The organism is Haloprofundus sp. MHR1, from assembly GCF_005155585.1.
Classification (GTDB): Archaea; Halobacteriota; Halobacteria; order Halobacteriales; family Haloferacaceae; genus Haloprofundus; species Haloprofundus halophilus.
The window spans coordinates 2,278,194-2,389,366 of sequence record NZ_CP039833.1 but is presented as its reverse complement, the minus strand read 5'-3'; the positions used below and the strand labels follow the sequence as shown (position 1 = coordinate 2,389,366).

Genomic DNA, 111,173 nt, shown 5'->3' with positions numbered 1-111,173 from the left:
CGAGCAGCAGCACCTCCGGTTCGGGCGCGAGCGAGCGCGCCAGCGCGACGCGCTGCTGCTGGCCGCCGGAGAGTTCGTCCGGGTAGGAGTCGCGCTGCGCCGAGAGGTCCACGAGGTCGAGCAGTTCGCTCACGCGCTTCTCGCGGTCGGCGTCGTCCCACTCCTTTAGCCCGAAGGCGACGTTCTCGCCCGCGGTGAGGTGCGGAAACAGCGCGAACTCCTGGAAGACGACGCCGACGCCGCGGCGCTCCGGCGAGCGGAACGAGCCGTTCCCGGAGACGACGTCGCCGTCGAGTCGAATCTCGCCCTCGTCGGGGCGTTCGAGTCCGGCGACGAGTCTGAGCGTCGTCGTCTTCCCGCAGCCCGAGGGGCCGAGCAGGGTGAGTATCTCCCCCTCCTCGACGGCGAGCGAGAGGTCCTCGATGACCGTCTCGTCGCCGAAGCGTTTGGAGACGCCGTCGAGTTCCAGCACCGATTCCGCCGAAGCGGTCGACTCCCGCGTCGACCGTACTGCCGTATCGTTGACCATCGTGTCGTTGACCATCGTGTCGTTACTCATCGTGAACCACCGCCGCCGGGTTGTCGTTCGTCGTTCGTGTCATCGATAATCGGGTCGTCGCTGTCGTGTTCGTCGCTGTCGTGTTCGTCGCTGTCGTGTTCGTCGGTTCGCCGTTTCCGTCGGTTCGCCGTTTCCGTCGGTTCGTCGGTTCGTCGGAGTATCATTTCACGTCGTACCCCTCCTGCGAGACGATGACGAGCATCGAGAGTCCCGAGACGGCCAGGAGGATGAGCGCCGGGACCGCCGCGCGGCCGAAGTAGCCCTGACTGTACGCCGACCAGACGCGCGTGACGAGCGTCTCGAACCCCGTCGGCGCGAGAAACAGCGTCGCCGGGAGCTCCTTCATCGTCGTGAGGAAGACGAGCGCCATCCCGCCGAACAGCCCCGGCGCGACGAGCGGCAGCGTGACGCTCCGGAACGCGCCGCCCGGGGTGCGCCCGAGCGTCCGCGCCGCCTCCGGCAGCTTGGGGTCGACCCGGAGGAACGACGCCCGCAGCGAGCCGACCGCCTGCGGGAGGAATCGGACGACGTAGGCGAACACGAGGAGGTAGAGCGTCTGGTAGATGGGCTGCGCGTAGGAGGTGCCCAGATAGACGAGCGCCAGTCCGATGACGACGCCGGGAACCGCGTAGCCGACGTACGTCGCGCGCTCGGCGAGCGTCGCGACCGTCCCGCGGTGGTGGGCGGCGACGTAGGCGACCGGGAACGCAAAAATCGCGGCGACGGCGGCGGTGGCGGCCGCGACGCCGACGGAGTTGAGCACGTACGAGATATCGAACGCCAGGGTCTCGCTGCCCACGTCGCTCGCGCCGCGGACGAACCACGTACCGAGAACCACCGACGGGACGGCGAGCGCCAGCGCGGAGACGCCGGTACAGAAGCCGAGCGCCGGACCTTTCCAGCGGCCGAGCCGGACCCGGTCGGTCGCTCGGCCGCCGCCGTACACCTGTTCGTCGCCGCGGATGCGCGACTCGGCGGCCAGAATCAGCAGCGTCACCGCGACCAACTGCAGCGACAGCAGGGCGGCCAAGTCGCGGCCGAAGGAGTTGAACTCGACGAAGATGACGCGGGTGAACGCGTCGAAGCGCATGATCGCCGGCGTCCCGAAGTCGGAGAGCGTGTACAGCGCCACGAGCAGCGACCCGGCCGCGACCGCGGGTCGAATCTGCGGCACCGTCACGCGGCGGAACGCCTCCCGGCGGGTGTGTCGGAGCGTCCGCGCCGCCTCGACGAGCGTCGTGTCCATCGACTTCAGCGCCGCCCGCGTCGTGATGTAGACGTAGGGGTAGGTGTACAGCGTGAGCACGAGCGTCGCCCCGGTGAAGCCGTAGAGCCGCGGCAGCGACTCGACGCCGAGGGGTTCGAGAAGCCGTTGGAGCGCCCCCTGCGGGCCGAACGCCGTCACGAACGCGAACGCGCCGATGTAGCTCGGGATGACGAGCGGCAGCGACACGGCGACGGTCCAGAAACGCCGAAACGGGAGGTCGGTCCGGACCGTCAGGTACGCCAGCGGGACGCCGACGAGAATCGAGGCCGCGGTGACCGCGACGACGAGGGCGGCGCTGTTGGCGAACACCTCCACGGTCTGGGGCCGAACCGAGAGCGCCACCGCCTCCTCGACGCCTACGTCGAAGGCCAGCCGGACGAGCCATATCAAGGGGAGGAGGACGACGACGGCCACCGTGGCAGAGGCGAGCGACAGACCGAGCGGCGGCGTCGATTCGCCGAGCGGCGTCGACGCCCCGTTCGACGCGCTGTGGTCTTCGGCGTCGCTGGCGGCGTCGTTCGCTCCGGTACTGTGTTCGGCGTCCATCTGTGTGTTCGGTGTGTAGGTGACGAGTCGGTGGAAACGTCCGCCTCAGAGGACACCGACGTCGCGCATCAGATCGACGGTGCCTTCGAGGTCCGACAGTTGCGTCAGGTCTACCCCCTGCGGCGGGTTCAACTCGTCGATACGCGGCAGGTCGCCCACGGGGTCGACGCCGGAGACGAGCGGGTACTCGAACGTCTCGCGGGCGAAGTAGTCCTGCGCCTCCGCCGACAGCAGGTGACGGATGAAGTTCGCCGCGAGTTCCTGGTTGTCGGATGTGTCGACCGTACACGCGCCGGCGACGTTGAAGATGCTCCCGGCGTCGCCGCTCGTGAACGCGGTGGCCAGCGGTGCGTCGTTACGGCCCGCGAGGATTCGCTGGATGTAGTAGTGGTTCGCGAAGCCGACCGAGATCTCGCCGTCGGCGATGGCCTGACAGACCAGGAACTCGTCGCTGTACTCCTGGACGCCGAGGTCCAGCATCCCCTGGAGCCACTCGCGGGTCGGCTCGTCGCCTTCGAGCACGCGCATCGCCGTGACGAACGCCTGAAACGAGCCGTACGTGGGTGCCCAGCCGACCTCGTCGGCGAACCGTTCGGCGTCGGGAAAGGCGGAGATGTCGTTCGGGACGTCCGAGGCCGACCACTGGTCGGTGTTGTACGGAACCGTCCGGGCGCGGCCGGAGGTGCCGGTCCACCGACCGTCGGGGTCGCGGAACTCCTCGCGGACGAGTTCGAGCACGTCGTCGGGGAGCGGGGTCGTCCGACCCTCCTCGGCGAGCGTACCGAGCGAACCGGCGTTGACCGAGTAGAACACGTCCGCGGGACTTCCGTCGCCTTCGGTGATGATCTGGTTGACGAGGTCCGAAGAGCCCGCGTACCGAACCTGGACGGAGAAGTCGTCGTAGAGGTCGTCGATGAACTCGACGAGTTCGCCGACGAGCGCCTCGCCGCGGCCGGAGTAGACGGTGAGTTCACCCGAGAGGGCGGGCATCTCCGACATCGAGGTGCCGCCGTCGATGGAACGGTCCCCGAACGGTGACCGACCCGAACCGATCTGTCCGATGCTCTGTGAGCCGTTCTGGCTGCCGTCGTCGCTCCCGCCGCCGAGAACACCGTTACAACCCGCGAGACCGGCGACGCCGGCCGTGAGCCCCGCGGCGACGAGGCGACGCCGACTGAGCCGTCCCGTGTCGTTTCGCTCCATATGGATTTTAGGTCTGCCTAAAATAATATAGAACTACCGGTTCGGGCGTCTCAGTCGTCGCTCGGAATCGGGCGTTCCGCGGCCGGCGTCGTCTCGGCCGCGTCGAGCGCCGACAGGCAGTCGAGCCACTCGCGCATCCGTTCGCCGACGAAGGTGAAGAACGCGCCGTTGTTGTACTCGCTCCAGTCGCCCTCGGCGAGTTCGTCGGCGATAGCTTCGAAGACGCCCGCGTACGTCTCGCGGCCGCCGCCGACGCCGTCGACGACCTCCCAGAGATGTTCGTTCAGTTCGAGTCCCGGCACCTCGTTGTTGAGGTCGTCGAACGTCGGTCGCGGGGCTTTGTTGTGCTCGCAGAGCGGCCGTCCGTTGACGACGTCCTTGTCGAGGACGTCGGCGGCGCGCTTGAGGAAGACGCCCGACCAGATGTCGTCGAAGCGCCCGACGTCCCACTCGTTGTCGTCCATCGGCAGTTGGTAGAACGCCGGGACGACCTCGCGCCGGAAGGCGAGGTTCATCGAGCAGACGGTCAGATACTGACCGCGGTCGGCGACGAAATCCCCGCCGAAATCGTCGGCCGAGGTTCGGGTCTGCGCCTGTCCCCGGAGGTCGCCGTCCATCAAGATGCGGACCGCGTCCAGGTCGGGAACGTTCGTCCACAGCCCCTGCGAGGCGACCACCTCGTCGACGTATCGGGTGTCGGTCTCGACCGACTCGTCCATCGCCGCGTAGGGGTAACCGCGGGGGTAGAGCCCGTGTTCGTCGAAGTTCTGGTAGAGGACGTTCACCCACCGCTCGTCGGAGCGGACGCACGTGATCTCTCCCTCGTAGTCGAGATTCTCGAAGTGGCGACCGAAGAAGTCCTCCTCGGGGTGCGGGAGCGTGTCGTCGTCGATGAAGAACCCGTACTCGAACTCGTTGGCCCACAGGTAGAGGAGGCCGAACGAGGTCTGGGCGTGGCTGGCGGCCGGAATCAGGTGAGCGTACTGCGAGAGGTCGTGCGCCTCGAACCACTCCCGGCGTCGACTCCCGTCGAACACCTCGCCGGAGACGCCCTCCTCGTCGAGCATCGCGCGCATCGCAGCCGTGTCGCAGAAGTCCTCGGTGACGAGGACGACGTGTAACCGGTCGAGGTCGAACCCGTGGTCTCGGGCGTTCTCGAAGTACGTCCGCATGCACTCGTACTCTCGTATCGTCGGGACGATGACGCAGGTGTCGGCACGCATAGTCGTCGTCCACACGTTTTTAGGACGGCCTAAAAAGCCTGCCGATTTTTAGGATTGCCTAAAACGGCGGCCGTGAGAAACGGGTGTCGTCGACGACCCCGTCAGTCCAGTTCGCGGGCGATAACGTCGCGGAGTTCTCGAATCTGGTCGGCCGAGTAGTCGAGCGTCTCCCCGCCGGCGGAGAGCGAAAGCGCCCCACTGTCGGTGGCTTCGCCGAGTTTCACGACGGGCGCGACTCCGTCGAACGCCTCGCGCACCGCCGCTTCGTCCGTCGTCTCGACGATGGCGCGGCCGGGCGTTTCGTCGAACAGCGAGAGCGCGTCGTCGACGGCGACGTCCGCGCCGGCCTCCGCGGTGACCATCTCCGCGAGCGAGACGGCGAGGCCGCCGTGGCTCACGTCGTGAACGGCGAGCGTCGCCCCGTCGTCGGCCACGACGGCGAGCGCCGAGACGACCTCCCCCGGGTTCTCGGGTAGTTCGGGGAACCGGTCGGCACCGCCAGCGTGCGCGAGGAACTCCGACCCGCCGAGCGCGTCGCCAGCCTCGCCGACGAGCAGCAGCGTCCCCTCGCCCGAAAACGCCGCGGGCGGGGCGTCGTACCCCGTTTTCGTCCCGACGACGGCGAGCGTCGGCGTGGGCGGAATCGGTCCCGTCACCGAGTCGTTGTACAGCGAAACGTTGCCGCCGACGACGGGCGTCGAGAGGTCGCGACACATGTCGGCGAGACCGTCGACGATTCCCTTGAACCCGCCGTACACCTCGGGTTTCTCTGGGTTGCCGCCGTTGAGACAGTCGACGGCCGCCAGCGGCGTCGCGCCCTTCGCGGCGAGGTTGGTGACGTTTTCGAGCGCGACGGCCCGCGCGCCGTCGTAGGGAGCGGCGCTCGTCCACTTCGGGTTCGCGCCCGAGGAGAACGCGAGTCCCGTCTCTGCTTCCCTGATGGCCATCACCGCGGCGTCGTCGCCGGGTTTCACCGCCGTTCGGAGCCCGACTTCGTGGTCGTACTGGCGGTACACCCAGCGCTTGCTCGCGGTCGTCGGACTGCCGACGACGGCCTCGAAGGCGTCAGCGAGGTCCGCGTCCGGCAGGTCGCGTTCCGGCTGTCGGGGTTCGACCGAGTCGAGGTCGTTCATCGGCGCGCCGTCGGCGAGATACTCGGCGGGTACGTCGACGGCGACTTCTCCGTCGAACGTACAGACGTAGTTGCCCTCCGCCACCTCGCCGATGACCGAACAGCCGATGTCGTACTGCTCGGTGATTTTCTGGACCGCCTCGACGTCCTCGGGACGCACCTCGTAGCACATCCGCTCCTGAGACTCGGCGAGGAGAATCTCCATCGCGTTCATGTTCGGTTCGCGCTGGTGGACCGCGTCGAGGTCGATGCGAGCGCCGAAGCCGCCTTTGGCGACGAGTTCGGAGGACGCGCCTCCGAGACCGGCCGCGCCGAGGTCGCGCGCCGACCGCACGAGTCCGGCGTCGACGAGGGCCTCGTTGGCTTCGATGAGCAGTTTCTCCGTGTAGGGGTCGCCGACCTGCACGGCGGGTCGGTCCTCGGTCTCGGCGTCCTCGGCGAGGTCCTCGCTGGCGAACGACGCGCCGCCGAGGCCGTCGCGGCCGGTGCCGTTGCCGACGAGTACGAGTTTGTTGCCGGCCTCCTGGGCTTCGGCGGTGACGAGGCGGTCGGTGGGGAGGAGGCCGACGCAGGCGACGTTCACGAGCGGGTTCCCCTCGTAGTCGGGGTGGAAGTCGACGCTGCCCGTCACTGTCGGGACGCCGATGGCGTTGCCGTAGTCGGCGATGCCCTCGACGACGCCCTCGAACAGGTAGCGCGAGTGTTCGTCCTCGAACTCGCCGAAGTAGAGCGAGTCGGCGAGCGCGATGGGGTACGCGCCCATCGAGAGCGTGTCGCGGACGATGCCGCCGACGCCCGTCGCCGCGCCGTCGTAGGGGTCGACGTACGAGGGGTGGTTGTGGCTCTCGATGCCGAGCGTGACGTACGTGTCGTCGTCGACGGCGACGACGGCGGCGTCGTCACCGGGACCGATAACGACGCGCTCCCACGGGTCGCTACGCTTCCCGTGTTCGTCCGAGGCGCTTCGCGCCTCGCGCTCGCTGTCGAACGCCGACAGCAACGGCCGAGACGAACGGTACGCGCAGTGCTCGCTCCAGAGGTTCTCGAACAGCGCCGCCTCGGCCGCCGTGGGTTCGCGGCCGAGTTCGGCGACGACGAGTTCGCGGTCGGCGTCGGAGAGACTCATTCACCTCCCTGTTCAGAAAGCGTCGATAAATCCCTTTTCATATGCACGCACGTGTGTATCGTCGCCGGCGAACGGAGCCTTCGGGACCGTGCTCTCCGGGTAGATTTCACAGTCCGGGCGTGAGATTCCGGTAGTTCTATGATTGCACGTGGTCACATCGGCCACTAATGGACGAATCACGCCTCTGGGGAGGAATCGGCATCCTCATCGGGCTCGCAGGTATCGCCATCATACTGTTCTACCCGGATTCGGAGTTCCTCAGTATGCTCGCCGCGGGGCAGGTCACCGAGTTCACGTTCCTCTACGGCGTGGGCGTCATCCTCGCCGTCCTGTTCACCACGGTCATCATCGCTCCGAGCATGCTTCGAAGCAGGTAGGGCGGTCGGGACCGGCGAGTTTTTTTAGACACCCTCCCAAAGGCTGTTCGTGTTATCGGTCGAACTGCACGCGCACTCCGCGCTGTCGTACGACGGCCGCGACCCCGTAGAGTTGCTGCTCGAACAAGCCGCGGCCGTCGGACTCGACGGGCTGGCAGTCACCGACCACGACGAGATAGACGCGAGCATCGAGGCGGCCGAACGCGCCGCCGACTACGGCCTCGTCGGCATCGTCGGCATGGAGGTGACGAGTTCGGCGGGTCACGTGCTCGCGTTCGACATCGACGAGCAGATTCCCGCGGGCCTCTCCTACGACGAGACGCTCGACCGAATCCGAGACCAGGACGGTCTCGCCGTCGTCCCCCACCCGTTCCAGAAGTCCCGCCACGGCGTCGCCCCGCACATCTCGCGGGAACAACTGGCGAGCGCCGACGCCGTCGAGGTGTACAACTCGCGGCTCCTGACCGGTCTCGCCAACCGGAAAGCAGAGAAGTTCGCGCTCGCCAACGACCTCCCGATGACCGCCGGCAGCGACGCCCACATCAGCGAGATGGTCGGACAGGCGGTGACCGAAGTCGGAACGAACGAACGCCGCGCCGACGCCATCCTCGACGCGATCGCCGAGGGCCGGACGGGCGTCGTCGGTACCCGCACGCCGTGGCACATCAGTCTCCGACAGGCCGCCGGCGGGGCGAAGCGGCGCATGAAACACGCGGTCACCGACTTCCTGTGATTCGCGGTGCGACTCCCGAACGCGTCGAGGACGCGTTCGAACGCGGCGACCCGCTTCCCGGGACCGCCGGATTCGCGGGCCGTCTCGACGCCGGGTCGGTCGCCTGCGACGGGCCGCTTCTCGTCCGCGACGTACTCGGCCGACAACCGGTGTTCTTCTCGGAGCGCGACCCGACGACGTGGAGTTTCGACCCGACCGACCTCGACGACCCGAAACCGCTCCCGGCGGGTCACGTCCGGCAGCTTCCGAGTCGGGGAGAAGCGGAGACAGAGAGTGTGCGCGCGTGGACGCTTCCCGACCCGCCCACGTTCGACGACGACGAGACGGCGCTCGACGCGGTTGACGACGCCGTGCTGCGGAGCGTCCGCGCCGTCGACGCCGCCGACACCGCCGTCGCGTTCTCCGGGGGCGTCGACTCCGCGCTCGTCGCCGCCGGGATACCCGACGCGCCCTGCTACGTCGCCGGGTTCGAGGGGTCGCACGACATCGAGGCCGCCCGCGACGCCGCCGAAGCGATGGACCGGGACCGCGACCTGCGGGTGGTCGAGTTCACTCACGACGACCTCGTCCGCGCGGTCCCCGAGATCGTCGCTGCGACGGGGCGGACGAACGCGATGGACGTCCAGATCGCGTTGCCGCTGTATCTCGTCGCGGAGCGCGTCGCCGCCGACGGCTACGACAGATTGGCCGTCGGACAGGGCGCGGACGAACTGTTCGGCGGCTACGCGAAGGTGGCGAACGCCCCCGACGACCACCGCGTCGACGCCGAGACGGTCCAGGGTGCGACGCGCGAGGTGATAGCGACGCTGCCCGACCAGTTGGAGCGCGACGTATTGGCGCTGCGCGCGGCGGGCGTCGAACCGGTCGCGCCGCTGCTGCACGATGACGTGGTCGCGGCCGCGCTCCGACTGCCGGATCGCCTCCTGACCGACGGCGAGGAGCGCAAGATTGCGCTTCGACGTACCGCCGACAGAGTGCTTCCCGCTGCCGTCGCCGCCGCGGACAAGAAAGCCGTCCAGTACGGGAGTTTAGCGGCGCGCGAACTCGACCGACTGGCCCGCCGCGCGGGGTTCAAACGACGGATGGACGACCACGTCGGGCAGTACGTCCGCTCGCTGACCAACCGGTAATCGAACAGAGCGCGCTCGGCGAGGAGTCGGCGACCGCTCTGTCTCCGTTTCTCAGGGGTGCGCCGGCGAGGACGAACCGCCGAGTGGCGGCGAGCGGTACCGGAGCGACACCGTCCCTCGGTCGGCGTCGTAGTCGACGACGCCTGCTTCGGCGAGTTTCGGGAGGAGAGAGTGGACGAGATGCGCCGCGTGCGTCTGCGGAGAACCGCCGACGCGAGCGGAGAGCGCGGCCGCGACGTCCGAAACGTCGAGTTCCTCGTCGTCGGTGTCGAGAGCGGCCAACGTCGCCCGCATCGTGGTTGTCGAAAACAGGCGGACCCCGGAGCCGGTCCGTTCGTCGTCGAAGTGGGCCGCCAGTGACGGGACCTGGTCGGTGTCCCGTCCGACGAGCCGGCGACCGGGTGTGAGCGTTCGACTGGCCGTGTCGTACTCGACGAATCCGGCGTCGGTGAGCTTCGGAAGGTGGACGTGGTGAAGCGAGAGATGGAGCGAGGCTTCGCGGTCGGCAGCCGTCGGCGTCGGCGAGTCGAGCGTCCGAATCGCTGCGACCAGTTCGGTGAGCGTCGAGGGGTGAGAGTCGTCCGATAGCAGCGTTACGACCTGCCGGCGACGCGGATGCGAGAGAACCGCCAGTAACTGCGACAGCTCATCCACGTCGTCCGCGGTAGCAGAGGATTGCTCGTCGGTCATCGCGTACCTGCTGTTGCGAGCACGCTCGCATCAGTGCGAGGCCTAACCAGTTAGTGACGACATACAGACACGCTCCGCGCATCGTTCGAGAAACGCTCGGGATAGCGTCCGCTCCTCACGGTGGAGATGCTGCCGTCAGCGTCGGGTCGATGTGGTGGGTGCAAGCAGGCGGTGAGCGTTCGAACGGGTGGTCACCGCGCAACAGCCTCGGCACCCGTTCGGCAATCGGTCAGGACACACGAGGGGGTGGCCGCGTCTTCGTTCAAAAACCCTCGCTACCGACAGACAGACCCGTACCGGCCTCAGCGCCGTACCGGCCTTAGCGCCGTACCGGCCTCAGCGTCGACCGGACGCGCACCCGATGGCTTCCAGACCGAGTTCGACCACGTCGGCGTCGAGGTCGCTCGTCCGGAGGTCGTCGGGGGTGTACCAGTCCCACACGTCTGCGCTCTCTTCGCCGTCGTCGGGGTCGATGGCACGCGAGTCGGTCGTCGCGTAGTAGATGTGGTCGATGTGCTGGTGGCTGACCCCGTCGTCGTGAACGTTGATATCTTCGAGCAACAGATGCCGCGGCCGCGGAATCGTCCGCGCCGTCTCGGAGGCGATGGTGGAGTGATCGGCGAGTAACGTCGGCTCCAGACCCGTCTCCTCGCGGGCTTCTCGGAGCGCGGCTTCGTGGGGGAGTTCGTCTCTGTCGACGTGGCCGCCGGGGGGCAGTCGCAGGCCGAGCCGCTTGTGCTCGTGCAGCGCCGTCGCCCCGTCGTTGACGATGTACACCGTCGCCGTGAAGTGCCGCGTCGTCTCCATGCCGAACGGTGGCGGCGACCGGTTTTAACCGTCGTGACTTCCGGCGACCGAATCGGCGGCGACCGCTTCGATTCTGCGACCGAACCGGTAGCAGTCGCTCCGACTGTGGGTGCGAAAGGGGGAGTCGAATCCGCGGCGGGGGTCGAGCGGTATCGGCAGGCGTCAGCACGCGTTGGCAGGTGTCAGCACGCGTTGGCAGGCGTCGGCAGGCGGCGGCGCACGACCCGACTACGGCAGGTGGACCTGCTCTTCGGCTTCGAGCAGTTCGTGGTACCGGTTCCGGATGGTGACTTCGCTGATGTTGGCGACGTCGCTCACTTCGCTCTGAGTCACCTTCTCGTTGGTCAACAGCGAGGCGGCGTAGACGGCGGCGGCGGCGAGGCCGACCGGCGACTTACCCGAGTGGACGCCCTGTTCTTTGGCGTTCTTCAGCAGTTTTCGTGCGCGGCGTTCGGCCTCGTCGGAGAGGTCGAGCGCCGAGGCGAACCGCGGGACGTAGCTCTCGGGGTCTGCGGGCTGGATTTCGAGTTTCAGCTCGCGGACGACGTAGCGGTACGTCCGGGCGATTTCGTCCTTCTCGACGCGGGAGACGCCCGAAATCTCGTCGAGACTGCGCGGCGTTCCGGCCTGACGAGCGGCGGCGTACAGACTGGCCGTCGAGACGCCCTCGATGGAGCGGCCGGGGAGCAGGTCCTCGCCGAGCGCGCGGCGGTAGATGACCGAGGCGGTCTCGCGTACGTTCTCGGGGAGGCCGAGCGCCGAGGCCATGCGGTCGATCTCGCCGAGCGCCTGTTTGAGGTTGCGCTCTTTCGAGTCGCGGGTGCGGAAGCGCTCGTTCCACGTCCGTAGCCGCTGCATCTTCTCCCGCTGGCGGCTCGACAGCGAGTTACCGTAGGCGTCCTTGTTCTGCCAGCCGATGTTCGTCGACAGCCCCTTGTCGTGCATCATGTTCGTCGTCGGTGCGCCGACGCGGGACTTCTGGTCTTTCTCCTTGGAGTCGAACGCGCGCCACTCGGGGCCGCGGTCGATGCCGTCCTCCTCGACGACGAGACCGCAGTCGGTACAGACGGTCTCGCCGTGTTCGGTGTCGCTGGCCAACTGTCCGCCGCACTCCGGGCAGCGCAGCGTCTCGTCGGCTTCGTCTTCGTTCTCTTCCTCGTCTCTCTGTCGGGTGCGCTCGCCCGTGTACCGTCGGACACTATCAGTCATTGTTAGGGGTAGTGGGGTGGTGGAGAGACGCCTCTCTCGTGGACTGTTCTCCATCGGGTTGTTCGGAAGCGATTCACTTAAGTCTGGTGCCGAAATTAGGGGTCGAGACGCCCCGAAAACTACGTTCCGGCGGGCCGGTCGCACCGAGGGTTTCGATGGTGGATTCGGTCCGGTGGCGCTGGCGTCTCGTCACGGGGGCCGATACTTTTCGCTTTCGCCGAACGTCGCTCTCGTCGGCGACTCGCGGTGCATCGAAACCCTTACTCCCGGCCCCCGACACCGAGACGGTATGAGCGACACGTCCGTCGACGCGGAGGAAGTGCGTCACGTTGCGACCCTCGCGCGGGTCGACCTCGACGACGCCGAGGTCGAGGAGTTCGCCGCGCAGTTCGCCGATATTCTCACGTACTTCGACGCGCTCGACGAAGTGCCCGAAGTCGACGACGAAGCCGAGTTGGTGAACGTGATGCGCCCCGACGAGGTCCGCGAGAGCCTCAGTCAGGAGGAGGCGCTCTCGAACGCCGCGGAGGCCGAAGACGGCTTCTTCAAGGGGCCGAAGGTGTCGTAGATGGCCGCCGACCTCAACATCTTCGTCACCGAGGAGACCGTCGAATCGGACGCCGACGGCCCGCTGAGCGGCACGACCGTCGCCGTCAAGGACAACATCAGCACCGAGGGTCTCCGCACGACTTGCGGGTCGGCGATGCTCGACGACTACGTCCCGCCGTACGACGCGACGGTCGTCGAGCGCCTGAAGGACGCGGGCGCGACCATCGTCGGCAAGGCGAACATGGACGAGTTCGGGATGGGGTCGACCACCGAGACGTCGGCGTTCGGCGCGACGAGGAACCCCGTCGACCCCGAACGCGTCCCCGGCGGCTCGTCCGGCGGCTCCGCGGCGGCGGTCGCGGCGGGCGAGGCGGACCTCGCGCTCGGCACCGACACCGGCGGCTCGGTTCGCAACCCCGCGGCGTTCTGCGGCGTCGTCGGCATCAAACCCACCTACGGGCTCGTCTCGCGCTACGGACTCGTCGCCTACGCCAACAGCCTCGAACAGATCGGACCGTTCGGCACCACCGTCGAGGATGCGGCGACGCTGCTCGACGTGATTTCGGGACCGGACGCCAACGACGCGACGACTCGTGACGCGAGCGAGGCACGAAGCGCCTCGGATGGTCGAACGGGCACCGCCCGTGAGACGGGGACGAGCTCCGACTACGCGAGCGCCGCCGACGGCGACGTCGACGGCCTCACCGTCGGCGTCTCCACGGAACTGGTCGACGGCGCGGACGACCGCGTCGTCGAGGTGTTCGAGGACGCCCTCTCGGAACTCGAAGCGCAGGGCGTAGAGACGACGGAGGTGAGCCTCGAGTCCGTCGGCCACGCGGTGCAGGCGTACTACGTCATCGCGATGTCCGAAGCCTCCTCGAACCTCGCGCGGTTCGACGGCGTCAGATACGGAAAATCGGGGGGCTACGAGGGCAACTGGAACGAGTCGTTCGCCCGCGCCCGCGAGGAGGGCTTCGGCTCGGAGGTCAAACGTCGTATCCTCCTCGGCACCTACGCGCTGTCGGCGGGCTACCACGACAAGTACTACAAGAAGGCCCAGGACGCCCGCGCGTGGGTGGCACGGGACTTCGACGCCGCCTTCGAGAGCGTCGACGTACTCGCCTCGCCGACGATGCCCGTCCTCCCGCCGAAACTCGGCGAGAGCCTCGACGACCCGCTGCAACTGTACCTCACCGATGCGAACACGGTACCGGTGAACCTTGCGAACCTCCCTGCCATCTCGGTGCCCGCGGGCGAGGCTGACGGTCTTCCGGTCGGTCTCCAACTCATCGGCCCGAAGTTCGGCGAGGAGCAGATTATTCGGGCGGCCAGCGCCGTCGAACAGTAAGCCGCGGTTTTTTGGTCCAGCTTTTTCGAGCCGAGCGCCCGAGCGAAGCGAGGGCCGAGGGCGAAGAAAAAGGTGGGCGTTCAGTGCTCGCGTTCGACGTACCGCGCCTCGAACTCCTCGCGGCTCTTCGACAGGTAGATCGCGCCCTCGACGATGCCGACGAGACCCGGAAGCCCGGTCCAGAAGAACAGGAGGTAGAGGATACCCACCTTCGTCCGGCCGAGGTAGAACTTGTGCGCGCCGAACGACCCGAGCAGGATGGCGAGCAGCGCGGCGACGAGTCGCTTGTCGTCGACGGCCGAGGGCGGCGGGCGCTGACGCACGCCGCAGTGCGGGCAGAGTTCGGCCTCGGCGTCTATCTGTTCGCCGCAGTTGTGACAGTAGACGGTGCCGCCGTCGTCCGCTGTCGTGCCGGTCCCCGTCGACATGTCGGAGTTATCCACCATGTGACGGTGGTCGTCGAGTATCGGCAAAAATGTCGGGGCGCCTCTCCGTCGAGCACCCCACTCTGTTTCCGGTTCCGCCCGAACAGCGTCCGAGGGCGACTCGCTCGTGACGAGAGAGCGGGGACCTCACCGCTTCCAGTACTCGGGCGTCAGGAGGACCAGCACAGGAAGTATCTCCAACCGACCGATCCACATCAACACCACCATCAGCAGTTTCGATGCGTTCGAGAACTCGACGAATCCGCCCATCGGGCCGAGGAAGCCGAAGCCCGGACCGACGTTGCCGATGGTCGTCGCCGACGCGCTCACGAGTTCCAACACCGTCACGTCGAGGCCGACGCGGACGGCGTCGAGTCCGAGCAGTATCGTCGCCACGGCGAAGATGACGAAGTAGAGGAGCGTAAACGCGTAGATGCCGCGGACGGCCCGCTCGTCGAGTGCGCGGTCGCCGAGTCGGACGGGGCGAACCGCCTCCGGGTGTGCCGTCGTGAACAGTTCACGGCGGAGGGATTTGAGGATGACGTACCAGCGGACGATTTTGATGCCCCCACCGGTCGACCCGGCGCTGCCGCCGATGAACATCGCGAACAGGAGGAGGTACTTCGCGGGCGCGCTCCAGGCGTTGAAGTCGAGACTGGCGTACCCTGTCGTCGTCACGATGGCGAGCACCTGGAACAGCGCCGCCCGTATCGACGGTTCGGCGTCGCCGACGTGGTCGGCCGCCGCGTCGACGACGTAGGCCGCGTCGTACGTCTGCCCGGCCGTGACCGCGTCGGGAGCGACAAACCCGTTTCCGCTGAACAGCAGTCCCGCGAGGATGGCGGTGAGGACGGCGACGATGCCGAGGTACGTGTGGAACTCCGTGTCCTCGAGGAACGTCCGCGGGTCGTCCGCCAGCGCGTGCCAGATGAGCGCGAAGTTCGTTCCGGCGACGACCATGAAGGGGATGACGACCCACTGGGCGGCCGCCGAGAACGCCTCGATGCTCCGCGCCTCCGGCGAGAAGCCGCCGGTCGGCATCGTCGTCAACCCGTGAGCGACGGCGTTGTAGAAGTCCATCTGCGGTGCCATCCCGCCGCGGTGGAGACCGTACAGGAGGAGGATTTCGAGGACGGTGAACCCGAGGTACGCAGCCCACAGGAGACGCGCCGTCTGGGCGATACGCGGCGTGAGTTTCTCGATACTCGGGCCGGGCGCTTCGGCGTCCATCAACTGCGCGCCGCCGGCGGAGAGCTGCGGGAGGATGGCGACCGCGAGAACGACGATTCCCATCCCGCCGAGCCACTGCGTGAGCTGCCGCCACATCATGATGGCGCGGCCGTGGGTCTCGAAGGAGATGTCCCCGAGAACGGTCGAACCCGTGGTAGAGAAGCCGCTCATGCTCTCGAACAGCGCGTTCACCGGGTTCGCGAGCGTCGACGCCGGCGAGAGGGGTTCGAACAGAAACGGAATCCCGTGGGCCTCGACGAGATACGGAATCGTGCCGACGAGGGCGACGGCCAGCCACGTCACCCCGACCATCAGAAAACCCTCTCGCGCTCGGAGGTCCGGTTCGGGGTCGAGGCGCTCTAACCACGTTCCGACCGCCGCGGTGACGAGCATCGTCACGAGAAACGGGACGACCGACTCGCCGTAGTAGAGCGCGACGGCGACCGGCAGCGCGAGCGGAACGACCAGATACTTCAGCACCGTCCCGACGAGACTGAGACTGGCGCGGTAGTCGACGCGCAGATGCATCGACCGCCACCGATTCGACGAAGATGTCACGAGTGCGAGCCTGTTTCGATGCGGAGCGTATGAACGTAGTGGAATCCCGCATTCGGCGGAAACGCCGAGCCACGCGCCGCGGGGACGACGTGCCGCGGGGACGACGTGCCGCGCTCAGAGCCTCGGCGTCACGTCGTCGAGCACTTCGATGTCGACGAAGACGACGACGTGGTCGCCGGGTTCGATGACGGTGTCGCCGCGCGGGGTGACGAACTCGTCGTGGCGGGTGATAGCGCCGATGACGACGCCGTCGGGCAGTTCCGTCATCACCTCGCTGATGGGCTGTCCGACGAGGATGCTGTCGCGGTCGACCTCTATCTCCAGCACTTCGGCCTTGTCGCTCTCGATGAGCGCGACGTTCTCCGCGCCCCCCTCGTGAGTGAAGCGGGTGATCTCCTCGGCGACGACTTCGCGGGGATTCAACCCCACGTCGACGCCGACGGCCTCGAACAGTTCGACGTACGTGGGGGTGTCGATAATCGCCACCGTCCGGCCGGCACCGAGACGGGTCGCGAGCAGCGAGACGAGGAGGTTCTTCTCGTCGGAGTCGAGCGCGGAGACGACGACGTCTGCGTCGCCGACGTGCTCGCGTTCGAGGAACTCGGCGTTCGTCGCGTCGCTCTCCATCACGATAGTGCCCGGGAGTTTCTCGGCGAGGCGTCGCGCCCGTTCGGAGTCGTACTCGATGAGTCGCGGGCGCAGTCCCCGCTCTTCGAGCAGGCGGGCGACGTGGTAGCCGACCTCGCTCCCGCCGACGATGACGACCTCCTCGGGCGACCCCGGCGACTCGGCGGGGACGAGCGCGTCCGAGAACGCCTGAACGCTCTCGGGGCTCCCGATGACGACGACGCGGTCGCCGGCGCTGATGACCGACTCCCCGCGGGGGATGACGACCTCGCCGTTCCGGAGGATGGCCGCGAACGTCAGCGAGTCGAAGCGGTCGGCCTCGCGCACAGTCTGGTCGGCGACGGGGCTGTCGGGACTAACCTCGAACTCGGCCATCTGGACGCGACCCTCCGCGAACGGGTCGACGTCGCGGGCGGCGGGCAGGCCGATGATGCGGACGATGGCCTCCGCCGCCAGCAGGTTGGTGCAGACCATGAAGTCGATACCGAAGGCGTCGCCGGACTGCTGCCACGTGCGGAGGTGTTCGGTGTTCTTCACGCGTGCGACGGTGAACGCGTCGCTGATGGCTTTCGCCGTCGCGCAGGCGACGATGTTCGTCTCGTCGTTGTCGGTCGTCGCGATGAGCATGTCCGCCTCGTCGATGCCGGCTTCCCGAAGCACCGACAGCGACGTGCCGTCGCCCTGGACGGCGAGCACGTCCAGCGAGTACGTGAGGTCCTCGACGCGGTCGGCGTCGCGTTCGACGATAACGACTTCGTGGCTCCTGTCGAGGTCGGAGGCGATGCTCTCGCCGACCTGACCGGCGCCGATGATGATCACGCGCACGGAGTCCCCGCACCTCTGTTCATACCACTCGGCGGTCGTCCGACTACATTTGTCTTTTCGTCTCGGGACGCCCCGCTCTCGCGTGAGAACGCGTCCGCCGACCGTGACGGGGCGTTCACCGGCTCGGAGTTCGACTGACTCGGAGTTCGTCCGGTTCGGAGTTCGACCGACTCGGAGTTCGTCCGGCTCGGAGTTCGTCCGGCTCGGAGTTCGTCCGGCTCAGAGTTCGTCCGGTCGGTCCCTGACTTCGAGCGTCACCGACCGCTCGCGGCCCTCGAGGTCGGCGACGACGCGTTCGACGACGCGCTCGGCCTCCTTGACGACGAGCGGTTTGACCTTCTCGATGACTCTGTCGAAGGAGACGAACATCGGCAGGTCCAGCGCGCCGTGGGCGCTGTCGGGGTCGAACTCCACCTCGATGACGACGCGGCAGGCGGTGTCGGCGTCCGGCGGCGCGTCTTCGGGGAGTTCGTCCAGCGGTTCGACGAGCCACCGCCCCTCCGCGTTTATCGTCTTCGTCAGTCGCCACTCGACGCGGTGTGGCGGGGCGAGTTCGGTCACCTCCGAGTGGGCGGTGTACGTCAGTTTCCACCACTCGAAGCGGAGCGCGTACTCGGTTCCCGCGGAGCCGTCGCCGTCGGCGCGCACGTCGGTGAGATACTTCGAGTAGTTCGCGTATCGGGGAAAATCGACGAGGAACTCGTACACCTCCTCGGGCGGGAGGTACACGACCGTCGAAACGGCAATCTCGTCCACGGCTGAAGATGTGTAGCCGGTAGCCTAAGCGTTGCGGGAGTCGAGCGTCGGAAAGTCGAGCGTCTCGGCCACCGGAAAGTCGAACGTCGGGAAGTCAAGCGTCTCGACCGCCCGAGGGCCTCACCCCGGACGACGCGCCCGCGTTCGGTGTGCAGTGTGACACCAACCCACGTTTAGGCGCGCCTAACAATCGACGCTTTTATTGGATTTAGGTGAACCTAAACAGGTATGCGACGACGCAAGTATCTGGGTCTCAGCGCGGGGGCGCTGGCGACCGCACTCGCTGGCTGTTCGGACAGCGCCGACGAATCGACGCCTTCGGGCGGGTCCGAAGGAAACTCGTCGGCCTCGGGGACCGACGGTTCAGACCAGACGGACGGCGAGACCGACACCGAACAGAGCGGGTCGTACACCGTCTCGATGGTGCCCGTCGGCGACGTGACGTTCGAGTCGGTGCCGGAGACGTGGTTGGCGTACGAAGCGGGATACGCCGACATGGGCGTCGCACTCGGACAGTCCGACGGACTGCTCGCCGTCGGCAACAAGCCGCGTTATCACACGCAGTACTACGACGAACTCGACGGCGTCAGCGTCGACAAGGAGTCGCTCACGCAGCTGCTCGGCGAGAGTTCGCAGATCGACAAGGAACTGCTCTACGAGCTCGACGCCGACGTCCACGTCGTCGACCCGAACTGGCTGGTCAGCGGGTCGGGTTTCGGCCTGGAGATGTCCGATATCGACGAACTCCGTACGAACGTCAGCCCCTTCATCGGCAACACCATCTTCCGGCGGACGGACTCCTCGTGGCACGACTACCAGTACTACACGATGTACGAGGCGTTCGAGAAAGTCGCGCAGGTGTTCCAGCAGCAGGAGCGCTTCGAGCAGTTCCGGTCGCTTCACGACGACTACGTCTCCTCGGTGCAGTCGGAACTGCCCGCGGAGTCCGAGCGTCCGAACGCGCTGTTGACGTTCGGTGCCGGCGACGAACCCGAGGAGTTCTCCCCGTATCGTCTCACCGATAAGGGAACGAACAAGAAACAGTTCCACGACCTCGGTATCAGGGACGCGCTGGAAGGCACCGGCGTCAGCGGCCTCTCGACGAGCGAGCGCGGCACTATCGACTACGAGACGATGCTCGAAGTCGACCCGGACGTCTTACTCGTGCGCGGACACGAGGACAAATCCGCCGACGAGTTCGCCAATACGGTGCTGTCGTTCATGCAGCAACACAACGTGGCGAGTCAGCTCTCGGCAGTCCAAAACGAGATGGTGTTCCGCGGCGGCCCAATCTACCAGGGCCCCATCCAGCACCTGTTCACGCTCGAACGCGCCGCCAAGGACTTCTTCCCCGACACCTTCGAGGGCGAACTGTTCGACCGGGGCGCGGTGTCGGATATCGTCTCCGGCTAATCAAGCCGACGCGAGCGTCTCCGCCGTTCTGTCGTGTGACTATCGGTTCGGTCAGCGAGGGCTCTATCGACTCGTTCACCTCGCCCGACTCGTTCACCTCGCCTAACTCGCCCGTCTCGCCCGTCCCGTTTGCCACGCTCGTCCCGTTTGCCACGCTCGTCCTATTCGTCTCGTTCGATTCGTTCGCCCCGTCTTCTCACTCAGTTTCGTTCGATTCGAAGATTTCGGCCGTCTCGCCGGCGGTGACGACGATTTCGTAGTCGAGATAGGTGAACCCGACCCGGACGGTCGAAGCGATGTCGCGTCGAGGCGGGACGAGGACGTTCTCCAGCGCGTCCGCGTCGAGGTATCTCCGGAGCGGCGGTAGTCCACGGGGCGTCGTCTCCTCCAGCGCCGCCACTGCGGTGACGACGGCCTCCGTCGCGGTACGGTAATCGTCGAGCGGAACCGACGAGACGAGCCGTGACCGTTCGCCGTCGGCCGTCTCTTCGGTCATCGGAGACAGCTCCTCCGAGGCAGTACGGTCGAGAGGACGGGACGGAGTCCGGAGTGACGGGAGATGGATGTCACGGATGTCCCGACGGTACGTCTCCAAATACTTATATTGAGTAGAAAAACAGCCGCGGGAACCGGTCAGATGTTCCGATATTCCACCGTATAGTTCACGTTCGTAAATTTCAGAATCTAGTGATAGTCACCCACGCGTACACGTATCGGATATTTTGTTCGGTTGGGAAGACGGATTTACGAGGAGAGGGGAGGTGTGGTATCGTATGACAGCGAACCTCGGCCCGCCGACCGAGGAGCGTACCACGTCGGGGCTCCGCGACAGGCGCGCAGTCGAGTTGTTCGACGCGCTGAGCGACGAACGTCGCCTCTGGGCCGCCGACCGTCTGTTCGAGGCGAACGGTCCCGTCTCGCTGGCGATGCTCGCGCGAGTGCTCACGGCGATAGAGATGGGGACGGAGCTCGAAGACCAGACGCGCGAGAGTTCGCCGGCGTACATCAACCTCCACCACAGCCACGTGCCGAAACTCGTCCGCGCCGATGTCGTGAACTACGACGAAGAGCGTCAGACGGTCGAACTCGTCGACCGGGTCGAACCCGTCGGCCGGGTCGAACTCGTGCCGTCGATGGCGACGTTCTTCGTCGAACGCGGCGTCGACACCCCGAACTGAGCCCGCGGGAGGCAATTTAGGTACTCCTAAAAATCGAAGTTCTTTTGACTCGGCGAGACGCCAGTTCCGGGCATGAAGCGTCCGAGAGACACTGGTGGGCGACACCGAGACGGACGGTACGCGAAACAGCCATCTCGGGGTCGGGGACGACTCGGACGGCGCCGAGGGGGCGTTCGGTAGATGGCGAGTGACGCTCGAAGCGGCGAGTACGACAACGCCGGGGGACGGACCCGATTCGGTTGGATAAACGCGCCGCTCGTCTCGCTCGCGCTCGCCAGTGTCGCCGTCGTCGTGTTCGCCGCGCTCGTGCAGGTGAGTTTCGGGACGTACTCGATGAGTATCGTACAGGCGTGGCGCGCGGTGTTCGACCCGGCAGTGCTGACGAGTCCGTATCTCCTGTTGCAGTTCTTCTTGGGGGAGGGGGCCGCAGACGCCGCCGCGAGGGCGTTCGGCTTCGAGGCCACCGCACCGGAGTTGGCGAGAGAGACGATCATCGTCTGGAACATCAGGCTCCCGCGGGTCGTCGTCGGCGCGCTCGTCGGCGCGAACCTCGCCGTATCGGGGGCGATATTTCAGGCCGTGACGCGCAACGAACTCGCCTCGCCGTACATCCTCGGCGTCAGTTCGGGCGCGGGACTGACCATCCTGCTGACGCTCGTGTTCTTCACCGGATTGGCCGTCTACCTGCCGATTCTCGCGGCGCTCGGCGGCACGGTCGCCTTCCTGCTCGTCTACAGTATCGCGTGGAAGAACGGGACGAGTCCGGTTCGACTCGTCCTCGCCGGCGTCATCGTCTCGACTATCTTCGGGTCGATGCAGACGGCTATCTTCTTCTTCGCGAGCGACATCGGCGTCGTCCAGAGCGCGATCGCGTGGACGACGGGGTCGCTGACGGGCACCGACTGGGAGCAGGTCCGGACGGCGCTGCCGTGGACGGTGCTGTCGGTGGTGCTGGCTATCGCCGGCGCTCGGCAGTTGAACGTGCTTCTCCTCGGCGAGAAAACGGCGCAGGCGCTCGGGATGTCCGTCGAACGCGTCCGATTCGCGCTGTCGGGCGTCGCCATCCTCGCCGCCAGCGCCGCCATCGCCGTCGCCGGCATCGTCGGCTTCGTCGGCCTCGTCGTCCCGCACATCGTGCGCAACATCGTCGGCAGCGACTACCGTCGGCTGGTCGTCGGCTGTGTGTTCGCCGGGCCCGCGCTGCTGGTCGGCGCGGACGTGGGCGCGCGTCTCGCGCTCAATCCGGCGCAGATTCCGGTCGGCATCGTCACCGGTCTCGTCGGTGGGCCGTACTTCCTCTATCTCATGCGGAAGAAACAGCAACTGGGTGAAATCTGATGGTAGACACGAACGTCTCGACGGAGTCGTCGTCGAACGCGGCGGAATCGTCGAACGCGGCGGAATCGTCGAACGCGGCGGAATCGTCGAACGCGGCGGAATCGTCGAGTTCGACGGCGTCGAACCGAACGAACGGAGAGACGCCCGACGAGGAGATGCGGACGGAGGCCGTCGAAGCGACGGAACTCGTCGGCGAGGACCTCGCAATCGGCTACCCGACGACGCCGGAACCGGTCGTCGAGTGCGACTCCGTCGTCGTCCCCGCGGGCGAGGTGACCGCGCTCGTCGGTCCGAACGGGTCAGGAAAGAGCACGCTGCTTCGCTCGCTGTCGAACCAGCTCGAACCGGAACGCGGCAGCGTCCTCCTGGATGGACACGAACTCCAGACGTTCGGGACGAAGGAGCTCGCCAAGCGGCTCGGGCTGCTCTCGCAGGAGAACGAAGCGCCCGGCAGTCTCACCGTCGAGGAGCTGGTCTACCACGGCCGCTATCCGCACCGCGGGTTCTTCGAGACGGTCGACGAGAAGGACGAGGCGGCCGTCGACGAGGCGATCTCGCTGGCGGGCGTCGAGCACATCCGCGACTCGCAGGTCGGAAACCTCAGCGGCGGGCAGAAGCAGTTGGCGTGGATTGCGATGGTGCTTGCGCAGGACACCGACGTGTTGCTGTTGGACGAACCGACGACGTATCTCGACTTGCACCACCAGTTGCGCGTGATGGAGGTCGTCCGGACGCTCAACCGCGAGCGCGACGTCACCGTCGCCGTCGTCCTCCACGACATCGGCCAGGCGGCGCGCTTCGCGGACAACCTCGTCGCCATGCGCGACGGCGAACTGTACGACTGGGGCCCGCCCAGGAAAGTCGTCACCGAGAAACTGCTGCGCGACGTGTTCCGCGTCGAAGCCACCGTCGACGCCGACCACCCGACCGGACCGCACATCTCGCCGCACCGCGCGATGGACGAGTGACGGACCGGCGAGACATCCAGTGACGGACTCGTTGAGACATCCAGTGACGGACCCGTTGAGACATCCAGTGACGGACCCACCGAGGAGCCGCATTCCGGTCGATAGCTGACAGTTCCTACCCTGCCGAAACGTCCACTGTACTCCGCTCTGTCGAAGCTTTTAGGTGCGCCTAAAATTCGAAGCGCTTACTATGGATTAGGCGAGCCTAAAAAACATGCAAGACGAGGAGACAGCCTTCGAGCGTAGACAGTTTCTTACGGGGACCGCGGCCATCGCCGCGAGCATCGGAGTCGCCGGCTGTGTCGGCGGTGGAGACGACGGAGACGGCGGAGACGGCGAGAACGACGCGAGCGCCGGAGACGGGTCGACAGCCGACGGAACCGAGCAGACGGGTCAGGAGTCGACCGACGGCGAGACGGGCGAGGGCGGGTACTCGGTCAGCATCTCGCCGATGGGCGAGGTATCGTTCGACGCCGTCCCCGAGAACGCGATGGCGTACAGCCCGCAGTACGTGGACATGGCCGTGGCTTTCGGTCGCGGCGAAACTGTGAACTCCATCGGGTTCCCGGAGTCGTTCTACACGGGTTACTACGACCAGCTCGACGGCGTCGAGTTCGATCCCGAGAGTCGGTCGAAACTGTGGAACGACGGCGTCGACAAGGAGATCTTCTACGAACTCGACTCCGACGTCCACTTCATCGACCCGACGTGGATTCTGAACGTCGGCAGCTTCGGCCTCGACGAGGCCGACATCGAGGAGATAGAGACGAACGTCGGGCCGTTCTTCGCCAACCGGTACAGCCGCGCCCACAGCGACCCCGGCGTCGACGACTACGAGTACTACACACTCTGGGAGCTGTCGGGCAAAGTCGCCGAACTGTACCGGGAGACCGAGCGGTGGGAGGCGCTTCGGGAGGTCCGAGACGAACTCGTCTCGGAACTGGAGTCGAACCTCCCGCCGGAGTCGGACCGACCGACCGTCGGCCTCGTCATCTACGACGCGGACGCGCAGACGTTCTCGCCGTACAAGATAGCGAACGACGGCTTCGGCGTCTCGCACTACCGCCCCCTCGGCGTCCGGGACGTGTTCGCCGAGAGTGACCGGACGTACGAAGCCGACTACGACGCGAGCTACGACCTCGAAGCGATGCTCGAAGTCGACCCCGACGTGCTGATACACAACTTCGACGTGGGCGGGAGCGACCGGTACGAGGCGATGGTCGACCTGAAGGACGACCCCGTCGGCGGCGAACTCACCGCGATGCAGAACGACCGCGTTTACACGGGTGGGTCGCCGCTGCAGGGACCGCTCTACAACATCTTCCAGTTGGAGATGGCGGCCAAGCAGATCTACCCCGAACGGTTCGGCGAGTGGCCCGGCTACGACGACGACGGGACGTACGCGATTCCGGAGGACGAGCGGCTGTTCGACCGCGAACGCGTCGCGAGCGTCGTGACGGAGGGTGCGTGATGGGAGACGTGACGGTGCGCGGCGACACGCGACGGCACCAGCCGAGGCCGATCCCCTCGTCGCCGACGAGTTCCGACGACGACAACGAACCGAAATCGACGACGCTTCACCGGAGTCCGAACTACGAACCGATATGAGCGACACGTCCCAGACTGAAGCCCCAGTATCGAACGACGCGGCTGACTACGACCGCCACGACGTGCTCGTCGTCGGCGGCGGCGTCGCCGGACTGAGCGCGGCGACGTTCACCGCGCGTGCCGGACTCGATACCGTCGTCGTCGACGACGGCAACTCCATCGTCAAGCGAAACGCGCACTTAGAGAACGTCCCCGGCTTCCCGGCGGGCGTCAACCCCCGTCTGTTCTGCGAGATGCAGCGCGAACAGGCCCGACGTAGCGGCAGTGCGTTCGTCGACGGACGCGTGACCGACCTCCGGCGCGTCGACGGCGGGGGTTTCCGCGCGGGAGTCGACGGCGACGTGGACACCGACTCCGGACTCTACGCGACGTACGTCGTCGCCGCCTCGTGGAGCGACACCAGCTACCTCGACGGCCTCGGAGTCGACCTCCGGGTCGCTGGAAGCAAGACGTACATCGGCGACGACGGCCTCGGCCGGACGAGCGTCGAGGGACTGTACGCCGCCGGACGGCTGACCGAGCGTTACCACCAGGCGGTCGTCGCCGCGGGTCACGGCGCGCAGACCGCGATTACGCTCGTTCACGACTCGGAGACGCCGTTCTACAACGACTGGGTCACGCCGAAGGGCTACTTCACCGACCGCGGTCGGGAGGTTCCGCCGGGCTGCGAGGAGATAGACGAGGCCGAACGCCGTCGCCGCGAAGCCGAGTCGCTGGAGACGATGCAGGCGTCGTTCGCCGAGTCGCATCCGGAGCCACAGCGCACTCACCCGAGTCTCGTCGACGACGAGTGAAGTTGTCGGATATCCCGGAAGAGTTCAAGAGAGTCGGGTAGTCCGAGTGAGCCGAGCAATCTGAGTGGGCCGAGTAGCCCGAGTAAACCGAGCAATCTGAGTGGGCCGAGTAGCCCGAGTGAACCGAGTAGTCCGTGCTGGGTCGACGTCGAACTCGCCGACGTCGGAGCTATCGAAGAGATTCGGCGAAGCCGACGAGATGCCACCCTCCCACACCTGTTTTCAAATGTTCGGCGGGTCGAGAGAGGGGGTCGGTTCGGCGACAGTCGAGCGCGAGTCAGGGGGTAGTATATAAATCACGCCGTTCGGCCGACGGACCACACCGATTTTCAAATGTTTGGGGTCGGTTACGTCTGTCGATTAGGTGAGAAAACACTACACTACACTACACTAGTTTAGAAAGATATAATCATAGGAATGGCCTTTCGAGGCAATCACCCGTGTTAACACTGGCCACGGTACCTCGTGACTGAGTCTAAATCCGTATGAGAACGGCCGCTGGTCGTCGATGGTCGGCTGATTCCGCCTCGCGCCCCCACCCCCACCCTCTCGCACCCGGAGCATTTGCAAACTGGTGTGAGAGAGGGTCCGTTCGGGTCGCTCGCTTCTCGCCGATTCTCGGGTCTACGAGGCGGCGCCGAACATTTGAAAACCGCTCTCTCTCTCTCCGAGTGACGGTGTCTCCGGCGACGGCCCGGGTAGACGGCCGAGCCGTCGGACACGAGTAGCACTTGAAACACGTGAAGCATTTGCAAAGCACTAAGTAGCGGCACACGGCAGGCACGAACAATGGCTCCCGACTCTATTTTCGAAGACGAGGCCGAGGTGTTTCGCGACATCGAGGTGCTCGAAGAGGACTACACCCCCGACACCATCCTCTGCCGCGACGAGGTGATGACGGAGTACATCAACGTCCTCAAACCCATCTACAAGGGCCGTCCACCGCAGAACGCCTTCCTCTACGGTGACACCGGCGTCGGCAAGACCGCCGTGACGAACCACCTCACGACGCAGTTAGAAGCCGACATCCGCCAGAAGAACGAGGACATCGAGCGACAGCACGAACGGAACGACCAGCGAGCGGACGACGACGGGAACGCGCAACCGTCCGTCGAGACCGACGCCGCAGACAGCGCAGACGCCGCCGCCCCCGTCGACCTCACCATCGTCAAGGTGAACTGCCAGAACCTCACCTCCACCGGCGAGCGAACCTCCTCCTACCAGGTCGCCATCGCGCTGGTCAACGAACTCCGCCCGCCAAAGGACATGATCGCCTCTACGGGCTACGCCCCGCAAGCGGTGTACTCGATGCTGTACGAGGAGATGGACGCCCTCGGCGGCACGGTGCTGGTCATCCTCGACGAGGTCGACCGCATCGGCGCCGACGACACCATCCTCTACGAACTCCCGCGCGCGCGGGCGAACGAGAAGGTCGAAAACGCCCGCATCGGTCTCATCGGCATCTCCAACGACTACACGTTCCGGTCGAACCTCTCGCCGAAGGTCAAGGACACGCTCTGCGAGACCGAGATCAAGTTCCCCGCCTACAACGCGATGCAACTGCGCGAGATTCTGCGCGACCGCGCCTCCCGCGCGCTGTACGACGAGACGTACGGCGACGACGTCATCGCGCTCTGTGCGGCGCTCGCCACCCGCGAATCCTCGGGAAGCGCGCGAAAAGCGATCAACCTCCTCCGAAGGGCGGGCGAAATCGCCGAGAACGACGGTCGAACGACCATCGTCGAGGGCGACGTCCACGAGGCGAAAGACGACCTGGAGTACGGCGACATGGTCGACTCCATCACCGACCAGGACGCGCACAAACGCTACGTGCTCGCCGCCGTCGCCCACCTCTCGAAGGCCGACGCGACGCCCGCCCGCGTGAAGGAGGTTCACCGCGCGTACCGCGCCGTCGCCGAGAGTTACGCCGCCGACCCGCTGAGCCAGCGCGGCATGTACAACCACCTGACGAAACTGGCGATGCTCGGCTTTCTCACCTCCCACGACAACAACGAGGGGATCAAAGGCGGCCAGTACTACGAGTTCGAGTTCTCCGACGAGGTCGACCGCTCGAAGGTTCGCGAGGCGTTCGAGTCGATGGGCCACGCCTGGCAAGATATTCGAGTTCAAGGGGATTAGGCCCCGAGTCGCCGAATCATTTGCAAATCGGTGTCTCTCGCCCACCGAAAGACGTTTATCTGGTCCCGAAATCGGACGCCTCGACCTCGCTGGGGCGGGTTTCAGTTCGGAGCATTTGCAAACCGGTGTGGTCGAAGCGTCGAATCCGCGAACCGCACGGTACTATTTACCGTCGCTCCCCACTTCCCACCAGATGCTTCAGGGAGTCAACGTCGCGCTGGGGGTGTCGGGCAGTATCGCTGCGGTCAAAGTAGTCGAACTGGCCCACGAGCTCCGGCGGCAGGGGGCGAACGTTCGCGCCGTCGTGACCGACAGCGCCCGCGGTATCGTCCACCCGTGGGCCGTGGAGTTCGCCACCGACAACCCGGTGGTCACGGAGATTACGGGCCGCGTCGAGCACGTCGAACTCTGCGGACGCGACGGCTGGGCGGACGTGCTCCTGCTCGCGCCCGCGACGGCCAACACGGTCGGCAAAATCGCCGCCGCCGTCGACGACACGCCCGTGACGACCTGCGCGACCACCGCCCTCGGCGCGGGGATGCCCGTCGTCGTCGCGCCCGCGATGCACGAACCGATGTACGACCACCCGGGCGTGCTCGACGCCATCGACCGCGTCGAGTCGTGGGGCGTCTCCTTCGTCGACCCGCGAATCGAGGAGGGCAAAGCGAAAATCGCCACCGAGGAGGCCATCGTGACGGACGTCGCCCGAGCGACGACCGAGCGGACGCTCTCGGGGAAGCGCGTCGTCGTCACCAGCGGCGCGACGAGCGAGCGAATCGACCCGATTCGCGTGCTGACGAACCGCGCGTCGGGACGAACCGGCCGCGAAGTCGCCCGCGCCTGCTACGTCCGCGGAGCCGACGTGACGCTCGTCCACGACGGGCCCGACGTTCCCTACGCCTCGGTCGAACGCGTCGAGAGCGCCGCCGAGATGCTCGCCGCGGTCGAAGCCGCCTGTGCCGGCGACGAGGCTGACGACGTCGCACCCGCCGACGCCCTCGTCTCCGCGGCCGCCATCTCCGACTTCACCGTCGACGCCGCCGACGAGAAGATCCGCTCCGGGGAGTCGCGGACGCTCGACCTGCGGCCGACGCCGAAACTCGTCGACGCGGTCCGGGACGCCCGCCCCGACCTCCCTATCGTCGGGTTCAAAGCCGAGACGGCGGGCGACGACGAGTCGATGGTCGCCGAGGCGAAACGGATTCTCGACCGGGCGTCGCTGTCGTTCGTCGTCGCCAACGACGCGAGCGTGATGGGCGAGGACGCGACGCGGGCGCTGTTCGTCCGCGAGTCGGGTCGGACCGGCGAGTACGAGGGCGACAAGGCGGGACTCGGCGGGCAGGTCGCCGACGAACTCGCCGCGGAACTCGGAGCGTGACCGCACTCCTCACGGAGCACGAGCCGGCCGTCGCCGTCGGTCGGCAGCGACGACAGACGGCACTTCGCCTCGACGAACTGGACGCGTAACAACTCCCGAAAGCGAGACAGAGATAAGAATAGTTTTGCGTCAACAGCTACTCGCTTCATACGATTAGCTAGCATGACGGGTCGAACACGCATGAGCGACTGTTGGCCTGCCGGCCGTCGCCGAACGGAGTTGAGAGACCGTGGCGGGTGAGGCGACCGACGCGAGGAAGTCGACGGAATCCGCGGCGCGCGAGACCGGCGCGCGCGTACTCGTTCCAGTCGGCGAGTCGCCGACGCTGCGCAACACCGTCGCGTACGCCGTGCGGACCGCCCGCGAACGCGCCGCCGACACCGACAGTTCCGCGGCGGTTCACTTCGTCTACCCGGCGTTGTGGCGGGCGGTCGAACCGACGCGCGCCGGCAAGTTCGAACGAGCCCAAGAACTACTCGACCGCGTCGAGGTGTGGGCTCACGAAGACCTCGGCGACGACGAGGCCGACGCGGCGGAACCGACCGTCGAGATAGAGACGGCCGTCGTCGGTGCCGACGAGTACCTGTTCAGTCCGGCCGACTTCGCTCGTGTCATCGTCTCGTACGCGAGAGAACACGACCTCGGCCGGGTTGTCGTCGACCCGGAGTACCAACCGGGCGGCAACGCGCCGATGCTCCGACCGCTGGAGTACGAACTGACGAAGTCCGAGTTGAGCGTCGAGGAGGCGCCGGTCGAACGGCCGACCCGCCGGGGGGTGCTCGTCGGGCGAGAGAGCCTGACGCAGTATCTGCTCGTCTTCGGCGCGTCGTACCTCTTCTATCTCACCCTCGGCGGGTTCAGCGGCACGTTCGACCTCGTCACCGGTGCGATAAGCGCCGCCGTCGTCACGGTCGTGCTCGGGAAAATCGCGCTGAAAGGGAAACCGGACCTCCGCACGCTGCCCGCCGAACTCGGTCGGCTCCTCCTCTACACGCCGTACCTCCTCTGGGAGATCGCGAAAGCGAACGTCGCGTTGGCCTACGTCATCCTCCACCCGCGGCTGCCCATCGACCCGAAGATGGTGAAGTTCGAGGCGGCGGTGTGGAACGACCTCCCGGCGACGACGCTCGCAAACAGCATCACGCTCACCCCCGGGACGCTGACCGTCGAGGTGAGCCATCGGGAGTTCTACATCCACTCGCTCACGCAGTCCGCGCGCGACGACCTCTTCGACGGAGCGCTCGAACGCGCCGTCAGGTTCGTCTTCTACGGCCGCGCCGCCGCGCAAATCCCGAGTCCGAAGGAGCGCGGCGCGGCGCAGGAGGACCTCGGCGAGACGCCGAACGACTCGCTGACCACCGACGGGGGAACCGACCGATGAGCGCGACGACCGCCAACGGCGTGGTTCTCGCCGCCGCGGGCGGCGCCGGCGACCCGGCGAACCTCACGCCGTTTCTCACCGACGTGTTGCTCGGGACGGCGGCGGCGTTCGTCACCCTCGCCATCGTCGTGCTCTACCGCGTCGTCAAAGGACCGACGATGCAGGACCGCGTCATCGCCGTCAACGTCATCGGCTCGAACACCGTGGTCATCCTCGCGTTCCTGGCCGCGGCGTTCGGCGAACCCGGGTTCCTCGACGTGGCGCTGGTGTACGCGCTGTTGAACTTCCTGATGAGCATCGCCATCTCGAAGTTCACCGTCGAACGAGGTGGTGTCATATGACGCCCGTCGAGATAGCCGTCGTCGCGCTGCTCGCCGGCAGCGTCTTCTTCGCCTTCGTCGCCGTGGTTGGCGTGCTCCGCCTCCCGGACCTCTACACGCGGGCGCACGCCGCCTCCAAGAGCGACACGCTCGGTGCGGTGCTCGGTCTCGCGGCCGTCGCGGCCGTCTACGGTGCCGGGATTCCGACGGTGAAGGCGGTGTTTCTCCTCGTGTTCATGTTCGTGACGAATCCGACGGCGGCACACGCCATCGCGCGCGCGGCCTTCGACCAGGACATCGAACCGTGGACCGGAGAGGCCGCAGACCGAACCGGCCGCGGCGTCGACGCCGACCGGTCGCCCGAGGACGTCGACGGCTCCGAGTCGCTGGCGACAGACGGCGGCCCCGCGCCGGAGACGAATCCGCGGGACGGCTCTTCTACCGGAGGTGACAGATGACGTTCACGCCCATCGAGGCGGTGACGCTCGTCTTCGTCGTCGGCTGTGCGCTCACGGCCGCGCTGCTGCGAGACGTTCTCGGTGTCATCATCGCGTTCGCCGCCTACAGCCTCGGTGTCGCCATCCTCTGGGTCGTCCTCCAGGCACCCGACGTGGCGCTCACCGAGGCGGCCATCGGGGCCGGCGTGATGACGCTGCTGCTGCTTCTGACCATCGCGAAGACGGTCAACCCCGAGAACGACGCCAGTTTCGAGCGCCCGAGTCTCCGGTCGCTCGTCGTCGTCGTCGCGTTCGCTGGCGTGTTGCTGGCGACGGTGCCGGCGCTGCCCGCCATCGGCGCGGCGGACTCCCCGGTCGTCGGCGGCGAGGTCACCCAGTACTACCTCGACAACGCGTACGAGGAGACCGAAGTCACCAACGCCGTGACCGCCGTGTTGGCCGCCTACCGCGGGTTCGACACCCTCGGCGAGGCGGTGGTGGTGTTCACCGCCGGCGTCGCGGTGCTGCTGGTGCTGCGCCGGGAGGTGTTCGTATGAGCGCCGACGGTTCTGGCGTCGACGACTCCGGCGACGCCGGCGACGGCATCACGCACAACGACGAGCAGGTGCCGTACGTCGAGAGCACCATCATCATGACCACCGTCCGGGTCGTCGCGCCGTTCATCCTGACGCTGGGTCTGTTCGTGATGTTCCACGGCGCGTCCTCGGCCGGCGGCGGTTTCCAGGGCGGCGCCATCGCGGGCACCGTCGTCCTGCTGCTCGCGTTCGCGTTCGGTATCGGTCCGGTCCGCGACTGGCTGAGTCCGGCCGTCATCCTCGGACTCATCGCCGTCGGCGTCGGGACGTTCCTCGCGATCGCACTCGGGTCGGTGTTGCTCGGCGGCGAGTTCCTCCAGTACACCGCCTACCCCGTTCCGCACGCGAGTAAGTACGGTATCGAGCTCGTCGAACTCGGCATCGGTGCGGTCGTCGCAGGCATCATCACCGGCCTGTTCTTCCTCATCGCCGCCGGGTTCGACATCGGCGAACCGTTGGAGGACGAACAATGATCGCAGAGATTCTACTCACACGCTACAACTACGTCGTCGTCGCGCTGCTGCTGCCTATCGGTGCGTACATGATGATCGAGAACCGGAACCTCGTCAAGAAAGTCATCGGTATGAACATCTTCCAGACGGGCATCTTCCTGTTCTTCATCACCTCGGCGTACCGCGAGGGCGCGGACCCGCCTATCGTCGGTAGCGGCGGCGAGGCGGCGACGTACGTCAGCCCGCTGCCGCACGTGCTCATCCTGACGGCCATCGTCGTCGGGGTGAGCCTCACGGCGGTGGCGCTGGCGCTCATCGTCCGCATCTACACCGAGTACGGGACGCTCGACGAGAGGAACCTCCGGGAGGTGCGCGCCGATGAGTGACCTGCTGGCGCTGCTGGTCGCCGTCCCGATTCTGGGCGCGTTGCTCACGCTCGTCGCCGGCTACACGTTCGAACGGCTCGGCTGGGGCGTAGCGCTCGTCACGTCGCTGGTGCACACCGCGATGGCGGGAACGGTCGCCGCACAGGTGTACGCCGGCGGCGAACCGCTCGCGTACGCCGTCGGCGGTTTCCGGCCGCCGTTCGGTATCGAACTCGTCGTCGACGGCCTCAACGCCGCCGTCGTCGTACTGGTCGCGGCCGTCGCCCTCGGCGTGCTCGCCTACGCGCGCCGCGCCGGCCCCCACTCGCCGGCGTTCTACACCGGCTACCTGCTGTTGGTCGCCGGCCTCTCGGGCATGAGCGTCACGGGAGACATGTTCAACCTCTACGTCTTCCTCGAGATTACCGGCCTCGCCGCCTACGCGCTGGTGGCGACCGGCGACGACGGCCGCTCGGCGGTCGGCGCGCTGAAGTACCTCCTCGTCGGAACCGTCGGCGCGTCGCTGTTCCTCGTCGGCATCGGCTACGCGTTCGTCGCCACGGGGACGCTCAACATGGCCGACCTCGCCGAGAAGCTCGCCGGCGTCGGCTACGGGTCGACGCTCGTCCGGGCGTCGTTCGCGTTCGTCGTGACCGGGCTGGCCGTCAAGACGGCGCTGTACCCGCTGCACACCTGGCAACCGGAGGCGTACGCGAGCGCGCCCGACAGCGTCAGCGCGCTCATCTCGGCGCTCGTCTCGACGGTCTCGGCGTACGCGCTCGCGCGCGTCGTCTACAGCGTCTACACCGTCGACTTCCTCGCGTCGGTCGCCTACGCCCGCGAGTTCGTCCTCGTCTTGGCGGGCGTCAGTATCGTCGCCGGGAGCGTCCTCGCGGTGATGCAAAGCGAGTTGAAGCGGATGCTCGCGTACTCGTCGGTGTCGCAGTTCGGCCTCGTCGTCGCCGCCTTCGCCGTCGCCAACGAGGCGGCGGTGACGGGCGGCCTCGTCCACCTCGTCGGCCACGCCGTCATGAAGGGCGGCCTGTTCCTCGCGGTGGGTGCCGTCGCCGCGCGGACGGGCGTTCGATACGTCGAGCAGTTCGACGGGCTCGCCGACCGCGTCCCGCTCCTCAGCGCCGCGCTTGCGACCCTGTCGCTGTCGATGGTCGGGGTTCCGCCCGCCGTCGGCTTCGTCGGCAAGTGGTACATCGCCCTCGGCGCGATTCAGGCCGGGTCGTGGCCCATCGCGGTCGTCATCCTCCTGAGCACGCTGCTGACGCTGGCGTACTTCCTGCGCCTCGTCGAACGGATGTACTTCCGCTCGGCCGCGACGACGGAGCCGTCCGCCGACTCGCCGACCGGAACCGGGGCGGCCGCCGTCGCCGACGGCGGAAACTCCGGCGACGTGACCGACGACGAGCGTCCGGTGCTCGGCCGCGGTGACGACGCCGACTTCGGCCGCCCGTCCGTCGGGATGGTCGCCGTCGTCGTCGTCGCGGCGGTGCTCGCCGTCGGACTCGGCCCGCTCGTCTCGACCTTCGAACCGCTGCTCGAACCGACGCTCGACCTCCTACTCCAGCCATGACAGAGATTTCATCACTTAGACCGCTCGCGGCGGTCGCCGTTCCGGCGGTCGCCGTCGCCTTCATCTACGCGTCGAACCGCCGGCCGAACGTCCGCGAGGCGTGGACGCTGCTCGCCGCCGCGTCGACGTTCCTCGTCGTGGCGAGTATGGTGCCCGGCGTGCTCGCGGGCGACACGTACTACACCGACCTCGGGGCGTTCGTCCCGCTCGGCGAGGACGCCGTCGCGTTCACCCTGCAAGCCGACGCGCTCGGGATGCTGTTCGGCCTGCTGGCGAGTCTGCTGTGGCTCGTCACGAGCTTCTACAGCATCGGCTACATGCGCGGCCTGCACGAGCACGCCCAGACTCGCTACTTCGCGGCGTTCGCCGCCAGCGTGGCCAGCGCCGTCGGCGTCGCGTTCGCGGCGAACCTGCTCGTCCTGTTCGTCTTCTACGAACTGCTGACGGTGGCGACGTACCCGCTCGTCGGCCACGACGAGACGGCGGAGTCGCGCGCCGCCGGCCGGAAGTATCTCGCCTACACCTTCGGCGGCGGCGTCGCGGTGCTCGCGGGCACCGTCCTCGTTTACGTGCTCGCCGGGTCGGTGGCGTTCACCCCCGGCGGCATCGAGGGTCTCGCCACCGCGGACCCGACGCTCGGTCGCGCGGCGTTCGCACTGCTGACGCTCGGCTTCGGCGTCAAGGCGGCGCTGATGCCCGTCCACTCGTGGCTGCCCGACGCGATGGTCGCACCGACGCCCGTCTCGGGACTGCTCCACGCGGTGGCGGTCGTCAAATCCGGCGTGTTCGGCATCGCCCGCGTCGTCCTCGAAGTGTTCGGTCCCGAGACGGTCGGAAACCTCGGCGTCGGCGTCCCGCTGGCGGCCGTCGCCGCCTTCACGCTGCTGATGGCGAGCGTCATCGCGCTCCGACAGGACAACCTCAAGCGCCGCCTCGCGTACTCGACGGTGAGCCAGCTCTCGTACATCGTCCTCGGTCTCGGCATCGGGGCCTCGATGGGCGGCGAGGCCGCGAGATACGCGCTCGTCGGCGGGCTGTTGCACATCCCCGCGCACGCGTTCATGAAGCTCACCCTGTTCTTCTGTGCGGGTATCATCCACGTCGAGACCCACACCGACGACATCAGCGACATGGCCGGCATCGGCAAGCGGATGCCGCTGACGATGGCCGCCTTCGGCGTCGCCGCCGCCGGGATGGCCGGCATCCCGCTCGTCGCCGGCTTCGTCAGCAAGTTCTACCTCCTCGTCGGCACCGCCTCCGGCGGCGAGGTCGCCTTCACCGTCGCGCTCCTGCTCTCGGGGGTCCTGAACATCGCGTACTTCTGGCCGGTCGTCTACCAGGCGTTCTTCGAGGACGAGATGCCCGGCGGCCACGACCGGAAGCCGCTCGTCGAACACCGCTTCGGCGGCCGAGCGGACGTCGCCGCCGACGGGGGACGGGAGGCGGACGAGAACCCCGACGGCGAGGGTTCGGCGCTGACCGGCGGGAACGCCGGTGCCGGTCCGCGGGCGAACGAGGTACAGAAACCCGCCGACCCCGACGCCGACTACGCCGTCGACCGCCACCCGTCGGACCACACGAAGGCGACGAGACAGGGCGGCGAACTCGGCGACGGTGCCGCGGAGATGGCCGACCACGAACCGGCCCACGCCGACCACGACCACCACCACGAGGGCGGCCCGCCGACCGGCGGCTGGGAGCGCCGTAGCTGGCTCGGTGCCGAAAGCACGTGGTTCATGCTCGGCCCGATTCTGACCGCCGCAGTCGGCTCTCTCGTCATCGGAATCGTACCGGGTCGAGCGGTGTTCCTCGAAATCGTCAACGAGGTCGTCACGGCGGCGACGGCTGCCACCGCCGCCGCGACGATGGGGGTGGTGTTCTGATGGCGGTCGACGCGCTGACGACGGTTCCGCCGTTCGTCTACGTGCTCGTCGCCGCGCTGCTGCTTCCGGTCGTCCCCCGGCGCGTCGGCCACGCGCTCGGCGTCGTCGCGACGGCCGTCGTCGTCCCCATCGCGTACCTCGCACCGCCGGGTGTACACTGGGAGACGTTCCTGTTCGGCTTCGAGGTCGCGCTGTTCAACGTCGACGACTTCTCGCGGCTGATGGGCATCATCTTCGGCTTCATCGGCGCGATTGCGGTGCTCTACTCGTACGCGAGCGACGCGTCGAACAAGCAGACCGCCTACGCGCTGTCGTACGCCGGCACCAGTATCGGGGCCGTCTTCGCCGGCGACTGGCTGACGCTCGTGTTCTTCTGGGAGCTGATGGCCGTGACGAGTACGCTCCTCGTCTGGGACTACGGCGGCAAGGCCGTCCGCGCGGGCTTCCGCTACGCCGTGTTGCACGGTATCGGCGGCAGCCTCGTGCTCGCGGCGATAATCTGGCACTACGCCGAAGTCGGGTCGTTCCTGTTCAGCGCCGCCGACGGCATCGTCGGCGGGGGTCCGGCGGTGCTCGCGCTCGCCGCCGTCGGCATCGGCGTCAACGTCGGCTTCGTCGGCCTGCACGCGTGGCTGCCCGACACCTACCCGCGGCCGCACGTCGCCGCCAGCGTCTTCCTCTGCGTCTACACGACGAAGACCGGCGTCTACGCGATGTACCGCGCGTTCCCGGAGGGCCACCTCTGGATCGCGTACATGGGCGCGGCGATGGCCGTCTTCGGCGCGACGATGGCCGTGCTCCAGAAGGACATGCGACGGCTCCTCTCCTACCACATCCAGTCGCAGGTCGGCTACATGATCGCCGGCGTCGGCATCGGGACGACGGTGGCGACGGCGGGCGCGTTCGGCCACGTGTTCAACCACATCCTCTACAAGAGCCTGCTGTTCATGACCGTCGGCGTCATCATCTACCGGACCGGCGAGGAGAGCCTGAAGTACGTCGGCGGCCTCTGGCGGAGGATGCCCGTCACCTTCGTCGCGTTCGTCGTCGCGGCGCTCTCCATCGGCGGCTTCCCCGGCTTCAACGGCTTCGTCAGCAAGGGGATGGTGCTCGCGGAGGCGCACTACGAGCACCTCGACGTCATCTGGTATCTGCTCTTGGCCGGCGGCGTCGGGACGTTCCTCTCGTTCATCAAGTTGGGCTGGTACGCCTTCTACGAGGGGAGCTACGACGGCCCGGTCCGCGACGCGAACCGACTCCAGATGGTCGGGATGGTGTCCGTGGCGATTCTCTGCGTCGTCTACGGCCTGTTCCCGAACGCGCTGTTCGCCATCCTCCCCGGCAACGAGGGCGGCTTCGACTACACGACGTACACGGTCGGCCACGTCCAGGAAGGGCTCATCCTGTTCGCCCTCGGCGTCGTCGCCTTCGCCATCCTCAAGAAGCCGCTGGACCGACTCGGGCGCGTCCCCGACGTCGACGCGCTCTACAACCCGCTCGCCTTCTACGGCACGCGCGGGCTGGTTCGCGGCGTCACCGAGACGTACGCGGCCGTCGACCGCGCGGCCGTCGCCACCGCCTCGGGCGTCACGTGGACGGTCGGCAACCCCGACGAGGCGCTCAGACGCGCCACGGGGCGGACCGACACCGACGACGAAGGGAACGCGACGTGGCCGGTGTCGCTGCGGGCGGGTATGGGGACGAGCATCCTCCTCCTGACCGCCGTCGTGACGGTCGGTATCGGACTGCTCGTCGCTATCTGAGCGAGCGGCGCTGAAACGTCTCTTTTCGACGGCTCGAGCCGAATCCGACCCGTGCCACCGAACCACGAACGACCGCCGAACCACCAGTATTTATCCCGGTCCACAGAAACTGTCGGCATGGACCAGTTGCGGCAGTCGCTGTGCGACGCGCCCATCATCGAGAAAGGCGAGTACGAGTACTTCGTCCACCCCATCAGCGACGGCGTGCCGATGCTCGAACCGAGTCTTCTCCGCGAGATCGTCATCAAGATCATCCGCAAGGCGGAACTGGAGAACGTCGACAAGATCGTGACGCCCGCGGCGATGGGCATCCACATCTCGACGGCCGTCTCGCTGATGACCGACATCCCGCTCGTCGTCATCCGTAAGCGCCAGTACGGCCTCGACGGCGAGGTGCCGCTGTTTCAGGAGACGGGTTACTCTGAGAGCGAGATGTACATCAACGACGTGGAGGAAGGCGACCGGGTGCTCGTCCTCGACGACGTGCTCTCGACCGGCGGCACGATGAAGGCGATTCTCGACGCGCTCACGAACGACGTCCGCGCGAACGTCGTGGACGTCGTCGCCGTCATCAAGAAGGCCGGTCCGAACGAACTCGACGACACCGGCTACGACGTGAAGACGCTCATCAACGTCACCGTCGAGGACGGCGAAGTCGTCATCGTCGACGAACACGGCGACGGATAGGAACCGGCCGCCGAGACGCGGCGTCCGACCGCGGCGACGCGAGCGGTCGAAGACTGCTTTTTTATCCGGTCGGTTGCGAGTGGCGGTATGGCGCACGCGAACCCGCGGAATCTCATCAGTACGGTCCTCCTCGTCACCGGGGCGCTCGTCTTCGGCGAGGCGCTCCACCAGTCGGTCGTCGCCGGCGAAGCGTCGCTGTTCTCACAGCCGATTCTGCTCGCGTTGGCGCTCGGGACGGTTCTCATCGCGCTCGGCTACTGGGTTCGCGTTCCACTGGACGAGTTGACTCGGGAGACGTCGTCGTCGCGGTCGGAGTCCGCAGGAGACGACACGCTCGGTGACGCGCCCGCCGATTCCGAGTACGACCCGCGACTCAGCCCGCTCGGAAACACGCCCTCGGACGCCCACGACCGGGGGGCCGCCGACGGACGTGGAATCGACGACGCCGACGAACTCCGACGGGAGACGGAAACGCGGTCGGAGAACGGCACGCGGTCGGAGAACGACACGCCGTCGGAGAACGGCACGGACTCCGCCCGCCGCACGAACACTGACCGAAACACCGAGTAGGCGAGAAAGTAGCGCGGAGTCGCTTCGAGCGTCCGCGGAACGCTCGCCTCCGGCCGTCCGTGTGAACCCATAGCGCGGGATATATATGACATCACTACGATGAACGGATGATTACCATGTCGCTCAAACATCGGGTCCCGCCGAGGCTCCAGCAGCCAGTCGGCTTCGCCTCCCTGGGTCTGACGCTCGTGGGCGCGGTTATCGGGTACGTCCTCACGATACTCGGAATCACCCTCTACTTCGGCCTCAACGGCCTCGGTGACGCCATCACCACCGTCGACTCGTTCATCGTCATCGCAACCGGCCTCGTCTGTCTCGCCGCCGGATACGCCGGCTGGCGCGGCTTCATGACGTTCGCCTACTGAGATGCCGGTCGACATCCGCGATCACCCGGCCGCGCCGGATCTCGACGCGCTCGGTGACCTGACGCTCGAACCGGTGCCCGCCGAGGAGATCCGTCGCCGCCTCGACGACGGCGACGAACTGCTGGAGGACGAACTCCGCGAACGCGACGACGTCGACGCGTACGTCGAGTTGAACCGCCGGTCGCAGGGCGGCGAGTACGGCGACATCGGCACCGCGCTCTACCGCCTCGTCCAACTGTTCGGCACGCCGCAGTTGCCCGGTTACGAGGCGGGAGGCGACCTCCGCGAGCGAACCGACGAGACGTTCAACTACCTCTTTCGCGTCGGCACCGACGCCGGGGAGCTCCCCGACGAGTGGCTCGTCACCGTCCACGACTGGCACGTCGACCTGGGCGTCTCTCTCGCCGGCTGGGAGTCCGACGGCGTCGACCCCGCCGAGATGGAGACGGCGGTCGGACTCGTCTCGCTCGCGCTCGTGACGAACGTCGTCACCGAACCCGTTCAGTGCGAGTACAAAGACATCTGGTACTGAGGCCGAACGAATGCGCGTGAGCCTTGAGAAACTGGAGGAGCGCGCGTACCGGTGGTACAGAAACGGTGTCAACCGAATCCTCCTCATCTTCGGCGTCGCCATCGCGCTCGCGGTCGTCAGTCTCGCGAGTTTCTTTCTCACCGACGACGGCGTCTCCCGCTTCGAGATTTCGCTCGCACTCGTCTCGACGGGACTGATAATCTACGGCAGCATCGAGAGCGGCCTCGCGTGAGCGCAGCGTCCGTTATTCGCACCGCTCACCTGTCGAACTCGTTCGGCCCGACCCGTCCGCCGCTCACCGCTTGAAATGCATCGCCGCGAACGCGACGGTGATGGCGAAGACGAGCAGACCGCCGAAGACGGGGACGATAGCGCCCTCGCCGTAGTAGCCCGCGTAGAACCCGCCGTACGCGAGCGCGACGAACGTCGGAACCGACAGCAGAAAGAACAGCGAGGAGAGGTAGCTCGCCAGCGTGGGGTCCTCGTTGTGGCCGGCGTACGTCCCGCGCTCGCGCGTCGAGCGCTCGCGCGTCGGAATGTCCTTCGACATAGCCGTCCGTTCCGGCCGTGTACTGATAGGCTCGTCGCTCTGTCCGACCACTAGACTGCCGACCGCCCGACCGCCCAGCCGCTCGACCGCCCAGCCGCCCGACCGCCGGGCCGTCCGACCGCTACGGCCGGAACGTACCGTCGACGACGACGGCGCTCAGATAGCCGACGAACAGCTGTGGAACCAGACTGGCGAACACGAGTCGGGCGACCTCCTCGCGGAGAATCGACTGAATCAGCAGGTCGCGCGCGAGGGGGTCGTACGACAGCAGCCACAGGGGTGCGAGCGCCGCGACGACGTACAGCGCCGTCGAGAAGACGAACGCGACGAGAAACGCCCTGACGCTCTCGCCGAGATCCCGACTGAGGACGTGGACGTACGCACCGCCGAGCAGGCCGGCGACGAACGGAACCCACGCCGGAACCGCCGCGACCATCTGCGCGCGGTTGAACCCGTACGCCGCCAGCGCGACGAGGAGACCGGCAGCGACGCCGACACCGACGAACCGCAGTTGTTCGGCGGAGGCGGAGAGGCCCGCGCCGAGTCGAGCGGGGGCGTCACCGCCTCGCGCGTTCGACTCCGAAACGGCGCCGGAGTTGCCGTTACCCATCGTTCGTCACCCCGAGGGTGACGCGTACGTTCTCGATGTAGCCGACGAGTTCGCCGCCCACGCGGATGCGGTCCTCCTCGATGGCCGTTCGCGCCGCCTCGGCCTTACCGTCGACGAGTTCGACGGCGACGGTGAACGTCGTCGCCTCTCGCGGCGCGAGAACGGTGTCTGAGAGCGACTGCGTGCCGTACTGGGTGAGCTCTTCGCCGTCGCTGCGCCCGACGACCTGCGCGCTCGACAGCGTCAGCGACTTGCTGGTCGGGTTCTCCGCGCGAACAGTAACTTCGAGCAGTTCGCCGTCGTCGTCGACGCCGATTCCCGTCACCGAGGCCTCGATGGTGTCGCTTCGCGCGACGGCGAGCTGCGTCTGAAACGTCGCACCGAACAGTACCGCGGTCAGCGCGAGTACCACCACGAACGAGACGACCGCCGGCGAACGCAGGCGTGGGCGGAGGCGTGAACGGAGGGCAGGCGCCACGGATTACTCCGCGTGCGGGGTCGCGGGGGTCCGTTCGGCGTCGTCGCCCTCGTAGAGGTGACAGGCGACCCGCCGTCGGTCGAGCGGCCGGGGTCTCGGCACCTCGTTCGCACAGACCGTCGTGAGCGCGTCCAACTCCGCGACGGCACCGTCTCTGTCGCCGTCGAGGTAGCTACGCGTCGCCGACCGCAGCGACGACTCGGTCTCCGGCGGGAGGTCGAGTTCGTCGACGTCGACGCCGACACCCGCCCCGCGTAGCTCGGAGCTGTGACGGTACTCCTCCGGCACGTCGAGCGCGAGTCCCGCGCTGAGCATCCGTTCGGCGGCGTCGTCGCCGTCGAACTCCTTGCGCTCGAACGCCGCCTCCCGGAGGCGTATCTTGTACTGGTACGCGCGGCGGAAGGCGTCCTGACTCCCCTGCCAGTCGTCCGGCGGGATGATGTGAGCGCACCGCGGATGGTACCGGCACCCGGCCGGCGGGTCGCGCGGACTCGGCACCTCGCCCGTCGCGTTGGCGCGTCGGCGCTCCTCGGCGATCTCCACGTCGGGGACGGCGTCGAACAGCGCCTCCGTGTACGGGTGTTTCGGGTCCTCGATGAGGTCGTCGGTCGGCCCCTGTTCGATGACGTTGCCGAGGTACATGATGGCCGTCCGGTCGCACATGTAGCGGATGAGCGAGAGGTCGTGGCTGATGAAGACGTACGTCAGGTCGTACTTGTCCTGCAGCTCCTTCATCAGGTTCAACACGCCGGCGCGGATGGAGACGTCGAGCATCGACACCGGCTCGTCGGCGACGACGAAGTCGGGGTCGACGACGAGCGCGCGAGCGATGGCGACGCGCTGGCGCTCGCCGCCCGAAAGTTCGTCCGGGAAGGCGTCGAGGTACACTTCGGCGGGGCCGAGACCCACGTCGTTGAGCACCGTCTTGACGCGTTCGCGTCGCTCGTCGTAGGAGTCGGTCATCCCGTTTATCTGCAGCGGCTCCGCGATGGCGTCGAACACCGTCATCCGGGGGTTGAGACTCTCGAAGGGGTCCTGGAAGATCATCTGGACGCGCTGGCGGAACTCGCGTTCCTCCTCGCGGCTCAGATTCGAGATGTCCTTGCCGTCAAAGCGAATCTCGCCGTCGGTCGGTTCGTACAGTTTGACGAGTAGCTTCCCGAGCGTCGTCTTCCCACAGCCCGATTCGCCGGCGATACCGACGATGTCGCCTCTCTCGATGGAGAGGTCGACGCCCTCGACGGCGCGGACCGGTTGCGCTTCGCGCCCGAGGACGGTGTCCACGATGCCCCGGGTCATGTCGAACCACTTGTGGACGTTCTCGATTTCGACTAGTGACTCTGCGTTGCGGTTTCCTTCCATGTTTCCTCCTTCATCGCCTTCGTTCGTATCTCGTCCAGTTCGTCGCTGCGGTAACACGCCGAGCCGTGACGCCGGTCGTCCATCGCCTCCTGCAGTCGCCCGCTCTCCTCGACGGCGGCGATGTCGTACATCGGCGGGTGGCTCCGCTCGCAGTCCTCGACGGCGAACGGACAGCGTTTGCGGAACCGGCAGCCGGGTTCGGGGTCGCGCAGGTGCGGCGGTGACCCCGGGATGGAGACGAGCTGCTGTTGTTTCTGCGTGATGGTCGGGAACGAGTTCTTCAGTCCGAGCGTGTAGGGGTTCGCCGTCTCTCGGAAGATATCGTCGCGCGTGCCGCGCTCCATGATCTTGCCGCCGTACATGACGGCCATCCGGTCGCAGATCTCGGCCATGACGCTGATGTCGTGGCTGATGACGAGGATGGAGACGCCGAACTCCTCCTGAATCTTCTCCAGTTCCTCCAGGATGCGGTCCTGGATGATGACGTCGAGCGCCGTCGTCGGTTCGTCGGCGATGAGCAACGAGGGGTTACAGGCCATCGCCATCGCGATGACGGCGCGCTGCTTCATCCCGCCGGAGAACTCGTGTGCGTAGTCGTCGGCGCGTTCGGGGTCGATGCCGACGCGTTCGAGCAGGTCGCGGGCGCGGTCGTCGGCTTCGGCCTTCGTCGTCCGCGGTTCGTGTCGGAGGATGGCCTCGACGATCTGGTCGCCCACCTTGTAGACGGGGTTGAGCGCGTTCATCGCGCTCTGGGGGATGAGCGCCACCTCGCGCCAACGGATGTCCCGAATCTGGGAGTCCGTCAGCTGCGCGAGGTCGGTCATCCCGTCGGCGCGGACCGGGTAGCGGTCGTCGTCGATTATCTCCGGTCGCGGGTTGCCGTCGCCGTCTTCCCACTGCGGGAGCGTTCCGTCGAACCACATCTCGCCGCTTTCGATGTAGCCGTTCGAGTCCAGGAGGTGGAGGATGCTCTTCGCGAGCGTCGTCTTGCCACAGCCGGACTCGCCGACGAGGCCGTACGTCTCGCCCGAGTCGACGGTGAAGCTCGCGCCGTCGACGGCGTGAACGTCCGCGTTTTCGACTGCGTATCGTATCGAGAGGTCGTTTACTTCCAGTAGCGTCATATGATTATCTCTGAGGGTTGGTCACGTCCTCCATCGAGAACCCGATGAAGTAGAACGCCGCCGCGATGAGCATGATCGCCAGTCCGGGCGGGAGCAGCCACCACCACGCGGTGAAGATGTAGCCTTCCGACTGGATGCTCTCCAGCATGATGCCCCACGACAGCGTCGCGAAGTCGGCCAGGCCGAGGTACGCCAGCGCCGCCTGCGTCAGGATGGCGGCGGCGGCGTCCTGTGCGAGGTAGACGAACGACAGCGGCAGCACGTGCGGCATGATGTGTCGGAAGACGATGCGGAGGTCGCTCGCGCCGGCGACTCTCGCCGACTCGACGTACGCCCGGGTCCGAAGCGAGAGCGTCTCGCCGCGGATGACGATGCAGTTGTTGAGCCACGAGGTGACGGCGATACCGATGATGATGTTGGTCGTCGTCTGCCCGCGAATCGCCACGAGGACGATGAGCAGCGGCAGGAACGGCAGGCCGTACATCACGTCGACGAAGCGCTGGATGGTCTCGTCTATCCAGGTGTCGCCGTAGAAGCCGCTGATGAGCCCGAGCGGCACGCCGACGAGACTCGACAGGAGGCCCGCGGCGAGGCCGATGTACATCGCCGTCGACGCCGAGTACACCATCATCGTCGCGATGCCGCGGCCGTAGGAGTCGGTTCCCAGCGGCGCGAAGAAGGGGTCACCGAACGCGGGCGGGTGCGGCAGCGTCCGCACCTGCTCGCCGGTCAGCCGGGCGTTCTCGTAGCCGATGTAGGCGATCCACTCGGGCGTGTGCGGCGCGAACCAGCTCGGAACGACGGCCCACAGCGAGAATATCGTCAGGATGACGAGGCCGACGACGCCCATCCGGTGTTCGGTGAAGCGGTCCCACCCGCGGCGGGCGCGTTCGATACGCGGCTCCCACGCTCGCTTGTACGATTCGAGTCCGGTCGTTGATTCTCCTTCGGTAGCCATCTAGTTCTCCTCCCCGAACTTGATGCGCGGGTCGAGGTACGTGTACGCGATGTCGGTGACGAGTCGCATCACGACGACGAGCACGGCGAGCATGAAGAACGCCGCCTGCGTCACCGGGTAGTCGTTGTTCAGCACCGCCTCGACGAGGATCTGTCCCATCCCCGGCCAGGTGAAGACGGCCTCGGTGATGACCGCGCCGTCGATGAGGAACGCCAGTCCGACGATCGCGCCGGTCGCGACCGGGATGAGCGCGTTCCGCGCCGCGTGTTTGATCATCACCGTGCGTTCGTCGAGTCCCTTCGCACGCGCCAGGAAGACGTAGCCCTCGTCGACGACGTTGTTCATCGACGGGCGCATGATGAGCATCGCGCCGACCCAGCCGATACACGAGAGGCTGACGAGCGGCAGCGTGATGTGGACGAGCACGTCGGCCATCACGGTGAACGCGTTCCACTCGAACTCGGGGAACTGCGTCATCATGTAGGCGCTCGGGAGCCAGCCCATCTCGTAGTCGAAGAACCAGATGAACAGCCACGCGAGCCAGAACGCGGGCATCGAGTACACCATCAGCGACGTCCCGAAGATGGTCTTGTCCTTCTGGGTGCCGCGCCACCAGCCGAGATACATCCCGACCAGCGGCCCGACGATGTAGGCGACGATGTACGCCGCGCCGAAGAGGATGAGCGTCCGCGGCATCCGGCGGAGGATGAGGTCCCAGACGGGGACGTTCCACGTCGGCGAGCGGCCGAAGTTACCGGTCTGGTAGTTTATCATGAAGTTGAGGTACTGTTTCCACAGCGGTTCGTTGAGCCCCCAGACCTCTCGGATGCGCTCGACCTGCGCTCTGGTCATCTCCGGGGAGATCATGCTGTCGATGAACGTCCCGGGTGCGCTCCGGATGAGCACGAACAGCAGGGTCATGATGAGCAGGAGGGTCAGATAGGAGACCACGAGCCGTTTTGCGAGATACTTTCCACTGATTCTGGTCATGGTTTCGAGGTCACGGTTTTCTTAGCACGCGTACTGTTTGCGTTTCTGTGGCATGATTGGGAAGCGTCGTTATGAATGTGTTGGATTACTACGTTTTCTCGGAAAGAAAAGGTTCGAGCGGGCTCTACTCCGGCCGATAACGGGAAAGAAAGAAACGACGAACGGCGGCGACAGTCGCCGTCGGCTCAGTTGTCCTTCTGGTGGACCTGCATGATGTTCGTCCCGAGGTAACTGTCGCCCGGGCCCGGGATGTTACCGACGAAGCCGTCCCACTCGCCGGAGTTGACCGGCCACTGAACCTGCGAGTACGAGGTGATCATCGTCGGGAAGTCGAGGTAGATCTGCTCGACGGCCTGCTTTGCCAGGTCGTTGCGCTTCTCGGTGTCCATCTCGGTGCGGCACTGCGAGATGAGGTCGTCGGCCGTCGCGTCCTCGAACAGGCCGTAGCCCATCGGGTTGTTGAGCAGCGTGTCCGTGTTGGTCTCGCCGTCTTCGTTCTCCTCGCTGTGGTCGTCGGCGTTGTCGCTGTGGAAGAGGCCGTACAGCGAACTCGCGCCGAACGGCGAGAGACTGCTCCACGACATCGGGAAGATATCGAAGTCCTCCTCGGCGTAGACGGCGTTCAGCATCGTGTTGAACGTCATCACTTTCCGCTCGATGGGGATACCGATAGAGCGGAGGTTCGAGACGTAGCGTTCGACCATCTGGGCGGTCTTCGGCGAGTCCTTCGCCGGGTAGATGAGCATCTGCAGCGGACCGTCGTTCATGCTGGTGATGGTCTCGCCGTTGACGCGAATCTCCTGTTCGGCGTCGGCGTCCTGCAGGACGCTGGATTCGACCTCGCCGAAGCTGTAGTCGTGTTTCGCCTCGCTCTGGCCGGCGCTCACGTCGGTGAGGCTGCCCGGGTAGTCGAGGCCGACGTAGGTGCCGCCCTCGCCGGTGACAACCTGTCCGTCGGTGAGGAACTGGCGGATGCCCTCGACGTCGACCTCGGAACTGGTCGGGTCGACGCCGCGGAAGGTGAACGCCTGCGAAGCCGCGCCGGTCAGGAGCTCGCCGTCGCCGCCCGCGTCCGGACGCACCGCGGAGTAACCCGGCGGCATGACGAAGTCGCCCTCCTGAACGTAGCCGCGCTGGAGCTGCTGGGTCCAGTAGATGTCGTCGAAGGCGAAGCCGAGCACCTGACGGAACGCGAGGTCGTCGAGCGGCGTCCGGCGGAGGTTGAACGAGTAGTGGCCGTACCCGGTGTCGTATCCCTGAACGATGCTCTGGCCGTCGGTCTCCTCGACCTGCTCGACCTTCGAGGTCTCGATGCTGCTGTAGACGGTGTCGATTTCGCCGTTGAGGAACGCCTGCGTGAGCGCCGACTGGCTGCCGTAGATCTTGAATCGAACCGAGTCGATGAACGGACCGCCCGCCAACAGGTTGTCGTGGTCCTGGAGCCACTGGAGGTTCTGCAGGGGAGCCTCGTCGCGGAACGTGACTTCGATGGCGGTGTCGGGGCTGTACGTCGTGATTTCGCCCGGACCCGCGCCGATGGGGCCGCCGTTCTCCTGCGGCTGGTAGGCCTGGTAGTCGTCGACCTCTTCCCAGACGTGTTTCGGCAGCAGCGGAACCTGCAGCTGCGTCGAGTCGTAGGTGCCGATGGGCTGGGCGAGCTTCATGTGGACGTCCCAGTCGTTGTCGGCCTCCTCGACCGCCTGGATGGGCTCGACCGTCGAGACGTAGCGCCCCGGCTTCTTCTCCATCAGGTAGTTGTACGTGAAAATGACGTCCTCGACGGTCAGGTCCTCGCCGTCGCTGAAGGTGAGGCCGTCGCGGACGTTGAAGTACACGTCGGGTTCGGCGTCGTCGCCGCTGGCGTTCTCGACGGTCCACTCCGTGTACGCGCTCGGGTTGACGTTGAAGTTGACCGGGTCGATAGTCGTCCCCCAGCAGTAGACGAAGTCGAGGATGCTCCAGGAGTACGCCGAGGAGGTCGAGAGCGGGTTGATTCCTTTCGGCTGCTGGTCCATCCCGACCGTGAACGTTCCACCGCGAGTAATCTCGTCGGGGTTCGTCGTGTTCTTTTCGGGGGTGTCGTCGGTCTCGGAGGAGTTCCCGTCAGTACCCTGGTCGTCTCCGCCGTTGCCACCGTCACTGCAACCGGCGAGAGTGAGGGCCACAGCGCCCGCACCGGAGGCTTTGAGGAACCGCCGACGGCTACCGTTCATCGAATCGTCAGACATGCAGCACCACGTTGACGTATCCCATACTTATATTTGATGGTATTCTCACCAGAGTTCAGTGTGTAGTTAGCTCACATGTAACGAGTGTTCGGGGTCGAAAAACCCGAATTCAGCGGTCTCGGAGCGTCGAGCGACCTTCGATGAAAAAGTACATACTCATTACTACCGCCGACCCCGACATCGCCAGGTAGATATCTCCGGGTACCTGCGTGGGACCGGTCCGCGACAGCGCCATCCCCATGAGGCCCCAGAACGCCGCCAGCGCGAACCCACCGCCGAGCAGGAAGAACGCTTCGACCTCCCGTCCGCGTCGGTAGGAGACCATCCCGGTGAGAAACGCCACGCTGACGAGAATCGCCAGCACGCCACGAGTATCGAGCATACCGAGTCGGTACGACCTCACCTACATAAGACCTCCGTGCTCGCGCGTGTACTCCGGCAGTTCCCCGGACTGACCGCGTCCGGCCGCTCGACGCACCGTCTCGGACCGTTCGGTTTCGGTAGCCGACGATTCCTCTCTCGCCCCATCGCTTTTGCGGCTCAGGAACGTACCCTTCGAACGATGGTATCCGCACTGTTTATCGTCAGCGAGGAGGGGTACTGGGCCGAAGAGTGCATCGAGCCGCTAACCACGCTCTCGGACGCGGGCGTCGACGTCACCGTCGCCACCCCGAGCGGGTCGCCGCCGGTGGTCGACGAGCGCTCGCTCGACCCCGAGACGGTCGGCGAGGAGGAGTCCGAACGGCTCCGAGAGGTTCACGAGTCCGACGACAGACTCAACGACCCCGAACCGATCGCGACGGTGTCGGCGTCCGACTACGACGCCGTCGTCTTCCCCGGCGGGCACGGTACCGTCTGGGACATCAACCAGGACAGACACGCGAGAACGATTCTCCGCGACGCCGTCGACGGCGACGAGGGGAAGGCGCTCGTCGTCTGTCACGCCGTCGGTCTCCTCGGCTTCACGCACACCGAGGAGGGGAAGTACGTCGTCAACGAGCGCGACGTGACCGGCTTCCCCAACGAGTGGGAAGAAGACATCGTCGACGAGAACGACGTGATGCCCGACGGCCGGAAACTGCCGTACTGGGTCGAAGACGAGGTCAAGGGCGCCGGTGCGAACTGGGACGCCGAACTCGACGCCGACACCAGCGTCACCGTCGACGGCGACCTCGTTACCGCCCGGGGACCGGAGTCCTCGCACGCGGCGGCGACGACGCTGCTCGACGAGTTGGGTGTGGAAGCCGAGAGCGCGTAGTCCACATCAGTAACAGGTACTATTTTCACTGTTTGTCGGGTTTCACTTCGCTGTGAAACTAAGCGAACTTGAACTCGACGTCGGTGAGCAACTCGCTCCATCCACTCTCAAGGAGCGCTTTGACCGGGGGATGACCGGTCGTGGCATTGAAATCTGCTACGATGAGGAGAATCAACGCTATCTCCGCGTCTTTTCCGACGAAGACGGACCCTACAGCGACGATGTTCGGCCCGGACAGTTTCTCTATATCGGAGACGGAAAATCAGGGGACCAAAAACTGACACACGGTAACAAGGCATTGGTGAATTCCATCGAGAGGCCGCTACCGATTTTCTTCTTTCACAGAGAGGCCTCCGTTTCTGAATGGGAATATCAGGGTCTGGTCGAGGTTGTGAACTACGAATATGGTCCGCTCAATCCTAATGAACGCAGCGTGTTCCAGTTCCTTCTTCAACGCGAGTCCGAAGGCGTCGAAGTAGTCGATGAAGTTGAATCGGTTGCCGACCTTCCACAACCGGACCGAACCGAAGTGACGAGGTGTAGAGTCATCAGAAACACCACTCGCGTTCGTCGGTTGAAGGAACTCTATGACTTCTCGTGCCAGGTTTGCGGACAACAACGCAGACGGAGTCCCGATGAACCGTACGCCGAAGGCCACCATTTGCAACCGCTTGGCGGGCATCACAATGGCCCAGACGCCGCAGAAAACCTCCTCGTCCTTTGCCCGAATCATCACGCTGATTTCGATTACGGGGTTATCGAAGTTGACCCGGAGACACTGCGGATGTCTCATGCTTACGACTCGGCGGTCGACGGTCGCTCCTTGACCGTCTCAGCGTCGCATAAGCTCGACACATCGTTCTTAGAGTACCATAACCGATGGATTGCTAATTTCTGATAGGCGCTATTCGATTTTGAACACCGCCTCCTCGATGCTCTCGCTCCGGCAGTCGGGACACCGCGAGGGGTAGTTCACGGGGTCGTCGAAGTTCGAGAACCCGCAGTTTCGGCACTCCGGCGGCGCGACGAGAAACCGTTCGTCGGTGTCGTCGAGCGACTGGGCGACGTGTCGGAGGTGGTCGTAGACGACCGACCGAGGCGCGTCCACCCGCGTCGAGAGACCGCTCGCGGTCAGCGGTTCGTCTCTCAGCGCGTCGGCGATTCGCTGGCGGGTGGTCTCGGTTTCGTTCATAGCTTCGAGTACGGCCGAACGGCCAAATTCCTTTTGTAGGCCGTCGATTCGAGCAAAACAGTCATCACGGCTGGCATTGATTACCTGTCTATGAAAGCAGTCGTCCTTGCTGGAGGCTACGCCACGCGACTTTGGCCGATTACGAAGCACCGCCCGAAAATGTTCCTCCCGGTGGGGGAGTCGACGGTCATCGATACGATATTTGCCGACCTCGAAGCCGACGACCGAATCTCGGAGGTGTTCGTGAGTACGAACGAGTACTTCGCCGACGAGTTCGAAGCGCACCTCGCCGAGTCGGAGTTCGAGAAACCGACGCTCTCGGTCGAGGAGACCAGAGCCGAGGACGAGAAGTTCGGCGTCGTCGGCGCGCTCGCGGAGTTGGTCGAACGCGAAGGCGTCGAGGAGGACCTGGTCGTCGTCGCCGGCGACAACCTCATCAGTTTCGACGCCGCGGAGTTCGTCGACTTCTTCGAGGAGAAGAAGTCACCGATTCTGGCCGCCTACGACGTCGGCTCGCGCGAGCGCGCGAAGTCGTACGGTCTCGTCCAACTCGACGGCGACCAGGTCGTCGAGTTCCAGGAGAAGCCCGACGATCCCAAGAGCACGCTCGTCTCCATCGCCTGCTACGCGTTCCCCGCCGAGACGCTGCCGAAACTCGACGAGTATCTCGAATCGGACAACAACCCCGACGAACCCGGCTGGTTCCTCCAGTGGCTCCAGACGCGCGAACCGGTGTACGCGTTCAGTTTCGACGAGGCCTGGTACGACATCGGGACGCCCGAGAGCTACCTCGAAGCCGTCGCGTGGAAACTCGGCGGCGACAACTTCGTCCACGACGACGCGACGGTCGAGAACTCCGAACTCGGCGAGAACGTCCAGGTACTGCCCGGAGCCGAGGTCCGCGATTCGACGCTCGAACGCGCTGTCGTCTTCGACGGCGCGACGGTCCACGACTCGACGCTCCGCGATACGATCACCGACATAGAGACGCACATCGAGGGGCTGCAGTTGACCGAGACGCTCGTCGGCGAGCACTCGAAACTGGTCGGCGAGGAGTGACGAAACCACCCGCGTAGTCTGCTTTTTGTATCTCTGTCCGCTCTGATTCCTCCGCAGTCGTCTCCTCACCGCTCCCCGAGTCGAGCGTCGGTCACCCGAATCCGTCCTCGCATCCCGTCCCACTCCGTCTCGTACTCGCACCTTTTGCGCTGCGGACCGCCTCCGGCGGCCCTCGGCAAAAGCTGCACCAAAAGCACTCGTCGTTCACTCCGCTTCGCTCCGTTCGCTCCTCGGCCCGCTCGCTCCTTCGGTCGCTCGCGGAACGAACTCGCTGCTTACCGCTCCCCGAGTCGAGCGTCGGTCACCCGAATCCGTCCACGTGTCCCCTCCCACTCCGTCTCGTACTCTAACTCGATGGGTTTCGACATGTGCGGTCCGTCGGTCACCAGCGTCTCGAACTCGCCGCCCTCGCCGAGGATGTGCACGCCGTACTCCTCGTTGAGCTCCGCTAACTCCGCGATGGCGTCGGCGTCGAGCGTTCGCCCCAGCCACGACTCGTCGAGGCCGTGGGCGGCGACCTGAACGATGCGAATCTCGAATCCGGCGTCGAGCATCGCGTCGGCGAGTTCGCGGGGGTTCTCCTGCCACAAGGGTGCAAAGAGGTCGATGCCGAGTCGGTCGCACATCTGCTGAATCCGGTTCGTCTGGAACTCGCTCTCCACTGCGCCTGCGGTGACACCCGCCAAATCGAGTTCTCCCTGCAGTTCTCGGAGCGCCGCCTCCATCGGTTCGAGTTCGGCGTCGCCCTGTTCGCCGGAGTCAGTCGCTAATTCGGCCTCGAAGGAGCCGGGTTCGACTTCGACGAGTTCGACGCCGACGCTCTCGGCGGCGAGCCGCGCCAGTCGCGTCTCGGGGACGTGGTACATGTACGAGTCGCCCTCGGGGTGGACGGTGAGCAGTCGACTCACGTTCAGCCCGTCTTCGAGCGCCAAGTAGAGCGCCCACGAGGAGTCTTTACCGCCCGAAAAGAGGCTCACCCAGTCGTCGGTCATTGGACGGAGTAGTGACGAACGGGGTTTACACGCTACGATTCGGCGCTCTCGTCGCCCGTCGTCGGGGTTCGCGCGCCTCGTCCGCGTCAGTACTCGTCGAGTTCGGTTTCGAGCGACTGCCACCAGAGGTGGCCCCGCTCTTGCACCTCCATGTGTTCGAGCACGCCCGCGTCGGTCAGCGATTCGAGTCGCTGATACATCGCCTCAGGAGGTACGCCGAATCGCTCGGCGAGATACCCCGTGTTGACGACCGGTTGCGGCGCGCGGCGAATCACCTCGACGATGTCGCTGGTCGGAATTTCGGCCTCGGAGACGCAGTCCGGCATCTCGCGGCGGTCGTCTTCCGCGTCCATACGGTCGGTACTCTCTGGAGCGACTAAGCACTCTGGCGAGAAGCCGATGAATGTACGCGCAAACGACGGATTGGCGGTCGTCCGTCCACGAGAGGTGCGAACCGCGTCGGAGGGGAGACCGTGGATTCCGGAGTTCGACTCGTGGCGGGAGTTCGATTCGAGACGGGAGTTCGATTCGAGACGGGAGTTCGATTCGAGACGGGAGTTCGATTCGTAACGAGATTCGGTGTCGTGACGGGAGTTCGGTATCGTGGTCCGCGGTTTACTGGCTCTCGGGTTTCACATGTAGCCGAGGTCGCGCAATCGCCCCATGATGTTCTCTTTGTCCTGTGCGCGGCCCTCTCGTTCGGTCGTTCCGTCCAAATCCTGCATCCACGCCGGGCGTTCGTCGGACTTCGCCGACCCCGACTCGGTGCCGAGCGAGCGGAAGCCCTCGAAGTACTTCGGCGAGACGGGGAGGTCCTCGGCAGTCAGGCCCTCGGGCAGGCCCTCGCGCGACCCCGGGACGTGTCCTGCCGGGTAGCCCTCGACGGTGTCGGGGACGACGAACTGCCAGAACGCCTCCCAGACGTCGCCCTCGTCGAACTGGAGGATGGTGTGGATGCGGTCGTGCGGCGGGTACTTCTCGGAGTCGTGGCGCGGGCTGAAGAACGTCTCGCCGGCGCGGGACTCCTGTTCGTCCCAGCGGACGCCCGAGAAGATGCCGTCGAATCCGTACTCCGTAAGGGTCTCGTTCAGCGCGACGGTCTTCAGGAGGTGGTTGCCGACGAACGTGTCGGCGTCGAGGACGAGCGTCTCGTCCTCGTACTCCAAGCGGGCGAGTTCCCGCTGTGTCGCTTCGCTGAGTTCGCTCACGACGAACTCGTCGCCGGGTTCTGCGCCGAGGCGGGCGAACTCCTCGTTGCGCGCGACGACGAGTTCGAGGTCCCACTCGTCGACCCAGCGGTCGACGAACGCGGTCACCTCGGGGAAGTGCTCGAAGTGGTCGATGAAGACCACCGGCGGCACGTCGTACCCGTTCTCGCGGGCGACCTCCATCACGACGTAGAGAACGAGCGTCGAGTCCTTTCCACCGGTCCACATCACCGCCGGGTTGCGGTACTCGTCGAGCGCCTGCGCGGTGAGTTCGGCGGCCTTCTCGACCTTGTCGCCGAGGGAGGGGTAGTCGGCGGCGGTCTGGGAGGTCCCGGCTTCGTAGTCTACGTCGAGATACTCGGGGAAGTTAGCCATACACTCCCTGTCGTTATACGGAATAATGGTTGTTTCCGCTGTCAGTGCGTCGCACTGTCTCTATCGGGTGCGAGCGGTCACGACGAACGTACTAAGCGGTCATTTTCTGCGGTCGTCCCCGAGAACGGGGGTCACATCGGCGGTGAGAGCCGCTTCGGAAAGGAGATTCAAAGATCGTTCGGCGGTGTCTCGGCGGCGTTTCGGCCGGTCTTCACATGTAACCGAGGTCGCGCAGGCGCTCCATCAGGTCCTCTTTGTCCTGGGCGCGGCCGGCGCGTTCGGTCGTGTTGTCGAGGTCCTGCAGCCAGGCGGGCGTGGACTCGGTCTTGTCGGTGGAGACCTCGCTGCCCAGCGAGCGGAAGCCCTCGAAGTACTTCGGCGACACCGGGATGTCCTCGTGGGTGAGGCCGTTCGGCAGGTCGTCGTAGTCCTGCGGGACGTACCCTTCGTCGGGGTACTCGTCGACGCTCTCGGGCACGACGAAGTGCCAGAACGCCTCCCAGACGTCGGCCTCGTCGAACTGGAGAATCGGTTGAATGCGGTCGTGCGGCGGGTAGATCTCCGGGTCGTGACGCGGCGAGAAGAACGTCTCGTCGGCGCGGGCTTCCTGTTCGTCCCAGCGGATGCCGGAGATGATGCCGTCGATGTCCTCGGATTCGAGGGCGTCGTTCAGCGCGACGGTCTTCAGGAGGTGGTTGCCGACGTACGTGTCGAGCAGGAACGGGAACGTGTCCTCCTCGTACTCGAGGATGTTCCGGACGTGGTGCTGGTTGTGTTCGGAGAGCTCCGAAATCGGGATGTCGTCACCGGGAGTCAGCCCGTGTTCGTCGACGTAGTCGCCGACGTCGGTGTTGCGAGCGTACTTCACATCGAGGTCCCACTCGTCGGCCCAGCGCTCGACGAAGTCGAACAGGTCGTCGAAGTGCTGGTAGTGGTCGATGAACACCGCGGGCGGTTTTTCGAGGTCGTAGCGCTCTGCGACCTCGTTGACGAAGTACAGCGTCAGCGTCGAGTCCTTCCCGCCGGTCCACATCACCGCGGGGTTCTCGTACGCTTCGAGGCCGGTTTTCGTCACCTCGATGGCTTTCTCTATCTTGTGCTGGATGCTCGGATAGTCCTCGGCGGTCTCACCCTCACCGTCGGTGTAGTCTACGTCGACGTACTCTGGGAAGCCTTCGGGCATCTCGTAATGAGATATAATTACCGGAGTAAAGTGTCTTATGGCTCGTCGCAACGCGTGCGTCGGCGTGTGTTCGAATCGCACACTCGGCCCCTCGAGCGTGTCGTGTGCATCCACCGCATCGAACGTGTCGAAAGGCCGCGTAACCGCTCGTCCGGACCCGGTCTGTCGGAGAAACCGCCGCGCGTGCCGTTCAGTTGATGAACTTGTTGTCGCGCCAGTTGATGCCGTTGCCGCCCGAACTGTTCTGCTGTGGGTTCTCGACCACCTCGACGCTCGCCGGGCGAACGTCGCCTTCGACGATGCGGGTCGCGCGGAGGTCGCCGTCTTCCTCCGTTATCGCCGTGAGCGTCCCTTTCTCGGCGAGTTTCGCTATCTCGCACAACACCTGAAACATCGGGAACTGTAGCGCCGTGTTCTGTAGCACCGTCTCGCGGTCGCCCTTGAAACAGGCGAACTCGACGAGTTCGGAGGGAATCTCCTCCTCCTCGTCCTGGGCCCACTGCGGGCCGCCGGCGCGCGGCGGTTCCTCTTCGTACACGCGCGTCTCCGTGACGCTCGCCTTGAGCTGCGCCGTCGGCGTGTACTTGCTCAGGCTCTCGTCGTCGGAGATCGCTTTGATGATGAGGGTGTTGTTTCGTCGTGTGATGTCGATGTCGGCGACCTCCGTCGGGAGGTCGGGATTACCGTCGAAGTAATCCTCTACATCTTCGAGTGGCAGTTCGAGCGTCGAGTGAAGTCTATATACGCGGCCTGACATTTTCTTGTGCTTCTGATGGGGGATGGGTTGGTACTGCGCTGTACGCGCAAATGCCGGTACGCGTGTCCTTTAGGGGCTGTGGGGATATAGGGGCTGCCCTTCTATCCAAGATTACTGTTTGGAAATAAACTACGACGAGCCGAGCGTCGCTTCGAGTTCGCCGCGCTCGTCGAGTTCGGCCAGAATGTCGCTCCCACCGACGAACTCGCCGTCAACGTACGTCTGGGGAATCGTCTCCCACCCGCTGTGTTCCGACAGGGCGGCGCGGTACTGGTCGAGCGCCGGCAGCACGTCCACCGTCTCGAACTCCTCGCGGTGCTGGCTGATGAGTTCGACCGCTCGCATCGAGTAGCCGCACTGCGGCATCAGGCGGTTCCCCTTCATGAACAGCACGACGTCGTTCTCCGCGATGGTCTCGTCGACTCGCTCTCGAACCTCGTCGGCGCTGAGGTCGCTTCCCGGTTGGAACGTCATGCGAATCGGTACGACACCCCGACAGATAGGGGTTGCGCCCCGTTGCGGTAGAAGGGTCGTTCACGCTCGCGGGGAGCGACGACCTACCGCTGGCGCGGGCCGCGACTCCGAGCGGCGCGAAGCTTCAAATACGAGGACGGGACCACCTGCTCGCGTGTCGTGACTATCGACCGCGGGCGGTTCGCGGGTGTGCGGCCACCCGCTCGCGGGGACGACTCGATATCGGATAGGCCGCCTGTTCGCCCATCTGTGGTGTCGCAACCTCCGTGTTGCTCGACACGACGCCGACGTTCAATCGAGGTACGTCGTCTCGGTCTGCGTCAACTCGTCCTCCCTGTCACCGGTGTTTCTGGTCGCCGCCGGTTCGAAGAGCAGTATCTCGGCTTCCGCGTCGGCGACGGGTCGGTGTTCGACGCCGGCCGGCACGACGAGTAGTTCGCCCGACTCGAGCAGAACGGCCTCCTCGTCACGGAACTCGATACGGAGTTCGCCCGAGACGACGAAGAACAGTTCGTCGGCGTCGTCGTGGCTGTGCCAGACGAACTCGCCTTCGACTTTGGCGAGTTTCACCTCCTGCCCGTTCAGTTCGGCGGCGACGCGCGGGGACCACTGCTCGTCGAACGAGTCGAACGCCTCGGCGAGCGCGACTTTCTCTGGCGGCAGCGTACTCACTCCTCGCCGACGCTGACGACGTTGATGAGCGAGTAGACCGGAACGCCGTCTATCTCCTCGATACCCTGTTTGTCGACGACGACGACGGCAGCCTCGACGGTCCCTCCGTGGTCGTGGACGGCTTCGATGGTCTGGCGCATCGTCGTGCCGCTCGTGATGATGTCGTCGACGACGTAGCAGCTGCGGTCGCGGATCTGCGCGAAGTTCCGCGAGAAACTACCGCCGAGTTCCTCGATGTCGCCTTCCTCCCACTGGTGTTTCGCGGGAGCGAAGGTGCCGAGGTCGGTGTCGAGTTCGCGGGCGACCACCGTCGCCAGCGGTGCGCCGGCTTTCTCGATGCCGATAGTGAGGTCGACGTCGTCGCCCTCTTTCCCGAGCAGGTCGGCCATCGTCCACGCCATGTAGCTGAGGCGGGCGCTGTCGCGGCCGACGGTGCTCCAGTCGATGTGGATGTCGTCGGGCCCGGTGCCGCCGGAGGGGGAGGCGCTCGTCGCCTCGGGTTCGGAACTCGTCGCGCCGCTGCGCTCGACGAGCCAGCTCGCCGTCTCGCGGGAGACGTTCAGTTCGTCGGCGATCTCGCCCTTCGAGAGGCCGCGTTCTGCCAACTCCGCCGCACTGGAGATGAGGTCATCGACGTTCTTCATACGTACTGAATTGCACGGCGGTTTTTATAGTGGTGTCGTCGTCGTCGAACGCTCGTTCGAACTCGTCGAGGCCGTAGATTCCGGTGACGAGCGAGTCCAAGAGCCACGCCGGCATCGACGCCAACGACTCCGTCGCCGCCTCGAAGTGTCCGACGTGGGAGTTGACGCTGCCGACGAGCGCCTTGTTGTGGAGGACGAGCTCGCTGTGGAACGCGCCGCCGTCGACCTCGAACTCCCAGTCGCTGGGCACGCCCAGAAGCGCCGCCACGCCGTTCGGCGCGAGTGCGTGGACCGACTGGAAGACGTGTTTCGGGAATCCGGTCGCCTCGTAGACGAAGTCCATCGGTTCGTGTACCTCGGGAATCTCGTCGACCGGCGTCTCCCGGGAGTCGACGTACGTCGCGCCGAGCTCCTCGATAACGTCGATAGTCGGGTCGGGGCGGTCGCGGCGGCCCAGACAGTAGAGGCGGTCGGCGTCGTAGCCGTACTCGAAGCCGAGCATCGCCAGCGTCAGCAGGCCGAGGCTGCCGTTGCCGAGCACGAGCGCCGATTCGGGGCTCCACTCGAACGCGGAACGCGACGCGTAGGCGTGTTCGATGGCTTTCTCGGAGATGGAGACCGGTTCGACGAGGAAGCCGACCGACGCGAGCTCCTCGGGGATGGGCACGAGATACTCCTCGGGGCTCGTGAAGTACTCCGCCATGAAGCCGTGCGCGCCGTCGATGCCGCGCTCGTGGTACTCGCCCGCGGGAGCCATATCGGGTTCGCCCCGTTCGAAGTAGTCGTTGGGTCCGTTCGGCGGGCGGCGAACCGTCGGCACGACGACCTCGCCGCGTTCGAGGTCGGTGCCGTTGGGGTCCTCGACGACGCCGACGGCCTCGTGGCCGAGCACGAGGAACTCCTCGCCCTCGGGGAACCCGCCGTGACCCCCGCTCAGCACCTCGTGGTCGGTGCCGTCGACGCCCACGCGAAGCGTTCGGACGAGCGCCTCGCCCGTCGACGGCTCCGGTTTCGGAACGTCGACGACGCCCGGTTTCTCGGCCCCCTCGTACACCGCTATCGCTTTCATACTCGGGCTAGGAGCCTGACCACCAAAACATTTATTCTCTACCGAGTAAACACTACAACTGTCGGTGAGCCTCGTACGCGACGCTTCAGCCCCGTCGCGTGACGCGCAACACCAGCGAACGTCATCCAGCCTGCCAGCCACGTGAGCGCTCACCGCCACCCGTGCCTCTTTCGCGGTTCTCACTCGTCGAAACGTCCGCAACGGAGTTTATGCCGCGCGGTATCCTACACTCTCTCGTGTGTACACTCACTCTCGCGTGGCAGGTGTTTCCCGACGCGCCCGTCGTCGTCGCGGCCAACCGCGACGAAGCGTTCGGACGCCCCTCCGAACCCCCGGCGCGCATCGAGGACGACCCGGCTATCGTCGCCCCCCGAGACGCCGAGGCGGGCGGGACGTGGGTCGGCTACAACGAACACGGCCTGTTCGTCGGCATCACGAACCGCTGGATAGACGCCGACCCCGCCGCGGACCGCTCCCGCGGACTGCTCGTCCGCGACGCGCTCCGACAGGAGTCCGCCGAAGACGCCGCCCGTCTCGTCGAACGCGAACTCGACGAGCGGAGCTACGACGGGTTCAACCTCGTCGTCGCGGACGCAACTGCGGCAGTTCTCTTCGAGTGGGACGGTCGCCTCCGCGTCTCGCAGTTCGACCCCGGCGTCCACGTCGTCGTCAACGTCGGCGCCGACGACACTTTCACGATTCCGTCGGTCCGCTCCGAAGTCGGCGAGCGGCAGGCCGAGAACGCCCGCCGGCTCCGAGAGGCGCTACAGCCCGAGCCGGGCGAATCTTCGGAGGCGTGGCACGACCGGGCGGCGACGGCGCTCGGCGACCACGAGTACGGTGTGTGCATTCACGGGGGTATCTCCGAGCAACGCTCGGACGGCTCGTCGGGCTCGCCCGACGGTGGGTTCGGGACGCGCTCCTCCTCGCTCGTCGCCATCGGCGACGAGGGCGCGAGCTATCGGTTCGCCGACGGGCCGCCCTGCGAAACCGACTACGTTCGGGTCGAAAGCCACATTTAAGCGGGTCGCGGGACGTGTATCCAGTATGAACCTGCGCACGCCACAGACGGAGGTGTTCGCGTGAGCGCCCCGGACCTCGAAGCCGACCTCACGGCGGACGAGCGCCGCGGACTCGAACTCATCCGCGAGACGCGGGGCATCCACCAGAGCGACTTCTGGAAGCAACTCGATATCGGCTCTCGGAAAGGGAGCCGCATCGCGGAACGACTCGCGGATACGGGTCTCATCAAGCGCTCGGAGACGGTTTACGACGGACACAACACGTACTTCCTCGAACCGGCGGCGCGGGACCTCGACTTCTCGCTGCTCATGGCCGGCGACATGCTCTCGCCGTACATCGGCGAGGAGGAGATCGACCCCAAAAGCGACGCGTTCTCGCAGTGGCTAATGAACCTCGCGTACGACGAGTACTGAGCGCTCGCTCGTCCCGCAGTCCCGCTTTTCCCGCCGCTACTCGGTGCTGAGATACATCGCCTTCGACGCCGGCCTGGTCTCCTCGAAGCCGAAGCGCTCGTAGAAGCCGTCCACGTCGGCGACGAGGTTCACGTACGCGTTCGGCGGGGCGTCCTCGTCGAGGAACGCGAGGAGTTCGTCCAGTATCTTCGTCCCGAGGCCCGCGCCCTGGTGGTCAGGATGAACGGCCATGTCCACTATCTGGTAGACGGTTCCCCCGTCACCGACGACCCGACCCATCCCGACGGGCGTCTCGGTTCCGTCCCCGTCCACGGCGAACGCGGTCGCCGCGAACAGCGTGTTCGGCAGGCCGCGCTCGGCACCCTCCCGGGAGCGCGGGCTCATCCCGGCGGCCTCGCGGAGCGATAGATACGCCTTGACGGTTGGCAGCGTCGCTCGGACCTCGTACTGCATACCGGAGAAGGGTCCCAACCGTCGACTTCAGTTTCGGTTCGCCGCGAGAGTCGGGATGTCGGTTACTCGCCTTACTCGGCTTCCTCGTCGTCGCTCGGCGTCAGGTCGTGCTCGGAGAGGTACGACTCGATTTCGTCGGCGGAGTGCTCGGTGTACTGCTCGGACTCCACGTCGATGGTGGCGAGGCCGACGCCCTCGGGTTCGAGTCCTTCGTCGTTCGACTCCGCGAGCGCCGACAGCGCGAGACCGATACCGCCCTCCAAGTCGGCGTCCTCGGTGTAGTTCTCTTCGAGGTAGTCGCGGATGTCCGCGCGGTTCGCACCGACCGAGAGCGCCTTCCACTCGTACGGCGTCCCCGAGGGGTCGGTCTCGAACAGGCGCGGTTCGCCGTTCTCGATGCCGCCGACGATGAGCGCGACGCCGAACGGCCGCGCGCCGCCGACCTGCGTGTACTGCTGGATGTGGTCGGTGACTTCCTTCGTCAGCGACTCGATGCCGATGGCCTCGCCGTAGCGGAGGCGGTTGACCTGCGCGCGCTGCCGGGCGAAGTCGATGAGTTGGCGCGCGTCGGCGACGTGGCCCGCCGAGGCGATGCCGACGTGTTCGTCGGCCTTGTGGAGTTTCTCGACGCTCGACGGCTCCATCAGCGGCGAGCGGCTGCGCTTGTCCGCCGCCAGCACGACGCCGTCGGCGGTTCGGACGCCGATGCTCGCCGTGCCTCGCTTGACTGCTTCACGCGCGTACTCGACCTGGTACAGACGGCCGTCGGGCGAGAAGATGGTGATGCCGCGGTCGTACGCCTGCTGTTGCGCTTGTCCCTGCATAGGTATCACTCGAAATCGAGTTCCGTCGCGCCGAGAACGCCCGAGGGCAGGCGGATGCAGCGTACGTCGTCGCGTGCGACCGCCGGCCGCTCGGAACCCTCGAACACGACCTGTCTCTTCTCGGAAGATGCGGCCGCGCCGCGTAAATAGCTTTCTTCACAGGCGCGCACGGTGCCGGAGACGCCGCGGACTCGCACCCCGATTTCGTCGCCGTCGACGACGCTCAGGCAGGCGAGCGCCGCGCGCGCGTCGTCGACGTGGCCGCGCCGGACGCGGACGACGACCTCGCCGACGCCGTCGCCGAGTTCGAAGCTGTACACCGTGAGGTCGGCGTCCGCGCTCCCGGCGTCGCCCAACAGGTTCTGGGCGGCGTACCAGAGTTCGCGCTGGAAGTCGCCGCGACCGAACTCGGCGTCGGGCCACGTCTCGATACCGACCGCGAGGTAGCGCCAGCGCGGTCGGAGGTGTTTCGGCAGGTGCTTCATCGACGATTACTCGTCGGTTTCGGCATCGCCGCCGCTGCTGTCATCGTCGCCACCGCTGCTCTCGTCGTCGCCGCCGAACCGCTCGGCGACGAGCACGCCGACCTGGTCGTGGACGCGTTCGACGGCCGTCAGCGCGAACCCGGCGCCGGTGAGACAGTCGACGAGGTGGCCGACCGTCGACGGGTCGTCGACCTCGGGGCTGTAGAACGGCTCCTCGGGGTCGGGTTCGCCGAAGAACATCACATCGCCGAGGACGAACTTCCGCGGGCCGAGGTCGGCGACGACCTCGATGGCCTCGCGCTTCTCATCGTCGGAGAGGTGGTGCATGGCGAAGTTGGAGACGACCACGTCTACCTCGCCGTCGTAGTCGGGTTCGCGGAACGAGCCGCGCCCGAACTCGACGTTCGCTATCCCCTGTTCCTCGGCTTTCTTCTCCGCCTGTTTCATCATCCCCTCGCTGATGTCGCGTCCGACGACTCGTTTCGCCTTTGGGGCGAGCGCGAGCGCGATGGCTCCGGTCCCTGTTCCGAGGTCGAGCACCACGTCGTCGGGGCCGGGGTCGGCGTGGTCGACGACGAGCGACGCGCAGGCTCTGTACTCGTCGGAGTCCTGGCTCTCGTCGTAGTCGGCGGCGATCTCCGAGAAGCGGGCGGCGTGTTCCTCAACAGTCTTCTTCATACCTGCCCCGTTTGACCCCCGGGGCTATGAACGACTCGGACGTTCGCTCGCGGTTTCGGGCGGCGAGGCGGCCCCACTCGCAGAGGCCGGCTTTCACCTGGTCGGCCGTGAACCCCACGCGCTCGCCGACGGCGACGAGTTCGCGCGGCGCGCGCAGTTGGAGGTGCGAGGACGGATTCGCGCTGACGACGAACGGCACGTCGTAGTACTCGACGAGTTCGCGGAGTTTCCGCATCGATTTGAGCGCCTGCACGCGCTGGCCGCCGTCGGCGCGCAACACTCGGCGAAAATCGAACTCGACGCGGACGCCGTTTCGCTTCGCCGACTTCGCCAACACGTGGTTGAAGTCGCCGCCGGACATCGGCCGCGACAGCACGTCGATTCGCTCTTGTTCTGTTGCGAAGCGATTCAGTTTGTCGTCGCCGCCGCGGAGGACGAGGAGCGTCGTTTTGGGTCGGAAGTTTCCGACCGCGCCGCTGGCTTGTTCGGGGGTCGCGGCGACGACTTCGACGGCGTCGACGACGTCGACGTTGTAGCGGTCGCTCGAACGCTCGCAGGCGTCGAGGTCGGGTGCGCCCTGCGACCGGACGACGACGCCCTCGAAGCCGTAGTGGGCCGCCGTGCGGGCGAACCGCGAGGGGGTGCTGTCGCCGTCTGGGTACGCGTGGACCGCTTCGTACATGGTGGGCTGTCTGGGTTCTGTTCTCGGCGGTGGGTGCTTGTCGGTTTCGGCACGCGAGGAGTGAGTGTACAGGAACGGGGAAGCGTTGAAATACTCGAAAAATAACATTTCAATGTGAAACGTCGCGAAGCCCTCTCCACAATCAGCGTCGGTGTGTCGACGCTCCTCACGGGTTGTCTCGGGGATAGTATCTTCGGACCCGAGCGGAACTGTCCCGACCTAACTCTCGAAAACGAACGCCCGTACGAACAGCGCGACGTGGACGCACTCGACGACGAGGGGGTCGTCCTCGTCACCTCACGTGACGGTATCGACCGCCTCGCTGACGAACAGTTCACCGACGAGGACGACCAGTGGGTGAACGAAACCGACTTCGAGACTGAACTGCTGGTCGGGTTCCGTCACACTGGCAGCGGCAACGTACAGGACTTCGAACCGGGGATACTGGGCGTCGAAGTGGGGTCCGACCGGACCGTTCGAGTCTACAGTTGTATCGAGGAACTGGAGCCGGGAGATGTCGCGTTCGTCTACACCGCACTGCTCCGCGTTCGGTACGAGGACCACCCACCGACGCGGGCGACGCTCTCACACTGGACCGAAGGCGAGAAGGTGACCTACGCGACTGGCGAGTAGAGGGCGTTGGCAACTGAGGAAGCGAGGCAGCGGGATTTCCGTACTGTTCGTCGTCTCGACTGCAGTTCAGATAGTTTCTGCCGGGGCTACAGACCGCTACGTGATTTTGGAGTGAAACGCAGTTTAGCGGGAGAGTCGCACGCGACTACCGGGAAAGTCGAACGCGACTACCGAGCGCACCGAGAGACCGCACCGCCACCGCCTCAATCCACCGGCGAACAAAGTTCGCCGAGCTGCCAGAACGAAACGCGTTTTGACAACTCCCAGCCTCGGCGTCGGCATAAACGCCGACCCCTCCCTCGCGCGGTTGCTCACGCCCGAGGCGTTCGCGGCCGCGCGCCATCGAAGAGTCAGTGTTCTACTCGAACCGACTCGGATCCTTCGTCGCCTCCGCGACCCGCACGGCCGCGACGTTCTCGGGCACGTCGTGGACGCGGACGATATCTGCGCCGCGGTCGACGGCCAGCGCGGTCCCGGCGATGGTCGCTTCGAGGTTATTTCCGGCTTTCTGCCCGACGAGTTCGAACATCGACTTGTGGGAGTGGCCGACGAGAATCGGACAGCCCAGCGCCTCGAACTCGGAGAGTCGCGAGAGGAGTTCGAAGTTCTCGGGCTTCGACTTCCCGAAGCCGAGACCGGGGTCGACGATGACGCGCTCTCGCGGGATGCCCGCTTTCTCGGCCAAGAGGATGCGCTCGTTCAGTTCCTCGATGACGTCTTCGACCACGTCGTCGTAATCGATCTCCTTGCCCGGCACGACCGGCGCGTCGATGCTGTGCATGACGATGACCGGTACCTCGCGCTCGGCGGCGAGGAATCGCATCTCCGGGTCTTCGAGGCCGGTCACGTCGTTGAGTACGTCCGCGCCCGCGTCGAGCGCCGCGCGGCCGACTTCGGCTCGCCGCGTGTCGACGGAGATGGCCACGTCGAGTTCGGAGATGGCCTCGATGACCGGGACGACGCGCCGAATCTCGTCTTCGACCGACACCGGGTCCGCGCCGGGGCGGGTGCTCTCGCCGCCGACGTCGATAATCTCCGCGCCGGCGTCGACCATCGCCCGCGCTCTGTCGATTGCGTCGTCGGCGTCGAAGAACTCGCCGCCGTCGTGGAACGAATCCGGCGTCACGTTCAGGATGCCCATCACCGACGCGCTGTCGGTCCACGGATAGCCCGATTCGTCGGCCACTCCGCCCTCGTCGAGTTCGAGACGCTCGCGGAGGTCGGCGCCGACTTCCGAGAGACCGTACGGGTGACCGTCGAGCGCGTCGAGCAGTCGCCCGAACTGCGCGAGCGTCCCCGAGAGGACGACGTCGTGGAGCTCGCCGTCGCTGTCGAGGCCGGCGACGACGCACTGTCCGTCGAGACGCGCCATTTCGATTTCGAGCGCCTGCGCCTGTCGGCTCTCGACCTGGGTCTTCACGACGCGGTGGGCGATATCGTCGCCGCCGGCGTCGACCGCCTCGGGCGTCGCGCCCGCTCGCTCCAGCGTCGTCCGCGCCTCGGCCCGAGAGGTGACCTCCTTGGGTATCCCCAGTCGCGTCCACCGCCGCCGCGCCTCGGCGACGCAGAACAGCGAACCGGTGAGGAGCACGCAGTCGTCTGAACCGGCCCGGTCGAGGGCGTTAGACAGCGCGTCGGAGACCGAGTCGACGCTGTCGACGGTTTCGACGCCCGCCCGCTCGAAAACGCGTGCGAGAATCTCGGGGTCCTCCGCTCGGCTGAGGTTCGGTCGACACGTCGTCACGGAGTCGGGCGTCGGCAGGGCGGCAGCCATCTCGCGGTGGTCCTTGTCGTGCATCGCGCCGAACACCAGGTGGAGGTCGTCGTAGTCGAACTCCGAGAGCACGGCCGCGAGAACCTCGAACGCGCCCGGGTTGTGCGCGCCGTCGAGGACGACCATCGGCTCTCGCTGCATCACCTCGAACCGGCCCGGCCAGTGGGCGTTTCGGAGGCCGCGGGCGATGGTGTCGGTATCGAGCTCGACGCCGACCTCGTCGGCGACCTGTCGGGCGAGCGCGACGGCGACGCCCGCGTTCTTCGCCTGATACGCGCCGAGCATCGGCAAGCGGGCCTCGACTGCGAGCGCGTCCGAGACCGACTCCGATTCCGCCGAGACGGCGACGACAGACTCGGTGTGGTTGACGCGGCCCTTGTAGCTCACGCGGAAGTCGGGGTTCTCGGGGGCGTCGGCGTCGTTCGCATCCGCGACGGTGACGACCTCGCCGGCCTGCGCGCGGACGGCGTCCAGCGCTTCGCCCGTCGCGGCGGTGACGAGCGGTCGGTCGGCGGGGGCGACGTGGGCTTTCGTCGTCGCGATCTCCTCGATAGTGTCGCCGAGCACGGCCGTGTGTTCGAGCGTGACGTTCGTGACGGCGCTGGCGACGGGGTCGACGACGCTCGTCGCGTCGAGTTCGCCGCCCATCCCCACTTCGAGCACGGCGACGTCGACGTCGCTGCGGCCGAAGTACCAGAGGCCGAGCGCCGTCACCGCCTCGAAGAAGGTGAGCGGTTCGCCCGCCGCCGCGCGGTCGACGAGGTACGGCTTGGCCTCCTCGACGAACGCACAGAGCGCGGATTCGGGCATCTTCCGCCCGTCGACGCGGACGCGTTCGCGGAGGCTGTCGAAGTGCGGCGAGGTGTAGAGACCGACGTTGCACCCGGCTTCGCGGAGTGTCGACTCGACCATCCGCGCGGTGCTGCCCTTTCCGTTCGACCCCGCGACCTGGACGAACCGGACGTGCTCGTGGGGGTCCCCGAGGTGAGCCAGCAGCGCGCGAACCGACTCGGTCCCCGGTTTCACCTGAAAGCGGCGGAGGTCGAAGAGAAAGTTCGCCGCCTCGGAGTAGTTCATGCAACGGGTGAGTCTGCGACTCCGCTTAGGCCTATCGGACTACTGGGTGGACTCGCCGGTCGGCGAGGAGGACCGGTCGGATAAAAACGGCCTGAAGGAACAAGCCTACATCGGTTGTTGCTGGACCGACATCGTACAGACGAGATGCTCGGAACCGTTACTGTCGGTCGAAAGGCGGCGAAGTACGGCTACAAAAAGTACGGCGTTCCGGGTGCGGTCGTCGCCGGAGGGGCCGCCGTCGGTGGCGTCTACGTCGCCAGAAAGACGTTCAAGTCGAAGTTCGGCGGCGACGCCGAGAGCCTCGCCGAGACGACGGACGGCGAATCGGCGGACAGCGAATCGGCGGACAGCGAGTTAGTGAACGTCGAGTCGGCGGACGACGAGTCGACGACGGACGTAGACGCCGCCGACCCGGCGGAGACGGAGGCGGACGAGCGCGAGGACGTCGACAGACACGAAGACGTCGACGAAGACGAAGTCGACGAGTCTCGGGATACGGAGGCTGATTCGGATACGCAGTCGGACGACGAGACGTAGAGGTGTCAACTCGCCGTTCTCGACCGAACCTGCCCCAACGACTATCATTCTGGCTGCGGTGTATTTCGGTGTGACAGAGTACACGCTGCACGAACCGACGATTCGCGGTGCGACGCAGGACGCGCCGAACCGGTCGCTCTCGGATGACGACTTCGCGACCGACGACCTCGCGGATCTCGACGATTACTTCCTGCTGTCGACTTCGGGCATCCCGCCGGAGTCGTTCGAGGACCTCTACCTACCGGTCGTCCACCTCGACCAGCGACTGAGCCTTCCCCTGCTCCGTCAGGCGCTCAACGACGTGGAGACGCTCGACATCGACGCCGAGACCAAGAAACAGACGATAGACCTGCTGCACTCGCTCGGCGAGTGCTTCCCGAACGATAGCCTCCGAAACGACGACAACTGACCGTCGTTCCCACGACTCCACCCCGGTCGTCACTCGGGCCGGAGTCGTTCACCTTCTCGACGCGCGTTTCGGTCGGTGTCCAGCACCACGCCGAGCGTCAGAAAGACGACGCCGAGCGCGAGCCACACGGGCGTCGAACCGGTGTCTCCACTGACGCCCATGTACGTCCCGATAACGAGAAACGCCGCACCGACGACCAGAAACGCAACGTGCATGGTAGCACGTCTCACGACACCGTGATAAATCTACTCACGCGAATCTCTCGGTGAGTGGACGTTCGGCGTCGCCTACGCTCGCCTCTCGAACTTCCGGCACTCCTTTCAGTCGTGACGGAAACGCCGTCGCTTCGCTCCTCGACGAGTTTCAGACAGTCCTTCGCTGACGCTCAGTCGTGTCTGAAATACCGAGAGACTCGCTGACGCTCGCCTCTCGAACTTCCGGCACTCCTTTCAGTCGTGCCGGAAGCACCGTGACTTCGCTTCGCTCGTCACGAGTTTCCGTCACTAATCGTGACGGAAACACCGCCGACCGGTGAACACCATCACCATGTCGTGCTCGTCGGCGGCCGCGACGACGTCGTCGTCGTTGACCGAGCCGCCGGGCTGGATGACGGCGTCGATACCGGCTTTCGCCGCTTCCTCGATGCCGTCGGGGAACGGGAAGAACGCGTCCGACGCCATCACCGCGCCCTCGGCGGATTTGCCCTCCGCGTGCTCGTCGGCCTTCATCGCCGCCAGTCGGACGGCGTCGACGCGACTCACCTGCCCCATCCCGACGCCGACCGTCTCCGTCCCGTCGGCGAAGAGGATGCCGTTCGACTTGACGTGCTTCAGCACCTTCCACGCGAACAGCATCGTCTCCAGTTGCTCGTCGGTCGGTTCGCGCTCGGTGACGATTTCGAGGTCGTCGACGGTCGGACTCCAGAGGTCGCGTTCCTGGACGAGCCGCCCGCCGACGATGGGTTTCTCCGTGAAGCGTTCGGAGATGTCGCCGAGTTCGCCGACATCGAGTACGCGGAGGTTCTTCTTCTCGGTCAGCACCGAGAGCGCGTCGTCGGTGTAGCCCGGCGCGACGACGACCTCCTTGAACGAGTCGACGACGAGTTCGGCCGTCTCGGCGTCGCACTCGCGGTTGAGCGCGACGATGCCCCCGAAGGCGCTCATCGGGTCCGTCGAGAGCGCGCGCTCGTACGCCTCCGAGAGCGTCTCGGCGGTCGCACAGCCCGCGGGGTTGGTGTGCTTGATGACCGCCGCGGCGGGTTCCTCGAACTCCTTGACGAGGTCGAGCGCGCCGTCGGCGTCGTTGTAGTTGTTGTACGACAGCGCCTTCGCGCCCTCGTTCAACTGCGGGGCGCTCACGACGTTCGCCTCCTCGCAGGCGTCGTCGACGTAGACGGCGGCGTCCTGGTGCGGATTCTCGCCGTAACGCAGCGTGTCGCCGCGGCGCTCGGAGACGACCCGTCGAGACGGAAGGTCGCCGCCCTCGTCGCCCTCGACGGAGACGCGACCCGACTCGGAATCGACGGTCACGCGGTCCTCGGCGAACAAGCGGACTGCCCGGGGATAGGCGGCGAACTCGGCGTCGTAGAGCACGCGCTCTTTCAGCGACGCCTCGTCGTCGTCATCGAAGACGGGGACGGCCTCCTGGGTGACGATGGGGCCGGCGTCGACCTCCTCGGTGACGACGTGGACCGTACAGCCGGTCGTTCGGACACCAGACTCCAGAACCTGCTCGTGGGCGTCGTTACCGGGGAACGCGGGGAGCAGGGAGGGATGGACGTTCAGCGTCGTCGGCGCGGCGTCGAGGAACTCGTTCGTGAGCACGCGCATGTAGCCGTCGAGGCAGACGAGGTCGAACTCGTAGCCGTCGAGCGCGTCGAGGACGCGTCGCTCGTGGGACTCGCGGGATTCGCCCTCCTCGCGTTCGACGCTCTGGGTCGGGACGCCGCGTTCGGCGGCCGCGTCGAGAACGGGCGCGTCGTCGTGGTTCGACAGCACGACGCTCAACCCGGCCCCGCCGGGCGCTGCGTCGGCGATGTGTCGGAGGTTCCGTCCGCGGTTGCTCGCCAGACCCGCAATCCGTAGCATACGAGAGACGCCCACCGCCGTGGGAAAAACAGTTGCGGTCTGTCGAGCCCGCATATCCAAATACGTGCATCATATTGCCGTCGTTCGAGCTATCGAACCGACACTGTATGCACAGAAGTGGGTTACACCCATCGACACGCTTTTGCCGCGTCCGCGGGCACACCCGAGCATGACAGACCTCTCCCGGAACGACCCGCTGTCGGCCGTCTCGCCGGTCGACGGGCGGTACGCGCGCCGAACGACGCCGCTGGTCCCCTACGCCAGCGAGTCGGCGCTGATGCGCGCTCGCGTCCGCGTCGAAGCCGAGTATCTCGTCGCGCTCGCCGACCTCGAGGCGACGCCGCTGACGCTCGGCGAGGAGGAACGCGCCGCAGTCCGCGACTGCTACGAGTCGTTCGACGGCGACGACGCGCGCCTCGTCAAGCGCCTCGAAACCGAGGGCACCGAGGAGTACTCGGCGACGAACCACGACGTGAAGGCCGTGGAGTACTTCCTGCGGGTTCGTCTCGGCGAATCGGCGACCGTCGACGACGCCGAACGACTCCACCCGTGGATTCACTTCGGCCTCACGAGCGAGGACGTGAACAACCTCGCGCAGCGCTTGCTCGTCGAACCCGCCGTCGAGGACGTGTTGCTTCCGGCGCTGGCCGACGTGCGCGACGAACTCGCGTCGCTGGCGCGAGAGCACCGCGCGACGCCGATGCTCGCGCGGACGCACGGACAACCCGCGACGCCGACGACGTTCGGCAAGGAGATGGCCGTCGTCGCCGCCCGCCTCGGCCGGCAGATGGGCCGGATTCGGGAGGCGAGCGAGGCGCTCTCGGGGAAACTGGCGGGAGCGTCGGGCACCTACGCCGCCCACGTCGCCGCCTACCCGGACGTGGACTGGCGAGCGTTCTCCGAGTCGTTCGTCGAGTCGCTCGGACTCCGACACACCGCGCTGACGACGCAGGTCAACCCCTGCGACGACCTCTCCGCGCTCTTCGACGCGCTCCGCGGCGCGAACAACGTCCTCCTCGATTTGGACCGCGATATCTGGCTCTACGTCTCGGACCGCTACCTCGGCCAGCGAACCGTCGAGGGCGAGACGGGGTCGTCGACGATGCCGCACAAGGTGAACCCCATCGACTTCGAGAACAGCGAGGGCAACCTCTCGAAAGCCAACTCCGATCTGACGTTCCTCGCCGATTACGTCACGACATCGCGCCTCCAGCGCGACCTCTCGGATTCGACGGTCAAACGGAACATCGGCGCGGCGTTCGCGCACTGTCTCATCGGCTACGGAAAGACCGCCGTGGGGTTGGAAAAGGTCGTCCCGAACGAGCGCGTGATGCGCGAGGAACTGGAGGCGACGCCCGAGATCATCGGCGAGGCGGTCCAAACCATCCTGCGGCGTGAGGGCGACACCGAGGCGTACGAGCGCGTCAAGGAACTCACCCGCGGCCGCGACGTGACCATCGAGGAGTTCCGCGCGCTGTTCGACGACCTCGACGTCTCTCCCGAGGTTCGCGAGGAGCTACGCTCGCTCTCGCCCGCCGGGTACACGGGTGTCGCCGACGAACTCGTGAGCGAACTCGACCGGAACGGCGAAAACTGAGCGCGGAGCGTCGGTCGGCGCGTCCCTCACACCGCCGAGAAGATATTTATCCTGTCACGAGAGACGGCAGATATGGTCTCCGACCACAGCCCATCCAGCGCACAGACCCACAATGGCTGCGAGAAATGCGGCCACGACGAAGCGACCACGGACTCGATCTCGACGACCGGCAGCGGGTTCTCGAAGTTCTTCGACGTACAGAACCGGCAGTTCACGGTCGTCTCCTGTACGAACTGCGGTTATTCGGAGCTGTACAAAGGCCAGTCGAGCGGCGACGTCGTCGACGTCTTCCTCGGCTGAGGCGGCAGACCTACTCGGCACAGATGCCGATTTTTCGACCACTGAGGCGTCCAGTTCGCTCGTAGGTCGATGGCGCTAAGAGCTGTACCCTTTGACTTGTACCTCCACAAACGAGTCGTTACCACAGACCCGACACTCTTCGGGAGCCTGATACCGTGCGTACACGACCGAACACTCCTGGCACGCGTGGAGCGGCCGACCGTGCTGACTGTATTGGTCCGACATAGTACCGGGTACAGTCCAGTCAGGCAAAAACGTCCGCGTCGGAGACCGGCGGAACCGACGGCGATTGACCGATAAACGCGACGTTCTGCTCGGCGCGATGGACGGGTTGGTCCGGCAACTTCGTTCGAACCGACTCCCGATGTCCGTCCGAGTGCCCCGATTAGCAGTCCAACAAACGCTTATCCGTCCCGGCCGCCTCTGCGGAGAGGACCCATGGGCATTTTCAACGAGTTAGGGCGACAGGTCGAGCAGTTCAAACGGACCGTGCAGACGACGGCCGACGAAAACGCAGCGTACCGGTGTCAGGAGTGCGACGCGCGGTTTCACGCGCATCACGAGCAGTGCCCGGAGTGCGGGTCGACGAACCTCGAACCGGTGACCGAGGAGTGAGTAGCACCCGCCTCGAACGCTCACTACCTGTTCTCGCCCACTAGCGACCGCAGCGACTCGGTCACGGCGTCTGCGGCCGCCCGAACCTCGCTGACTCGAACGTACTCCCGGTTGGCGTGCGCCACCGGTCCCTCGTCGTCGGCCAGCACGCCCGGTCCGAAGACGACCGTCGGCGCGGGCGAGAAGTACGACGCCTCCGTCGCGGCGGTGAAGGGGCGAACCGTACCCCCAGACGCGTCGGCGAGCGTCGCCACGAGTTCGTGGGCGGGGTCGGTCGAGAACGCCTCCAGAAACGGCGTCTCGCGGTCGGCGAGCGCGAACGCGACGCCGACGTCGTCGGGAGTGTACGACCCGACGTGCGCTTCGAGCGCCTCCCGGAACTCGTCGGCCGTCTCCGGGGGGACGCTGCGGCGGTCGACGGTAATCGAACAGTCGGCGGGAACCTGGTTCGTCGCCTCGCCGCCGGAGATGACCGTCGGCGTCAGCGACGGCGCGCCGAGTTGGTCGTGCGTCGGCGGCGACGCGTCGACGACGTCGTCGTACGTTCGAATCGCTTCGAGCGCCCCCTCCGCGGCGGCGACGGCGTTGACCCCCGACGCTGATTCGGCGGCGTGGGCGTTCTCGCCCGAGAGGCGAACCGCGCCCTCGAACCGACCTTTCGCGGCCGTACACACGTCCAAGCCGGTCGGTTCGCCGACGATGTACAGGTCGCCGTCGAGGTCGAGCGCGTGCGCGCCCTTCGATAGCGTCTCCTCGTCGGGCGTGACCGCGAGCGTCAGTTTCCCTCCGCCGTCGCCGTTGCCGCCTCCGTCGCCGTTGTCGCCGTTGTCACCTCCGTCGCCGCCCTCGCCACCAGTGCCGACGTCGATGGCGAAGAACCCTGCGAGCAACGCCGCGAGCGGGCCTTTCGCGTCGCACGACCCGCGGCCGCGAATCACCTCGTCGTCGCCCGTTCCCTCGCGTTCGTACTCGACGTGTGGGGAGACGGTGTCGATGTGCGTGTTCAGGACGACGTGTGGCGCGCCCTCGCCGCGCGAGGCGAGCGTGTTCCCGGCGTCGTCGACCGTCGCGTCGACACCCTGCGCCTCGATGGTCTCGACGAGCAACTCGCGCATCGCCGTCACGTCTTCGTGAGAGTCGGTGCGGACCGCCCGGTCGAGGAAGTCGACCGGGTCGAACGCCCGACTCTCCGAATCGGCGCCGCTCACCGCTCCGGAAGCGCGGCGAGTCGACCCTCGTACTCCGCCTCGACGGGACCGCGGAGCGTCGCGCCGCCGCGGTCGGGCACCGTGATTTCGAGGTCGCCGCCCGGCGGCGAGACGCGAATCGGGTCGTCGCCCTCGACGAGACCGAGACGCTTCGCGGCAGCGACGACGGCGACCGCGCCCGTCCCGCAGGAACGCGTCTCGCCCTCGACGCCCCGTTCGAAGGTGCGCTGGCTGAAACCGCCGTCCTCGTCGCGGGAGGCCAGCGTCACGTTCGCGCCTTCGGGGAAGGCGTCGGCGTGACGGACCGCGGGCGCGACGGCTTCGAGGTCCACGTCAGCCACGTCCTCGACGAACGCGACGGCGTGCGGAACGCCGGTGTTCACCGCCGTGACTTCGAGACCCTCGACCTCCTCGGCGACGAGTTCGCCGTCGCGGTCGGCCGCCAGCGGCACGTCCCGCGGGTCGAACGTCGGGCGTCCCATCTCGACGGTGATGTCGGCCGAGTCGTCGCCCGGGCCGTCGCGGACGACGGCGCGCTTGGTGCCCGACTGGGTGTCGATCATGAACTCCGAGGCGTCGGTTCGGGCGGCCGCCCACGCCGCCGCACAGCGCGCGCCGTTGCCGCACATCGCGGCGACGGAGCCGTCGGGCTGGACGAGCGTCATCACGATTCTGGGCGGATGGAACCGGTCTTCGAGCGCCAAGAAGAGGACGCCGTCCGCGCCGCGCCGGTCGTGGACGCCGCTCTCGTCGACGACGCCAGTGTCGCGGTCGCAGTGCGCCTCGGCGAACCGACCGCGGTACGGAACCGAGTCGGTCGCGTCGACGACGACGAAGTCGTTGCCGGTCCCGTGGTACTTTTCGAACGATACGGTGTGGTCGAGTGCTGGGCTCATCGTGATTCTACCTCCGTGAGGTCCGTCAGGGTCTCGCGCCGCCGGACCAACGCGGCGTTTTCTCCGCTCTCGCCGTCAGCTTCGCCTCCGAGTGCGACCTCGGCGGGTCGCGGCCGGGAGTTGTAGGTGCTCGCCATCTCGTAGCCGTACGCCCCCGCGTTGCCGACGGCGAGCAGGTCGCCCCGTTCGGGGCGCGGCAGGGGGCGGTTCTCGCAGAACACGTCCGAACTCTCGCAGATGGGGCCGACGACGGTCGCGCCGACCGTTTCTCTCCCCTCACCGTCGAGATTCCGAATCGCGTGGTACGCGTCGTACAGCGCGGGCCGAAGCAGCGTCGTCATCCCGGCGTCGACGCCGGTGACGACCGTCTCGGGCGTCTCCTTGACGGTGTTGACCCGCGTGAGGAGCACGCCCGCGTCGGCGACGACGTAGCGACCGGGTTCGACCGCGAGCGTCGCGTCGATATCCCCGATGGCCTCGCGCGTCGCCTCGGCGACGGCGGGCAGGTCGAGCGCCGGTTCGTCTTCTCCGTAGGGGACGCCGAAGCCGCCGCCGACGTCGACGAATTCGAGGTCGACGCCCGTGGCCGAAACGTCGCGGGCGAGGTCGCCCATTCGGCGCACGAGTTCGCGGTGGTTTTCGAGGTCGTCGCCGGAGATGCCGCTTCCAGCGTGGGCGTGGACGCCGACGAGGTCGAACGCCTCGCTCGCGGACTCGACGAGGTCGGCGGCGCGGTCGTACGGGACGCCGAACTTCGCGTTCGCGCCGGTTCTGACCTTCTCGTGGTGGCCCGCGCCGACGCCCGGGTTGACGCGGACGCAGAGGCGGCCGTCGAACCCTCGCTCTGCGAGTCGTTCCGCGGTATCGGCCGCGCCGACCGTGACGGTGAGGTCGGGATGTTCACGCCACGCGTCGACAACGTAGTCGAGGTCCTCGGCGGGCGGGTGAACGGCGGTGTACTGAATCTCGTCGCCCGAAAAGCCCGCGCCGAGCGCCCGGTGGACCTCGCCCGCCGACGCGCACTCGGCGGGGAGGCCGGCGTCGCGAACGGTTTCGAGCACCGCCCGGCCGGTGTGCGCCTTCACCGCGTAGCGAACCTCCGCGTCGGGGAACGCCTCGCGCAGGCGAGCGCAGTTCTCCGCTACCCGGTCGAGGTCGGTGACGTACAGCGGCGTGCCGTACTCGTCGGCGAGGGATTCGAGACGCGCGGCGTCCCAGTCGGCGAGTCGTCGGACCGCGGGATTGGGTCGGTCGTCGCGCGATACCTCGTCGGCTGACTCGCTCATTCCCGGAGCGCCTCCTCCCGACGGGTCGCGTCGAGGGTGTCGTCTTCGACGTCGAGCGCGACGACGGCGGGCTTGAACGCGCCGCCCGCAAAGAGGTCGTGGTCGCCGAGCGAGGATTCGACGAAGCGCGTGAACGCGCGGCGCTCCGGCGGCAGGTGGCCGTAGACGACCTCCTCCTCCACGAGGTCGTAGACGGGAATCCGCGGCGTCAACAGGGTGTTCTCGCCGACGATACTGTCCTCGCCGACGACGAAACCGGAGGTGACTCGGCAGCCGGCGCCGAGCGAGACGCCGTCCTCGACGACGACCGGCGCATCCTCGACGGGTTCGAGCACGCCGCCGATGAGCGTGTTCGCGCCCAACTTGACGTTCGCGCCGATTTGGGCGCACGAGCCGACGGTGTCGCAGGAGTCGACGAGCGTGCCGTCGCCGACGTGCGCGCCGATGTTGAGGAACGCGGGGCTCATGACGATGCAGTCGTCGCCGAGGTGCGCCCCCCGACGCAGGACGGTGCCGTCGGGTGTGTTCCGCGTGCCTCGCTCGGCCAAATCGTCGGTCTCGCGCAGCGGCAACACGTCGTGGTACGTCACGCCGCCGTACTCTCGCGGTTGGGTCGCGCGCAGGCCGAAGTTGAGCAGGATGCCCCGCTTGACCCACTCGTTGGCCTCCCACGAGTCGAGCGACGAGCCGGTCTTCTCGGCCGCCCTCGCCTCGCCCGATTCGAGCGCGTCGAGAAACGCGTCGAGCGCGTCCAACTCGTCGCTGCCCGCCGTCTCGGCGTCTATCTCGTCGTCGTCGTAGCGCTGCCACAGGTCGTCGATGTCGGATTCGAGTGTCGTCATCGTTCGTCAGAACCTCCGATTACGTCGGAAAAGTCGTACCGACCGGCCTCGCGGCCGGCGAGCCACACCGCCGCGTCGAGCGCTCCCGCGGCGAAGACGCCGCGAGAGCCGGCGCGGTGGGTGAGCGAAAGCACCTCGTGGTTGCCGGCGAGGAGGACTTCGTGCTCCCCGGTCACGTCGCCGGCGCGGCGCGCGTGGACGCCGATTTCGCCGGCCTCTCTCGGTTGGTCGCCCTCGCGGCCGTGGACGCGCCCCGTCGTCTCGCGCTCGGCTTCGATGTCGTCGAGAATCGTGTTGGCCGTTCCACTGGGGGCGTCGCGCTTCCCGTTGTGGTGCGTTTCCGTGACCTCGATATCGTAGCCCGGAAGTGCGGAGACCGCCTCGCGGACGGCGCGCCGGAGTCCGGCGATGCCGCGCGAGAAGTTCGCCGCCTTCAGCAGCGGAATCGATTCGCCGGCGTCTTCGAGCGCCGACTGCTGTTCCTCGGAGAAGCCGGTCGTGCCGACGACGACGGGAACCTCGGCTTCGACGCACGCGGCGACGTACTCGACGCTGGACTCGGGACCGGTGAAGTCGACGAGCGCGTCGGGGTCCCGTTCCGCGAGCAGCGACGGCAGGTCGGCCGCGTCTTCGATTTCTTCACCCTGGCCGCTGCGGGCGACTGCGAGGACGACGTTGAGGTCGTCGCGGTCGGCGGCCAGTTCCCGAAGTTCGCCGCCCATCCGACCGGTCGCGCCGGTGATGGCGATTCTGATTGGCCGACCCCGTACGTCGTCGCCCGCGCTCATCCGCTCGTCGCCTCCGCTTCCCGTGCTTCGGGTTGGAGGTCGTCCAGTAGTTCCCGCAGGCGCTGGCGGTGCTCTTCGGAGAGCCGCGTCAGCGGCGCGCGCAGGTCGGCGGGACCGTAGCCGCGCATCGCCATCGCCTCCTTCACCGGGATGGGGTTCGTCTCGACGAACAGCTGGCGGGTGAGCGGTCCGAGTTCGTGGTGAATCCCGCGGGCGCGGGCGTAGTCGCCGTCGAGCGCCGCCGAGACGAGTTCGACCGTCCGCTCGGGTTCGACGTTGGCGACGACGCTGATGGTTCCGGCGCCGCCCACGGAGAGGACGGGCAGCGTGAGGCCGTCGTCGCCCGAGAGCACCGAGAATTCTTCCTCCTGGGTGCGCTCGACGACTTCCGAAATCTGGTTCAGGTCGCCGCTGGCGGCCTTGTAACCCGCGACGTTCTCGTGAGATGCGAGTTCGGCGACGGTGTCGACGGTCATGTTCCGGCCGGTTCGCGAGGGGACGTTGTAGACGATCTGCGGCACGTCCACCTCGTCGGCGATGGTGCGGTAGTGGTCGACCATACCGGCCGGTTCGGGCTTGTTGTAGTACGGCGAGATGAGGAGGAGGGCGTCCGCGCCGGCGTCGGCCGAGCGTCGGGAGAGTTCGAGCGCTTCGCGGGTGGAGTTCGACCCCGACCCGGCGATAACGGGAACGTCGACGGCGTCGACGACGGCTTCGACCACGTCGACGTGTTCGTCGTGGCTGAGCGTCGCGCTCTCGCCCGTCGAACCGACGGGGACGAGGCCGGCGACCCCGGCGGCTTCGAGGCGTCGGGCGTCGGTCCGCAGTTGTTCGAAGTCGATGCGTCCTTCCGAGGTGAACGGCGTCGTCATCGCCGGGTACACCCCGCGGAACTGGGTGGTTGTCATTGGTGCTGTGTGGTTGGTCGAGAGAGACGGTGAGATATCGGTGCGCGTCGGAGTTCGCCCGAGACGGGGTCGCCACCCCCGCCGCGAGCGATCAGTACGCGCGTTTTTTCAGAAAAGTCGGCCGCGTCGCTGTCGCGGGGCGTGTCCCGAACGCGACGGCCGAGTGAGTCACGTTCCGACCAAGGGAGTCTACGAGATTTATAGCTTACGTCGTCCGCCAATGCTGCCGACCGCGGGCGCTCCCGGGAGGGTCGCATCACTCTCGGCTGAAAACAAGGCATTAAACGGAGTCACTTCGAGTATGGAATCATGACCGAGATCCACCCGAACCAGCGCGTCGCCGTCTTGGTCGACGCGCAGAACCTCTACCACACGGCACAGAGTCTCTACTCTCGAAACATCGACTACTCCTCGCTCCTCGAAAAGAGCGTTCAAGACCGGGAGCTCACCCGCGCCATCTCGTACGTCATCCGCGCGGACGCGCCCGACGAGGAACGCTTCTTCGAGGCGCTCGTCGACATCGGCTTCGAGACGAAGATAAAGGACATCAAGACGTTCGGCGACGGCTCGAAGAAGGCCGACTGGGACGTCGGGATGAGCTTAGACGCCGTGACGCTCGCGAGCCACGTCGACACCATCGTGCTCTGCACCGGCGACGGCGACTTCTCGCGGCTCTGCTCGCACCTGCGTCACGAGGGCGTCCGCGCCGAGGTGATGGCGTTCAAGCAGTCGACCGCCGAGGAACTCATCGAGGCGGCGGACTCGTTTTTGGACCTCTCGGAGCGACAGGAGACGTTCCTGCTCTGAGCGCGACGACCCGACGAGCACGGACCCCGAAGTCGAAGCGTTTTCGCCGTCCCCCGCTCAGAAGCGAGTATGAGCGATGCTGCGGACGTAGCTGATTTGCGCGTCGTCGCCGACTACCAGTTCGGCGCGGGCGCTGGCGACGCCCTGTTCCCCGAGACCGGCGACTTCGAACTCCGGCGGACCAAGAGCGGCCGCCCTCGACAGGTGTACGACGGCGACGACCGAGTCGTCTCCTACGGCGTCGACGGCCGGTTCCGCCTCGGTGTCGCGGGCGGTCGACGCCTTACGGAGACGCTCGACACCCCCGCCTGCCGGGTCGTCGTCGGCGACGAGAGCGAACCGTTCGTCCGCGACGGCAAGAACGTGTTCGCGAAGTTCGTCCAGAGCGTGGGAGACGAGATTCGACAGGGCGACGAGGTGGCCGTCGTCCACGAAGAGGGCGGAGTGCTGGCCGTCGGCCGCGCGGAACTGTCGGCGTCGGCGATGCTCGACTTCGAGTCGGGGATGGCCGTGAAAGTGCGAAACGGCGCGGGCGAGGCGTAACCGTTAGAGATACGGCGCGAGGCCGAGCGCCTGCACGAGCGAGACGCCCGCGAGCAGCGACCCGACGAGATATCCACCGATGGCTCCGCCGTTCAAAAGCGGAAGACCGGCGTGGGCGCGACCTTTCGCGACGGCCCACATCAACACGCCGAGTCCGAGGAACGTCCCGACCATCGCCAGTAGTGCCGGGAGGTTCAGCGCGGGAATCGCTCCGAACCCGAGCGCCGCCGCGGGCGAGAAGAAGGCCGCGCTGGCGACGAGCACCGTCGGCATCACCGCGTCGCCGAGGCCGATGAAGAACGCGTCGCGCCCGGCGTCGGGTTCGCCCGTTTCCGATTCCGATTCGCCTTCACTATCGCCGTCGACGACTGCGGTCGACTCTTCTTCTTCTTCTTCTTCTTCTTCCGGCCCTTCGCTTTCGTGGACGCCGCTCGCGCCCGAGAAGTCGTCCTCCAGAAGCGAGTACGAAAGCGAGAGCGGGATGACCAGCACGACCGGCACCCGAAGGTCCATCACGCCTTCGGCGAGGCTGAGCATGTGCTCGGTGCCGTAGACGCTGACGGCGTCGTAGACGGCCAACACCGAGAGGAGGACGATGGCCGGGAGGACACCGAAACTGATGCCGAAGAGCCCAGCCGCGCCCGCGCCCATCACCACGCCGGCGGCGTCGACGACGTACCACTCCGGGTAGAGATAGAGCGCCAGCGAGACGCCCGCGGCGAGCGCCAGCGTCGGGAGGTCGAGGTAGCCCCCGCCCGTCTGGACGGCGAGCGTCGGCGGGACGACGGCGCTGAACACGTACCATGAGAGCATGCCGCTGCTGAGGAGGACGAGCGCGCGGACGGTCCACGCGGCGTCGTAGCGGAAGGCGGCGAGCATCGCGGCGGTGGCGACGAGAATCGCGCCGACGTAGACGAGGCTGTTCGTCGGGTCGGAGGGGTCCTCCACGGCCTGATAGCCGGCCGCGTCGAACGTCGGGACGAGCGCGAGCGCCCCGAGCTGGACGAGGAGGAAGATGAGCGCGGCCAAGAGGGTGCCGCGGAACATGCGAGGGTCCATCGACGACCGGTTAGCACGCAGATGGTTTGGTGGTTCCGCTTGGCGACGAGCGAGGTGTGTCGAAGGAGGCTATCACCGCGCGTACAGTTTCGTGCCGACCATCGACGGAAGCTTCGACCGGTCCTTCGGCGTCACCGCGACGTAGGGGGCGTCGACGGGGCCGAACACGTCGACGATGCGACCCGCCGCGGAGAGGCTCTCGTCGACGACGCTCGTGCCGATTCGCGGGTCCTCGTCGCCCTCCCAGCGGACGATTGCCAACCCTTGTGCCGTCCGGGAGACGGTGCCGACGCGCTGCATCAGTCGCGGAGGATGCCGACGTAGGCGGCGACGGCTTGCACGAGGTCGTTCTTGGTGGCGTCGTCGGCGCCCTGGACGAGGACGCAGCCGCGGGTCTCGTACTCCCGGGAGTACGACTTGTCGCGCTCGATGATGGCGTCGTAGCCGACCTGCTGGACGGCTTTGGCGATTTCGTCGACTGTCGGGTCTTCGACGGCCGCTTTCAACGGGACGCGTCGCCCCTCCGAACGAGTCTTCTCCGCGTCGAGATAGGCGGGCCAGATGACGTTTTCGACCATGGTCGGAGTGAACGCGCCGGGAAAAAGACGGTTGTGGTCGCCGGGCGCGGTCTGACGAGTGGGTGTCGGGTTGGTTAGGTCGGTTGGGTGTCGGGTCGGTTAGGTCAGGTCGGTGTCGAGTCGGTTAGGTCGGGTCGGTTAGGTCAGTTGGGCGTTGAGTCGGTTAGGTCGAGTCGGTTGAGTTGGTTAGAGACGCCGCGCCGACAGCGCGACGAGGAGAAGGGCGGCGACGGCGGCTGTGACGCCGAAGCCGGGTCCGGTCGTCTCGGTCGCGTCGGCGTCGGTCGCGCCGTCGTCACTGTCGGTCGTCTCCGCGGTCTCGGTGCCGTCCGTCGACTCCGACGAGTCGTTCTCGAGACCGGTGTCCGCACTCGCGTTCGACGTCGCGTTCGCCTCGAACTCCGCGCGGGAGACGAACGTCGCGTCGGCGTCGGGGTGGAAGCCCTCAGTCATGTTCTGCACCGCGTAGACGACGCTCCGCGGCGCGGGTTGGTTGAGGTAGTTCTGCTCGACGACGACGTACCGCTCGTCCTCGCCGGCGGCGGTGCTGGCGTACGGCTCGGTCGTCACGTACCGCTGGCCGGCGGCCTCCGTCTGGACGAGCAGTATCTCGGGGTTCGCCTCGACGACGACCTCGTCGCTCACCTGCGGGTAGCCGCTCAGTCCGCGCTCGGCGGCAACGTTCGACCCGCCGGAGGCGTTTATCATCGCGCTGATGAACGTGTCGCCGCCGGCGACGTAGCCGCCGCCGAGCGGGTAGAGGACGGACGGGCGCTCGGCGTCGGCCGTCGCGTTCTCCGCGGCGTCGACGTTCTGGGTCATCCAGGCGTTCGCCTCGGCCGCGCCCTCGCAGTTACCGGTGAGTTGGCCGACGAGCGTCGTCTTCTCGCGGACGTCCTCGACAGTCGTCGCCTCGGACATGTGGAACACCGTCAGCCCGGAGTTGCGCAGCGACTCGACCGTCTCGACGGGCGTCGCGTTCGGCGCGAGCACGAGGTCGGGGTTCGTACCGACGACCTTCTCGTTGTTCACGCCGAAGCCGGCGGCGGAGACGTTCGTCCGGTCCTCCGCGCCGTCGAGGTAGGACGCGAACTGCGAGACGCCGACGACCTGCTCTTCGCCGCCGATCTCCCACATCGTCTGGGCGGCGCTCGGGTTGAGCGTCGTCACGCGTTCGGGTCGTTGCTCTACGGTCACTTCGGTCCCCGTCGCGTCGGTCGCGGTGAACGGGAACGCACAGTCGGCCTGTACCGCCGGCGAGACGTTCTGGTGAACGCCTGCGCTCTCGACGCCCGTTACAGGAGCCGCCGCCGCGGGTGCGACGAGCGAGAGGACGACGAGTGCCGTGAGAATCGCGGATACTGTCTGTCGCATCGTACGCTGTCCGAACCACTAATCCAATAAGTATTTACCTAATGCAAGCAGGCTTTCGTAACAGATGCGTACTTCGACACGCGCGGGCGTCTGGTCCGGCGCGCTCTCCTGTGTTCTCGCGGTCGTCGTCCTCGTGAGCGCCGGTATCGGGCCGGTCGCTATCGCGCCGACGACGGTCGCGAAAGCGACGCTCAACGCCGTCGCCGTCCCCGGGGCGCTCTCCCTCGGGCAGTCGACGGTCGGCGGTGTCGTCGTCCCGACGCTCGATATCGGCTACGTCCATCCGTTCTCGTTTCCCGTCGAGGAGCCTCACCAGGTCATCGTGACGACGATTCGACTCCCGCGAATCCTGCTCGGGGCCGTCGTCGGCTTCGCGCTGGCGACGGCGGGCGTCGTCATGCAGGGCTTTTTCCGGAATCCGATGGCCGACCCCTCCATCATCGGCGTCTCCTCCGGCGCGGCCGTCGGTGCCGTCGCCTTCCTCGTCGCGCCGTTCGCGCTCCCGTTCGGCCTCGGCCTGCAGGGGGCGGCCTTTCTCGGCGCGCTCTGCACGGCGTTCGGCGTCTACCTCATCGCCAGCGAGAACGGCAAGACGCCCGTCGCGACCCTCCTGCTCGCGGGCGTCGCGGTCCAGACGTTTCTGGGCGCGGTCATCTCCTTCATGCTCCTGCACAGCGGCGAGAGCCTCCGACAGGTCGTCTACTGGCTGATGGGCCACCTCGACAACGCCTCGTGGGGCGACGTCGGCGTCGCGGCGCTGGTCGTCCCGCCGCTGTTTCTCCTGCTGCTCGCCTACGGCCGCGACCTGAACGTCCTCCTCCTCGGCGAGGAAGACGCCCACAGCCTCGGCATCGAAGTCGAGCGCACCAAGCGCGTACTATTGGCGGTGTCGAGTCTCGTCACCGCGGCGGCCGTCGCCGTCTCGGGGGTCATCGGCTTCGTCGGCCTCATCGTCCCGCACGTGATGCGACTCGTCGTCGGCCCCGACCACCGGATTCTGTTGCCGACGAGCGCGCTCGCGGGCGCGGCGTTCCTCGTTGCCACCGACACGCTCGCGCGCTCCGGCACCGCGGAGTTGCCGGTCGGCGTCGTCACCGCGGCGCTGGGCGCGCCCTTCTTCCTCTACCTGCTGCGGACTCAGGAGGTGCGCTCGCTGTGAGCGACCGAAACGGCAAGGATGACCGAAACGGCGAGGGCGACGCCGAAACCACCGACGCTGACATCACCGACGCCGAAACCCCCGACGCGGCCATCCGCGTCGACGACCTCGCTGTCGAACTCGGCGGCGTCTCCGTCCTCGACGGCGTGGACGCGACGGTCGAACGCGGCGCGTTCGTCGGCCTCGTGGGACCGAACGGCGCGGGGAAGACGACGCTGCTCCGCTCGCTGTCGGGGCTGATCCGACCCGACCGGGGGTCGGTCGCCGTCGACGGCGTCCCCATCGCGGGTCGGTCGTCGAAGGCGGTGAGTCGGCTCGTGGCGACGGTTCCCCAGGACACCTCGCTGTCGTTCGACTTCGACGTGCGCGAGACGGTCGCCATGGGTCGCTCGCCGCATCTCGGTCGGTTCGAGCGGTTCGGCCCCGAGGACGAACGCGCCGTCGACGACGCGATGGAGAGAACGGAAGTCACGCAGTTCGCCGACCGCTCGGTGACGGCGGTCAGCGGCGGCGAGCGCCAGCGAGTGCTCCTGGCGCGAGCGCTGGCGCAGGACGCGCCCGTGCTCCTGCTCGACGAACCGACCGCCAGCCTCGACATCAACCACCAGGTACGGACGCTCGAACTCGTCCGCGACCTCGTCGCGAGCGGGAAGACCGTCGTCGCGGCCATCCACGACCTCAACCTCGCGGCGCACTACTGCGACGACCTCCTCCTCCTCGGCGACGGGCGAGTGCTGGCCGCGGGCGACCCGCAGTCGGTGCTCACCGAGGCGAACCTGGAGACGGCCTTCGGCGCGAACGCCGTCGTCTCCCGGCACCCGGTGACGGGTTCGGTGTACGTGACGGCGCTGCCCGACGACCCCCGACGCGACCGCGGCGACGAGGGCCGCGTCCACGTCGTCGGCGGCGGCGGGAGCGCCGCCCGCCTCCTCTACCTCCTCGACGCCGCGGGTTACGACGTGTCGGTCGGCGCGCTCAACGAGGGCGACTCCGACACCGAGACGGCCCGCAGTCTGGGGCTGGACGCGGTGACGGTGCCGCCGTTTGCCGCCGTCGACGACGAGGCGCGCGCGGCGGTCGAATCCCGCATCCGCGAGGCGGACGTGACCGTCGTCGCCGACGTCGAGGTCGGCGAGGGGAACCGGGCGAATCTCGAAGCGGTTCGTCCCGCGTCGTCGGTCGTGCTCGTCGAGGAACGGCCGTTCGCGGAGCGAAACTACGCCGGCCCCGCGGTCGCCGAGACGTACGCCGAACTCCGAGCGCGGGCGACGGTGGTCTCGCCGAGTCGCGTCGTGGGCGCGGTCGCCGCCGCGGTCGACGAGAGCCGAGACGCGACGGACGCCGCCTGGTCCGCTCAGTCCTCCCAGTCCTCGTCGCCGTCTCGCTTCTCCGACCAGCGGTCGTAGAGCGCGTCGCCGACGACCGAACCGACGATGCCGGGGAGCAGAAACAGCGACCCGAGGAAGACGGCGGCGATGCTCAGCCAGCGCGAGTACGGCTCCGTCGGCGGCCACAGCAGCGGAATCCACTGGACGACGAACTCCCAGAACAGGACGACGAGCAGAAACGAGAGCACAGTCGTACAGCCGAGTCGGACGGCGAGGCGTCTCGCGGACGGTCCCGGTTGCGGGTCGGGGAACTCGAAGTCGTCGGCCACGGTCGCAGTTCGTGCGCGACCGATATAACCGACACGCGATGCACACACTGCGAGGGTGCACACGCTGCGAGGGACCACTACGACGCGCGAAGCGTCAGCCTTACTCGCCGCGGGAGCGACGCTCCGGACAGACATGACGGTGCCCTGCGTACGCGTGCCAGCCTCCGCGGGCGAGGAGACCCGACAGGCGCTCGTCGAGGCGGGCGTCGTCGACCACGGTCACGACATCGTCGCCGACGACGGCGTCCTCTACATTCCCGTGACCGACTCGACGGGCGTCCCGGCGGAGTACGAGGTGGTCGACCGCGACGTCCCGACCCGACGACAGCAGCGGACGCCCGCCGACGTGTTGGGTTTCGAGCCCTCCTACGAGCGACTCGGCGACATCGTCATCCTCGACGAGGACGACCCCGAGCGCGCCCGCGAGATCGCCGACGCGGTGATGGACTCCGACGTCCGCGCGAAGACGGTCGTCAACCGCGACTCGAAGATTCGGGGCGAGCTCCGCGTCCGCGACTGGGAGCTGCTCGTGGGGAGCGACACCGAGACCGTCCACCGCGAGTACGGCTACGAGTTCCTCCTCGATATCTCGACCGTGTACTTCTCGCCGCGGCTGGCGACCGAGCGCCACCGCGTCGTCGACCAGGTCGAACCGGGCGAACGCGTGTTCGACATGTTCGCCGGGGTGGGCCCGTTCGCGATTCCCTGCGCCGGCGAAGGCGCGGAGGTCGTCGCCGTCGACCTGAACGAGGCTGCCGTCGAGTACCTCCGCGAGAACGCGCGCCGAAACGGCGTCGAAGAGCGACTCACGGCGATTCAGGGAGACGTGACCGAAGCGGGAAGCGAGTACGAAAACTGGGCCGACCGCATCGTGATGAACCTCCCGCACAGCGCCGGCGAGTTCCTGGACACGGCCGTCGCCGTCGCGGGCGACGACTGCGTGGTTCACTACTACGACATCCAGCACGAGGACGACCCGTTCGGCCCCGGAGAACGGGCGATTCGCGCCGCCGCCGAACCCGAGTACGAAGTGACCGTGCTGAACGAGCGCGTCGTCCGGTCGTACGCGCCTCACGAGTACAACGTCTGTCTCGACGTTCGGCTGTCCCGGTGAGAGGGGGTACCTGCGCCTCGCCGTCGCACGCCGCGACTCGTTTCGGAACCCTTATTGGCCCGATGGCGGTACGTTGAGATGCGCGATACCGCGCCGGTGTAGCTCAGCTGGCAGAGCGATTCCTTCGTAAGGAATAGGCCGAGGGTTCAAATCCCTCCACCGGCTCTTTCTGCGACGAACCCCGTGCAGAGCGAAGCGAACCGCGAGCGACTCGAATCGGTGCCGAGCGACGCACCGACCGCGCCCCCGGTCCGCGCACCGGTTTGCGTCTGTCCACGGTATCGCGTCTCTGTCCGCCGAACATCCTCCGGTGAGTCCTCTGTTTAGCCAAGTTTCGTCGCGGACGTCGTGGCCGACAGATAGTGGCGACCGTCGAAAGAAGTCTGTCCGTGTGCCTACTACGGGGCAGACCCCTTTCTCGGAGTCGCCACTTATGAGACCATGCCCGGAGTATAAGCACTTATCGAATAACCTATAGTTTGAGCGGTGATTCGGTCCGGGCGGCATGTCTTCCCGAGGCCGAAGCCGACCGAACCACTCTCGGGTCTCGCCACCGAGCGAATCGGCGCTCACGAGGTTCGCTCACGAGGTCTGCGTACGTGACTGACGCTCGCCGAAAGCGCCCGTCTTCCAAACGACCCAGAGACACTCGCTTCGTTTCCCCGTAGACGGTCGGGTTCGGTGAGACACGAAGGGATTCGACACCGAAAACGTCCGGTCGGACGATGGTCCCCCTTTCGACCCGGCTCCGACCGGTGTGCTCGTCGCTAACGTGACCACCAGACAATTTATTACGACTTACGCATTACAATCTTATGTGCCTACTACGGGTAAAATTCCACAACAGATTACGTCGCCCGGCATCAGCGTCCCGACGTACGCGATAGATATCACGGAAGCGATGGCCGGCGAGGACGTCTCCACGGCGATCATCATGTCGATCGCGGCCATCGAAGGACGCGACCCGCTGGACCTCGATCCGATGTTCGACGACATCGAGACCGATTCGCTGAACACGCTGTTCAACTCCCCGTCGAACGATCTCCACGTCCAGTTCACCACGAACGGATGGAACGTGCAGCTTCACGGCTCGGGCGAGGCCATTTTCGAGCGCCAGATCTCTCTGTCCGAGGCTTCCGGGCCGAACTCCGAGAAATCGACCGCGTAGCGACACCGCTGACGAACTCGTTCTGCTACTCGGACGAGTAGCTCTCGGCTCGAAAACGCTCACTCGGGCGGCTTCCGTTGGGGCTCGCGGTCTGTCCGTCTGGCGGCGACTAACCGCCGAAGCCACTCGATCTGTTCGTCGCTGATTCCGTCTTCGACCGCGGTCTGTGGCGGATTTCCGAGTTTGAGCTCTTTACTCGGTCGTCGGGGATGGTTTTTTGTGCGGCTCGGCTCCCGGTGAGGCGTAGTCGCCGTCATGCGTGGTTTTTTCCAACTTAACGAAAATAAATCTTACTCAGGAAAAAATTGGCGAGTGCTTACACCGCTCCGTACACCGCTGACACGCGACGCCCCACGGGCGACGAACTCGCCGCTCGGGACGGAGGACGGTCCGGGAACTGCCGTGACAGTCGACCGTTCGCGGACCGGCGCGGCTCCGAGACGTTCGCTTCGGTACGCACCGTTCGGACGGGGGTGCGCTGTACCAGCTATCGGGGGGGTTGCGAGGCGCGGGTTCGCAGCCGGAGTCGTCAGGGCCACCCGGCCGGGAGTTCCTCTCGGTGTTCGTCGAGGAGTTCGAGCAGCGGTGTCGCCTCCTCGAGCAACGGACCGCGTCGTATCGTCGCGCGTTCTTGGTCCCAGTCGACGAACCCCGCTTCGTCGAGCTGCGGCAGGTGAACGTGGTAGAGGTTCTCGGGGGCGACGCCCGCCTCGGCCAGTTCGGCGGCGAACCGTTCCAGTTCGACGGCCTCGTCGGCACCGTACTCCCGCGCTAGAAAGACGAGGATGCGTCGACGCGACTGGTGGCTCAACGTGCGAAAGAGACAGTCGAGTGTCGTAGCGCTCCAGTCGTGTTCGGTCACCGACTGACGCCCCCGGACCGTCTCCTGTAGCTTTGCGAGAGTACCATCCGTTCGAGAACTACTACGCTCGGAACAATCAACCACTACCTACATTGGTACAGGACTTTTATCGCTCTCCACGTCTGCCCGACCGAATTTTCGTTCTCGGACCCCTCAAATCTCGGTTCCGGGCGTCTCGACCGTCTACCCGTTCGCTCCGTCCCTCCGAACTTCGTCCCTCCGAACTTCGTCCCTCCGAACTTCGACGTCTCGACGCTTCGACCCTTCGACGTTCGTTTGTCGGCCAGCCGCGCGCCGCGCCGATGCAGACGGTTTATGCGGGCGTGTCGCCGATTCCGACCACACGATGCTCACGTTCATCGGACTCGGTCTCTACGACGAGCGGTCGATAACCGTCGAGGGTCGGGAGGCGCTTCGTAGCGCCGACCGCGCCTTCGCGGAGTTCTACACCAGCAAACTCATCGGGACGACGGTCGAGGAGCTCGCCGACCACCACGGCGTCGACATCGACGTCAGAGACCGCGCGGGGGTCGAGCGGGATGCGGACGAGATTCTCGACGCCGCCGAAGACGGCGACGCCGCGTTTCTCACCGCCGGGGACACGATGATATCGACGACGCACGTCGACCTGCGCCTCCGGGCCCACGAGCGCGGCATCGAGACGAACGTCGTCCACGGCGTCACCGCACAGTCGGCGGCGAGCGGACTCACCGGCCTGCAGAACTACAGATTCGGAAAGGCGACGACGCTCCCGTTCCCGTACGCCCACGGCGCCGACGGAACCCCCCGGAGCGTCGTCGACACCGTCGAGGACAACCGCGAGCGCGGCCTCCACACGCTCGTCTACCTCGACATCAAGGTCGGCTACGAGCGCGCGGGCGTTGACGCCGACGACGAGTACATGACCGCCGACTTCGCCGCGGGCGAGTTCGCCCGCGACTGGGACGGCGACGCGCTGGGTGTCGTCGTCGCCCGCGCGGGCAGTCCGGAACCGGTCGTCGCCGCCGACCGACTCTCGGCGCTCGCCGAGCGCGAGTTCGGCGACCCGCTGCACATGCTCGTCATCCCCGCGTCGCTGCACGACCTGGAGGCGGAGGCGCTCTCGGCGTTCGGCGGTGCGCCCGCCGAGGTTGTCGACGAGAACACCGTGTAGCGCAGGAGCCGACGAGAAACCAGCGAGGTGACGGTGTTAGTCGTCGCCGTCGCCGCTCTGTTCTATCTCAGCACCGCTCTCGGCGCCGACGCGTCCGCCGTCGGGGCGCGCCTGTCCGCGACCACCTGCTTGCTGGACGTCGAGCGCGCTGTGGAGGTCGTACTCCTCGCGGGTCAGCATGTACAGCACGTCCTCGATGACGGTGAGCAGTTCGGGCAGTTCGCGGACGACGAGGTAGGTGATGCCCATGAGCGCGACGACGGCGAGCAGTTGGCTGATGACGCGGTCCGAGAGGAAAAAGGACACCATGTAGGGGTCCGAGGAGCCGAACAGAAACAGCACCTCATCGACGAACCACTGCATGTACTGTTTGCCGAAGACGATGCCGATGAACGTCGTCCGAAGCAAGTTCAGCGCGTAGATGATGGGGATGGCGATGGCGAGCGCGCGGAGTTTCCGACCCAGCGGCGCGCGAACCGCGGCGATGAGCCCCGCGAAGATGGCCATGCTCCCGATGCCGGTGCAGGCGAGGACGACCGAGAAGACGAGACTGTGGCCGTCGGTGTGGACGAACCTGAACGTGTTGTCGTAGCCCTCCGGACCGACGATGGGCGTCGGGTCGTAGCCGAGCAGGTTGATGAGGTAGCCGGTCTGGGACGCGACGACCTCGACCAACACCTCTCGGGGTGAGGGGATGGTCGTCGCGCCGACCGTTATCGCGGGGATCGTCTCGAACGGGAGGTAGACGATGCCCATCACGGCGACGGCGCGCGAGAGCACGAACAGGGTGTCGCGGCCGCGGTACAGCAACAGCCCCGCGTAGAGGCTGAGCGGGACCGCCGCGAGGCTGAGGACGCCCTCGATGTAGGATTTGTGCTCGAAGGCGAAGTGCGGGAACAGGTTGAGCCAGAAGAGCGCGAAGGCGACCCACGCGCTCACCATCACGTACCGGGCGACGCGCCGGTTCGAGCGTTCGAACAGCGCACCGCCGGCGAACAACGCGATGGCGACCCACGCGAGCGGGTCGGAGGGAACGACGCCGGGCATACCGCTACGGTTCGCGTGCGGGGGTAAATCCCTTGTCGTCTGATGTGAGGTGAGCGCACGAGCGGTTCGTACGAGCTCCCGAACGCCTATCGGTCACAATCCGATTCGTTGAGTCGGGTGGCGATTCTCGAACGACGACCATTGTTGGCCGCTCTTCGGTCACGAATCGCCTCTCGCATCGTTTCGGCCACCGTTTCGTCGGCGTCGCTGTCGATGAGTCCCATCGACGCGAGCACTCTCGGGTCCGGACCGCCGACCATCCGCCGGAGCGTCTCTTCCATCGTCTCGTCGCTTCCCTTGTGCGCCGAGACGAGTTCGTGGAACTCCTCAGAGACGCGAATCGTCTTCGTCACGTCTGATTTTCGGATGCGAGTGTCGAAAAACGTTGCTCCGAATCTAGCGTGTCTATTCCCCTCAGTGAACGACGCAGCTGTCGCTCGTCGGTGTGAGTTCGATAAAGGAAGTAGGGCCGGGAACGGTCCCGGTGGTTCTGCGTTAGCGCTCGAAAGCAGACTCGTCAGAGTCTACTTAGTTGTCGCGGCGGACCGCGAGGAGCGCAGCGGCGATGAGCGCGACGAGAGCGACGATGACACCGAAGCCGGGCGTGTCCGTTTCGGTCTCGCCGTCAGTGTTGCCACCCTCGGTGGTTTCCTCGGTGGTTTCCTCAGGAGTGTCCTCGGTGGTCTCCGTAGGCTCATCCGTGGTGGTTTCCGTGGTGGTGTTGTTCGTCTCGGTGGTGGTGACGTTACCGTCGTCGCCACCGCTCGTGCCGTTCACGATGACTGCCGAGTACTCAGTGTCGCCCTCGAGGCCAGAGCCAGTCTGGTCGTTGAGCGACAGCGTGAAGTTCGTACCTGCTTCGAGGTCAGCGAAGTCGAAGGAGGCGTTGAACGTCCCGTTCTGACCGACCGTCACGGTTTGCGTTTCGACGAACGTGTTGGTTGCACCGGACTCACTCTGCGCGCGGACGCGAATCTCGGAGCCAGGCGCGATCGAGGATTCGCCCTCAACCGAACCGTTCTCGGAGGCAGCAACCTCAACGACATCGTCGTCGTTAGTCTCGAGGGAAGCCTCACGGTCAACGACCTCGAAGGTCGAACCAACAGTGACGTCGTCGTCACCGTTGACGACTTCGCCGCTGGCGGTCATCGTGACGTTGTATTCGTTGCCGCTGGAGAAGCCAACGGTCTCGTCGTTCGGACGCGTGAGTTCTGCGGATTCCGTGTCAACGACGACGAAGAGGTTGTTGTTCTCGTCGTCGACGACGACGTTATCCGTGGTCAGTTCAAGCGTACCTGGTTCACGGTTTGCACCGGGGTCCATCTCCTCAACTTCGAGGGAGACGTCTTCCGTTGCGCCACGTTCAAAGGCACCGAAGAAGCCGGAGCCCTGAATCTGAACAATAGCGAGGTCGCCCGCTGCGACAGTGCTGTCTTGCGTAATCTCGCCGTCCTCGATCGCTTCGAGAACATCCTCACGGGTCGTTTCGCTGTCGACTGCACCAGCAGGGGCAGTCCACGACTGCGCACCCTGGATGGAGCTCTCCGTCACAGCGAGCGTGCTGATGTCGGAGGAGTCGAGACTGCTGTCTTCAGCGAAGCCAACCGGACCAACTTCGATGTCGTAGTTAGCCGAGTCGAGACGACCGGAGACACCGAGGTTGGTGTCGTTGTTAAAGGCGGTAACAGACGAGTCCTCGTCACCCGAGAGACCGTAGTTGTTCGCCTGGGTTGCTTCGTACGTGTTGATCGTGACGTTAGCGACACCGTCCTCGTCCTCGTCGACAACGGTAGCGTTGACCGAGTAACCGTCCTCGGGGCTACCGATGAGGAGGTCCGCTTCGGTCGAGTCCTGCATTTCGACCTGGAAGGTCGTCGTGTCACCGGATTCGACGTTCACGCTGTTCGGGAGCGAGAAGGTCTGGTCGAGTTCGTCGACTTCGATGGACGTGGAGTCCTGTGCCGTTGTGTCAGCAACAGAGAACGTGAAGTTGTACTGACCGGCATCGACATCTGTGAAGTCAACCGTGTATTCGTCGCCCTTGTTGAAGTTCTGAAGAACGACTTCATCATCGTCGTTTGTCGTGACCTGGAAGTCATCTTCACTAGGGCTTTCGACTTCGTTACCCTCGAAGAGGGCGCTAATCTCGGAGTTGCTCAGGTCTTCGGCCTCAACGACGAGGTCGAACTGGGAGCGAACGGCGGAGTCGACGTTAAGCGTCGTCTCGCCGCCCTGGTTGATGCTCTCGTCTTCGAAGGACGCAGAGATGTCCTGCTCCGTGACGTCGAAGGAAGCAGCACTGATTTCGCCAGAACTACCAACGTCTCCAGTGGTCACAACGAGAGGTGTACCACGGTTGTTAGCTTCGACGAGAACGTACGAACCCGTTCCGAGGGAACTGGTGTCGATGATGGCCGATCCGTCTGCATCCGTCGTGAACGAGTAGACGGTTGCACCGAGGGAGCCGTCATCAACGGTACGAATTTGGTAGTCTACTTCTGTACTTTCACCGCTGTCTACGTAGAGCTCCTGACCCTGGTAAAACAGACTCCCAGAATTGAGGTCTGAATCAGCGTCAGCAGCGTTAGCCGCAGCAGCCGTACCTGCAAACGCGACGGTGCCCGCGAAAACGGAGAACACCATCAGCGCAGCAAGGAATACTGCACGGAACTTCTGTGTTGTTTGTGTCATGGTTTTGTGCTGTTGTCGGCAACACCTACTTTCGCCCGTGCCTGGATACCGAAGCGCCCAGCGGAGTGCCGGACTTGGCGGGGGATACTCGTCGATGCTACCATGGGTAGGGGTACGCTCAAAACCTTAGCCTCTCATTATAAATGCTTTGTGGTAAATCGGGGGATTTGTCATCCAGTGACACGACCGAATTCGGGGGACAGAAGCGTTCTCCTGCTGATACGGGGTTAAGTATTTTGTGTCTGACTACTCCAGTCGCTGATAACTGAAATCCGAGGTTTTACCGACTGACGTTCGGAAATCAAGCGTTTTCGACTTCGGTGGTGAAACCCGACGAGCGGACTCTCCCGTCGCTAAAAATAGCCAGTAGAACCAACTTTCACTCTCGGATATGGGTCGATTCAGCACGAAGGGACGTTCGGGGGTCGCCCCGTTCGCGTACGATTCACGGGGGAGTGGGCCGTCTTCCAGCGCCGAAACTGTCCGTTGCGAGCGACTGCTCGGTCAGTACCGCGAAAACTTGGAGAAGTAGCGTTCGGTCGTCCGTGTGAGCGTCGGGACTACGCCGGGAACAGCGAGTCGGCGTCGAAGTCGCGTTCGAGCACCTCTATCTCGTGGCCGTCGGGGTCCTTCGTGAACGCGTACTTGTCGTCGCACGAGGCGGGGTCGCGGTAGTCGTCGGCCTCGCGCTCCATCAGCGTCTCCCAGTACTCGGAGAGGTCGTCGGCGCGGACGGCGAGGTGTCCCCACGCGTCGCCCAACTCGTAGCTCCGGCCGTCGTAGTTGTAGGTGAGTTCGACGGCCATCGCCTCGTCGGCGCTTCCCTCGGGCTTCACGAAGTAGTTCGCGAAGGTGTCGGACTCCCAGCGGCCGGTGTGCTGGTACTCGAACTTCCGCGTCCAGAAGCCGAGCGCCTCGTCGGCGTCCTCGACGCGGATCATCGTGTGGTCGAGGCTCCAGCGCGCGCCGAGGTCGGGGTCGCGCTTGACGATCTCGATCTCGTGGCCGTCGGGGTCCTTCACGAAGGCGTACCGCCCGCCGCAGGACTCGGGGTCTCGGTAGTCCTCGACGCCGTTGTCCATCAGCTCCTGATACGCTTCCTCCAGTTCGCCCTCGGGCACGCGCACGGCGATGTGGCCCCACGCGTCGCCGACGTCGTACTCGTCGGTGTCGTGGTTCTCGGTCAGTTCGAGCATTGCGCCCTCCTCGTGCATCTCCTCGGGCCCGATGTAGACGTTGGTGAAGGTGTCGGCCTCCCAGCGGTCTTTCTCCTCGTAGTTCAGGTTCGTCTTGTACCACTCCAGCGACTCCTCCAGGTCGCCGACGCGAATCATCGTGTGGTCGAGTACTCCGGACATAGACCAATAATGGGTCGGCGCGTCGAAAAGAATACCGGAGGCGGAACCGTCTCGCCGTGTCGACCACTAGTCGTCCGCGAACGGCTGTCCTCTCTTTAGTTGAAGGAGGGGCGAAGTCCCATTCTCAGCGAGCGAATCGAGCAAAGTAAGTGAGTAAGGCGGGGGAGTTCACAGAGAAGGCAGTCGACCCTCTCCGACATCCGCCGAAGTTCATACTCGGTGAAGGCCGTCTAGCGTCGAGTACAGGCGCTCTCGTGGCCATCAGTTGCTTCGGGTGCGGTTCATATTCGGCGCAAATCCCCGCAAGAAGACTGATACTGACCGTTTCACTCCCACTAGGAGGCGCCCGACGACGCGTCCAAATCACCGCCAACGCACCGAAAGAAGTACCCAAAGCGTGGAAACGAGCGTTTAGCGTGCTGATGCAGTCGACCCTCACTGTTGACTCGCCGCTCGAATCGCTAGTGAAAATCTTCATAATCGGCTTGCGTCTCTCGATTTTGGTATTGGGTGCGGTGATGTACGCCACACGCTCTGTCGCGAAAATCGAACGACGGGTCGTACTCCCCCTCAACGGGCGCGCTGCGAACGCTGTCGTATTTTCCATCGATGCTGCCGAGTGCTCATACTCGACTCTCGAAACCGGGTGTAACCGCTTCTTGCGGAGGAAAACACCGATTATGAACTCTCGTCGGGGTCTTCTCCGGACTCGAACGGCGCTCTCGTCTGCTGTGCGAGCGCCGCGGCGAGTATGAAACGTTCCGTGATGATCTCGTTTTCTAATCGATAAGGAAGTCTGGTTCGCTCAGTTGGACCCATCGGTGGGGTGAGTCCGACGTTGAGTATGTATCAAAAAAGTCTGCACTCTTTTTCGTGCGATATTCGAACGTCGCTCAGTCGTCGGCGACGTCGCGCTCCTGTCGGGGTCGCCGCGACGCCTTCGGGGTGAGCCCCTTCCGCCGCGCGTCGAACTCCGAGAGGCCGTACACCAACGCGACCAGCAGCCCGAGGCCCACGGGGAGCAACACCAGCGGCGTGAGGCCGGTCATGCCGTAGATGAGAAGCATTACAGACGCGACGAGCACCACGGTGACCGCGTAGTACAGTTGCGTGCGCACGTGGTCGATGTGGTCCGCGCCGGTGAACGTCGACGAGAGGATGGTCGTGTCGGAGATGGGCGAGGTGTGGTCGCCGAAGATAGCGCCGCTGAACACCGTCCCGACGGCGACGGGGATGAGTTCCGGCGACTGCCCGCCGATACCCCACGCCAGCGGAATCGCCACGGGCGTCACGATGGCCATCGTCCCCCACGAGGTACCGGTCGAGAAGGCGATGAACGCGGACGCAAAGAGGACGACGAGCGGGAGCAGCGTCGGCGTGACGATTCCCTGGGCGATGCCGGTGACGAACTCGCCGGTGCCGAGCGCGCCCGTGGTGAGGCTGATAGACCAGGCCAGTACGAGGATGGTGACCGCCGTCAGCATGATGGAGAAGCCGTCGACGAGCGAGTCCATGCACTCGTCGAGCGTGAGCGCGCCCGAGACCAGCGCGAGCAGCATCGCCGAGACGACCATGAAGAACGACCCCCAGACGAGCGCCGAGGCGAAGTCGGCGTTGCCGGCAATCTGGACGATTCCCCGGTCGGGGGCGTATCCCGTCCACACCGCGCCAGCGATGGCGACGACGACGAGCACGAGTACCGGGACGACGAACATCCGCAACTGCGGATTGTCGCCGTTGGGTTCGCCGAGGTTCTCCTCGATGCTCTGCAGCGGAACTGCGTCCTCGCGGAGCACGTTCCCGGTCTCCCACGAGCGGTGTTCGGCGTCGAGCATCTCGCCGAAGTCCCGTCCGGTGACGACGACGATGAACACCATGGCGATGGCGAACAGGCAGTACATGTTGAACGGGATGCTCTGCAGGAAGGCGATGAACGCCGTCGGAACCTCCTCGCCGCCGGTGACGCCGATCTGCGAGTACCCCTCCTGCACCATGCTGATCTGGTAGGCGACCCAACTGGAGATGCCGAACGTGGCGACGGGCGCGGCCGTCGAGTCGACGATGTAGGAGAGTTTCTCGCGGGAGATGCGCAGTTCGTCGGTGATGTCGCGCATCGAACTGCCGACGACGGCCGTGTTGGCGTAGTCGTCGAAGAACCAGACGAGACCGAGCAGCCACGCCATCAACCCGGCCTTTCGCTGGCTGTCGAGTCGCTTCGTCGCGAACTGCGTGATAGCGAGCGACCCGCCGGTTCGCCAGATGAACGTCACGCCCGCACCGAGCAGGAGCGTGAAGATGAGAATCTGGGCGTGGAACACGTCGTCCCCGATCGACTCGGCGACCCAGGTGAACGTCTGGACGACGCCCAACCCGCCGGAGTAGATGACGCCGCCGGACCAGACGCCGAGAAACAGCGCCAGTATCGGTTTCCGCGTGACGATTGCGAGTACGATGGCTAACAACGGCGGTACGAGTGACAGTGCGCCGAATTCTGCTGCCATGTTATGCTATGCCACCCCAGAGGGTCAAAGGTGTTGTGTCGCACTTGCAAGCACACGATTCGACAACTGACTTACAGCTGACTCACAACGAACGCGAGAGGAGCCACGACGAATTCGCGGCGAGTCCACGACGAACCGGAACGAGTCCACACCGAACCGAGACGGAGAGCCACGCAACGGCCGAATTCGGACAGAGTCAACGGTAATAGAGCCACGCGGCGGCCCACAGCGCGACGGTACCGACGGGGAGCGCGAGTCGCCCACCGGATTGTGCGAAGCCCCAGGCGAACGAGAGCTGTCCGAGTCCGGCCAGAACCAGCAAGAGGGCGGTCACGCGCGAGTCCTCGCGGCCGACCAGCGCGCCGCCGCCCGCGCTCGCCGTCGCCAGGAGAAACGCCACGACGCTCGTCGGCCACGCGCGGAGATACCTCGGTAGCGACCCGAACCCGCCGGTGAACTCGAACAGGTAGCTGTACAGCGAGACGAGGCGGCCGGAACCGGGGTCGAACAGCCCCCACGGAAAGACGAGCGTCGCCGGACGGCCGTCGACGAGGAGCACGCTCCACGGAACGAGCCACAGCGAGAGCAGAAACAGGAGCGTCCGCGGCGTCGAGGTGCGGCGTGGGTCGCGTCCGTCCGTGGTGGCCGCCATCCGCTACTTCCGCGCGACGATGCGCAGCACGTCCTCGTCTGCGAGTTCGTGGTCCTTGCCGACCTGCTGTTCGTCGTGTTTGGCGCTCGGCCCGGAGACGCGGGCGAACTTGAACCGGTCTTCGAGGTTCGCCCCGAGTTTCCGGCAGGCGTCGCCGACGGTCATCCCGCGCCGGATGACGAGCGGTTCCTCGTAGTCGGTGCCGCGGCCCGGTTTGTCCATGTACACGCGGATGAGACCGAGCGCCTCCCATATCTCGTCTTTGAGGCCGTCGAGACCCTTCTCCTTCTCGGCGCTGATGAACGTCACCTCCTCGGGGTCGAGTCCGATCTCCTCTAGGTTCTCGTACACCGTCGGCAGGTAGTCGCGGTCGATGAGGTCGGCTTTGTTCACCGAGACGATGGAGGGCAGATACACCCGGTTGTCCATGATGCCGTCGATGAGTTCGTCGATGGAGGGGTCGCCCCGGACGGTGACCTCGGCGTTGACGTAGCCGTACTCGCGGAGGACGTCCTTGATGGTCTGCTCGTCGAGTTCGACCGAGTCGCTCTTCGTGACGTTGATGCCGCCTTTGATCTGTTTGGAGATGGTGAGACTCGGCGGTTCGGTGTCGAGGCGAATCTTGTTGTAGTACAGTTCCTGGCTGAGTCGCTCGTACTGGTCGACCTCGAACACCGAGAGGACGAACACGACGAGGTCCGCGGTCCGGACGACCGACAGCACCTCGCGGCCGCCGCCGCGTCCACCCGCTGCGCCCTCGATGAGTCCCGGGACGTCCAGCACCTGGATGTTCGCCCCGCGGTACTGCAGCATCCCGGGGTTGACGTCGAGCGTCGTGAACTCGTAGGCTCCCGTCTCGCTCTCGGCGTTGGTGAGCGCGTTGATGAGCGTCGACTTGCCGACGCTCGGGAAACCGACGAGCGCGATGGTCGCGTCGCCGGTTTTCTCGACGGCGTAGCCTTGCCCGCCGCCCGCGGAGGACTGGTTTTCGAGTTTCTCCTTCTTCTCCGAGAGTTTCGCCTTCAGTCGACCGATGTGCGCCTCAGTCGACTTGTTGTACGGAGTGCTGGCGATCTCCTCTTCGATCGCGTCGATCTCCTCCTCCAGTCCCATCGTCGTAGCTTCCGCCGCGTGTGTCGAAAAACCCTTTCCTTCGACGGCGGCGGCGAGGGACGGACCTCGGCCGGAGCACTCACCTATGGAAGCACTCGCCTGTGTCGTCCTTCGCGCGCGCGGAGCGCACGCGAGACTGTCGCTGATTTCGGTACCGTTATACGACATTACGGCAACCATTCGACGAGCGATGCCGGACCCGGTGAAACTCCGAGACAGCACCGAAATCGTCCTGCCGTGCGCCTCGCTGGACGGTCTCCGAGAGGAGTTGGAGTCGCAGTTCACCGTGACGATTTTCTCGCGGGAGAACACGCGCTGTCGCATCATCGGGAGTCCGGTCGAGATCAAAGCCGCGAGCGAGTATCTGAGCCGCCACGGCATCACGCTCCCGTAGCGGTTCGCACGCTCATCGAAGCGCTTCTTACGGTCGGGGCGTAAGAACCGACATGGACGAAAATCCGGGGCTCTCCGAACAGTACCGGACGGCCAGTCCGTGGCCGTTCTTCATCGCGCTCAGTATCCCGCTCGCGGAGGCCGGCATCCTGTTCAACCTCTTCGCCGTCGCCGTCGGCGGTCTGCTGCTGTTCTTCGGCTGTTGTGCGGGCATGATGCAGGAGGCGGGCTACGTCGACCGGCCGTGGCGGGCACTCGTCGCCTCGGCAGTGCTCGTCTTCGGGCTCGGGGCCCTGTTGCTGTACGCGGATACGCAGGTCGCAGCCGAAGCCGTACAGCTCGCAGAGCGCGGCTACGCCGTTCTCGTCGCGGGCGTCATCCTCCTCCTCGTCGGCGTACTCGGCGAGGTGTTCGTCGACGACGAGGAGTTCGCTGTCTAACCGAGCGGAACCAACAATCTATTTGACCGGCGTCCGTAACAGGTCACCATGGCGAACACGAACTCGAACAAAGTCTTCGACAGGGAGACGCTTCTCGACCTGACGGTGAACATCATCCCGCTGTTCATCCTCCTGTTCTTCGTCGTCCTCTTCCTGCTCGTCCAACCGTGGGGCGGCGACCTCTTCCCCACTGCCATCATGGTCGGTCTGCACGCCGTCCCGTTCGTCCTGCTCGCTATCCTGACGTACTTCTCCGGGAAGGCCGTCGCCAGCGCCGAGAAATCCTCGACGGTGTACTACCCGGGACAGGCGGGGATGCCGGGCGCGGAGGCCGAACACGGCGAGACGAACCAGGACGGCCGCGCCGACACGCAAGCAATCGAATCCGGGACCGACCGCGACAGCGAGCTAACCGCCGGCGACGAGACGGACGACGACACCACCGGCGAAACAGACGACGACACCCTCGGCGAGACAGACGACGACACCGCCGACGAAGCCGACGACACCACCGCCGACGAGGCGAACGTCGGCGAGTCCGAGTCCGACGAATCTGACACGACCGACCGACAGCGGACCGAGTGACGGACGCCACCCGAACCTTTCTTTACCCTGCGATTCCGAGCAGTCACCATGCAGTTGAACGGACAGTTAGCGCTGACGGTCCTCATGGGGGTCTTCCTCGTGGGCGTCTTCGTCTGGCTGACGCGGGTGGAAAACTGGAGCGGTTACACCCCACTCAGCAGCGGCGGCGCAGTCGGCCAAGAATCCGGGTACGTCTCCGAGGAGAAACCCGCAGGAATCGTCCGGTGGTTGACGACGGTCGACCACAAAGATATCGGCCTGATGTACGGTGCCTACGGCATCTTCGCGTTCGTCGTCGGCGGCCTCATGGTCGTGTTGATGCGAACCGAACTCGCGACGCCGGAGACGGTGCTCGTCCAACCGGGCTTCTACAACTCGCTCATGACGAGCCACGGCATCACGATGCTGTTCCTCTTCGGGACGCCCATCATCGCGGCCTTCTCGAACTACTTCATCCCGCTCATCATCGGTGCCGACGACATGGCGTTCCCGCGAATCAACGCCATCGCGTTCTGGCTGCTCCCGCCCGCGGCGCTCCTCATCTGGGCCGGGTTCTTCCCCATTCCGAACCTCATCCCCGCGCAGACGGCGTGGACGATGTACACCCCGCTGTCGGCGGGCGTCGGACAGGGTAATCAGGCGAACGCCGGCGTCGACCTGATGCTGCTCGGACTCCACCTCTCGGGCGTCTCGGCGACGATGGGTGCGATAAACTTCATCGCGACTATCTTCACCGAGCGCGCCGAGGAGGTGACGTGGGCGAACCTCGACATCTTCTCGTGGACCATCCTCACGCAGTCGGGGCTCATCCTCTTCGCGTTCCCGCTGCTCGGCAGCGCGATGCTCATGCTCGTCGCCGACCGCAACTTCGGGACGGCGTTCTACGCCGTCGGCGAAGGCGGCGGGTCGATGCTCTGGCAACACCTGTTCTGGTTCTTCGGCCACCCCGAGGTGTACATCCTCGTGCTGCCGCCGATGGGACTGGTCAGCTACATCCTCCCGCGCTTCGCGGGCCGTCGGCTGTTCGGGTTCAAGTTCGTCGTCTACTCGACGCTCGCCATCGGCGTGCTCTCGTTCGGCGTCTGGGCGCACCACATGTTCTCGACCGGCATGGACCCGCGTCTGCGCGCCTCCTTCATGGCCGTCTCGATGGCTATCGCCATCCCCAGCGCCGTCAAGACGTTCAACTGGATTACGACGATGTGGAACGGCAACATCAGACTCACCGCGCCGATGCTGTACTGCATCGGCTTCGTCTCCAACTTCATCATCGGCGGCGTGACGGGCGTGTTCCTCGCCTCCGTTCCCGTCGACCTCATACTGCACGACACGTACTACGTCGTCGGTCACTTCCACTACATCGTGATGGGCGCCATCACCTTCGCGGGGATGGCGGGCATCTACTACTGGTACCCGCTCGTCACGGGTCGGATGTACCAACGGAGCCTCGCGAAGTGGCACTTCTGGCTGTGGATGATCGGGACGAACGTCACGTTCCTCGCGATGATTCTGCTCGGCTACGGCGGCATGCCGCGCCGGTACGCGACCTACCTGCCGCAGTTCGCGTCGCTGCACCAGATCGCGACGCTCGGCGCGTACATGCTGCTGCTGGGCGGCATCATCTTCGTGTGGAACATGGTGCAGTCGTACCTGGAAGGCCCCGTCGTCGAAGACGGCGACCCGTGGAACCTCGAGGAATCGAACCTCCGCACCGTCGAGTGGGACTGGTTCGACCGAAAACTGCAGACGAAGATCGCCGACGGCGGCGAGGAAGAGGCAGTGACGGACGGCGGTGTCGTGAACGACGTGAACGACACTTCGTCGCAAGCAGAGCGCCGCGACGGCCGTGTCGTCGACGGCGAGTCTGCGGACGAACGCGACTCCGACGAATAACGCGGCCTCCCGCTTTCGTTTTTCACCCGCCGAGCGGACGCTTCGCTCGGTCGACGGTCGATTCGACGCGTCGGTGCGCACCGAACACCGACGTGCCTTTGTCGTTCGCTCCCCGAGCGATAGGTATGTCCGACAAAGACCTCCTCGGCATCATCCTCGGGGCCGTCGCGCTCATGATGTTTGCGACCGGCATCATCCTCGTTATCTGACTCCGGAAGCGGGCGCAGGCGGCGTCGAAAGCGCTAATCGACTCGCGTCCGAAGCCCCGGTCGTGAGCACGATACGACTCGAAGGTCCGCGGTTCGTCCTCATCCTCTACGTACTGCTCGTCGCGATCTCGGGGCTCGCCGGGTTTCTGACGGCGACGTTCGTCTCCGGACTCCGGTCGCCGAGATTCCTCTTTCTCATCCCGTTTCCACCGACGCAACTCGGCTTCGCCGCCTACGGCGCGCTGACCGTCGCGCTGGTGCTCGGCGTCCCGCTGCTGCTCGTCGCGTACGTCTCCAGGAACATCGACGACGACGCCGCCCAGAACTGATAAGCACGCACCGCCGTATCTCTCGGTATGTACCACGTGCTCGTTGGTGTCGACGACGACGTAGAGCGTGCCCGAACGTGCGCACGTGAAGTTGCCAATCTCCCCGGGAGCGCCGGCGAGATGACGGTCACGCTCCTGCACGCGTTCGACGAGGACCCGGGCGACGCGTCCGCCGCCGACGTCGAGGCGGTTCGCGCCGCCGCCGACTACCTCGACGACAACGGCGTCGCGTACGAACTGCTCGAATCCGGCGGCGACCCCGCACAGTCGATTCTCGACGCCGCCAATCGGGAGAACGCCGACCTCATCGTCGTCGCCGGGCGGAAGCGTTCGCCGGCCGGAAAAGCCATCTTCGGCAGTGTCAGCCAGTCGGTCATCCTGAGTTCGAACCGACCGGTGCTGGTCGCCGGCGTCGTCGGCGAGACGTAGCGCCGCAGTTCAGAAAACGTCCTCGACGACGGCCGCGAACGCCGACGGCGAGACGTATCCCTCGCGCGTCTCGACGTGGTCGCCGCCGGCGAAGAAGACGACCGCCGGTGCGGTGTTGACCGCGTGTCGAAGCCGAAAGCCCGAGGCCGACGCGCCGTCGACACCGCCGACGGCGACTCGCTCCGGTACCGCGTCGAGCAGCGCCGGGAGGTCGGCTTCGAGCCGTTCGCACGGGTCGCAGTCGTGCTTCCAGACGGTCACGACGGCGTCGGGATGGTCGTCGAGAAACGCCTCGTAGGAGTCGTCGTTGAGCGGGGCGACCGCCCGGGGAACGGGCGACGGCGGCGACACCTCGCAGACCAGATGCGCCATCACGGCTTTCGTCTCCGGCGTCGGCGACGTGTCCAGAAACGACTCCACGGCGAGGTAGGCCGCCAACTGCGCGCGCGTCACGCCGTTCGCGTCTATCTCTCTCGCCGCGGTCTCGGGGGCGAGGTCGAACGCCTCGGCGACCGCGTCGACGAACGTCTCGCGGTCGGCAGTCCGATACTGTCGACTGTACTCCGCTCGCGTCGATTCGAACGCCCCGGTCGTCGTGAGCGACCCGTCGTCGCCCTCGCGGACGACGCCGCCGTCGGTGAGACGGGCCAGCACGTCGTCGATGTCCGGCCCGCCCGTCATCGTTGTCTCTCCGGAGTGCGCCGCTGGCGTCCGTCTCGGTCGGTGCGGTTCATCGTCTCGATGTACGGGCCGAGACGGTTGATAGCCGTTGCGCCTTCGACGGCCGCCCGGCGACCGGTCGGGGCATCTGCCCGACGCGAGCGGTCGGAGAAGCGTCAAACCGGCCGCCGGGACGCGCTTCTGTGTCTGCGAGTGGCCGGGACTGTTTTGTGGTGGTACGGCGTAGCACAGCGTATGGACCTTCGAGACGCCGAACCCGCAGACGCGGAAGGGATTCGAACCGTCGCACGCGAGTCGCTTCTGGCTTCGTACAGTCCCGACCTCTCCGAGGACGTCATCGACGACGCCGTCGGGAGGTGGTACGACGACGACGAGGTCGGGGCGAATCTCGACGACCCGCAGGCGGTGTGGACCGTCGCCGTCGACGGCGACGACGTGGTCGCCTTCGTCCAGAGCTACCTCGTCGAGGCCGACGGGACGGTCGGCCAGATCGATTGGCTCCACGTCGACCCCGACTCGCGCGGGAAGGGCCTCGGAAAGCAGCTGCTCAAGCGCGTCGAGACGGAGCTGATGGACCGCGGCGCGTCGCGCCTCGAAGGGAAAGTGTTGACCGTCAACGAGGGCGGTGCGAAGTTCTACGAGAACGCCGGCTACGACGCCGGCGAGACCCGGGCGGTGAAAATCGGCGACGAGGAGTTCACCGAACGCGCCTTCCGCAAGACCGCCTCCGAGTCCGCCGAGGAGTTCGTCCCGGTCGAAGAGCGAACGGACTCGGACGGACAGACGCTGTTCGTCGCCTACGACGAGAGCCAGCGCGCCCGGAAAGCGCCGTTCTACGTCACCTACACCGACGAGGGCAGAGAGGAACGCTACGGCTACTTCTGCGGCAACTGCGAGAGTTTCGAGACCGCGATGGACTCGATGGAACGCATCCAGTGCAACGAGTGCGGCAACCAGAGCAAATCCGCCCGCTGGGACTCGGCGTACCTGTAGTTCTCCGCGCTTCGTTCTCCGACCGCTCTTCTCGCCCGTCCGTCGACCGCCGTTACGACCGAGCGACGCATCCGTCATATACCGTTAGATGCGATACGAAATTCGGCGCTCTGCATCAGTTCTCGCGAAACGCAGATGGCTAATCGAGGTTCTGAAAGCACCGTAGCGACCACCTCACCGTTTCGGGCGCTTCGTCGGGTTGAGTGAGATGACGGACACCCGTTCAGTGCCGTTCGAGGCGACTCGGAGCGCGTATTCTGCGGTCGTAGCCGCGCAGAAAGCTTATCATTCGATACAGTCCAGTGCCGTTGAACAATGTCCTCCAATCGACTACGGCGTGATGTACTACGTCTGGGTGGACTCGCTCTCGTCTCGCAAGCGGGTTGTTTGAGCGCTTCCACCGACTCTGCAACGGGTTCTCCCGCCGAACCGAACTCCACCGGCGAGGGCCCGACGAACACTTCGATGTCGGGCGATAGTGCGGAAACGCTCGACCGTACCACGAGCACGGTTGATTTAGCCGTCCGGGATATCGTCTCGACGCCGACGCTGGTGATACCGAATTCTCCGGACTCCATCGGAACATACGGCGAGTCTGACGAACAGTTCGTCGTCGCAGCAGTAGCGGGTCTCGGTCGGTCGTCCGCTCGCCACGAGTCGGTCGAACTCGCAGGTGGAGGAGCGACCTACCAACCCGCGGAACTGGGAGAGATAACGAACAGAGAATATCTCTGGGCCAATGGTACCCGCTTCCGAGCGAGTGCCGAGGAGACTGTTCTGTTCACGGTTCCGAAACCGATCGAAGCGAACGAGGCCACAGTGCAGTGGCCTGGCGGGAGCCACGTTTTAAACGAGGACACCGTGCGGAAACTCGGTCGACCACCGACAGAGTTCGAGGTGACCGAGTTCTTCACTCCTAAATCGGTCCCCTCTGGGGAGACAGTCACCGTGACGCTCGTGGTCGAAAACGTGGGTGACGTCTCTGGGACGTTCATCGGAGCGCTCAACCGGAGTGGACCTTCGGTGGCGTACACCCCTGTAACCAGTATCGCACTCGAGTTGAAGAGCGCTGAGTCTGCAACGTGGACGTACTCGTACACCCCCTACGCCGACCCCTCCGACGAGGAGGCGACGATGAACTTCACTATGGATTGGCGCGGCGGCCATCTCTCGAGCGAAATCACCGTCAAGCCAGACGGATAGTACCGGCTCCGAAACAAGCTATCCTACCCGACGCACGATATCGGACGAACTCACTTAGCGACTCGACCGGCTTCCTTGTCGACTCTCCCGGCCGAATCGTCCGCGACTCCCGACTCCCGAAAACGGAACCGTCGGCGAGTTTCGTCGACTAGCCGAAACTGTCGACGGCGACGTCGACGACGCCGTCGGCGGCCGCCGTCTCGATCGACGCACCGACGAACGCGCCGTTCCGCTCTCTGTACTCGACGTTTCGGATGCCGCCGCCCCGTCTGGCGAACGTGAGCTTCGGCGGCTCGTCGTACGCTTTCTCGAACCGTATCTCCGCTCGGTTGTTCGACGCTCTCACGCCGGAGTGCGAGTCGAACGGAGGCACGTTGTCTCTGACGACCGACGAGGGGCTCCCGATAGCCCACCGAGCGCCTTCGCTCCCGTGGTTGCCCCGATAGATGTTGCTCTCGGCCGCCGCCGAGTCGCTTATCGACGGGACGTCCGTCGCCTGCGTGATAGTGTTACCCTGCACGACGACCGCCGAACTGTCGACGTGTATCGACGCGACCGCATTCTCCCTGTTCTCGTTCGGCTGTCTGATGTGGTTCGAGCCGACGATGTGATGCGCCTCGCCGGAGTTGTGCAACGCGATGCCGGAGAGCGCGAGGTCGCGCAGGTGGTTGTTCGTCACGGCGAACGACGTGGTGTCCTTCAGCAGAATTCCGTGGTCGCCGGTTCGCTCGATCGTGTTGTCGACGATGGTTCCGTCGCTCGCGTTCTGGACTCGGATGCCCGCTTCCCCGGCATCGAGGACGATGTTGCCCGCGATTTTCAGGTTCGAGATGTCTCCGAGGACGTTGATGCCGTGGCGGCTGTAGCCGCTGAGTTCGTTGTCGCCGATAGTGATGTTCGTCGCCCCGGAGGGGTCGACGGCGATGCCGGCGAACTTCTCGGTTTTGTTCGTCCAGAGGCCCTCGGTCACCTGCGTGCTCACGTTCCCCCTGATAGAGACGTTCGTGATGTTCGTCGGTCCGCGGACGTGACAGAAGCTCTTGTGGAAACCGAAGCCGATGTTGTTCGAGACGATGATGTGTGAACTGCCGGTTGCGACGCCTTCGGGACCGCTGGCGACGCCCGTCAGACTGCCCTCACGACAGTTACCGAGGATGTTCTCGGAGATGATGACGGTGTTCGCGACGTCGTTCTCGCCGTCGGGCGTCCACAGGTCGCAGGCGATCGTTCGGTCGATTCCGTCTGTCACGACGTTGCCCGAGACGACGGTGTTCTGCCCGCCCAACTGGATGCCGCGGTCGCCGAAGTGGTGGATTCGGTTGTCCAGAATCCGGACGTTCTTGCTCGCTCGCCCGGCGCTGATACCGCTGCCCCCGCTGCCGTGTTCGCCGAACGGATGCGTGTGGGCGACGGTGTTGCCCCGAAGCGTGACGTCGTCGACGTCTCGGACGATGATTCCGTGGAGTTTCTTCGCGCCGTCGTCCTGATTTTTCGGATTTCCGTGGTAACCGACGCCCTCGACGCGGACGTTTCGACAACTGCTGTTGTGACCGATTCGTATGCCGCCGACGTTCGCACCGTCGGCGGGTTTGATAAGCGTCGGCAACCCCGGCCCGAGTACGGTCACCCCGCTGACGTCGATGTCTAACCACTCCGTCGTCCGATACGGGGCGTTCTTCGGGCTGATCCAAACCGTCTCTCCGGGACTGAGGTCGGCGAACGCGCGTTCGAGTTCGGTTCTCGACGTGACGACTGTGCTCTGTGGTGGTAACATACCGTGTTCGAGTATCTCTGTCGTGTTCTCGTACGACAGCAACGCCAGTATTCCGGCTGTCGCGCCGAGCGTCTGTCGACGGGTGTACTCCATTATTCGGGTCGTGTCGCTCCGCCACCGTCGTTCATCCGCCGTGCCGGACCGACAGCGACGGCGCAGGGAGCGGCGGTTCGAATCCGGATGGTCGCGAGGTCCGTCGGAGATGCCATTTGCGGCTACGTACAACCCGAACGGATTTAACAGTACAGCGTATCGTGATTCCGCTGACAAGTGAGATAGGTCTCGATTCGGCGAGAGGGGTCGAGAACCGCGTAGCTATCGAACACGCGCCCACGGCCGCGCGACGGATGGAGCGCGGACGCGAGCGACCCGCTCAGACTTCGTCGCGGTCAGTGTACGTGTACCGGCGGGCGATTTCGCCGTCCTCGAACTCGTGGAAGTCGGCGAAGCCGAACTCGACGGCCTCACCGTTCTGGAGGCCGCTGAACGTCCCGCGGACGGCGGCGGTGTCGCCGTCGACGACCACGTCGTGCACCTCGTGGCCGCCGTCCTCCAGCGGCCTGCCCTCCTCGTAGAACTCCAGCAGCGCGTCTCGTCCCTCGATGGCGTCCTGTCCGGGTCGTTCGTAGCGGACGTCCTCGCCGAAGAGCGCGACGAGGTCGTCGTAGCGTTCGGCGTCGACGAGGTCGTAGTACTCTCGGACGACTGATTCGGGGTCTGTGTCGGTCACAGCGGGGGTACGTCGTCCAACAAGTAGTATCTCGCCCCCGTGGCAAAACGAGCAGACGCTCAACCGACAGCGTCGGGAGTCGACGTACTCGACTCCCTTCGACCGATTTGGCTGATTATCCGGCTACTTTTCGACCGACTCGGCCGCCAGCGGACTACCCCTCGCCGACCATCCGGTCTTCCTCCTCCCACTCGCGCTCGCGGAGTTCGTACTTCTGGACCTTCCCGGTCGCCGTCGTCGGCAACTCGGCGACGAACTCGATCTCGCCGGGGACTTTGTACGTCGCGATGCGCTCGCGGAGGAACGCGACCATCTCGTCGCTCGTCGTCCCCGGACGCTCCGGATCGCCGTTGGCGGGGACGACGAACGCCTTCGGCGTCTCGCCCCACTTCTCGCTCGGCGCCGGGATGACCGCCACGTCGGCGACGGCGTCGTGGTCGAACAGCGCGTCTTCCAGTTCGATGCTGGAGATGTTCTCGCCGCCGGAGATGATGATGTCCTTCTTCCGGTCCTGGATGCTCACGAAGCCGTTCTCGTCGACCGTCGCGAGGTCGCCCATGTGGTAGTAGCCCTCGACGCGGTCGGTGAACGCCTCCTCCGTCGCGTCGGGTTTCTCCCAGTAGCCGTCCATCACCTGGTTGCCGCGGACGACGATCTCGCCGATGCTCTGACCGTCCTGCGGCACGTCCTCGCCGTCCTCGTCGACGACGCGGACCTCGGTGCCGAGATAGCCGATGCCCTGCGTCTTCTTGACGGCGAACCGCTCGGCGGAGTCCTGGTCGAAGAACCGGCGGGCGTCGGAGGTCGTGATGAGCGGACCGGTCTCCGTCGCGCCGTAGACGTGTTTGAGGTACCAGCCGAACTCGTCTTCGACCGTTCGAATCGTCGCCTCCGGCGGCGCGGCCCCCGCCGTCGCCACTCGGACGGGTCGCCCGGCGGTCGTCTCCGGTTCGTGTTCGGCGTAGTGCTCCTGGAGCATGTTGAGCACCGTCGGCGCGGCGCAGAAGTACGAGACGCCCTCGTCGTGGATGGCGTCGAAGATGCCGCCGGCGTCGACGCCGCGCGTGCAGACGTGTTTCGCGCCCATCCCCGTCACCGAGAAGATGTGACCCCAGCCGTTGACGTGGAACATCGGCAGCGTCCACAGGTAGACGTCGTCGTCGCGGAGCTCCTGGTGAATCGAGACGAGGTACGCGTGCAGCGTCTCGGTTCGGTGGGTTCGGCAGACGCCCTTCGGGTCGCCCGTCGTCCCGGAGGTGTAGTTGATGGTGATGATGTCGGACTCGTCCATCTCGGGGCGGTCGTACTCGGTCGACTCGCCGACGAGTTCGTCGAACGACTCCCACTGTCCCTCCACCGCGTCGGGGTCGTCGGTGACGAACAGCTCCGTCGGAACCGAGTCGCGGACGGCCTCGATGTTCTCGGCGTACGCGTGGTCGGCGAAGACGGCTTTCACGCCCGCGTCGTTCAGGATGTACTCGAAGTCCGCCGGGACGAGCCGGTAGTTCAGCGGCGTGTGAATCGCGCCGACCTGCATCGACCCGTAGGCCGCCGCCAGGTGATAGTGGGTGTTCGGGTCCAGCACGGCGACTCGGTCGCCCTTCTCGACTCCTCTGGCCTGCAGCGCCGCCGCCCACCCGTCGGCGAGGTCGCCGAGTTCGGCGTACGTGTATCTCTCTCCGGTCGTCGCCACGACGGCCTCCTCGTCGCCGTAGTGTCGCCGGGCGCGGTCCAAGAAATCCGTCGCCAGCAGTGGTTTCTCCATGTGGCTCGACGTTCGTGAACAATTATGATATAAATTACGGGCGCGGAAACGTTCGCCGCCCGCGCGGTCGGGTGATTCGAGGCGCGTTCAAATCGCTCCGCGAGCGGACGCGTGCGACTTTCTTCGCGCCAGAGTGGTCTCGG

At 65.9% G+C, this 111,173-nt stretch carries 117 protein-coding genes, 1 tRNA gene and 1 pseudogene (1 of these 119 only partly in view); 55 read left to right on the top strand and 64 right to left on the bottom strand.

Going from position 1 to position 111,173, the window contains the following annotated elements:
* The 6 genes from FCF25_RS12090 to purL all read right to left on the bottom strand — a co-directional run.
* Window positions 1–559: the start of an ABC transporter ATP-binding protein gene (locus FCF25_RS12090; RefSeq protein WP_137048874.1), read on the bottom strand. 596 nt of this gene lie to the left of the window's left edge; the window shows 559 of its 1,155 coding nt (coding positions 1–559); the start codon lies at window positions 557–559; its stop codon lies off the left edge, out of view.
* Complete coding sequence (locus FCF25_RS15680) at window positions 556–723, bottom strand: hypothetical protein (protein ID WP_168191247.1); 168 nt, start codon at window positions 721–723, stop codon at window positions 556–558. Before FCF25_RS15680 ends, FCF25_RS12090 begins: the two co-directional genes overlap by 4 nt.
* Window positions 720–2,372 (bottom strand): iron ABC transporter permease, encoded by a 1,653-nt coding sequence (locus tag FCF25_RS12085; RefSeq protein ID WP_137048873.1) that lies wholly within the window; start codon window positions 2,370–2,372, stop codon window positions 720–722. The genes FCF25_RS15680 and FCF25_RS12085 overlap by 4 nt, the downstream gene beginning before the upstream one ends.
* Before the next feature lie 45 nt (window positions 2,373–2,417).
* Window positions 2,418–3,581 carry an iron ABC transporter substrate-binding protein gene (locus tag FCF25_RS12080; protein WP_394347886.1) on the bottom strand — a complete coding sequence of 388 codons (1,164 nt, stop codon included), beginning with the start codon at window positions 3,579–3,581 and terminating at the stop codon, window positions 2,418–2,420.
* A gap of 44 nt (window positions 3,582–3,625) precedes the next feature.
* The gene (locus tag FCF25_RS12075; RefSeq protein ID WP_137048871.1) at window positions 3,626–4,798 is read right to left on the bottom strand and encodes an alpha-1 4-glucan-protein synthase; all 1,173 of its coding nucleotides are present in this window, start codon (window positions 4,796–4,798) and stop codon (window positions 3,626–3,628) included.
* Between the two features lie 101 nt (window positions 4,799–4,899).
* A complete protein-coding gene (purL, locus tag FCF25_RS12070) occupies window positions 4,900–7,056 on the bottom strand; it encodes a phosphoribosylformylglycinamidine synthase subunit PurL (protein WP_137048870.1) in 2,157 nt (718 codons plus the stop codon).
* Between the two features lie 167 nt (window positions 7,057–7,223).
* Here purL and FCF25_RS12065 point away from each other — a divergent pair, with 167 nt between their 5' ends.
* The 3 genes from FCF25_RS12065 to FCF25_RS12055 are packed head-to-tail and all read left to right on the top strand — an operon-like array spanning window position 7,224 to window position 9,296.
* Window positions 7,224–7,433, top strand: coding sequence for a hypothetical protein (locus FCF25_RS12065; RefSeq protein ID WP_117591812.1), 210 nt, complete (start codon window positions 7,224–7,226; stop codon window positions 7,431–7,433).
* A gap of 49 nt (window positions 7,434–7,482) precedes the next feature.
* On the top strand, window positions 7,483–8,166 hold the full coding sequence (locus FCF25_RS12060) for a PHP domain-containing protein (protein ID WP_117591814.1): 684 nt from the start codon (window positions 7,483–7,485) through the stop codon (window positions 8,164–8,166).
* Entirely contained in the window at window positions 8,166–9,296 is a 1,131-nt protein-coding gene (locus tag FCF25_RS12055) for an asparagine synthase C-terminal domain-containing protein (protein WP_137049406.1), read from the top strand. Before FCF25_RS12060 ends, FCF25_RS12055 begins: the two co-directional genes overlap by 1 nt.
* A 51-nt stretch (window positions 9,297–9,347) precedes the next feature.
* Here FCF25_RS12055 and FCF25_RS12050 read toward each other — a convergent pair whose 3' ends face one another.
* The 3 genes from FCF25_RS12050 to FCF25_RS12040 all read right to left on the bottom strand — a co-directional run bounded on the left by FCF25_RS12050 (window position 9,348) and on the right by FCF25_RS12040 (window position 12,002).
* Window positions 9,348–9,986, bottom strand: coding sequence for a hypothetical protein (locus tag FCF25_RS12050; protein WP_137048869.1), 639 nt, complete (start codon window positions 9,984–9,986; stop codon window positions 9,348–9,350).
* 336 nt (window positions 9,987–10,322) lie between these two features.
* Window positions 10,323–10,793, bottom strand: a complete 471-nt coding sequence (locus tag FCF25_RS12045; protein WP_117591818.1) for an NUDIX hydrolase — start codon at window positions 10,791–10,793, stop codon at window positions 10,323–10,325.
* A 228-nt stretch (window positions 10,794–11,021) separates the two neighbouring features.
* Window positions 11,022–12,002 (bottom strand): transcription initiation factor IIB family protein, encoded by a 981-nt coding sequence (locus tag FCF25_RS12040; protein WP_117591820.1) that lies wholly within the window; start codon window positions 12,000–12,002, stop codon window positions 11,022–11,024.
* 289 nt (window positions 12,003–12,291) lie between these two features.
* Here FCF25_RS12040 and gatC point away from each other — a divergent pair, with 289 nt between their 5' ends.
* A complete protein-coding gene (gene gatC, locus FCF25_RS12035) occupies window positions 12,292–12,570 on the top strand; it encodes an Asp-tRNA(Asn)/Glu-tRNA(Gln) amidotransferase subunit GatC (RefSeq protein WP_117591822.1) in 279 nt (92 codons plus the stop codon).
* The gene (gene gatA / locus FCF25_RS12030; RefSeq protein ID WP_137048868.1) at window positions 12,571–13,899 is read left to right on the top strand and encodes an Asp-tRNA(Asn)/Glu-tRNA(Gln) amidotransferase subunit GatA; all 1,329 of its coding nucleotides are present in this window, start codon (window positions 12,571–12,573) and stop codon (window positions 13,897–13,899) included.
* Between the two features lie 80 nt (window positions 13,900–13,979).
* On the opposite strand, the gene FCF25_RS12025 is transcribed toward gatA, so the two are convergent.
* The 4 genes from FCF25_RS12025 to FCF25_RS12010 all read right to left on the bottom strand — a co-directional run bounded on the left by FCF25_RS12025 (window position 13,980) and on the right by FCF25_RS12010 (window position 18,320).
* Window positions 13,980–14,345, bottom strand: coding sequence for a TM2 domain-containing protein (locus tag FCF25_RS12025; RefSeq protein ID WP_117591827.1), 366 nt, complete (start codon window positions 14,343–14,345; stop codon window positions 13,980–13,982).
* A 126-nt stretch (window positions 14,346–14,471) separates the two neighbouring features.
* Window positions 14,472–16,082, bottom strand: coding sequence for a TrkH family potassium uptake protein (locus FCF25_RS12020; protein WP_137048867.1), 1,611 nt, complete (start codon window positions 16,080–16,082; stop codon window positions 14,472–14,474).
* A 144-nt stretch (window positions 16,083–16,226) separates the two neighbouring features.
* Complete coding sequence (trkA, locus tag FCF25_RS12015; RefSeq protein WP_117591831.1) at window positions 16,227–17,564, bottom strand: Trk system potassium transporter TrkA; 1,338 nt, start codon at window positions 17,562–17,564, stop codon at window positions 16,227–16,229.
* A gap of 219 nt (window positions 17,565–17,783) precedes the next feature.
* A complete protein-coding gene (locus FCF25_RS12010; protein ID WP_117591833.1) occupies window positions 17,784–18,320 on the bottom strand; it encodes a type II toxin-antitoxin system RatA family toxin in 537 nt (178 codons plus the stop codon).
* A gap of 228 nt (window positions 18,321–18,548) precedes the next feature.
* Here FCF25_RS12010 and FCF25_RS12005 point away from each other — a divergent pair, with 228 nt between their 5' ends.
* A complete protein-coding gene (locus FCF25_RS12005; RefSeq protein ID WP_137048866.1) occupies window positions 18,549–19,733 on the top strand; it encodes an ABC transporter substrate-binding protein in 1,185 nt (394 codons plus the stop codon).
* Between the two features lie 196 nt (window positions 19,734–19,929).
* On the opposite strand, the gene FCF25_RS12000 is transcribed toward FCF25_RS12005, so the two are convergent.
* Window positions 19,930–20,229 (bottom strand): HalOD1 output domain-containing protein, encoded by a 300-nt coding sequence (locus FCF25_RS12000; protein ID WP_117591837.1) that lies wholly within the window; start codon window positions 20,227–20,229, stop codon window positions 19,930–19,932.
* Window positions 20,230–20,506: 277 nt separating this feature from the next.
* On the opposite strand from FCF25_RS12000, the gene FCF25_RS11995 reads away from it, so the two are divergent.
* The 21 genes and pseudogenes from FCF25_RS11995 (at window position 20,507) to FCF25_RS11890 (ending at window position 40,304) form a co-directional block, all read left to right on the top strand.
* Entirely contained in the window at window positions 20,507–20,911 is a 405-nt protein-coding gene (locus FCF25_RS11995; protein WP_137048865.1) for a hypothetical protein, read from the top strand.
* 180 nt (window positions 20,912–21,091) lie between these two features.
* Window positions 21,092–22,249, top strand: a complete 1,158-nt coding sequence (locus FCF25_RS11990; RefSeq protein WP_137048864.1) for an iron ABC transporter permease — start codon at window positions 21,092–21,094, stop codon at window positions 22,247–22,249.
* Window positions 22,249–23,217, top strand: a complete 969-nt coding sequence (locus FCF25_RS11985; protein WP_137048863.1) for an ABC transporter ATP-binding protein — start codon at window positions 22,249–22,251, stop codon at window positions 23,215–23,217. The genes FCF25_RS11990 and FCF25_RS11985 overlap by 1 nt, the downstream gene beginning before the upstream one ends.
* Window positions 23,218–23,431: 214 nt before the next feature.
* On the top strand, window positions 23,432–24,688 hold the full coding sequence (locus FCF25_RS11980; RefSeq protein ID WP_137048862.1) for a twin-arginine translocation signal domain-containing protein: 1,257 nt from the start codon (window positions 23,432–23,434) through the stop codon (window positions 24,686–24,688).
* A gap of 133 nt (window positions 24,689–24,821) precedes the next feature.
* Window positions 24,822–25,619 carry an FAD-dependent oxidoreductase gene (locus tag FCF25_RS11975; protein WP_137048861.1) on the top strand — a complete coding sequence of 266 codons (798 nt, stop codon included), beginning with the start codon at window positions 24,822–24,824 and terminating at the stop codon, window positions 25,617–25,619.
* A 789-nt stretch (window positions 25,620–26,408) separates the two neighbouring features.
* Window positions 26,409–27,758 carry a Cdc6/Cdc18 family protein gene (locus tag FCF25_RS11965; protein WP_117591850.1) on the top strand — a complete coding sequence of 450 codons (1,350 nt, stop codon included), beginning with the start codon at window positions 26,409–26,411 and terminating at the stop codon, window positions 27,756–27,758.
* Window positions 27,759–27,951: 193 nt separating this feature from the next.
* Window positions 27,952–29,136, top strand: coding sequence for a bifunctional phosphopantothenoylcysteine decarboxylase/phosphopantothenate--cysteine ligase CoaBC (coaBC, locus tag FCF25_RS11960; RefSeq protein ID WP_137048859.1), 1,185 nt, complete (start codon window positions 27,952–27,954; stop codon window positions 29,134–29,136).
* 229 nt (window positions 29,137–29,365) lie between these two features.
* A complete protein-coding gene (locus FCF25_RS11955) occupies window positions 29,366–30,517 on the top strand; it encodes a monovalent cation/H+ antiporter subunit E (RefSeq protein ID WP_137048858.1) in 1,152 nt (383 codons plus the stop codon).
* An 83-nt stretch (window positions 30,518–30,600) separates the two neighbouring features.
* Window positions 30,601–30,858, top strand: coding sequence for a cation:proton antiporter (locus FCF25_RS11950; protein WP_117594067.1), 258 nt, complete (start codon window positions 30,601–30,603; stop codon window positions 30,856–30,858).
* Window positions 30,855–31,154 (top strand): annotated as a pseudogene (mnhG, locus tag FCF25_RS11945) (monovalent cation/H(+) antiporter subunit G); the annotation flags it as partial. The gene FCF25_RS11950 and the pseudogene mnhG, both read left to right, overlap by 4 nt.
* 137 nt (window positions 31,155–31,291) lie before the next feature.
* The gene (locus FCF25_RS11940) at window positions 31,292–31,831 is read left to right on the top strand and encodes a DUF4040 domain-containing protein (RefSeq protein ID WP_117591857.1); all 540 of its coding nucleotides are present in this window, start codon (window positions 31,292–31,294) and stop codon (window positions 31,829–31,831) included.
* Window positions 31,828–32,343 (top strand): MnhB domain-containing protein, encoded by a 516-nt coding sequence (locus tag FCF25_RS11935; protein ID WP_117591858.1) that lies wholly within the window; start codon window positions 31,828–31,830, stop codon window positions 32,341–32,343. The genes FCF25_RS11940 and FCF25_RS11935 overlap by 4 nt, the downstream gene beginning before the upstream one ends.
* A complete protein-coding gene (locus FCF25_RS11930; RefSeq protein WP_198665639.1) occupies window positions 32,340–32,708 on the top strand; it encodes a cation:proton antiporter subunit C in 369 nt (122 codons plus the stop codon). The genes FCF25_RS11935 and FCF25_RS11930 overlap by 4 nt, the downstream gene beginning before the upstream one ends.
* A complete protein-coding gene (locus FCF25_RS11925) occupies window positions 32,701–34,272 on the top strand; it encodes a monovalent cation/H+ antiporter subunit D family protein (RefSeq protein WP_117591860.1) in 1,572 nt (523 codons plus the stop codon). The genes FCF25_RS11930 and FCF25_RS11925 overlap by 8 nt, the downstream gene beginning before the upstream one ends.
* A complete protein-coding gene (locus FCF25_RS11920) occupies window positions 34,269–36,155 on the top strand; it encodes a cation:proton antiporter (RefSeq protein WP_137048857.1) in 1,887 nt (628 codons plus the stop codon). Before FCF25_RS11925 ends, FCF25_RS11920 begins: the two co-directional genes overlap by 4 nt.
* Window positions 36,155–37,918: a Na(+)/H(+) antiporter subunit D gene (locus FCF25_RS11915; RefSeq protein ID WP_137048856.1), complete on the top strand. Its 1,764-nt coding sequence runs from the start codon at window positions 36,155–36,157 to the stop codon at window positions 37,916–37,918. Before FCF25_RS11920 ends, FCF25_RS11915 begins: the two co-directional genes overlap by 1 nt.
* A gap of 117 nt (window positions 37,919–38,035) precedes the next feature.
* Window positions 38,036–38,605, top strand: coding sequence for a hypoxanthine/guanine phosphoribosyltransferase (gene hpt, locus FCF25_RS11910; protein ID WP_117591865.1), 570 nt, complete (start codon window positions 38,036–38,038; stop codon window positions 38,603–38,605).
* An 87-nt stretch (window positions 38,606–38,692) separates the two neighbouring features.
* Window positions 38,693–39,175, top strand: a complete 483-nt coding sequence (locus FCF25_RS11905; RefSeq protein ID WP_137048855.1) for a hypothetical protein — start codon at window positions 38,693–38,695, stop codon at window positions 39,173–39,175.
* Window positions 39,176–39,291: 116 nt separating this feature from the next.
* Window positions 39,292–39,540 carry a hypothetical protein gene (locus FCF25_RS11900; protein ID WP_137048854.1) on the top strand — a complete coding sequence of 83 codons (249 nt, stop codon included), beginning with the start codon at window positions 39,292–39,294 and terminating at the stop codon, window positions 39,538–39,540.
* Window position 39,541: 1 nt separating this feature from the next.
* Window positions 39,542–40,072 carry a hypothetical protein gene (locus tag FCF25_RS11895; protein ID WP_137048853.1) on the top strand — a complete coding sequence of 177 codons (531 nt, stop codon included), beginning with the start codon at window positions 39,542–39,544 and terminating at the stop codon, window positions 40,070–40,072.
* 16 nt (window positions 40,073–40,088) lie between these two features.
* Window positions 40,089–40,304, top strand: a complete 216-nt coding sequence (locus FCF25_RS11890) for a hypothetical protein (RefSeq protein WP_137048852.1) — start codon at window positions 40,089–40,091, stop codon at window positions 40,302–40,304.
* A gap of 63 nt (window positions 40,305–40,367) precedes the next feature.
* Here the strand turns inward: FCF25_RS11890 and FCF25_RS11885 are convergent, their stop codons facing one another.
* From FCF25_RS11885 to FCF25_RS11845, 9 genes are all read right to left on the bottom strand, one after another.
* Window positions 40,368–40,622, bottom strand: coding sequence for a hypothetical protein (locus FCF25_RS11885; RefSeq protein ID WP_117591873.1), 255 nt, complete (start codon window positions 40,620–40,622; stop codon window positions 40,368–40,370).
* Window positions 40,623–40,743: 121 nt separating this feature from the next.
* On the bottom strand, window positions 40,744–41,232 hold the full coding sequence (locus tag FCF25_RS11880) for a hypothetical protein (protein ID WP_137048851.1): 489 nt from the start codon (window positions 41,230–41,232) through the stop codon (window positions 40,744–40,746).
* Window positions 41,225–41,644: a hypothetical protein gene (locus FCF25_RS11875; RefSeq protein WP_117591876.1), complete on the bottom strand. Its 420-nt coding sequence runs from the start codon at window positions 41,642–41,644 to the stop codon at window positions 41,225–41,227. Before FCF25_RS11875 ends, FCF25_RS11880 begins: the two co-directional genes overlap by 8 nt.
* A gap of 69 nt (window positions 41,645–41,713) precedes the next feature.
* Complete coding sequence (locus FCF25_RS11870) at window positions 41,714–43,072, bottom strand: ABC transporter ATP-binding protein (protein ID WP_117591878.1); 1,359 nt, start codon at window positions 43,070–43,072, stop codon at window positions 41,714–41,716.
* A complete protein-coding gene (locus FCF25_RS11865; protein WP_137048850.1) occupies window positions 43,042–44,196 on the bottom strand; it encodes an ABC transporter ATP-binding protein in 1,155 nt (384 codons plus the stop codon). The genes FCF25_RS11870 and FCF25_RS11865 overlap by 31 nt, the downstream gene beginning before the upstream one ends.
* 4 nt (window positions 44,197–44,200) lie before the next feature.
* A complete protein-coding gene (locus tag FCF25_RS11860) occupies window positions 44,201–45,154 on the bottom strand; it encodes an ABC transporter permease (protein WP_117591881.1) in 954 nt (317 codons plus the stop codon).
* Window positions 45,155–46,144 (bottom strand): ABC transporter permease, encoded by a 990-nt coding sequence (locus FCF25_RS11855; protein WP_198665640.1) that lies wholly within the window; start codon window positions 46,142–46,144, stop codon window positions 45,155–45,157.
* A 185-nt stretch (window positions 46,145–46,329) separates the two neighbouring features.
* Entirely contained in the window at window positions 46,330–48,372 is a 2,043-nt protein-coding gene (locus FCF25_RS11850) for an ABC transporter substrate-binding protein (protein ID WP_117591882.1), read from the bottom strand.
* A 109-nt stretch (window positions 48,373–48,481) separates the two neighbouring features.
* Entirely contained in the window at window positions 48,482–48,754 is a 273-nt protein-coding gene (locus FCF25_RS11845) for a hypothetical protein (RefSeq protein ID WP_137048849.1), read from the bottom strand.
* A gap of 180 nt (window positions 48,755–48,934) precedes the next feature.
* Here FCF25_RS11845 and FCF25_RS11840 point away from each other — a divergent pair, with 180 nt between their 5' ends.
* Window positions 48,935–49,630: a type 1 glutamine amidotransferase domain-containing protein gene (locus FCF25_RS11840; RefSeq protein ID WP_137048848.1), complete on the top strand. Its 696-nt coding sequence runs from the start codon at window positions 48,935–48,937 to the stop codon at window positions 49,628–49,630.
* Window positions 49,631–49,682: 52 nt separating this feature from the next.
* Entirely contained in the window at window positions 49,683–50,528 is an 846-nt protein-coding gene (locus tag FCF25_RS11835; RefSeq protein ID WP_137048847.1) for an HNH endonuclease, read from the top strand.
* A 6-nt stretch (window positions 50,529–50,534) separates the two neighbouring features.
* On the opposite strand, the gene FCF25_RS11830 is transcribed toward FCF25_RS11835, so the two are convergent.
* Window positions 50,535–50,822, bottom strand: coding sequence for a transcriptional regulator (locus tag FCF25_RS11830; protein WP_117591887.1), 288 nt, complete (start codon window positions 50,820–50,822; stop codon window positions 50,535–50,537).
* 90 nt (window positions 50,823–50,912) lie between these two features.
* Between FCF25_RS11830 and FCF25_RS11825 the strand changes: the two genes are divergently transcribed.
* Window positions 50,913–51,881 (top strand): sugar phosphate nucleotidyltransferase, encoded by a 969-nt coding sequence (locus FCF25_RS11825; protein WP_137048846.1) that lies wholly within the window; start codon window positions 50,913–50,915, stop codon window positions 51,879–51,881.
* 275 nt (window positions 51,882–52,156) lie between these two features.
* Here FCF25_RS11825 and FCF25_RS11820 read toward each other — a convergent pair whose 3' ends face one another.
* Entirely contained in the window at window positions 52,157–52,873 is a 717-nt protein-coding gene (locus FCF25_RS11820; protein ID WP_117591891.1) for a diphthine--ammonia ligase, read from the bottom strand.
* Window positions 52,874–52,959: 86 nt separating this feature from the next.
* Entirely contained in the window at window positions 52,960–53,226 is a 267-nt protein-coding gene (locus FCF25_RS11815; RefSeq protein WP_217353070.1) for a helix-turn-helix domain-containing protein, read from the bottom strand.
* A 46-nt stretch (window positions 53,227–53,272) separates the two neighbouring features.
* Between FCF25_RS11815 and FCF25_RS15675 the strand changes: the two genes are divergently transcribed.
* On the top strand, window positions 53,273–53,443 hold the full coding sequence (locus tag FCF25_RS15675) for a hypothetical protein (RefSeq protein ID WP_168191246.1): 171 nt from the start codon (window positions 53,273–53,275) through the stop codon (window positions 53,441–53,443).
* Window positions 53,444–53,505: 62 nt separating this feature from the next.
* On the opposite strand, the gene FCF25_RS11810 is transcribed toward FCF25_RS15675, so the two are convergent.
* From FCF25_RS11810 to FCF25_RS11780, 7 genes are all read right to left on the bottom strand, one after another.
* Window positions 53,506–54,456 carry a phosphoadenosine phosphosulfate reductase family protein gene (locus tag FCF25_RS11810; RefSeq protein WP_137048845.1) on the bottom strand — a complete coding sequence of 317 codons (951 nt, stop codon included), beginning with the start codon at window positions 54,454–54,456 and terminating at the stop codon, window positions 53,506–53,508.
* A gap of 211 nt (window positions 54,457–54,667) precedes the next feature.
* A complete protein-coding gene (locus FCF25_RS11805; RefSeq protein ID WP_117591894.1) occupies window positions 54,668–55,639 on the bottom strand; it encodes a phosphoadenosine phosphosulfate reductase family protein in 972 nt (323 codons plus the stop codon).
* 190 nt (window positions 55,640–55,829) lie between these two features.
* Window positions 55,830–56,396, bottom strand: coding sequence for a hypothetical protein (locus FCF25_RS11800; RefSeq protein ID WP_117591896.1), 567 nt, complete (start codon window positions 56,394–56,396; stop codon window positions 55,830–55,832).
* Window positions 56,397–56,525: 129 nt separating this feature from the next.
* Window positions 56,526–56,870 carry a glutaredoxin gene (locus tag FCF25_RS11795; RefSeq protein WP_117591897.1) on the bottom strand — a complete coding sequence of 115 codons (345 nt, stop codon included), beginning with the start codon at window positions 56,868–56,870 and terminating at the stop codon, window positions 56,526–56,528.
* Between the two features lie 291 nt (window positions 56,871–57,161).
* Window positions 57,162–57,542: a cupin domain-containing protein gene (locus FCF25_RS11790; protein WP_254425859.1), complete on the bottom strand. Its 381-nt coding sequence runs from the start codon at window positions 57,540–57,542 to the stop codon at window positions 57,162–57,164.
* Window positions 57,539–58,186, bottom strand: a complete 648-nt coding sequence (gfcR, locus tag FCF25_RS11785; RefSeq protein WP_117591899.1) for a transcriptional regulator GfcR — start codon at window positions 58,184–58,186, stop codon at window positions 57,539–57,541. The genes FCF25_RS11790 and gfcR overlap by 4 nt, the downstream gene beginning before the upstream one ends.
* Window positions 58,170–59,255 carry a glucose 1-dehydrogenase gene (locus FCF25_RS11780; protein ID WP_117591900.1) on the bottom strand — a complete coding sequence of 362 codons (1,086 nt, stop codon included), beginning with the start codon at window positions 59,253–59,255 and terminating at the stop codon, window positions 58,170–58,172. Before FCF25_RS11780 ends, gfcR begins: the two co-directional genes overlap by 17 nt.
* Before the next feature lie 236 nt (window positions 59,256–59,491).
* Between FCF25_RS11780 and FCF25_RS11775 the strand changes: the two genes are divergently transcribed.
* On the top strand, window positions 59,492–60,277 hold the full coding sequence (locus FCF25_RS11775; protein ID WP_117591902.1) for an NRDE family protein: 786 nt from the start codon (window positions 59,492–59,494) through the stop codon (window positions 60,275–60,277).
* Window positions 60,278–60,337: 60 nt separating this feature from the next.
* Window positions 60,338–60,691 carry a MarR family transcriptional regulator gene (locus FCF25_RS11770; RefSeq protein WP_117591904.1) on the top strand — a complete coding sequence of 118 codons (354 nt, stop codon included), beginning with the start codon at window positions 60,338–60,340 and terminating at the stop codon, window positions 60,689–60,691.
* A 36-nt stretch (window positions 60,692–60,727) separates the two neighbouring features.
* On the opposite strand, the gene FCF25_RS11765 is transcribed toward FCF25_RS11770, so the two are convergent.
* From FCF25_RS11765 to FCF25_RS11745, 5 genes are all read right to left on the bottom strand, one after another.
* Complete coding sequence (locus FCF25_RS11765) at window positions 60,728–61,144, bottom strand: GNAT family N-acetyltransferase (RefSeq protein ID WP_137048844.1); 417 nt, start codon at window positions 61,142–61,144, stop codon at window positions 60,728–60,730.
* Between the two features lie 71 nt (window positions 61,145–61,215).
* A complete protein-coding gene (gene psmA / locus FCF25_RS11760) occupies window positions 61,216–61,968 on the bottom strand; it encodes an archaeal proteasome endopeptidase complex subunit alpha (protein ID WP_117591907.1) in 753 nt (250 codons plus the stop codon).
* Between the two features lie 5 nt (window positions 61,969–61,973).
* Entirely contained in the window at window positions 61,974–62,453 is a 480-nt protein-coding gene (locus FCF25_RS11755; RefSeq protein WP_117591909.1) for an Rpp14/Pop5 family protein, read from the bottom strand.
* Between the two features lie 6 nt (window positions 62,454–62,459).
* Complete coding sequence (locus FCF25_RS11750; RefSeq protein ID WP_137048843.1) at window positions 62,460–63,131, bottom strand: class I SAM-dependent methyltransferase; 672 nt, start codon at window positions 63,129–63,131, stop codon at window positions 62,460–62,462.
* Window positions 63,115–63,813: an RNase P subunit p30 family protein gene (locus tag FCF25_RS11745; protein WP_137048842.1), complete on the bottom strand. Its 699-nt coding sequence runs from the start codon at window positions 63,811–63,813 to the stop codon at window positions 63,115–63,117. The genes FCF25_RS11750 and FCF25_RS11745 overlap by 17 nt, the downstream gene beginning before the upstream one ends.
* 114 nt (window positions 63,814–63,927) lie before the next feature.
* Between FCF25_RS11745 and FCF25_RS11740 the strand changes: the two genes are divergently transcribed.
* Complete coding sequence (locus FCF25_RS11740; protein WP_137048841.1) at window positions 63,928–64,446, top strand: hypothetical protein; 519 nt, start codon at window positions 63,928–63,930, stop codon at window positions 64,444–64,446.
* Window positions 64,447–64,804: 358 nt separating this feature from the next.
* Here FCF25_RS11740 and folP read toward each other — a convergent pair whose 3' ends face one another.
* Window positions 64,805–67,297: a dihydropteroate synthase gene (gene folP, locus FCF25_RS11735; RefSeq protein WP_137048840.1), complete on the bottom strand. Its 2,493-nt coding sequence runs from the start codon at window positions 67,295–67,297 to the stop codon at window positions 64,805–64,807.
* A 144-nt stretch (window positions 67,298–67,441) separates the two neighbouring features.
* Between folP and FCF25_RS11730 the strand changes: the two genes are divergently transcribed.
* Window positions 67,442–67,834 (top strand): hypothetical protein, encoded by a 393-nt coding sequence (locus tag FCF25_RS11730; protein WP_137048839.1) that lies wholly within the window; start codon window positions 67,442–67,444, stop codon window positions 67,832–67,834.
* A 70-nt stretch (window positions 67,835–67,904) separates the two neighbouring features.
* Window positions 67,905–68,243 carry a hypothetical protein gene (locus FCF25_RS11725; RefSeq protein WP_254425858.1) on the top strand — a complete coding sequence of 113 codons (339 nt, stop codon included), beginning with the start codon at window positions 67,905–67,907 and terminating at the stop codon, window positions 68,241–68,243.
* Between the two features lie 29 nt (window positions 68,244–68,272).
* On the opposite strand, the gene FCF25_RS11720 is transcribed toward FCF25_RS11725, so the two are convergent.
* Both FCF25_RS11720 and purH read right to left on the bottom strand, forming a co-directional pair.
* On the bottom strand, window positions 68,273–68,458 hold the full coding sequence (locus FCF25_RS11720) for a hypothetical protein (protein WP_137048838.1): 186 nt from the start codon (window positions 68,456–68,458) through the stop codon (window positions 68,273–68,275).
* 288 nt (window positions 68,459–68,746) lie between these two features.
* Window positions 68,747–70,330, bottom strand: a complete 1,584-nt coding sequence (gene purH / locus FCF25_RS11715; RefSeq protein WP_137048837.1) for a bifunctional phosphoribosylaminoimidazolecarboxamide formyltransferase/IMP cyclohydrolase — start codon at window positions 70,328–70,330, stop codon at window positions 68,747–68,749.
* Between the two features lie 169 nt (window positions 70,331–70,499).
* Here purH and purB point away from each other — a divergent pair, with 169 nt between their 5' ends.
* From purB to FCF25_RS15670, 3 genes are all read left to right on the top strand, one after another.
* On the top strand, window positions 70,500–71,927 hold the full coding sequence (gene purB, locus FCF25_RS11710) for an adenylosuccinate lyase (RefSeq protein ID WP_137048836.1): 1,428 nt from the start codon (window positions 70,500–70,502) through the stop codon (window positions 71,925–71,927).
* A gap of 72 nt (window positions 71,928–71,999) precedes the next feature.
* Window positions 72,000–72,227, top strand: coding sequence for a zinc ribbon domain-containing protein (locus tag FCF25_RS11705; RefSeq protein ID WP_137048835.1), 228 nt, complete (start codon window positions 72,000–72,002; stop codon window positions 72,225–72,227).
* A gap of 438 nt (window positions 72,228–72,665) precedes the next feature.
* Window positions 72,666–72,842 carry a hypothetical protein gene (locus tag FCF25_RS15670; protein ID WP_168191245.1) on the top strand — a complete coding sequence of 59 codons (177 nt, stop codon included), beginning with the start codon at window positions 72,666–72,668 and terminating at the stop codon, window positions 72,840–72,842.
* A 23-nt stretch (window positions 72,843–72,865) separates the two neighbouring features.
* Here the strand turns inward: FCF25_RS15670 and FCF25_RS11700 are convergent, their stop codons facing one another.
* Genes FCF25_RS11700 through dapA form a run of 6 tightly spaced genes read right to left on the bottom strand, consistent with a single transcriptional unit; the run spans window position 72,866 to window position 78,770 of the window.
* Window positions 72,866–74,050: a M20 family metallopeptidase gene (locus FCF25_RS11700; RefSeq protein WP_254425857.1), complete on the bottom strand. Its 1,185-nt coding sequence runs from the start codon at window positions 74,048–74,050 to the stop codon at window positions 72,866–72,868.
* Window positions 74,047–74,946 (bottom strand): diaminopimelate epimerase, encoded by a 900-nt coding sequence (gene dapF, locus FCF25_RS11695; RefSeq protein ID WP_137048834.1) that lies wholly within the window; start codon window positions 74,944–74,946, stop codon window positions 74,047–74,049. Before dapF ends, FCF25_RS11700 begins: the two co-directional genes overlap by 4 nt.
* Window positions 74,943–76,232 carry a diaminopimelate decarboxylase gene (gene lysA, locus FCF25_RS11690; protein WP_137048833.1) on the bottom strand — a complete coding sequence of 430 codons (1,290 nt, stop codon included), beginning with the start codon at window positions 76,230–76,232 and terminating at the stop codon, window positions 74,943–74,945. The genes dapF and lysA overlap by 4 nt, the downstream gene beginning before the upstream one ends.
* Window positions 76,229–77,074, bottom strand: coding sequence for a 2,3,4,5-tetrahydropyridine-2,6-dicarboxylate N-succinyltransferase (locus FCF25_RS11685; protein WP_117591929.1), 846 nt, complete (start codon window positions 77,072–77,074; stop codon window positions 76,229–76,231). The genes lysA and FCF25_RS11685 overlap by 4 nt, the downstream gene beginning before the upstream one ends.
* Window positions 77,071–77,862 carry a 4-hydroxy-tetrahydrodipicolinate reductase gene (dapB, locus tag FCF25_RS11680; RefSeq protein ID WP_137048832.1) on the bottom strand — a complete coding sequence of 264 codons (792 nt, stop codon included), beginning with the start codon at window positions 77,860–77,862 and terminating at the stop codon, window positions 77,071–77,073. Before dapB ends, FCF25_RS11685 begins: the two co-directional genes overlap by 4 nt.
* A complete protein-coding gene (dapA, locus tag FCF25_RS11675; protein ID WP_117591932.1) occupies window positions 77,859–78,770 on the bottom strand; it encodes a 4-hydroxy-tetrahydrodipicolinate synthase in 912 nt (303 codons plus the stop codon). The genes dapB and dapA overlap by 4 nt, the downstream gene beginning before the upstream one ends.
* Window positions 78,771–79,079: 309 nt before the next feature.
* Here dapA and FCF25_RS11670 point away from each other — a divergent pair, with 309 nt between their 5' ends.
* On the top strand, window positions 79,080–79,577 hold the full coding sequence (locus tag FCF25_RS11670) for an NYN domain-containing protein (RefSeq protein WP_117591934.1): 498 nt from the start codon (window positions 79,080–79,082) through the stop codon (window positions 79,575–79,577).
* 69 nt (window positions 79,578–79,646) lie between these two features.
* The gene (locus tag FCF25_RS11665) at window positions 79,647–80,120 is read left to right on the top strand and encodes a PUA domain-containing protein (RefSeq protein WP_137048831.1); all 474 of its coding nucleotides are present in this window, start codon (window positions 79,647–79,649) and stop codon (window positions 80,118–80,120) included.
* Window positions 80,121–80,123: 3 nt separating this feature from the next.
* Here the strand turns inward: FCF25_RS11665 and FCF25_RS11660 are convergent, their stop codons facing one another.
* The 4 genes from FCF25_RS11660 to FCF25_RS11645 all read right to left on the bottom strand — a co-directional run bounded on the left by FCF25_RS11660 (window position 80,124) and on the right by FCF25_RS11645 (window position 83,131).
* Window positions 80,124–81,179, bottom strand: coding sequence for a presenilin family intramembrane aspartyl protease PSH (locus FCF25_RS11660; RefSeq protein ID WP_137048830.1), 1,056 nt, complete (start codon window positions 81,177–81,179; stop codon window positions 80,124–80,126).
* Window positions 81,180–81,251: 72 nt separating this feature from the next.
* A complete protein-coding gene (locus FCF25_RS11655; protein WP_232819691.1) occupies window positions 81,252–81,479 on the bottom strand; it encodes an H/ACA ribonucleoprotein complex subunit GAR1 in 228 nt (75 codons plus the stop codon).
* Entirely contained in the window at window positions 81,479–81,757 is a 279-nt protein-coding gene (gene srp19 / locus FCF25_RS11650; RefSeq protein WP_117591943.1) for a signal recognition particle subunit SRP19, read from the bottom strand. The genes FCF25_RS11655 and srp19 overlap by 1 nt, the downstream gene beginning before the upstream one ends.
* 186 nt (window positions 81,758–81,943) lie before the next feature.
* Window positions 81,944–83,131 carry a PGF-CTERM-anchored ABC transporter substrate-binding protein gene (locus tag FCF25_RS11645; RefSeq protein WP_137048828.1) on the bottom strand — a complete coding sequence of 396 codons (1,188 nt, stop codon included), beginning with the start codon at window positions 83,129–83,131 and terminating at the stop codon, window positions 81,944–81,946.
* Window positions 83,132–83,195: 64 nt separating this feature from the next.
* Between FCF25_RS11645 and btuC the strand changes: the two genes are divergently transcribed.
* Together btuC and FCF25_RS11635 are read left to right on the top strand one after the other, a co-directional pair.
* Entirely contained in the window at window positions 83,196–84,290 is a 1,095-nt protein-coding gene (gene btuC / locus FCF25_RS11640) for a vitamin B12 ABC transporter permease BtuC (protein WP_137048827.1), read from the top strand.
* Window positions 84,287–85,696 carry a heme ABC transporter ATP-binding protein gene (locus tag FCF25_RS11635; protein WP_394347878.1) on the top strand — a complete coding sequence of 470 codons (1,410 nt, stop codon included), beginning with the start codon at window positions 84,287–84,289 and terminating at the stop codon, window positions 85,694–85,696. The genes btuC and FCF25_RS11635 overlap by 4 nt, the downstream gene beginning before the upstream one ends.
* On the opposite strand, the gene FCF25_RS11630 is transcribed toward FCF25_RS11635, so the two are convergent.
* The gene (locus FCF25_RS11630; RefSeq protein WP_137048826.1) at window positions 85,645–85,947 is read right to left on the bottom strand and encodes a hypothetical protein; all 303 of its coding nucleotides are present in this window, start codon (window positions 85,945–85,947) and stop codon (window positions 85,645–85,647) included. The two genes, FCF25_RS11635 and FCF25_RS11630, sit on opposite strands and share 52 nt — an antisense overlap.
* A 133-nt stretch (window positions 85,948–86,080) precedes the next feature.
* Between FCF25_RS11630 and FCF25_RS11625 the strand changes: the two genes are divergently transcribed.
* The 3 genes from FCF25_RS11625 to FCF25_RS11615 all read left to right on the top strand — a co-directional run bounded on the left by FCF25_RS11625 (window position 86,081) and on the right by FCF25_RS11615 (window position 88,229).
* A complete protein-coding gene (locus tag FCF25_RS11625) occupies window positions 86,081–87,061 on the top strand; it encodes a class I SAM-dependent methyltransferase family protein (protein WP_137048825.1) in 981 nt (326 codons plus the stop codon).
* A gap of 92 nt (window positions 87,062–87,153) precedes the next feature.
* Window positions 87,154–87,226 (top strand) — tRNA-Thr (locus FCF25_RS11620).
* 607 nt (window positions 87,227–87,833) lie between these two features.
* A complete protein-coding gene (locus FCF25_RS11615; RefSeq protein WP_168191244.1) occupies window positions 87,834–88,229 on the top strand; it encodes a HalOD1 output domain-containing protein in 396 nt (131 codons plus the stop codon).
* Window positions 88,230–88,758: 529 nt separating this feature from the next.
* Here FCF25_RS11615 and FCF25_RS11610 read toward each other — a convergent pair.
* Window positions 88,759–89,091 carry a transcriptional regulator gene (locus tag FCF25_RS11610; RefSeq protein ID WP_137048824.1) on the bottom strand — a complete coding sequence of 111 codons (333 nt, stop codon included), beginning with the start codon at window positions 89,089–89,091 and terminating at the stop codon, window positions 88,759–88,761.
* Window positions 89,092–89,437: 346 nt separating this feature from the next.
* Here FCF25_RS11610 and dph5 point away from each other — a divergent pair, with 346 nt between their 5' ends.
* On the top strand, window positions 89,438–90,244 hold the full coding sequence (gene dph5, locus FCF25_RS11605; protein WP_137048823.1) for a diphthine synthase: 807 nt from the start codon (window positions 89,438–89,440) through the stop codon (window positions 90,242–90,244).
* A 36-nt stretch (window positions 90,245–90,280) separates the two neighbouring features.
* On the opposite strand, the gene artA is transcribed toward dph5, so the two are convergent.
* The 7 genes from artA to FCF25_RS11570 form a co-directional block, all read right to left on the bottom strand.
* Entirely contained in the window at window positions 90,281–91,291 is a 1,011-nt protein-coding gene (artA, locus tag FCF25_RS11600; RefSeq protein ID WP_137048822.1) for an archaeosortase A, read from the bottom strand.
* 86 nt (window positions 91,292–91,377) lie between these two features.
* On the bottom strand, window positions 91,378–91,644 hold the full coding sequence (locus FCF25_RS11595; RefSeq protein WP_137048821.1) for a hypothetical protein: 267 nt from the start codon (window positions 91,642–91,644) through the stop codon (window positions 91,378–91,380).
* 175 nt (window positions 91,645–91,819) lie between these two features.
* Window positions 91,820–93,982: a BGTF surface domain-containing protein gene (locus FCF25_RS11590; protein WP_137048820.1), complete on the bottom strand. Its 2,163-nt coding sequence runs from the start codon at window positions 93,980–93,982 to the stop codon at window positions 91,820–91,822.
* 560 nt (window positions 93,983–94,542) lie between these two features.
* Window positions 94,543–95,340, bottom strand: a complete 798-nt coding sequence (locus FCF25_RS11585; RefSeq protein ID WP_137048819.1) for a VOC family protein — start codon at window positions 95,338–95,340, stop codon at window positions 94,543–94,545.
* Window positions 95,341–96,233: 893 nt separating this feature from the next.
* Window positions 96,234–97,841, bottom strand: a complete 1,608-nt coding sequence (locus tag FCF25_RS11580) for a Na+/H+ antiporter NhaC family protein (protein ID WP_117591964.1) — start codon at window positions 97,839–97,841, stop codon at window positions 96,234–96,236.
* Between the two features lie 196 nt (window positions 97,842–98,037).
* Window positions 98,038–98,493, bottom strand: coding sequence for a TIGR04206 family protein (locus FCF25_RS11575; RefSeq protein ID WP_117591966.1), 456 nt, complete (start codon window positions 98,491–98,493; stop codon window positions 98,038–98,040).
* Window positions 98,494–98,496: 3 nt separating this feature from the next.
* Window positions 98,497–99,606, bottom strand: a complete 1,110-nt coding sequence (locus tag FCF25_RS11570; RefSeq protein ID WP_117591967.1) for a GTP-binding protein — start codon at window positions 99,604–99,606, stop codon at window positions 98,497–98,499.
* 190 nt (window positions 99,607–99,796) lie between these two features.
* Between FCF25_RS11570 and FCF25_RS11565 the strand changes: the two genes are divergently transcribed.
* From FCF25_RS11565 to FCF25_RS11540, 6 genes are all read left to right on the top strand, one after another.
* On the top strand, window positions 99,797–100,000 hold the full coding sequence (locus FCF25_RS11565; RefSeq protein ID WP_117594090.1) for a hypothetical protein: 204 nt from the start codon (window positions 99,797–99,799) through the stop codon (window positions 99,998–100,000).
* A 52-nt stretch (window positions 100,001–100,052) separates the two neighbouring features.
* Window positions 100,053–100,439, top strand: a complete 387-nt coding sequence (locus FCF25_RS11560; protein WP_117591969.1) for a cox cluster protein — start codon at window positions 100,053–100,055, stop codon at window positions 100,437–100,439.
* A gap of 48 nt (window positions 100,440–100,487) precedes the next feature.
* On the top strand, window positions 100,488–101,024 hold the full coding sequence (locus FCF25_RS11555; RefSeq protein WP_254425856.1) for a DUF6684 family protein: 537 nt from the start codon (window positions 100,488–100,490) through the stop codon (window positions 101,022–101,024).
* Window positions 101,025–101,072: 48 nt separating this feature from the next.
* A complete protein-coding gene (locus tag FCF25_RS11550) occupies window positions 101,073–102,917 on the top strand; it encodes a cytochrome c oxidase subunit I (RefSeq protein WP_137048818.1) in 1,845 nt (614 codons plus the stop codon).
* 271 nt (window positions 102,918–103,188) lie between these two features.
* Complete coding sequence (locus tag FCF25_RS11545; protein ID WP_117591972.1) at window positions 103,189–103,455, top strand: cox cluster protein; 267 nt, start codon at window positions 103,189–103,191, stop codon at window positions 103,453–103,455.
* Window positions 103,456–103,482: 27 nt separating this feature from the next.
* On the top strand, window positions 103,483–103,884 hold the full coding sequence (locus FCF25_RS11540; RefSeq protein WP_137048817.1) for a universal stress protein: 402 nt from the start codon (window positions 103,483–103,485) through the stop codon (window positions 103,882–103,884).
* A gap of 9 nt (window positions 103,885–103,893) precedes the next feature.
* Here FCF25_RS11540 and FCF25_RS11535 read toward each other — a convergent pair whose 3' ends face one another.
* Window positions 103,894–104,565: a thioredoxin family protein gene (locus FCF25_RS11535; protein ID WP_137048816.1), complete on the bottom strand. Its 672-nt coding sequence runs from the start codon at window positions 104,563–104,565 to the stop codon at window positions 103,894–103,896.
* Between the two features lie 234 nt (window positions 104,566–104,799).
* Here FCF25_RS11535 and FCF25_RS11530 point away from each other — a divergent pair, with 234 nt between their 5' ends.
* Window positions 104,800–105,558 carry a GNAT family N-acetyltransferase gene (locus FCF25_RS11530; protein WP_137048815.1) on the top strand — a complete coding sequence of 253 codons (759 nt, stop codon included), beginning with the start codon at window positions 104,800–104,802 and terminating at the stop codon, window positions 105,556–105,558.
* Between the two features lie 465 nt (window positions 105,559–106,023).
* Window positions 106,024–106,761 (top strand): hypothetical protein, encoded by a 738-nt coding sequence (locus tag FCF25_RS11525; protein WP_117591979.1) that lies wholly within the window; start codon window positions 106,024–106,026, stop codon window positions 106,759–106,761.
* 148 nt (window positions 106,762–106,909) lie between these two features.
* Here the strand turns inward: FCF25_RS11525 and FCF25_RS11520 are convergent, their stop codons facing one another.
* The 3 genes from FCF25_RS11520 to FCF25_RS11510 form a co-directional block, all read right to left on the bottom strand.
* On the bottom strand, window positions 106,910–108,628 hold the full coding sequence (locus tag FCF25_RS11520) for a right-handed parallel beta-helix repeat-containing protein (RefSeq protein ID WP_117591981.1): 1,719 nt from the start codon (window positions 108,626–108,628) through the stop codon (window positions 106,910–106,912).
* A gap of 280 nt (window positions 108,629–108,908) precedes the next feature.
* On the bottom strand, window positions 108,909–109,265 hold the full coding sequence (locus tag FCF25_RS11515) for a nuclear transport factor 2 family protein (RefSeq protein ID WP_117591982.1): 357 nt from the start codon (window positions 109,263–109,265) through the stop codon (window positions 108,909–108,911).
* A gap of 154 nt (window positions 109,266–109,419) precedes the next feature.
* Window positions 109,420–111,030: a long-chain-fatty-acid--CoA ligase gene (locus tag FCF25_RS11510; RefSeq protein ID WP_137048814.1), complete on the bottom strand. Its 1,611-nt coding sequence runs from the start codon at window positions 111,028–111,030 to the stop codon at window positions 109,420–109,422.
* Between the last annotated feature and the right edge of the window lie 143 nt (window positions 111,031–111,173).

Bases quoted from the DNA above. Each gene is read 5' to 3' on its own strand.
- FCF25_RS15680 (WP_168191247.1), bottom strand. From the start codon at position 723: ATGATACTCCGACGAACCGACGAACCGACGGAAACGGCGAACCGACGG.
- FCF25_RS12085 (WP_137048873.1), bottom strand. From the start codon at position 2,372: ATGGACGCCGAACACAGTACCGGAGCGAACGACGCCGCCAGCGACGCC.
- FCF25_RS12075 (WP_137048871.1), bottom strand. From the start codon at position 4,798: ATGCGTGCCGACACCTGCGTCATCGTCCCGACGATACGAGAGTACGAG.
- purL (WP_137048870.1), bottom strand. From the start codon at position 7,056: ATGAGTCTCTCCGACGCCGACCGCGAACTCGTCGTCGCCGAACTCGGC.
- FCF25_RS12065 (WP_117591812.1), top strand. From the start codon at position 7,224: ATGGACGAATCACGCCTCTGGGGAGGAATCGGCATCCTCATCGGGCTC.
- FCF25_RS12050 (WP_137048869.1), bottom strand. From the start codon at position 9,986: ATGACCGACGAGCAATCCTCTGCTACCGCGGACGACGTGGATGAGCTG.
- FCF25_RS12045 (WP_117591818.1), bottom strand. From the start codon at position 10,793: ATGGAGACGACGCGGCACTTCACGGCGACGGTGTACATCGTCAACGAC.
- FCF25_RS12040 (WP_117591820.1), bottom strand. From the start codon at position 12,002: ATGACTGATAGTGTCCGACGGTACACGGGCGAGCGCACCCGACAGAGA.
- gatC (WP_117591822.1), top strand. From the start codon at position 12,292: ATGAGCGACACGTCCGTCGACGCGGAGGAAGTGCGTCACGTTGCGACC.
- gatA (WP_137048868.1), top strand. From the start codon at position 12,571: ATGGCCGCCGACCTCAACATCTTCGTCACCGAGGAGACCGTCGAATCG.
- FCF25_RS12025 (WP_117591827.1), bottom strand. From the start codon at position 14,345: ATGGTGGATAACTCCGACATGTCGACGGGGACCGGCACGACAGCGGAC.
- FCF25_RS12020 (WP_137048867.1), bottom strand. From the start codon at position 16,082: ATGCATCTGCGCGTCGACTACCGCGCCAGTCTCAGTCTCGTCGGGACG.
- FCF25_RS12005 (WP_137048866.1), top strand. From the start codon at position 18,549: ATGCGACGACGCAAGTATCTGGGTCTCAGCGCGGGGGCGCTGGCGACC.
- FCF25_RS12000 (WP_117591837.1), bottom strand. From the start codon at position 20,229: ATGACCGAAGAGACGGCCGACGGCGAACGGTCACGGCTCGTCTCGTCG.
- FCF25_RS11995 (WP_137048865.1), top strand. From the start codon at position 20,507: ATGACAGCGAACCTCGGCCCGCCGACCGAGGAGCGTACCACGTCGGGG.
- FCF25_RS11990 (WP_137048864.1), top strand. From the start codon at position 21,092: ATGGCGAGTGACGCTCGAAGCGGCGAGTACGACAACGCCGGGGGACGG.
- FCF25_RS11985 (WP_137048863.1), top strand. From the start codon at position 22,249: ATGGTAGACACGAACGTCTCGACGGAGTCGTCGTCGAACGCGGCGGAA.
- FCF25_RS11980 (WP_137048862.1), top strand. From the start codon at position 23,432: ATGCAAGACGAGGAGACAGCCTTCGAGCGTAGACAGTTTCTTACGGGG.
- FCF25_RS11975 (WP_137048861.1), top strand. From the start codon at position 24,822: ATGAGCGACACGTCCCAGACTGAAGCCCCAGTATCGAACGACGCGGCT.
- FCF25_RS11965 (WP_117591850.1), top strand. From the start codon at position 26,409: ATGGCTCCCGACTCTATTTTCGAAGACGAGGCCGAGGTGTTTCGCGAC.
- coaBC (WP_137048859.1), top strand. From the start codon at position 27,952: ATGCTTCAGGGAGTCAACGTCGCGCTGGGGGTGTCGGGCAGTATCGCT.
- FCF25_RS11940 (WP_117591857.1), top strand. From the start codon at position 31,292: ATGACGTTCACGCCCATCGAGGCGGTGACGCTCGTCTTCGTCGTCGGC.
- FCF25_RS11935 (WP_117591858.1), top strand. From the start codon at position 31,828: ATGAGCGCCGACGGTTCTGGCGTCGACGACTCCGGCGACGCCGGCGAC.
- FCF25_RS11930 (WP_198665639.1), top strand. From the start codon at position 32,340: ATGATCGCAGAGATTCTACTCACACGCTACAACTACGTCGTCGTCGCG.
- FCF25_RS11925 (WP_117591860.1), top strand. From the start codon at position 32,701: ATGAGTGACCTGCTGGCGCTGCTGGTCGCCGTCCCGATTCTGGGCGCG.
- FCF25_RS11920 (WP_137048857.1), top strand. From the start codon at position 34,269: ATGACAGAGATTTCATCACTTAGACCGCTCGCGGCGGTCGCCGTTCCG.
- FCF25_RS11915 (WP_137048856.1), top strand. From the start codon at position 36,155: ATGGCGGTCGACGCGCTGACGACGGTTCCGCCGTTCGTCTACGTGCTC.
- hpt (WP_117591865.1), top strand. From the start codon at position 38,036: ATGGACCAGTTGCGGCAGTCGCTGTGCGACGCGCCCATCATCGAGAAA.
- FCF25_RS11905 (WP_137048855.1), top strand. From the start codon at position 38,693: ATGGCGCACGCGAACCCGCGGAATCTCATCAGTACGGTCCTCCTCGTC.
- FCF25_RS11900 (WP_137048854.1), top strand. From the start codon at position 39,292: ATGTCGCTCAAACATCGGGTCCCGCCGAGGCTCCAGCAGCCAGTCGGC.
- FCF25_RS11895 (WP_137048853.1), top strand. From the start codon at position 39,542: ATGCCGGTCGACATCCGCGATCACCCGGCCGCGCCGGATCTCGACGCG.
- FCF25_RS11885 (WP_117591873.1), bottom strand. From the start codon at position 40,622: ATGTCGAAGGACATTCCGACGCGCGAGCGCTCGACGCGCGAGCGCGGG.
- FCF25_RS11880 (WP_137048851.1), bottom strand. From the start codon at position 41,232: ATGGGTAACGGCAACTCCGGCGCCGTTTCGGAGTCGAACGCGCGAGGC.
- FCF25_RS11870 (WP_117591878.1), bottom strand. From the start codon at position 43,072: ATGGAAGGAAACCGCAACGCAGAGTCACTAGTCGAAATCGAGAACGTC.
- FCF25_RS11865 (WP_137048850.1), bottom strand. From the start codon at position 44,196: ATGACGCTACTGGAAGTAAACGACCTCTCGATACGATACGCAGTCGAA.
- FCF25_RS11860 (WP_117591881.1), bottom strand. From the start codon at position 45,154: ATGGCTACCGAAGGAGAATCAACGACCGGACTCGAATCGTACAAGCGA.
- FCF25_RS11855 (WP_198665640.1), bottom strand. From the start codon at position 46,144: ATGACCAGAATCAGTGGAAAGTATCTCGCAAAACGGCTCGTGGTCTCC.
- FCF25_RS11850 (WP_117591882.1), bottom strand. From the start codon at position 48,372: ATGTCTGACGATTCGATGAACGGTAGCCGTCGGCGGTTCCTCAAAGCC.
- FCF25_RS11845 (WP_137048849.1), bottom strand. From the start codon at position 48,754: ATGCTCGATACTCGTGGCGTGCTGGCGATTCTCGTCAGCGTGGCGTTT.
- FCF25_RS11840 (WP_137048848.1), top strand. From the start codon at position 48,935: ATGGTATCCGCACTGTTTATCGTCAGCGAGGAGGGGTACTGGGCCGAA.
- FCF25_RS11830 (WP_117591887.1), bottom strand. From the start codon at position 50,822: ATGAACGAAACCGAGACCACCCGCCAGCGAATCGCCGACGCGCTGAGA.
- FCF25_RS11825 (WP_137048846.1), top strand. From the start codon at position 50,913: ATGAAAGCAGTCGTCCTTGCTGGAGGCTACGCCACGCGACTTTGGCCG.
- FCF25_RS11820 (WP_117591891.1), bottom strand. From the start codon at position 52,873: ATGACCGACGACTGGGTGAGCCTCTTTTCGGGCGGTAAAGACTCCTCG.
- FCF25_RS11815 (WP_217353070.1), bottom strand. From the start codon at position 53,226: ATGGACGCGGAAGACGACCGCCGCGAGATGCCGGACTGCGTCTCCGAG.
- FCF25_RS15675 (WP_168191246.1), top strand. From the start codon at position 53,273: ATGAATGTACGCGCAAACGACGGATTGGCGGTCGTCCGTCCACGAGAG.
- FCF25_RS11810 (WP_137048845.1), bottom strand. From the start codon at position 54,456: ATGGCTAACTTCCCCGAGTATCTCGACGTAGACTACGAAGCCGGGACC.
- FCF25_RS11805 (WP_117591894.1), bottom strand. From the start codon at position 55,639: ATGCCCGAAGGCTTCCCAGAGTACGTCGACGTAGACTACACCGACGGT.
- FCF25_RS11800 (WP_117591896.1), bottom strand. From the start codon at position 56,396: ATGTCAGGCCGCGTATATAGACTTCACTCGACGCTCGAACTGCCACTC.
- FCF25_RS11795 (WP_117591897.1), bottom strand. From the start codon at position 56,870: ATGACGTTCCAACCGGGAAGCGACCTCAGCGCCGACGAGGTTCGAGAG.
- gfcR (WP_117591899.1), bottom strand. From the start codon at position 58,186: ATGAAGAACGTCGATGACCTCATCTCCAGTGCGGCGGAGTTGGCAGAA.
- FCF25_RS11780 (WP_117591900.1), bottom strand. From the start codon at position 59,255: ATGAAAGCGATAGCGGTGTACGAGGGGGCCGAGAAACCGGGCGTCGTC.
- FCF25_RS11765 (WP_137048844.1), bottom strand. From the start codon at position 61,144: ATGCAGTACGAGGTCCGAGCGACGCTGCCAACCGTCAAGGCGTATCTA.
- psmA (WP_117591907.1), bottom strand. From the start codon at position 61,968: ATGCAGGGACAAGCGCAACAGCAGGCGTACGACCGCGGCATCACCATC.
- FCF25_RS11755 (WP_117591909.1), bottom strand. From the start codon at position 62,453: ATGAAGCACCTGCCGAAACACCTCCGACCGCGCTGGCGCTACCTCGCG.
- FCF25_RS11750 (WP_137048843.1), bottom strand. From the start codon at position 63,131: ATGAAGAAGACTGTTGAGGAACACGCCGCCCGCTTCTCGGAGATCGCC.
- FCF25_RS11745 (WP_137048842.1), bottom strand. From the start codon at position 63,813: ATGTACGAAGCGGTCCACGCGTACCCAGACGGCGACAGCACCCCCTCG.
- folP (WP_137048840.1), bottom strand. From the start codon at position 67,297: ATGAACTACTCCGAGGCGGCGAACTTTCTCTTCGACCTCCGCCGCTTT.
- FCF25_RS11730 (WP_137048839.1), top strand. From the start codon at position 67,442: ATGCTCGGAACCGTTACTGTCGGTCGAAAGGCGGCGAAGTACGGCTAC.
- FCF25_RS11720 (WP_137048838.1), bottom strand. From the start codon at position 68,458: ATGCACGTTGCGTTTCTGGTCGTCGGTGCGGCGTTTCTCGTTATCGGG.
- purH (WP_137048837.1), bottom strand. From the start codon at position 70,330: ATGCTACGGATTGCGGGTCTGGCGAGCAACCGCGGACGGAACCTCCGA.
- purB (WP_137048836.1), top strand. From the start codon at position 70,500: ATGACAGACCTCTCCCGGAACGACCCGCTGTCGGCCGTCTCGCCGGTC.
- FCF25_RS11705 (WP_137048835.1), top strand. From the start codon at position 72,000: ATGGTCTCCGACCACAGCCCATCCAGCGCACAGACCCACAATGGCTGC.
- FCF25_RS15670 (WP_168191245.1), top strand. From the start codon at position 72,666: ATGGGCATTTTCAACGAGTTAGGGCGACAGGTCGAGCAGTTCAAACGG.
- dapF (WP_137048834.1), bottom strand. From the start codon at position 74,946: ATGAGCCCAGCACTCGACCACACCGTATCGTTCGAAAAGTACCACGGG.
- lysA (WP_137048833.1), bottom strand. From the start codon at position 76,232: ATGAGCGAGTCAGCCGACGAGGTATCGCGCGACGACCGACCCAATCCC.
- FCF25_RS11685 (WP_117591929.1), bottom strand. From the start codon at position 77,074: ATGACGACACTCGAATCCGACATCGACGACCTGTGGCAGCGCTACGAC.
- dapB (WP_137048832.1), bottom strand. From the start codon at position 77,862: ATGAGCGCGGGCGACGACGTACGGGGTCGGCCAATCAGAATCGCCATC.
- dapA (WP_117591932.1), bottom strand. From the start codon at position 78,770: ATGACAACCACCCAGTTCCGCGGGGTGTACCCGGCGATGACGACGCCG.
- FCF25_RS11670 (WP_117591934.1), top strand. From the start codon at position 79,080: ATGACCGAGATCCACCCGAACCAGCGCGTCGCCGTCTTGGTCGACGCG.
- FCF25_RS11665 (WP_137048831.1), top strand. From the start codon at position 79,647: ATGAGCGATGCTGCGGACGTAGCTGATTTGCGCGTCGTCGCCGACTAC.
- FCF25_RS11660 (WP_137048830.1), bottom strand. From the start codon at position 81,179: ATGGACCCTCGCATGTTCCGCGGCACCCTCTTGGCCGCGCTCATCTTC.
- FCF25_RS11655 (WP_232819691.1), bottom strand. From the start codon at position 81,479: ATGCAGCGCGTCGGCACCGTCTCCCGGACGGCACAAGGGTTGGCAATC.
- srp19 (WP_117591943.1), bottom strand. From the start codon at position 81,757: ATGGTCGAAAACGTCATCTGGCCCGCCTATCTCGACGCGGAGAAGACT.
- FCF25_RS11645 (WP_137048828.1), bottom strand. From the start codon at position 83,131: ATGCGACAGACAGTATCCGCGATTCTCACGGCACTCGTCGTCCTCTCG.
- btuC (WP_137048827.1), top strand. From the start codon at position 83,196: ATGCGTACTTCGACACGCGCGGGCGTCTGGTCCGGCGCGCTCTCCTGT.
- FCF25_RS11625 (WP_137048825.1), top strand. From the start codon at position 86,081: ATGACGGTGCCCTGCGTACGCGTGCCAGCCTCCGCGGGCGAGGAGACC.
- dph5 (WP_137048823.1), top strand. From the start codon at position 89,438: ATGCTCACGTTCATCGGACTCGGTCTCTACGACGAGCGGTCGATAACC.
- artA (WP_137048822.1), bottom strand. From the start codon at position 91,291: ATGCCCGGCGTCGTTCCCTCCGACCCGCTCGCGTGGGTCGCCATCGCG.
- FCF25_RS11590 (WP_137048820.1), bottom strand. From the start codon at position 93,982: ATGACACAAACAACACAGAAGTTCCGTGCAGTATTCCTTGCTGCGCTG.
- FCF25_RS11585 (WP_137048819.1), bottom strand. From the start codon at position 95,340: ATGTCCGGAGTACTCGACCACACGATGATTCGCGTCGGCGACCTGGAG.
- FCF25_RS11580 (WP_117591964.1), bottom strand. From the start codon at position 97,841: ATGGCAGCAGAATTCGGCGCACTGTCACTCGTACCGCCGTTGTTAGCC.
- FCF25_RS11575 (WP_117591966.1), bottom strand. From the start codon at position 98,493: ATGGCGGCCACCACGGACGGACGCGACCCACGCCGCACCTCGACGCCG.
- FCF25_RS11570 (WP_117591967.1), bottom strand. From the start codon at position 99,606: ATGGGACTGGAGGAGGAGATCGACGCGATCGAAGAGGAGATCGCCAGC.
- FCF25_RS11565 (WP_117594090.1), top strand. From the start codon at position 99,797: ATGCCGGACCCGGTGAAACTCCGAGACAGCACCGAAATCGTCCTGCCG.
- FCF25_RS11560 (WP_117591969.1), top strand. From the start codon at position 100,053: ATGGACGAAAATCCGGGGCTCTCCGAACAGTACCGGACGGCCAGTCCG.
- FCF25_RS11555 (WP_254425856.1), top strand. From the start codon at position 100,488: ATGGCGAACACGAACTCGAACAAAGTCTTCGACAGGGAGACGCTTCTC.
- FCF25_RS11550 (WP_137048818.1), top strand. From the start codon at position 101,073: ATGCAGTTGAACGGACAGTTAGCGCTGACGGTCCTCATGGGGGTCTTC.
- FCF25_RS11540 (WP_137048817.1), top strand. From the start codon at position 103,483: ATGTACCACGTGCTCGTTGGTGTCGACGACGACGTAGAGCGTGCCCGA.
- FCF25_RS11535 (WP_137048816.1), bottom strand. From the start codon at position 104,565: ATGACGGGCGGGCCGGACATCGACGACGTGCTGGCCCGTCTCACCGAC.
- FCF25_RS11530 (WP_137048815.1), top strand. From the start codon at position 104,800: ATGGACCTTCGAGACGCCGAACCCGCAGACGCGGAAGGGATTCGAACC.
- FCF25_RS11525 (WP_117591979.1), top strand. From the start codon at position 106,024: ATGTCGGGCGATAGTGCGGAAACGCTCGACCGTACCACGAGCACGGTT.
- FCF25_RS11520 (WP_117591981.1), bottom strand. From the start codon at position 108,628: ATGGAGTACACCCGTCGACAGACGCTCGGCGCGACAGCCGGAATACTG.
- FCF25_RS11510 (WP_137048814.1), bottom strand. From the start codon at position 111,030: ATGGAGAAACCACTGCTGGCGACGGATTTCTTGGACCGCGCCCGGCGA.